This is a genomic window from Bradyrhizobium sp. NBAIM03 (assembly GCF_020194055.1).
GTDB lineage: Bacteria > Pseudomonadota > Alphaproteobacteria > Rhizobiales > Xanthobacteraceae > Bradyrhizobium > Bradyrhizobium yuanmingense.
The window spans coordinates 1-88,842 of sequence record NZ_JADYVS010000032.1; the positions used below are offsets into that span (position 1 = coordinate 1).

Annotated in this window: 73 protein-coding genes and 1 pseudogene; 27 read left to right on the forward strand and 47 right to left on the reverse strand. The window is 65.7% G+C overall.

Annotation, left to right across the window (positions count from 1 at the left end; genetic code table 11):
• A pseudogene (locus I6F21_RS32460) lies at positions 1 to 213 on the reverse strand (flagellar protein); the annotation flags it as partial.
• 320 nt (positions 214 to 533) lie between these two features.
• Here I6F21_RS32460 and flbT point away from each other — a divergent pair.
• Positions 534 to 974 (forward strand): flagellar biosynthesis repressor FlbT, encoded by a 441-nt coding sequence (gene flbT, locus I6F21_RS32465; RefSeq protein ID WP_036046266.1) that lies wholly within the window; start codon positions 534 to 536, stop codon positions 972 to 974.
• A 72-nt stretch (positions 975 to 1,046) separates the two neighbouring features.
• On the opposite strand, the gene I6F21_RS32470 is transcribed toward flbT, so the two are convergent.
• From I6F21_RS32470 to I6F21_RS32510, 9 genes are all read right to left on the reverse strand, one after another.
• Positions 1,047 to 2,543, reverse strand: coding sequence for an aspartate aminotransferase family protein (locus I6F21_RS32470; protein ID WP_225184026.1), 1,497 nt, complete (start codon positions 2,541 to 2,543; stop codon positions 1,047 to 1,049).
• Positions 2,540 to 3,793 (reverse strand): hypothetical protein, encoded by a 1,254-nt coding sequence (locus I6F21_RS32475; protein ID WP_225150676.1) that lies wholly within the window; start codon positions 3,791 to 3,793, stop codon positions 2,540 to 2,542. Before I6F21_RS32475 ends, I6F21_RS32470 begins: the two co-directional genes overlap by 4 nt.
• 1 nt (position 3,794) lies before the next feature.
• Positions 3,795 to 5,420, reverse strand: coding sequence for a hypothetical protein (locus tag I6F21_RS32480; protein ID WP_225184027.1), 1,626 nt, complete (start codon positions 5,418 to 5,420; stop codon positions 3,795 to 3,797).
• Between the two features lie 10 nt (positions 5,421 to 5,430).
• On the reverse strand, positions 5,431 to 6,213 hold the full coding sequence (locus tag I6F21_RS32485) for a hypothetical protein (protein WP_057028786.1): 783 nt from the start codon (positions 6,211 to 6,213) through the stop codon (positions 5,431 to 5,433).
• 73 nt (positions 6,214 to 6,286) lie between these two features.
• The gene (locus I6F21_RS32490; protein ID WP_225184028.1) at positions 6,287 to 8,170 is read right to left on the reverse strand and encodes a flagellar protein; all 1,884 of its coding nucleotides are present in this window, start codon (positions 8,168 to 8,170) and stop codon (positions 6,287 to 6,289) included.
• Positions 8,171 to 8,191: 21 nt separating this feature from the next.
• Positions 8,192 to 10,075 (reverse strand): flagellar hook-associated protein FlgK, encoded by a 1,884-nt coding sequence (gene flgK / locus I6F21_RS32495; RefSeq protein WP_225184029.1) that lies wholly within the window; start codon positions 10,073 to 10,075, stop codon positions 8,192 to 8,194.
• Between the two features lie 34 nt (positions 10,076 to 10,109).
• The gene (locus tag I6F21_RS32500; RefSeq protein ID WP_225129429.1) at positions 10,110 to 12,362 is read right to left on the reverse strand and encodes a flagellar hook-basal body complex protein; all 2,253 of its coding nucleotides are present in this window, start codon (positions 12,360 to 12,362) and stop codon (positions 10,110 to 10,112) included.
• Positions 12,363 to 12,584: 222 nt separating this feature from the next.
• Complete coding sequence (gene msrB / locus I6F21_RS32505) at positions 12,585 to 13,097, reverse strand: peptide-methionine (R)-S-oxide reductase MsrB (protein WP_036015643.1); 513 nt, start codon at positions 13,095 to 13,097, stop codon at positions 12,585 to 12,587.
• An 87-nt stretch (positions 13,098 to 13,184) separates the two neighbouring features.
• A complete protein-coding gene (locus I6F21_RS32510) occupies positions 13,185 to 14,642 on the reverse strand; it encodes an FAD-binding oxidoreductase (protein WP_225184030.1) in 1,458 nt (485 codons plus the stop codon).
• Between the two features lie 93 nt (positions 14,643 to 14,735).
• On the opposite strand from I6F21_RS32510, the gene I6F21_RS32515 reads away from it, so the two are divergent.
• Both I6F21_RS32515 and I6F21_RS32520 read left to right on the forward strand, forming a co-directional pair.
• Positions 14,736 to 15,272 (forward strand): histidine phosphatase family protein, encoded by a 537-nt coding sequence (locus I6F21_RS32515; RefSeq protein ID WP_036015636.1) that lies wholly within the window; start codon positions 14,736 to 14,738, stop codon positions 15,270 to 15,272.
• Positions 15,273 to 15,327: 55 nt separating this feature from the next.
• Positions 15,328 to 15,753 (forward strand): universal stress protein, encoded by a 426-nt coding sequence (locus I6F21_RS32520; RefSeq protein WP_036030185.1) that lies wholly within the window; start codon positions 15,328 to 15,330, stop codon positions 15,751 to 15,753.
• 259 nt (positions 15,754 to 16,012) lie between these two features.
• On the opposite strand, the gene I6F21_RS32525 is transcribed toward I6F21_RS32520, so the two are convergent.
• Positions 16,013 to 16,249, reverse strand: coding sequence for a DUF1127 domain-containing protein (locus I6F21_RS32525; protein ID WP_036015631.1), 237 nt, complete (start codon positions 16,247 to 16,249; stop codon positions 16,013 to 16,015).
• A gap of 186 nt (positions 16,250 to 16,435) precedes the next feature.
• Between I6F21_RS32525 and I6F21_RS32530 the strand changes: the two genes are divergently transcribed.
• Positions 16,436 to 17,779, forward strand: a complete 1,344-nt coding sequence (locus tag I6F21_RS32530) for a PLP-dependent aminotransferase family protein (RefSeq protein ID WP_128264451.1) — start codon at positions 16,436 to 16,438, stop codon at positions 17,777 to 17,779.
• A 59-nt stretch (positions 17,780 to 17,838) separates the two neighbouring features.
• Here I6F21_RS32530 and I6F21_RS32535 read toward each other — a convergent pair whose 3' ends face one another.
• Positions 17,839 to 18,420 carry a hypothetical protein gene (locus I6F21_RS32535; RefSeq protein ID WP_225144337.1) on the reverse strand — a complete coding sequence of 194 codons (582 nt, stop codon included), beginning with the start codon at positions 18,418 to 18,420 and terminating at the stop codon, positions 17,839 to 17,841.
• Between the two features lie 76 nt (positions 18,421 to 18,496).
• Here I6F21_RS32535 and I6F21_RS32540 point away from each other — a divergent pair, with 76 nt between their 5' ends.
• Positions 18,497 to 18,931 (forward strand): hypothetical protein, encoded by a 435-nt coding sequence (locus I6F21_RS32540; protein WP_036015623.1) that lies wholly within the window; start codon positions 18,497 to 18,499, stop codon positions 18,929 to 18,931.
• A 4-nt stretch (positions 18,932 to 18,935) separates the two neighbouring features.
• On the opposite strand, the gene I6F21_RS32545 is transcribed toward I6F21_RS32540, so the two are convergent.
• Together I6F21_RS32545 and I6F21_RS32550 are read right to left on the reverse strand one after the other, a co-directional pair.
• Positions 18,936 to 21,335 (reverse strand): EAL domain-containing protein, encoded by a 2,400-nt coding sequence (locus I6F21_RS32545; protein WP_109143169.1) that lies wholly within the window; start codon positions 21,333 to 21,335, stop codon positions 18,936 to 18,938.
• A gap of 213 nt (positions 21,336 to 21,548) precedes the next feature.
• Positions 21,549 to 22,055: a ferritin-like domain-containing protein gene (locus I6F21_RS32550; RefSeq protein WP_036015620.1), complete on the reverse strand. Its 507-nt coding sequence runs from the start codon at positions 22,053 to 22,055 to the stop codon at positions 21,549 to 21,551.
• A 430-nt stretch (positions 22,056 to 22,485) separates the two neighbouring features.
• On the opposite strand from I6F21_RS32550, the gene I6F21_RS32555 reads away from it, so the two are divergent.
• From I6F21_RS32555 to garD, 7 genes are all read left to right on the forward strand, one after another.
• Entirely contained in the window at positions 22,486 to 23,568 is a 1,083-nt protein-coding gene (locus I6F21_RS32555; protein ID WP_225184031.1) for a YbhN family protein, read from the forward strand.
• A 99-nt stretch (positions 23,569 to 23,667) separates the two neighbouring features.
• Positions 23,668 to 25,614, forward strand: a complete 1,947-nt coding sequence (locus I6F21_RS32560) for a hypothetical protein (RefSeq protein ID WP_225142583.1) — start codon at positions 23,668 to 23,670, stop codon at positions 25,612 to 25,614.
• Between the two features lie 472 nt (positions 25,615 to 26,086).
• Positions 26,087 to 26,992 carry a LysR substrate-binding domain-containing protein gene (locus I6F21_RS32565; RefSeq protein ID WP_036015611.1) on the forward strand — a complete coding sequence of 302 codons (906 nt, stop codon included), beginning with the start codon at positions 26,087 to 26,089 and terminating at the stop codon, positions 26,990 to 26,992.
• A gap of 123 nt (positions 26,993 to 27,115) precedes the next feature.
• Entirely contained in the window at positions 27,116 to 28,060 is a 945-nt protein-coding gene (kdgD, locus tag I6F21_RS32570; protein ID WP_036030198.1) for a 5-dehydro-4-deoxyglucarate dehydratase, read from the forward strand.
• A 24-nt stretch (positions 28,061 to 28,084) separates the two neighbouring features.
• On the forward strand, positions 28,085 to 29,428 hold the full coding sequence (gudD, locus tag I6F21_RS32575) for a glucarate dehydratase (RefSeq protein ID WP_225184032.1): 1,344 nt from the start codon (positions 28,085 to 28,087) through the stop codon (positions 29,426 to 29,428).
• Between the two features lie 23 nt (positions 29,429 to 29,451).
• Positions 29,452 to 30,900: an aldehyde dehydrogenase family protein gene (locus tag I6F21_RS32580; protein WP_128264448.1), complete on the forward strand. Its 1,449-nt coding sequence runs from the start codon at positions 29,452 to 29,454 to the stop codon at positions 30,898 to 30,900.
• A gap of 144 nt (positions 30,901 to 31,044) precedes the next feature.
• Positions 31,045 to 32,586: a galactarate dehydratase gene (gene garD / locus I6F21_RS32585; RefSeq protein ID WP_225148302.1), complete on the forward strand. Its 1,542-nt coding sequence runs from the start codon at positions 31,045 to 31,047 to the stop codon at positions 32,584 to 32,586.
• A 60-nt stretch (positions 32,587 to 32,646) separates the two neighbouring features.
• On the opposite strand, the gene I6F21_RS32590 is transcribed toward garD, so the two are convergent.
• Both I6F21_RS32590 and I6F21_RS32595 read right to left on the reverse strand, forming a co-directional pair.
• The gene (locus I6F21_RS32590; RefSeq protein WP_225114191.1) at positions 32,647 to 33,387 is read right to left on the reverse strand and encodes a hypothetical protein; all 741 of its coding nucleotides are present in this window, start codon (positions 33,385 to 33,387) and stop codon (positions 32,647 to 32,649) included.
• A gap of 3 nt (positions 33,388 to 33,390) precedes the next feature.
• Positions 33,391 to 34,278 carry a MipA/OmpV family protein gene (locus I6F21_RS32595; protein ID WP_225114190.1) on the reverse strand — a complete coding sequence of 296 codons (888 nt, stop codon included), beginning with the start codon at positions 34,276 to 34,278 and terminating at the stop codon, positions 33,391 to 33,393.
• 356 nt (positions 34,279 to 34,634) lie between these two features.
• Here I6F21_RS32595 and I6F21_RS32600 point away from each other — a divergent pair, with 356 nt between their 5' ends.
• From I6F21_RS32600 to I6F21_RS32610, 3 genes are all read left to right on the forward strand, one after another.
• Positions 34,635 to 35,315, forward strand: coding sequence for a response regulator transcription factor (locus I6F21_RS32600; protein WP_036015597.1), 681 nt, complete (start codon positions 34,635 to 34,637; stop codon positions 35,313 to 35,315).
• A complete protein-coding gene (locus I6F21_RS32605; protein ID WP_036030218.1) occupies positions 35,312 to 36,676 on the forward strand; it encodes a HAMP domain-containing sensor histidine kinase in 1,365 nt (454 codons plus the stop codon). Before I6F21_RS32600 ends, I6F21_RS32605 begins: the two co-directional genes overlap by 4 nt.
• Positions 36,677 to 36,868: 192 nt before the next feature.
• Positions 36,869 to 37,138: a hypothetical protein gene (locus I6F21_RS32610; protein ID WP_036030219.1), complete on the forward strand. Its 270-nt coding sequence runs from the start codon at positions 36,869 to 36,871 to the stop codon at positions 37,136 to 37,138.
• A gap of 57 nt (positions 37,139 to 37,195) precedes the next feature.
• On the opposite strand, the gene I6F21_RS32615 is transcribed toward I6F21_RS32610, so the two are convergent.
• From I6F21_RS32615 to I6F21_RS32625, 3 genes are all read right to left on the reverse strand, one after another.
• Positions 37,196 to 37,549, reverse strand: coding sequence for a hypothetical protein (locus I6F21_RS32615; protein WP_036015590.1), 354 nt, complete (start codon positions 37,547 to 37,549; stop codon positions 37,196 to 37,198).
• Positions 37,550 to 37,806: 257 nt separating this feature from the next.
• Positions 37,807 to 38,400 carry a DUF2147 domain-containing protein gene (locus I6F21_RS32620; RefSeq protein WP_036015584.1) on the reverse strand — a complete coding sequence of 198 codons (594 nt, stop codon included), beginning with the start codon at positions 38,398 to 38,400 and terminating at the stop codon, positions 37,807 to 37,809.
• A 173-nt stretch (positions 38,401 to 38,573) separates the two neighbouring features.
• A complete protein-coding gene (locus I6F21_RS32625; protein ID WP_036015581.1) occupies positions 38,574 to 39,602 on the reverse strand; it encodes an NAD(P)/FAD-dependent oxidoreductase in 1,029 nt (342 codons plus the stop codon).
• A gap of 182 nt (positions 39,603 to 39,784) precedes the next feature.
• On the opposite strand from I6F21_RS32625, the gene I6F21_RS32630 reads away from it, so the two are divergent.
• On the forward strand, positions 39,785 to 40,252 hold the full coding sequence (locus tag I6F21_RS32630; protein WP_036015579.1) for a thioesterase family protein: 468 nt from the start codon (positions 39,785 to 39,787) through the stop codon (positions 40,250 to 40,252).
• A gap of 129 nt (positions 40,253 to 40,381) precedes the next feature.
• Here the strand turns inward: I6F21_RS32630 and I6F21_RS32635 are convergent, their stop codons facing one another.
• On the reverse strand, positions 40,382 to 40,702 hold the full coding sequence (locus tag I6F21_RS32635; protein ID WP_008143731.1) for a 2Fe-2S iron-sulfur cluster-binding protein: 321 nt from the start codon (positions 40,700 to 40,702) through the stop codon (positions 40,382 to 40,384).
• Positions 40,703 to 40,867: 165 nt separating this feature from the next.
• Positions 40,868 to 41,242 (reverse strand): Hpt domain-containing protein, encoded by a 375-nt coding sequence (locus I6F21_RS32640; protein ID WP_085969292.1) that lies wholly within the window; start codon positions 41,240 to 41,242, stop codon positions 40,868 to 40,870.
• 396 nt (positions 41,243 to 41,638) lie between these two features.
• Here I6F21_RS32640 and I6F21_RS32645 point away from each other — a divergent pair, with 396 nt between their 5' ends.
• On the forward strand, positions 41,639 to 47,407 hold the full coding sequence (locus I6F21_RS32645) for a negative regulator of septation ring formation (RefSeq protein ID WP_225184033.1): 5,769 nt from the start codon (positions 41,639 to 41,641) through the stop codon (positions 47,405 to 47,407).
• Between the two features lie 143 nt (positions 47,408 to 47,550).
• On the opposite strand, the gene I6F21_RS32650 is transcribed toward I6F21_RS32645, so the two are convergent.
• The 3 genes from I6F21_RS32650 to I6F21_RS32660 are packed head-to-tail and all read right to left on the reverse strand — an operon-like array spanning position 47,551 to position 50,364.
• Positions 47,551 to 48,417: an MlaD family protein gene (locus I6F21_RS32650; RefSeq protein ID WP_036015558.1), complete on the reverse strand. Its 867-nt coding sequence runs from the start codon at positions 48,415 to 48,417 to the stop codon at positions 47,551 to 47,553.
• A gap of 28 nt (positions 48,418 to 48,445) precedes the next feature.
• The gene (locus I6F21_RS32655) at positions 48,446 to 49,228 is read right to left on the reverse strand and encodes an ABC transporter ATP-binding protein (protein ID WP_225184034.1); all 783 of its coding nucleotides are present in this window, start codon (positions 49,226 to 49,228) and stop codon (positions 48,446 to 48,448) included.
• Between the two features lie 2 nt (positions 49,229 to 49,230).
• The gene (locus I6F21_RS32660) at positions 49,231 to 50,364 is read right to left on the reverse strand and encodes an ABC transporter permease (protein ID WP_036015553.1); all 1,134 of its coding nucleotides are present in this window, start codon (positions 50,362 to 50,364) and stop codon (positions 49,231 to 49,233) included.
• Between the two features lie 130 nt (positions 50,365 to 50,494).
• Between I6F21_RS32660 and dgcA the strand changes: the two genes are divergently transcribed.
• Positions 50,495 to 51,490 (forward strand): N-acetyl-D-Glu racemase DgcA, encoded by a 996-nt coding sequence (dgcA, locus tag I6F21_RS32665; protein WP_225184035.1) that lies wholly within the window; start codon positions 50,495 to 50,497, stop codon positions 51,488 to 51,490.
• Here the strand turns inward: dgcA and I6F21_RS32670 are convergent.
• Positions 51,460 to 52,656 (reverse strand): MFS transporter, encoded by a 1,197-nt coding sequence (locus tag I6F21_RS32670; protein WP_225184036.1) that lies wholly within the window; start codon positions 52,654 to 52,656, stop codon positions 51,460 to 51,462. The two genes, dgcA and I6F21_RS32670, sit on opposite strands and share 31 nt — an antisense overlap.
• Before the next feature lie 75 nt (positions 52,657 to 52,731).
• Here I6F21_RS32670 and I6F21_RS32675 point away from each other — a divergent pair, with 75 nt between their 5' ends.
• A complete protein-coding gene (locus tag I6F21_RS32675) occupies positions 52,732 to 54,168 on the forward strand; it encodes a hypothetical protein (RefSeq protein WP_225184037.1) in 1,437 nt (478 codons plus the stop codon).
• A 121-nt stretch (positions 54,169 to 54,289) separates the two neighbouring features.
• Here the strand turns inward: I6F21_RS32675 and I6F21_RS32680 are convergent, their stop codons facing one another.
• Together I6F21_RS32680 and I6F21_RS32685 are read right to left on the reverse strand one after the other, a co-directional pair.
• On the reverse strand, positions 54,290 to 54,685 hold the full coding sequence (locus I6F21_RS32680) for a hypothetical protein (protein ID WP_225184038.1): 396 nt from the start codon (positions 54,683 to 54,685) through the stop codon (positions 54,290 to 54,292).
• 94 nt (positions 54,686 to 54,779) lie between these two features.
• Positions 54,780 to 55,223: an RbsD/FucU domain-containing protein gene (locus tag I6F21_RS32685; RefSeq protein WP_225184054.1), complete on the reverse strand. Its 444-nt coding sequence runs from the start codon at positions 55,221 to 55,223 to the stop codon at positions 54,780 to 54,782.
• A 164-nt stretch (positions 55,224 to 55,387) separates the two neighbouring features.
• Between I6F21_RS32685 and I6F21_RS32690 the strand changes: the two genes are divergently transcribed.
• Complete coding sequence (locus I6F21_RS32690) at positions 55,388 to 57,199, forward strand: caspase family protein (RefSeq protein ID WP_225184039.1); 1,812 nt, start codon at positions 55,388 to 55,390, stop codon at positions 57,197 to 57,199.
• Between the two features lie 187 nt (positions 57,200 to 57,386).
• On the opposite strand, the gene I6F21_RS32695 is transcribed toward I6F21_RS32690, so the two are convergent.
• The 4 genes from I6F21_RS32695 to thiD form a co-directional block, all read right to left on the reverse strand.
• A complete protein-coding gene (locus I6F21_RS32695; protein WP_225114178.1) occupies positions 57,387 to 58,370 on the reverse strand; it encodes a threonine/serine dehydratase in 984 nt (327 codons plus the stop codon).
• A 157-nt stretch (positions 58,371 to 58,527) separates the two neighbouring features.
• Positions 58,528 to 59,571, reverse strand: a complete 1,044-nt coding sequence (locus I6F21_RS32700; protein ID WP_225184040.1) for a glycosyltransferase family 1 protein — start codon at positions 59,569 to 59,571, stop codon at positions 58,528 to 58,530.
• A 13-nt stretch (positions 59,572 to 59,584) separates the two neighbouring features.
• Complete coding sequence (locus tag I6F21_RS32705; RefSeq protein ID WP_109143147.1) at positions 59,585 to 60,397, reverse strand: UDP-2,3-diacylglucosamine diphosphatase; 813 nt, start codon at positions 60,395 to 60,397, stop codon at positions 59,585 to 59,587.
• Between the two features lie 190 nt (positions 60,398 to 60,587).
• Positions 60,588 to 61,388, reverse strand: coding sequence for a bifunctional hydroxymethylpyrimidine kinase/phosphomethylpyrimidine kinase (gene thiD, locus I6F21_RS32710; RefSeq protein ID WP_225184041.1), 801 nt, complete (start codon positions 61,386 to 61,388; stop codon positions 60,588 to 60,590).
• Positions 61,389 to 61,708: 320 nt separating this feature from the next.
• Between thiD and I6F21_RS32715 the strand changes: the two genes are divergently transcribed.
• Entirely contained in the window at positions 61,709 to 63,688 is a 1,980-nt protein-coding gene (locus tag I6F21_RS32715; protein WP_225184042.1) for a PAS domain-containing sensor histidine kinase, read from the forward strand.
• A gap of 102 nt (positions 63,689 to 63,790) precedes the next feature.
• The gene (locus tag I6F21_RS32720) at positions 63,791 to 64,036 is read left to right on the forward strand and encodes an Lrp/AsnC family transcriptional regulator (RefSeq protein WP_018642903.1); all 246 of its coding nucleotides are present in this window, start codon (positions 63,791 to 63,793) and stop codon (positions 64,034 to 64,036) included.
• A gap of 137 nt (positions 64,037 to 64,173) precedes the next feature.
• Here I6F21_RS32720 and I6F21_RS32725 read toward each other — a convergent pair whose 3' ends face one another.
• On the reverse strand, positions 64,174 to 65,097 hold the full coding sequence (locus I6F21_RS32725) for a cytochrome c (protein WP_225184043.1): 924 nt from the start codon (positions 65,095 to 65,097) through the stop codon (positions 64,174 to 64,176).
• Between the two features lie 147 nt (positions 65,098 to 65,244).
• Between I6F21_RS32725 and I6F21_RS32730 the strand changes: the two genes are divergently transcribed.
• A complete protein-coding gene (locus I6F21_RS32730) occupies positions 65,245 to 65,664 on the forward strand; it encodes a CHRD domain-containing protein (RefSeq protein WP_036015536.1) in 420 nt (139 codons plus the stop codon).
• 212 nt (positions 65,665 to 65,876) lie between these two features.
• Here the strand turns inward: I6F21_RS32730 and I6F21_RS32735 are convergent, their stop codons facing one another.
• From I6F21_RS32735 to I6F21_RS32750, 4 genes are all read right to left on the reverse strand, one after another.
• A complete protein-coding gene (locus tag I6F21_RS32735; protein ID WP_225184044.1) occupies positions 65,877 to 67,160 on the reverse strand; it encodes a cystathionine gamma-synthase family protein in 1,284 nt (427 codons plus the stop codon).
• 229 nt (positions 67,161 to 67,389) lie between these two features.
• Positions 67,390 to 67,839, reverse strand: coding sequence for a cytochrome c (locus tag I6F21_RS32740; RefSeq protein ID WP_057028751.1), 450 nt, complete (start codon positions 67,837 to 67,839; stop codon positions 67,390 to 67,392).
• A 130-nt stretch (positions 67,840 to 67,969) separates the two neighbouring features.
• Positions 67,970 to 70,279, reverse strand: coding sequence for a xanthine dehydrogenase family protein molybdopterin-binding subunit (locus tag I6F21_RS32745; protein WP_225184045.1), 2,310 nt, complete (start codon positions 70,277 to 70,279; stop codon positions 67,970 to 67,972).
• A gap of 183 nt (positions 70,280 to 70,462) precedes the next feature.
• Positions 70,463 to 70,744: a hypothetical protein gene (locus tag I6F21_RS32750; protein WP_036015526.1), complete on the reverse strand. Its 282-nt coding sequence runs from the start codon at positions 70,742 to 70,744 to the stop codon at positions 70,463 to 70,465.
• A 268-nt stretch (positions 70,745 to 71,012) separates the two neighbouring features.
• On the opposite strand from I6F21_RS32750, the gene I6F21_RS32755 reads away from it, so the two are divergent.
• On the forward strand, positions 71,013 to 71,477 hold the full coding sequence (locus I6F21_RS32755) for a hypothetical protein (protein ID WP_225184046.1): 465 nt from the start codon (positions 71,013 to 71,015) through the stop codon (positions 71,475 to 71,477).
• Positions 71,478 to 71,491: 14 nt separating this feature from the next.
• On the opposite strand, the gene I6F21_RS32760 is transcribed toward I6F21_RS32755, so the two are convergent.
• The 6 genes from I6F21_RS32760 to I6F21_RS32785 form a co-directional block, all read right to left on the reverse strand.
• Entirely contained in the window at positions 71,492 to 71,887 is a 396-nt protein-coding gene (locus I6F21_RS32760) for a DUF1127 domain-containing protein (protein WP_225184047.1), read from the reverse strand.
• A gap of 256 nt (positions 71,888 to 72,143) precedes the next feature.
• Positions 72,144 to 73,670 carry a murein biosynthesis integral membrane protein MurJ gene (gene murJ / locus I6F21_RS32765; protein WP_225148286.1) on the reverse strand — a complete coding sequence of 509 codons (1,527 nt, stop codon included), beginning with the start codon at positions 73,668 to 73,670 and terminating at the stop codon, positions 72,144 to 72,146.
• A gap of 213 nt (positions 73,671 to 73,883) precedes the next feature.
• Positions 73,884 to 75,035: a DegT/DnrJ/EryC1/StrS family aminotransferase gene (locus I6F21_RS32770; RefSeq protein ID WP_225184055.1), complete on the reverse strand. Its 1,152-nt coding sequence runs from the start codon at positions 75,033 to 75,035 to the stop codon at positions 73,884 to 73,886.
• Between the two features lie 38 nt (positions 75,036 to 75,073).
• Positions 75,074 to 76,078 carry a Gfo/Idh/MocA family oxidoreductase gene (locus I6F21_RS32775; RefSeq protein WP_225184048.1) on the reverse strand — a complete coding sequence of 335 codons (1,005 nt, stop codon included), beginning with the start codon at positions 76,076 to 76,078 and terminating at the stop codon, positions 75,074 to 75,076.
• A 182-nt stretch (positions 76,079 to 76,260) separates the two neighbouring features.
• Entirely contained in the window at positions 76,261 to 77,673 is a 1,413-nt protein-coding gene (locus tag I6F21_RS32780) for a mannose-1-phosphate guanylyltransferase/mannose-6-phosphate isomerase (RefSeq protein ID WP_225184049.1), read from the reverse strand.
• A 7-nt stretch (positions 77,674 to 77,680) separates the two neighbouring features.
• Positions 77,681 to 78,670 (reverse strand): SDR family NAD(P)-dependent oxidoreductase, encoded by a 990-nt coding sequence (locus I6F21_RS32785; RefSeq protein WP_225184050.1) that lies wholly within the window; start codon positions 78,668 to 78,670, stop codon positions 77,681 to 77,683.
• A gap of 267 nt (positions 78,671 to 78,937) precedes the next feature.
• Between I6F21_RS32785 and I6F21_RS32790 the strand changes: the two genes are divergently transcribed.
• Together I6F21_RS32790 and I6F21_RS32795 are read left to right on the forward strand one after the other, a co-directional pair.
• Complete coding sequence (locus I6F21_RS32790; protein WP_057028741.1) at positions 78,938 to 79,897, forward strand: lysylphosphatidylglycerol synthase transmembrane domain-containing protein; 960 nt, start codon at positions 78,938 to 78,940, stop codon at positions 79,895 to 79,897.
• On the forward strand, positions 79,894 to 80,913 hold the full coding sequence (locus I6F21_RS32795) for a glycosyltransferase family 4 protein (protein ID WP_225184051.1): 1,020 nt from the start codon (positions 79,894 to 79,896) through the stop codon (positions 80,911 to 80,913). The genes I6F21_RS32790 and I6F21_RS32795 overlap by 4 nt, the downstream gene beginning before the upstream one ends.
• Here the strand turns inward: I6F21_RS32795 and I6F21_RS32800 are convergent.
• From I6F21_RS32800 to rfaD, 5 genes are all read right to left on the reverse strand, one after another.
• A complete protein-coding gene (locus I6F21_RS32800) occupies positions 80,901 to 81,848 on the reverse strand; it encodes an NAD-dependent epimerase/dehydratase family protein (RefSeq protein ID WP_225184052.1) in 948 nt (315 codons plus the stop codon). The two genes, I6F21_RS32795 and I6F21_RS32800, sit on opposite strands and share 13 nt — an antisense overlap.
• A 35-nt stretch (positions 81,849 to 81,883) precedes the next feature.
• Positions 81,884 to 83,797, reverse strand: coding sequence for an SDR family NAD(P)-dependent oxidoreductase (locus tag I6F21_RS32805; protein WP_225114165.1), 1,914 nt, complete (start codon positions 83,795 to 83,797; stop codon positions 81,884 to 81,886).
• 84 nt (positions 83,798 to 83,881) lie between these two features.
• Positions 83,882 to 85,168: an O-antigen ligase family protein gene (locus I6F21_RS32810; protein ID WP_036015786.1), complete on the reverse strand. Its 1,287-nt coding sequence runs from the start codon at positions 85,166 to 85,168 to the stop codon at positions 83,882 to 83,884.
• Positions 85,165 to 86,649 carry a D-glycero-beta-D-manno-heptose-7-phosphate kinase gene (rfaE1, locus tag I6F21_RS32815; RefSeq protein ID WP_225184056.1) on the reverse strand — a complete coding sequence of 495 codons (1,485 nt, stop codon included), beginning with the start codon at positions 86,647 to 86,649 and terminating at the stop codon, positions 85,165 to 85,167. Before rfaE1 ends, I6F21_RS32810 begins: the two co-directional genes overlap by 4 nt.
• Positions 86,650 to 86,662: 13 nt before the next feature.
• Positions 86,663 to 87,643 (reverse strand): ADP-glyceromanno-heptose 6-epimerase, encoded by a 981-nt coding sequence (gene rfaD / locus I6F21_RS32820; protein WP_225114163.1) that lies wholly within the window; start codon positions 87,641 to 87,643, stop codon positions 86,663 to 86,665.
• A gap of 158 nt (positions 87,644 to 87,801) precedes the next feature.
• Between rfaD and waaF the strand changes: the two genes are divergently transcribed.
• Positions 87,802 to 88,842: lipopolysaccharide heptosyltransferase II (gene waaF / locus I6F21_RS32825; RefSeq protein ID WP_225184053.1), on the forward strand; the 1,041-nt coding region annotated here is incomplete at its 3' end.

Genomic DNA, 88,842 nt, shown 5'->3' on the forward strand with positions numbered 1-88,842 from the left:
CACGCCGTTGGCGATGCCGTCGAGCAGGTTGTTGATGTCGCTGGCGCGGTTGTCGAGCGACTGGGCCGTGAAGAAGTTGGTGGGATTGTCCAGGGCCGAGTTGACGCTCTTGCCGGTCGACAGACGGTTCTGCGTGGTGGCGAGAAGATCAGCGGTGGACTGGAGGGAGAGCAGGTTCTGACGAACCGATGCGGAGAGGACGATGCCTGACATGACTCTGTTACCTTTCTGGTAAACGACGCTACTGTTACACGTCTGCTTGGATCGCGATGGACCCAGCGACGGCGGACCGTGCCGCCGAGACCTCTAACGAAACATGAAATGAAACCCGCGCTTTTGCCCGGTCACACGTGATTCGGCCTCGGAAGCGACGCGCCTAGCAGCACCACCGCGCCAATCCTGTCCTTGAAAGCATTGAGCTTTTTGGCGGGGATGGCTCAAATTTACAGCTCGTTAACTAGTTGCGAGCGAGAATCAGGTCCTGATAGGCCGCAACGAACGCTCGGTTACGAAAGCGTTGATGGAGAACAGGAATGGCCCTCAAGGTCGAGCTCAAACCGCACGAACGCATCATCGTCGGCAATTCCGTGATCACCAACACGGACCAGCGGGCCCGCCTCCTGATCGATGGCGAGAACGTGCCGATCCTGCGCGAGCGCGACATCCTCACGCCGGAGACCGCCGACACACCCGCCAAGCTCGTCTATCTGGCGGTCCAGCTCATGTACATCTCCCCGGATCCGCAGACCCAGCACGGCACCTATTTCAACCTGGTGCGGGACATCGTCACCGCGGTGCCGAGCTCCTGGCCGATCATCGAAGGCATCAACAACAACATCCTGAACGGCGACCTCTATCGGGCGCTGAAGGAAGCCCGCAAGCTGATCGCCTATGAAGAGAAGCTGCGCAACCAGTTCGAGGCCACTCATCCCAAGGCGGCAGCCAACAAGGACGACGTCAGCACCGCCGCCTGATACAGCGTTCGCAGCAACGACAACGGCCCCGGATCGCCTCCGGGGCCGTTGTCGTTTCAGACGTTCGTCAAGTTATTGCGCTACTAGCGGTGGCGCGTCGACTTCGATTACTCCGCCGCTCCGCTGTCCACCGAACTGCAGCACGGCTGCGACCAGCGCATCGATGTCCGCCTCCTCGGTGCGGTGATTGACGATCGCGGCGCGGATCGCGAACTTTCCGTCCAGCGTCGTGCTCGATGGCGCGGCGATACCGGACTCCTGGACGTCGGCGACGATCTCGCGATTGACCGCATCGCCGCTGCGATAGCGGAAGCAGACGATGTTGAGATTGACCGGTGCCAGCAATTCCAGCCGCGGTTCGGCCAGCACACGCGCCTCCAGATATTTGGCGAGCGCGCAGCTTCGTGCGATTGCCCGGCCCAGCCGGTCGGTGCCGAACGTCTTCAGCGTGAACCACGTCTTCAGCGCACGAAAGCCGCGCGACAGATCGGGGCCGAGATCGCAGGGCCAGACCGCGCCCGCCGCAAGTCCCCTCGCCTCGCGGCTCAGATAGGCCGCCGGCTGCGCGAAGGCCTGCCGATGCTGCTCGCCGTCGCGCACCAGCAGGAAGCCAGCGTCATACGGCACCTGCCCCCATTTGTGGAAGTCGAGTGCGATTGAATCCGCAAGCTCGATGCCGCCGAGCAGCGGCGCAAGCTCCGGCGACAGGATTGCGAGCGCACCGAAAGCGCCGTCGACGTGAAACCAGATTCCTTCCTCGCGGCACAACGCAGCGATCGCCCTGAGGTCGTCGATCGCCCCGATATCGACCGTGCCGGCGGATGCGACCACCAGGAAAGGCTTGAAGCCGACCTCGCGATCGACCGCGATCTGCTCGCGCAATGCGGCAACGTCGATACGATGATCGGCATCGACTGCGATCTTGCGCAGCGCATCGGTGCCGAGCCCGGCAATGTCCATCGCCCTCGAGATGCAGCCATGCGCTGCCTGCGACGTATAGGCCGTGAGCAGCGCACCGTCATTGCCGATGCCGTGCTGCCGCGCCAGCGTGCCGAGCGCGGTGGTGCGTGCCACCAGCACGGCCATCAGATTGGCCATCGACGTGCCCGTGACGAAGATGCCGCTTGCGCTCTCGGGAAAGAGGAACAGGCGGCGCATCCAGTCGACGATCTGGCGCTCCACCTCGATCGGCATGTGGTCGCGTCCGCCGAGATTGGCGTTGAGGCCGGCGGCGAGCATCTCTGCGAGCATGCCGACGGCGGTGCCGCCGCCATGCACCCAGCCCATGAAGCCGGGATGGACGTTGCCGGTCGCATAGGGCGCAACATGCTCGGAGAATTCGCGATAGACCTCCGCGAGGTCGCTCGCCTCGCGCGGCACGTCCGCCCTGAAGGCCGCGCGCGCGTCATCGGGAATCGGCCGCCAGACGGGGCGCGCCCGAACGTTGGCAATGCCGTCGATCGTCTCGTCCAGCATGCGGTGGGCCAGCGCGCGAAACTCACTCCAGTCCTGCGGATCTAGCGGGGTATTCGCGACGGAGCTTTGCGTATTGCGGATGATCTCGTTCATGCTGCGCTCTCCGCGCCCGTCTTCGCATGCCGCAACAGCATCGCCGTGAACGCGGAAAAGATCTTGCGCATCTGCGGCGGCTTGTACGGAAACACGACCGGCGAATCCATGTTGTGCACGACGGCGGTGTTGTCGGCCTCGAACACAAGAAGCTCGCCGTTCGCGTTCTCGGCGCAATCGACGATGAAATAATCGAGGCCGACGCGCCGGCTCATCTCCTCGATCGCGTTTCTGTGGCGCTCGCCGAAAGCATGATCGAAGTCGCGCATGAAGACGGCTTCCTCGGCCCGCTTCTCTTCGCTGAAGGCCATGTAGGCGTTGAGATACCAGATGTCCCAACGGTCGGCGATCGCCATGTGGCACGCGTACGGTTTGCCGTCGACCATGGCGAGGCGATACTTGCGGTAGAGCCCATCGGGGCTCACATAATCGACGAAGCGTGCGACGAAGAAGTCCTGCTCTTTCCGTTCGGCGAGATAGGCCGCCAGAGCCGCCGCATCGTCGAGCTTCGCGAGCCCGACGCCGGCATGCGAACCGCGCGGCCGTGCGATCATCGGAAAGTGCAATTCGCCTGCGATGTCCTCGCATGCGATCCGCGCCTGCGCGAGGTCCGACAATTGCGCGCGCGTTGCATGGATGGTCGCGGGAATGTCGAGGCCGGGCACGTCCGTTAGCAGCCGATACAGCTTGTCGCGATCGAGATTGCCGATGCGATCGGGTCGATTGAGCAGCGGCCGCGGCCAGTGCGGCGCGGCCCCTTCGATCAGCGCAAGCGCCTCACGGCATTCCTCGGAATCGGACGCGACCACGATGGCCACGTCGTGCTCCGGCAAAGTCTCGGGCAAACCGACGCCCTTGATCACATAGAGAGTCAACAGCTCGACATCGGAGCCCTCGAGCAGGAAATCGATCGGCGTGTTGCCGCCCATGTCGATGTCGGCTGCAAGCGCGAGCAGGCGCAGGCCCGACTTCGGAGCTGCGCTGGGCGTTCGGAACAATTGATGGAAGGCCAGCACCTCGGACTGGATCGCAAGCCCCCGATCCTTGTCACCCAGCAGCTGGGTGATCAACGACAGGTCCAGCCCCTCGCCCGCCAGCGCGGTCCCCGCCGCGATGCGCGCGACGAGCTGATCGCGCAACGGATGCAGATCGACGCCTTCGAAGGCCCTGCGCGTCAGCTGCGCAAAGCCGATGCGGTCGGCATAGTTCGCCGCGGTCAGGCCGATCGGCGGGGAAACCGGATGCTGCATCTCACACCTCGAACGCGGACTTTACCGGCACGGCCGCTGCGCCACCGGCGAGCAGCAGCTCGATCTTCACCAGGACGTGGGCGATCTGGTCGAGAAGGTGCTGCACGTTGCGCTGCGCCTCCGCCCTGTCCGGCGACCAGGCCTCAGTCACGAGCCGCGCGCCGACGCAGAGGCGCAGCACGGCCTGCGGCGTCTCGTCCTGCCACTCCAGCCGCACCGACTGGCCAATCAGGCAGCGCTGCGCGGCGACCTGACGGTCCTCCGTGCTGCCGTTGATCTCTTGGCTGACATCACGCGCCAACGCGCGATGAACAGAAGCGGTCTCGGCAACAGAACCCGGCTTGCCGTCGCGCAGCAGCGTGAACGGAAAGATGGTCGGCTGCACGAATTCCTCGTCGTCAATGCCGGCCGCGTGGGTCGCGGCCGAAACAGCGCGCAACGACGGCGACAATGCGATCATGCTGTCGATGCCGGCAGCGAGTTCGGCGAGCATCCCGGCGCGGAAGGCCCCGGGCACGCCATAGTAGCTGCCGATCTCGGTCAGCGCCGCCTCCCAGCGCAGCCATTGACCGAAATTCGGACGGCGCTCGAAGCGCGAACGCAGCACCGTCCAGGCCATCGGCCAATCGCAGCGTTCGGCGTAATCAAGGATTCCAGATGCGATCCCCTCGACGCGATCGAGCGACCGCGACAGGCCTTTCGGCACCAGCAGTGCACCGCTGAAGGCAGGTCCGCCGAAGAATTTGGAGCCGGTGATCAGCACCATATAGCCGCGGTCGAGATAGGAGCGCAGCCGCCGGCGACCGAGCCGGGCCTGGCAGGCGTCGACGACGATCTGGACCTTGCGCGGCCAGCGCCGCGCGATCTCGTCGAGGCAGGCCGCGCTCGGCGCACGCCATCCGAGCTTCGAGGAATCCATGATCTGGAGCAGCACGGGCGCGCCTTGTGCGATCGTGGCCTCGACCGCATGCAGCACCGCTTCATCGGCATCCGTGCGCATCGCGATCCCGGCCCCCGGCGCGCGCAACGGCAGCGAGATGCCGGCGCCGGCGAGCCCCGCGACCGCGCCGTCCTTGCGAACCGCAAAGCCGCTCGCCGTTAGGGTGCTGAAATGATGTCCACGCGCGGTATGGGCCGTGCCGCTGCCGGTCTGGTCGGCGCCGACCACGATCGTCACCGGCCGCGCGCCGAGCATCGTGCGCGCCAGGAACAGAGCGTGGAGCTGGGAGTCCGTGCCGGACGGCGAGAACACCACGTCGACGCGCGGCGAGAGCTGGAGATGACCGCGCAGCTCGTGGCGCATGTCCTCGCAGCGTGCATCGAAAGCGAGCTCGACCTCGTCGAGCAGGCATTTGTGCATCAGCTCTTCACGCGCCAGCGCGGCGCGGTCATAGGCCGCCTGCGAGATCGTCGACGCGGTCGAGGAGGCGAAATTCCACACCTCCGGCTCCGGCGAAGCCGGGCAGCCATAGGCGTTGGCGCGGCCGGTGGGATCGAGCGCCAGGCGCGGATCTCCGCCGGAAACGAGCAGCGTGTCGAGCGGCGTGAAGAGGTCGCGCAGGCGATAACGCGAGCCGCCGTCGGCGGCGCGTTGCATCTCGGGCCGAGGGGATGGGCCGCCGCTCATCCCGAAAGGCTCACGCCGCGGCATCGGCCGCCGCAGGCGCAGCTGCGAATTGCGAGGCGATGTCGCCATGGAACACCGACGGCCCGACGTGGTCGAGCGGGCTCTGGATGTCGGCCCAGATCTCGCCGCCGATATCGGTCCAGCGCTTGCAGAAGGCGAAGTCCTCGGACAGATAGGTGCCGGTCGCCGGATCGATCATGCATTCGAACAGCGCGAACCGGTTCCGGCTCGCCGCCAGCGCATCATGGGAATGCTCGCGGAAGAACTGGAGGTTCGCGTAGTCGGGGTGGCGGCACATCGCCTCCAGCACGTGACGCCGGATCATCAGGAAGCCGGTGCCGGCATAGCGCACGCGGGTGAATCCGTTGACCACCACGATGCGGTCGGGATCCTCGATCTCGAGCACGTAGTCGAGCGAGGCGGCCGGCACGTCGGCCCGACCCGACTGGATCGCCCGCGCGGCCTTGTCCCAGTTGACCCGCTTGATCGGATAGCAGCCGGCGACGACGTCCGCGCCGCATTCGATCAGGCGGAACACCTGCTCCGGCTTGAAGCCGATATCGGCATCGATGAACAGGAAATGCGTCGCCTTCGGATCGTCCAGGAACATCGCGGCCAGGTTGGCCCGCGCACGGGTGATCAGCGCGTCGCCGTCGCGCAAGAGCACCTTGAGCTCGAGATTGGACATGCCGTGCACGGCCCGCTGCAGCGCGAAGATCGAGCTCGCATAGATGCTCGACACCTGCCCGCCGAAGCAAGGCGTCGCCACCACCAGCTGCAACTTGTCCGACATCGACCGCTCCGCCCCCGCTTGCAATCCTCACCAAGAGGTAAACAGGCATGGTTAACGGCGTGTTAACGCCTCCTTACAGGAACTTGACGAGCGAGAGCTGCGCCAGGTTCGAGGTCACCTGGTAGGACGCCTGCAGGGCGTTCTGCAACGCCAGGATCTCGCTCGCGACCTGGTCGGGCGAAGCCGATTCCGCCTGGTCAATGATGGTCTGGAGCTGCGCCTTGGCCTGGGTCTGGCGCGTGCTCGCGTCCTTCATCGTGTTCTGGGCCATCGCGATGTCGGTCTGGATGTCCTCGATGCGCTGCTGTCCGGGCTGCTGGGTCAGCGCCTGGGTCACCCGCAGGCTGAGCGCCGAGACCTGCCCGCCCGAATATTGCCCGGTCGGCGAGGTCGAGAAGGTGCCGAACACCGCGATCGCCTGCAATTGCCGGCGGATCGCATCCTCATTCGCCTGGGCGCCGTACTGCACCGTCACGGCATCGTCGACCCGCGCCATCGCGGTCGAGCGCGCCGAGCCGGGCCCGTCATTGCCCAAATACCATTTCACCGTATTGGCCGAGCCGTTCACCAGCGTGGTCGCCGAGCTCGCAGGCGAGGAGCCGACGCGCAGCGGCGGCTGCGTGGCGGTCACCGGCGTCGAGCTGAACCCGAGCGCGCTCAGCGCGCCGGTGTTCGACGTCGTGATGTTGAGGCTCGCCGCATCGTCGGTGTTGATCGTGATCGAGCCGCCATGGACCGTCGAAGGCTTCGAGGTCCCGGTGATCGCGTCGACCTTGCTCAGCAGGGTCTGGATGCTGTCGGTGACATTGAGCTGGTTGCCGGTCGCGCCCGAGGCCACGAAGGTCAGCGTGGTCCCGTTGACGGTGATGGTATCGCCTGCGACGAAGCCCGGCGAGATCGAGTCCGAGGGGCTCGCGCCCGATAGCGCCGTCGCGCCGGTGACCGGGGCCGCCGGCGCCGTCTGGTTGTTGACGGGGGTGCCGATCGCAGAGCTCCCGGTGTTGAAGAAGTTGTCGCCCGCAACGATCGCCGATGCCGCCACCAGCGAGGTGTTGGCGAGCTTCTGAATCGCGGTGTTCAGCGCCGTGTTGAGATTCGCAGCAGTATTGTTCGGGTTGACGGGCGTGCTCGCATCGATCGCGAAGCTGCCGAGCGGCGTCGGCGTTGCCGAGGACGCCGTCAGGTCGATCTGCTCGGTCGTGCCGTCCGGCAGGGTGAACTGAATGCTGAGCTTGTCGCCGTTGTTCGGATTGACGCCGTTGAGATCGACCGAGAACGACACCGGCGAGCCGCTCGGGCCGGTGACGGTCGCGCCTGTCAGCGTCGAGGACACCGCCTTGATCTTGAGGCCGAACGGCGATCCGGCGACGTCCTCCGACACCTGCACGGAGCTTGCCGTCGGCTGCGTCTGCACCAGGCGGCCCATGCCGCTGGTCCCTAGGTCCGCGGCCTGGCGCTCGGCCATGACGGTCTTGAAGCCGGCCTGTGTCGTGGTGCCGTTAATGATGTCGCCGGCATCGGCGACCGACTGGGTATTGACTGCCGTTCCGGAGAACAGATAGCGGCTGCCGGTCTGCGTGTTGAGGACACCGACCATCGAGCCGAACTGGGCGGCGGCGGTGTTCTGGGCAATCGTCTGGCCGTTGACGTTGAGGTCCTGCGCGGTAGAGGCCGAGCCGGTCTGCACCGTGCTGCGGATCTTGGTCAGCGATTGCAGCGCGGTGTTGGCGAGGTTGATGCTGACGTTGACGTTGGTGATCGTGTCGGTATAGCCGGCGATATTGGAGAGCTGCGCGCGCCCGGCGATCGCAAAGCCCTCGTTCGTCCCCATGCCGGCATAGTTCTGCGACAGCTTGCCGGTCGAGAGCTGCGTCGAGAGATCGGTGAGCTGCTGATTGATGTTGCGGATCTGCGCGCCGAGGATCGACGAGGAGTAGTTGATGCTGCTGATCGCCATCTTTCGGAGCCCTGTTACTGTTTACAATTGAGCCTGGATCAACGTGTTCATCATGGTCTGCACCACCGACATGACATGGGCGTTGGCGGCATAGGCATTCTGAAGCTGGATCAGGTTCGACATCTCCGAGTCCAGGTTGACCTTGGAGGTCGAGTCGAACTTGGCCTGGAGCGTCGAGACCACGACGCTCTGGCCTTGCTGGAGCTGGGTGGCCTGGGTCGCGGCGTTGGCCTGCACGCTCAGGAACTGCTGGAGAAAGTTCGAGACGCTGCCGGTGAAGGGCTGGCTCGCCGAGCCGAGGCCGCTCTGCGGCGAATAGGAAAACACTGCACTGGTGAGCTGCGAGTAGAGATAGTCCGAACGCGTGGTGTCGCCGGCGGGCGTCACCGGCGAGGTACTGTAGACCGACATCCGGGTCGGATCGGTCACGAGCTGCGTGTTCACGGCGATGCGCCCGGCAAGACCGGTCATCTGCGAGCCCGACGCCGTGATTGCGCCGGTGTAGAGCGCCTGCCCGCCGTCGGTGAACAGCGGCAGCTGCGGATTGCCCGAGGTCAGCGACGAGATCGTCTTGGTGGTCGAGGCCGAACCGACCTTGGCAAGCCCGGTGTTGTCGTCGGTCACCCGCAGCGTCGTGGCGGTCGCCGGCGACGGGGCGGCGGAGAACGACAGATGCGTGCCCGACAGCGCGGTGTTCAGCGCAGAAGCGATCGCGCTCATGCCGCCGGCGAAGTCGACGCCGATCCGCATCGGGTTGGCGTTGGTCGCGTTCTGGAGCGGCAGCGCAGCGGGGTCGGTCACGTTGACGAGCGTGATCTGGCGCTGCGTGTTGGTCGCCGTGTCCGTATAGGTGATGTTGACCGTGTTGCCCGGCAGCGCACCGGCGAGCTCGAGATCGAAGCCGGCCGGCGGGCCGGTGACCGTGCTGCCCGTCGTGGTCTTATCGGACAGCGCGCTCGCCATCGTGGCGGCGAGCTGGTCGATCTGGTTCTGCGCTTGCACCAAAATGTCGTCGCGCAGCTTCAGGTCGGCCGCGATCTGGCCGGACGACACCACGTTGTTGGCGACGACGTCGACTTGCGAGCCGTTCGGGAGCTTGATGTTGAACGCGCCGACGCCGGACTTGGCAGGGTCGATGTTGTAGAGCGACGTTGCCGACAGCGCGCCGGCGGAGGCAAAGGAGAATTCCGAGGCGAGCCCGGCGCCGACCAGCTGGATGCCAGTCGTGGTGTAGATGTTGGCCTGGTTCGAATTGTCGGTGGTGACGCGGACGTCGACATATTTCGACAGCGTGTTGATGGCTTGGTCGCGCTGGTCCATCAGCGTTGCGGCCGAGGGATCGTTGGCCGATAGGCCCTGGAGCCTGGTGTTGATGTCGGCGATCTGCTTCATGGCCGCATTGGCGGCCTGCGCCGAATTGCTGAGATCCTGTTCGACGTTGGAGCGCAGCGACTGGATGCCCTTGGTGGTGACGTTGAGCTGCGTCGCGAGCGCCTGGGCCGCGCCGAGCGCGACGGTCTGCGCCGACGACGCACCCGAGCTGGTCGACAGCGCCTGCAGCGCCGTGGTGAATTTGTTCAGCGCGCTTTCGAGCGTGCCGGAATTGCCGGGCGTGCCGTAGACATTCTGAAGCTGCTTCAGGATGTTGGCCATCTGGTCGGCGTAGCCGCCGCCGCCGGTCTCGGTCCGTAGCTGGTTCTGCACATAGGTGTCGAGCAGGCGGCTGACGCCGGTCGTCATCGCCGTCGCGCCGAACTCGCCGGTGGTGACCTCGATCTGGTTCGGCGTCTGGACGACGTAACCCGGCGTCTGCGCATTGGCGACGTTCGAGGAGACGATCGAGAGCGCGGCCTGGTTGGCACGCAGACCGCTCATCGCGCTGGCGAGGGCTGAACTCAAACCCATATCACTGGCCCGCCTTTGTTACGTCACGCGCCGATCAGCGCAACACGTTGAGGAGATCCTGCACCATCGAGTTTGCCGTCGTGATCACCTTGGTGTTGGCCGAATAGGCCTGCTGGGTCACGATCAGCTTGGTGAATTCGTCGGCGATGTCGGTGTTGGATCCCTCCAGCGACGAGCCGCTGATGGTGCCCGAAGCGCCGTCGATGGCGTCACCCGATTGTTCGGTCGCGGCATAGGCGCCGCCGTCCATCGCCTTCAGATAATTGGTGCCGTTGAAATGCGACAGCTGCACCTGCGCGAGGTTGAGGTTCTGGCCGTTGGAGAAGGTGCCGACCACCACGCCGTTGTTGTTGACGGCGACCGATCGGAGCTGACCGGCGGCGTAGCCGTTCTGGGTGATGGTGTTGATCGTCACCGCGCCGCTGGTGCTGGCATATTGCGTCAGCCCTCCGGAGGAGATGTTGAAGGCGACGGAGCCGAGCGACTGGCCGCTGACGGTGACATTGTTGATGGTGATGCCCGAGCCGCTCGGCGAGGTCAGCGAGCCGTCGGCGGCAAAGGTGAAGGTCTGGCCGGTATTGACCCATCCGACCGTCGTGCCGGTCGCGTTCGGGTCGGTCTGGTAGAACAGGTTCCAGCTGTCGGAATGACCCGCGCCCAGCGAGGCACTGTCGGTCTTGGCCCAGCGCAATTGCAGGTTCACCGGCGTACCGGCGGCGTTGTAGGCGGTCACCGCGCCGCCGCTGATCGATTCCTTGGTGAAGGTGGCGATGTCGTTGCCGATCACGCCGCCGGTGCCGGCCGTGCCGCCACCCTCGCGATTCCTGGTGATGGTCGAGGTGAAGCCGAGCGCGGAGAAGGCCGCACTGTTGGAGCTGGAGACCGTCAGGTTGGAGACGGTGCCGGTGTTCAGCGTGATCACGCCGCCGCTGCTGACCGACGATCCCGAGGCGCCGGAGAGCGCATCGATCTTGCCGAGCAGGGTCGTGACGTTGTCGGTGACGTTGATCTGGTTCGCACCCGAGGCGCCCGAGGCCATGAAGGTCAGTGTCTGACCGTTGACGGTGATGGTGTCGCCGGGGGAAAAGCCCGACGTGAGCACCTGGGCACCGCCGGCGGTGGCCGAGCCGCTCAGCACCGTCGCGCCGGAGATTGCAGGCGAGGACAGCACGTTGCCGCCGCGCGTCACACTGCTGATGCCGAGCGCGGTGGCGGCCGTGCCGCTGCCGATCGCGACGTCGGTGCCGGTGCCGGTCGCGATCTGGATATTGCCGCTGACCGAGAGCGAAGCGGTGACGCCGGCACCGCCGGCCGTCTGGATCGCGTTCAGGATGTCGGCCACCGTCGCCGTCGTGCCCGCACCGAGACCGATCGTGGTGTTGCTGCCGACGGTCGAGACCGTGGTGCCGCCGTTGAAGGTGATGGTGTTGCCGTTGATGGTCAACGTCTGGCCGCTCAACGCGGTCAGAATGCTGGAGGCGAGATGCGTGCCGGCGGTATTGTCGAGGGACGTGGTCGTCGAAGCCACCGCCGAGGAATTGTTCTGGAGCGCAACTGTGCCCGTGGCCGTCGTCGAAGAATAGGCCGAGCGGATGTTGCCGGTTGCGGCCGCGCCCGAGACCGTCGCGTTGGCATAGGGCGCCGGCGGCGTGCCGACCGGCAGCGGGTTGGCGGCGAAATCGGACGGGTTGAGACCGCCGGCCGCGAGCAATGTGCCGGTCGAGGCCGTGGTTTTCGCCACCGTGTTCGGCTGGGTCGGCAGGTTCGCCGCGTACTGGATCGAGGTCGTCGCCTGCGCCGGAATGAAGTTGTTCTGGAATTGCAGGACGTTCGCCACGCTGCCGGTCGGGTTGCCGGTCTTCGGGTCGACGGTGACGCCCATCAAATAATAGCCGGCGCCGTTGACCAGGTTGCCGTTGGCATTGAGCTGGAAGTCGCCGCGCCGCGTATAGTAGGTCACCCCGGTGAAGACAGGCACGTTGTCAACGACGCCGCTCGCCTTCTGGATCGAGAAGAAGCCGTCGCCGGTGATCGCCATGTTGGTGGCGACGCTGGAGGACGAGATCGTGCCCTGCGTCGTGATGGTGGCCTTGGCGTTGGCCTGCACGCCGCCTGCCACCTGCTTGCTCGGGACCGAGGAGTCCGGAATGAGGTCGACGAAGCTGGTGCCGATGCCCTTATAACCGGTGGTGGATGAGTTCGCGATGTTGCCGGAAATGTTCTGCAGCGCGAAGGACTGCGCCTGCAGGCCACCCACCGAGGTGTTCATTGCATCGAAGATACCCATAACTTTGTCTCCAAATCCGATCTCGGCGGCCGGTCGACCATGGCCGCAATCGGAAAGAGACGTCGCAAGGCCTATGCCAATGCGAGTATCTTCAGGAAATCAATGACTTAAGGAAAAAGCCCCGGTCTGACGACCGGGGCACATTTGCCGGGACCGGCAACAATTGCCGGGGCATCTGTCGTTCCGGAGCGGTCCGCAGGACCGGAATGACTCCCGCGAAACCTACGTCGCCGACGCCGCCGCGGGGTGGAAGACCAAGCCGAAACCGTCGATGCAATAGCGCAATCCGGTTGGCTTCGGGCCGTCGTCGAAGACATGGCCGAGATGGCCGCCGCAGCGCCGGCAATGCACCTCGGTGCGGACCATGCCGTAGCTGCGGTCCTCGGTCTTGCCGACATTGCCTTCGATCGGCGCATAGAAGCTCGGCCAGCCCGTGCCGCTCTCGAACTTGGTCTCCGACGTAAACAGCGGCAGGTCGCAGCCGGCGCAGGCGAAGATGCCCTTGCGCTTCTCCTTCAGCAGCGGGCTGGAGCCGGGCCGCTCGGTGCCGTGATTGCGCAGGATCTCATATTGCTGCGGTGTGAGCTGGGCGCGCCATTCGGCTTCCGTCTTCGTGATCTCGAACTTTTGCGCGGCCTTCTCGCCGGCCTCGGCAGGTGTTCCTCTCAGCCAGCGCAAGGCGGAAAGGCCGAACAGGCCGGCGACAGTCGTGAGCAGGATGCGGCGGTCAAGCATGTCATTCTCCGTGCGCGGGAAGTCCACGCCCTGAGATACGGGCTTCTGCCGGCCGAAGTTACACGTCGGAGCGGAATTTCGCTCAACTTATTGCGAGACGCGGTCCTCGTGCACGACCGGTTCCGCAGCGCCGACCGCGGCTTTCGGCGGTGGCGCCGGTCGGGGTCGCACGCCGGGCGGCGCTCGGCGCGGACCGGTGCCGGCGGCGCGGTTGGCTTCGGCGAGGCGGGCCTCGCGTTGCCTGTCCTTGACCCTCGCGCGCTCGCGATAGCGGGCGAGCGCACCTGCGGCGGCGGAGCTCGCCCTGCCCCAGATCCCGACCAGCTGGCCGGCGACGCGCCCCGTGGCGCCGCCCGCCCAGACCAGTTCGAACGGCGAGAACAGCTTCCAGCGCTCATCGCCCCGCAAAATGCTGCGCGCGATCATCTGTCCGGCCATGGCGGAGGTGTTCATGCCCTGGCGACCGAACCCGCTCGCCACCCACAAGCCTTTGCGCAGCTGGCCGATCTGCGGCATGCCGTGCACGGTCTGGCCGGTGGCGCCGCCGAAGATGTCGGTGATCTCGACATTGCCGAGCTCGGGAAAGATCGTCCGGATCCGCCGCTTGATGGCGCCGGCGAAGCGCTGCGGACGCGCGGCCCAGGTGGTCTCCGGGCTCTCCCACATCAGCCGGTCGCCGTCGACAAGCCGGAAATGATCGACACCGTCGGAATCCATCACCGATCCCTTGAAGGCGATGATCTCGTGCAGGCGCTCGCCGAGCGGCGCGGTCACGCCGGCATAGCGCCAGACCGGCAGCAACGTCTCCGACAGGCGCTTGGAGGGGGCGCCGAGATGAATGTTGCCGGCGAGCACGATGTGGCTCGCCCGCAGCCGCGCCGAGGGCGTGACGATGCGCTTGCGGATGCCGGAATGATCGATGCTGACGACCGGCGTGTCCTCGAAGATGCGGGCGCCTGCCCGGCGCGCCAGCGCCGCAAGGCCGTGGACGTATTTCCGGCCGTCGACCTGGAACGCTCTAGGATAATACACCCCGTGGAAGTAACGATCGGTCTTGAGCGCCTCGCGCACGCGATCGACCTGCCAGCCCTCGACCTCGGTGTCGAAGTCCTCGTTCAGCATCTGCAGCCGGCTGATCAGCCGGTCGCCTGCATCGACGTTGGAGACCTCCAGCACGCCGTCGCTGAGGCCCATCCCCGGCGTACTCTCTTCGCTGGCGTTGGCCCGGACGAACTCGGCGCCCTGCTTCGACAGGGTCCACAATTCGCGGGCGTCCTCCAAGCCGATGCGCTCGATCAGGTCCGTGAGCGGCAGCGCAAAGCCCGGCATCACGGTGCCGAGCTGGTTGCCGGAGGCGTTCCAGCCGATATGCCGGCCCTCGAGCACCGCGACGCTGGCCCCGAGCCGGGCCGCCTCCAGCGCCACGGTAAGCCCGGCCAGGCCCGCCCCGATCACACAAATGTCGGCATCGAGATCGAACGACAGCCGCACGCGGTCGCGAAAGCCGGCTTCTTCCTGGGACACGCTTGTGAAAGTCTCGCTCATGCAGTTTTCTTAGAGGACTGTGCGGGCCCTTGTCACCTTGTCCTCAACCGGCGCCTGTAGATTATCCTGGACGTGGAACGATTCGAGAATGCCATGCGCCGTTTGATGCTGCTGCGTCACGCCAAGACCGAGACCGACGCACCGAGCGGCCGTGACCAGGACCGCCGGCTCGACGACCGCGGCCACAAGGATGCCGCGCGGATGGGAGACTGGATCGCGGCCCATCCGCCCTTCCCCGATACCGTATTGGTCTCCCACGCCGTGCGGGCCCGTCAGACCTGGGACATCGCCTGGGAGGCGATGAAGGACCGCGTCCCGGCGCCGCAGGTCGAGGTCCTGCCGGAACTCTATGGCGCCGATCCCGCGCAGATCCTGGACACCATTCGCACCGCAACCGCCCCGGCCGATCCGAAGCGGCTGCTGCTGATCGGCCACAATCCCGGCATGCACGAGGTCGCGCTCATGCTGATCGGCGGCGGCGATCCCGATGGCGCCAAGACCCTCGGCGACAACCTGCCCACAGCGGGGCTTGCGATCTTCGACTTTGACGTCAAGGATTGGGATGACGTGGCCTACCGCCGCGGCAAGCTGGTGCTGTTCGTCAGCCCCAAGCTGCTTCGATCGGGCTAGACGCGCGGGCGCCGTCTCGACCGGTTGGTTCAGCCTGGTTCACAGGGAGGCGCAGATGTTCAAGTCCATCCTCGTGCCCATCGACCTCGCCGACACCGATCTCGCCAAGCCGGCGATCGCGACCGCGGCGACTTTGTCGCAGACCTGGAGCGGCACCGTGCGCCTGCTCAACGTGCTGCCGATGACGCCGGTGATGCTGGCCGAGTACGTCCCGGCCGATTTCGACGAGCAGCAGCGCCAGACCTCGGAAGAGGCGCTTGCCATCGTCGCGCGCGAATCCGGCATCGAGCCGTCCCGCATCTCCAGCGTGGTGCGCCAGGGCGGCATCTATCACGAGATCCTGGAGGAAGCCGCGCACATAAAGGCCGACTTGATCGTGATGACCTCGCATCGCCCGGCGATGCGCACCTATTTCCTCGGCTCCAACGCCGGCCACGTCGTGCGCTACGCCAAGTGCTCGGTGCTGGTGGTGAGGCATTGAAGGGCAGCAGACTCCGTCATTGCGAGCGAAGCGAAGCAATCCAGAGTCTTTCCGCGGCAACAGCCTGGATTGCTTCGCTGCGCTCGCAATGACGTAGAGGCAGCTGCGTGCCACACTCGCGCTTCCGTGCCCCGGACGCTGCGCAGCACGAAGTGATGCGCTGCAGAGCCGGGGCCCATGCGTCAGCGAGTGCGATCCGCTGGGTCCCGGCTCTGCGCAGCAGCGTTTCCCGCTGCAGCGCGTCCGGGACAGGCGAGTATCACAGATACCGCGACAGCTCGGTCTTGAACTGCCCGTACACGGCATCCTCGATCTGGCTGCGTGTGATGCCGATGTCGCGCAGGGCGCGGTCGTCGAGCTCGTTCAGGGTCTTGACGGCGGAGCGGCGCTCCAGGCGGTCGAACAGCGCGGTGAGGCGCAGGGCTAGGGCACTGAAAAATCCGCCCGATGAGGATGGGCGTAAAGTCCGCCCGGCAGTTTGCGAGATCGTGGTCATTCTTCTTCTCCGGCCTAACGTCCCGCGCGGCGAAGCAGGTGCCGTTGGCGCGGACGCTTGCGGGCGCCTGCACCTCATTTGCCGTCGGATTGCTCTCGCTCTCCTCGGCGCAATCGCGGAACTTGATGGAACTTAAATGCTCCAGTACACTCCTCGGAGCAAGCAAAACATTGCTCTCGGTGCAATATGTCCAAGTTCGAGTACGTGAAGCTCGCCGATGCCATTGCGGCCGATATCACTAACGGCACGTTAAGGCCCGGCGACCGGCTGCCGCCGCAGCGCAATTTTGCCTATGACCGCGGCATCGCGGTCTCGACCGCGAGCCGGGTTTATACGGAATTGCTCCGCCGCGGCCTCGTGGTCGGCGAGGTCGGGCGCGGCACGTTCATCTCCGGCGACGTCAGGCGTGAAGTCGAGACCATGCGCGAGCCGGCCGACGCGCGCATCAATCTCGAGGTCAATTACCCGCTATTGCCGCAGCAATGGGCGATGATCGCCAAGAGCCTCGCGGGGCTCGAGCGCATCGACGCGCTGGAATCCGCGCTGCGCGTTTCGACCAGCACCGGCACCAAGAGCGCCCGCGTTGCCGCCGCTGCCTATCTCGCACGCAAGGATTTTTCGCCGCAGCCCGAGCAGATCTTCTTCACCGCCAACGGCAAGCAATCGCTCGCGGCCGCGCTTGCCGCGCTGGTGCCCACCGGCGGCCGCTGCGGCGTCGAGGCGCTGACCTATCCCTACGTCAAGAGCATCGCCGCGCGGCTCGGTGTGACGCTGGTCCCGATCCCCATGGACGAGTTCGGCGCGCGGCCCGACGCCATCCAGAAGGCCCATCGCGAGGCGCATCTGTCGGCGCTGTATCTGCAGCCCATCATCCAGAACCCGCTCGGCGTCACCATGAACGCGACGCGGCGCGCCGACATCATGCGCGTCGCCGAGAAGCTCGATCTCACCATCATCGAGGACGCCGTCTACGGCTTCCTCGCCGACGACACGCCACTGGCGGCGCTCGGGCCCGACCGCTGCATCGTGCTCGACAGCCTGTCCAAGAAGGTCGCGCCGGGGCTCGCGCTCGGCATCCTCGTCGCGCCGCCTCACTTGCGCGAGAGTGTGATGAGCGCGGTGCGGACCGGCGGCTGGATCGCCTCCGGCCATGCGCTCGCGGCCGGGCAGCGGCTGATGGCCGACGGCACCGTCGCCGAGCTGACCCGGCTGAAACGCATCGATGCCGCGCGCCGACAGCAGACCGCCGCACGGCTGCTTTCCGGCTACCAGCTCGCCGCCGATCCGCGCTCGTATCATCTCTGGCTGACGCTGCCACCGCACTGGCGCTCGCAGACCTTCGTCGCCGCAGCAGCAAGGCGCGGCATCGCGCTGACGCCGTCCTCGACCTTTGCGATCGCGCACGGTCATGCGCCGAATGCGGTGCGGCTCGCGCTGGCCCCGCCCTCGCCCGAGCAGCTCGATTCCGGCCTGCGCACCATCGCCTCGCTGCTCGGCACCAAGGAGGACGATTTCGACTCGACGGAGTAGGGCTCTCATTTGACCCGTTTTCTTCACGCGAACCGGACCTCACTTCGCTCGCAAACGCTTTAGGGCAGCAGGGCCTTCGGCACGCGATCGAAACTGTAGCTCTGCGGCCGGTTGCGCCGCACGAAGCCGCCGACCTGCCAGGCGAACAGCGCGGCGAAGCCGAGGATGAACAGCACGCCCGCGAGCTCGCCGGTCAGAAGCGCGCGGATCAACAGCCCCGCCATTGCCACAGCGAGCACGGCCAGGAACACCAGCACCGCCGCATAGGTTTTGCGGCCGAGGCCCGCGGTCAATTCGGCGCGGCTGCCGGCTTTGGCCATCCGCGCATGCAGCTCGATCAGGAAATCGCGAAAACCGTTGTCCTGCGGCGCCATCAGCGCCGCGGTCTGCCAGCTCGTCGACAGGATCGCGATGCGGCCGCCGCCAGTGCGGCTGATATCGGCGCGGAAGCGGTGCTGCTGCATCGACACCGGACGGAACGACAGCCGGATCGCCGAGATCTCGTCATAGCGCCACAGGCCGGAGCGGCCGGCGATGTGCCAGGACAGCCCCTGCTCCGTCAACTCGAAGCGATGCGCCGAGCCGATCAGCGAGGCCTTGTAGGCATAGCTCGTGGTCGAACCCGCTTCCGCTCCCGGCATGTCGTCAACGAACCCATGGGCGATCGCTTGGGCGATCGGCTTGCGCGATCGCCCCCGGTCATCCTACAAGCGAGACATGGCTGAGACGACCTTTTTTCCGCGCCGCCTGATTCTCGGCGCCGCGATGATCTCCGGTGTGTTGCTGGCGCTCGCGGTGCACATGCTGGGCGCGCGCTACGGTCTCGATCTCGGCCGCCTCTGGCGCTCCGACACGCATGAGTTCATTCCGGCGGGCGCCGCCATCGCCTGGTGGCTGATCGCCACCGTCGGCTTCTCCGGCGGCTATTTCACGGCGAGCCTGATGCAGAGCGCCGTCTCCGGACAGATCCCGCAGCGGATGCGGCAATTCCTGATCGCGGTCGGCGTGCTGCTGCTTGCGGGAGCGGGTCAGGCGGCGTCGGCGCCGAGCCCGATCCCGACCGTCTCGGGCGTGCTCGCCGGGCTTGCCGCCCTGTGTCTCGGCGCCGTGATGGCGTTCTGCGGCGCGCATTTCGCGCTGCGCCGAAGCTGACCTCTCAAGCCGACGCGCGCAGCCGCGGCCGTTCCAACATGATCGCGACATCCGAGGCGGGCCGCGGCTTGCTGAACAGATAGCCTTGCGCCTGGGTGCAGCCCTCGCGCCGGAGCAGCTCGAGCTGCGCGTCGTTCTCGACGCCCTCTGCCGTGGTGACGATGCCGAGGCTGCGGCCGAGGCCGGTCACGGCGCGAATGATCGCCATGGAATCCTCGCGCGTCGCCAGCTCCGACACGAAGGAGCGGTCGATCTTGATCTTGTCGAACGGGAAGCTGCGCAGATAACTCAGCGACGAATAGCCGGTGCCGAAATCGTCGAGCGAGATCCGCACGCCCATGGCACGCAGCTCGTGCAAGGTCGTCAGCGTCGCCTCGCTGTTCTGGAGCAGGACGGATTCGGTGATCTCGAGCTCGAGACGGCGCGCACCGAGTCCCGATATGGCCAACGCCTCTGTCACCGCCGCGATCAGGTTCGGGCTCTTGAACTGCACCGGCGACAAATTGACGGCGACGTCGACATCGTCGGGCCAGGTGGCCGCGTCGGCACAGGCGGAGCGCAGCACGAACTCACCAAGCTGAACGATGAGCCCGGTCTCCTCGGCCAGCGGGATGAAGCTGATCGGCGCGATCAGCCCGCGTTGCGGATGGTTCCAGCGCAGCAGCGCCTCGAAGGCGACGACGCGACCGCTGGCGACCTCGCGGATCGGCTGGTAATAGACCTCAAACTCGTCGCGTTGCAGCGCCGCGCGCAGATCCATTTCCAGAAGGCGCCGCGCCTGCGCACGCGCATCCATGCCGGTCTCGAAGAAGCGGTAGGTGCCGCGGCCATCCGCCTTGGCGCGGTAGAGCGCAAGGTCCGCGTTCTTGAGCAGCTCGTCCGGATTGCTGCCGTCCTGCGGCGACAGCGAGATGCCGATCGAGACGCCGATCACGATCTGATGGTCGTCGATCTGGTAAGGCGCCGAGATCACCTCGACGAGGCGTCCGGCAAGCGATCGCGCGGCGATCTCCTCGGAGCGTCCGATCTGGACCACCGCGAACTCGTCGCCGCCGAGCCGCGCCACGGTGTCCTGTTCGCCGACGGTGGCCTCGAGCCGGCGGCCGACTTCCTTGAGCAGCGCATCGCCGATGGGATGGCCGAGCGAGTCGTTGATGTCCTTGAAGTGATCGAGATCGAGGCAAAGCACAGCGAGCTGGTCGCCCGACTTGGTCTGGCGCAGCCCCTGCTCGAGCTGTTCGTGGAACAGCACCCGGTTCGGCAGGCTGGTCAGCGCGTCATGTCGCGCCATGTGCGAGATCTTGGCCTGCGCCTCCAGCCATTCGGTGATGTCCTCGAAGGTCGCGACCCAGCCGCCGCCCTGCATCGGCTGGTTGACGACCCGGATGGAGCGGCCGAACCGGTTGACGACGTCGGTCGTGGTGCGGCCCTCGCGCGCGTCGGCGACGAGGCGGGCGAAGAATTCATCGGCGTCGCCCTGCCATTGGCCCTTGGCCTGCTCTTCCCTGAGCACGTCGACCAGCAAGCGGCCGGCGAGCGGCACGTCGGTTCGACGGAGCATCGCGGCATAGCGCTCGTTGAACAGGATGATCTTGCCTTCCGCGTCGAACATGCACAGCCCCTGCGACATGTTCTCCAGCGCGCTGTCGAGCACGATCTGCTGGCGGCCCAGTTCGCCCTTGGCGCGGCGGTCGAGCAGCGCGGCCACGAGCGCAATCGCGATGATCGCGACGGCGGCGCCGGCAGTCAGGAACGAAAGCGAGGCCGGCGGGACCGAGAGCCCGCTGATCGCGATCGTCGGGTCCGGCGTCAGCAGCACCGCGCCCATCGCGGTGAAATGATGGGCAACGATCGCGAGCGTCAACAGAGCAGTCGCGCTCAGCGCATGCCGAATGCCGTCACCTCGCGCGGCGACGAACAGCGCGAGCGCTGCGAAGACGATTCCGAACAGCACCGAGGCGGCAACCGTGCTCCCGATCCAATCCAGCCGTGCCGGCATCTCCAGCGCCGCCATGCCGGTGTAATGCATCGCCGCGACACCCAGGCCGACGATGGCGCCGCCGACGACGATCCACACCGGGCGCGAGGACGCCACGGCGATGCTCAGGCCCACGAAGGTCAAGGAGATCGCAAGCATCAGCGACAGAATTGTCACCGGGATGTTGTAGGCGCCGGCGCTTCCCGGGCCGTAGGCCAGCATCGCGATGAAATGCGTCGCCCAGATGCCGCATCCGCTCACGGCCGCATCCAGGGCGATCCAGGCCAGGCGCCCGGCTCCGTGCGTCGCGCGTGCGCGCTGAAACAGGCTGATCGCCGCGGCGCTGGCGAGCAGGCACACCGCGCCCCCAAGGGCCACCAGTCGCCAGTCATGCTCGTCGGTGAGACAGTAGAGAACTTGATACATTGCCGGCCCCTATCGACCCGCACTTGAGCCGACAGTGGTGGACGATCGGTAACCGGCTACAAACCTGCTCCGGAAGTGGTGAATGGAAGATGAGCGAGTTCGCTCACATTGCTGATCCTCGCGACGGCGCACCGAAGCAGCACCACGGCAGCGGGAAGCGAACAAGCACAAGCGCCGCGCGGACCGTCGCGCGGCGCTCGTAGTTTCCTCTACTCAGCTCGCCGCGCGCAGATTCACCTTGCTCTCGGCGAGTGTCGTCAGCTTCTGGTCGGTCGCCTTCTCCTCCTCGAGCGTCTTGGCGAGCACCGCCGCACAATCGTTGCGGCCGAGCTGCTTGGCCCAGGCGATCAGGCTGCCGTAGCGGACGATCTCGTAATGCTCCGCGGCCTGCGCCGCATTGATCAGGGCCGCGTCGAGCACCGCCTTGTCGGCGACTTCGCCGGCGGTCTCGTCGGCTTCCTCGATGATGCCATCGATCGCCGGGCAGTCGACCGCCTTCACGGGGACGCCGTGCATCTTGAAGACCTCCTCGAGCCGCGCAACGTGCTGCTTGGTTTCCTCGAGGTGCGTCAAAAAGCCCTGTTTCAGCTGCGGATCAGTGGCCTTGGTCGCCATCTTCGGCAGCGCCTTGGTGAGCTGCTGCTCGGCGTAATAGATGTCCTGGAGCTGATGTACGAACAGGTCGTTCATGGTCTTGATGTCTTTTGTGAACAGTCCCATCGTTCCGATCCTCTCGGGTCTTGGGAACACGGAGGCGCCGGCTTGCACGAAAAAGCCGCGTATTCCGCCATGTTCGATTGCTGATGGAGGCTAACGACCACGCGGCATCGACGTTCCAAAAACGCCGATACGGCTCTGCGTTGGAACAATGCGGACGGCGCCGGGATCTGAGATCGTATCGGCACGGTGAGCGCGCGGATGGAGCCTGGTTTCGCGACTCATATGCTTAACGCGCCGCCGATATGAACCGCGTATGACAAAGTTGCCCGCCGAACGCAGAACCTATTGTTGTCAAGGGCTGCACAAGCCGCTGATTTTGCCTTAAATGAGCTGGATCATGCCTAGCGATCGATGCCTGCCTTTTGGCCGTGATCGCACCCGACCGGCCAATGTCTGGCCCGGTCGGTCTTGCCCCCCGCCGGGAGGATGAATGCACGGACTGCTGCCCGCGTTGAAACGCGGCTTCAATAGATGGATCGGCTGGCGACGGCTCGGCGTCGCCGCGAGCATCTTCATCATCGCGTTTGCGATCACCACGCTGGTGCGGACGCTCAAGGGCATCGATACCGGGGTCATCCTGACCGCGTTGACGGAGATTCCCCGCGGCAACATCGGGCTGGCGGCGATCTGCGTCTTCTTCGCGTTCTGTACGCTGACCTTCTACGACTATTTTGCGCTGCGAACGATCGGCAAGAAGCACGTGCCCTATCGCATCGCGGCGCTGTCCAGCTTCACGTCCTATTCGATCGGGCACAACATCGGCGCCACGGTCTTCACCGGCGGCGCGATCCGTTTCCGGATCTATTCGGACTACGGACTGAACGCGATCGACGTCGCGAAGATCTGCTTCCTGTCCGGCCTGACCTTCTGGCTCGGTAACATCTTCGTGCTCTCGATCGGCATGGCCATCCATCCGGACGCGGCCTCCTCGATGGATCAGCTGCCCTCCTCGCTCAACCGGTTGATCGCTCTCGGCGGTCTCGCATCGATCGGCGCGTATCTGGTCTGGCTCTGCATGGGCGAGAAGCGCCGTGAGCTCGGCCAGAAGGGCTGGAAGGTGGTGCTGCCCTCGGCGCCGCTGACCTTGGTGCAGATCCTGATCGGCGTCGTTGATCTCGGCTTCTGCGCCACGGCAATGTACCTCTTGATGCCGGTCAACCCGCCGATCGACTTCATGTCGCTCGCGGTCGTGTTCATCCTGGCGACCCTGATCGGCTTTGCCAGCCACGCGCCGGGCTCGATCGGCGTGTTCGATGCCGCCATGCTCGTGGCGCTGCCCCAGTTCGGCCGCGAGGAGCTTCTGGCCACGCTGCTGGTGTTCCGTATTCTCTATTTCGTGATCCCGTTCGGCCTTGCCATCTCCATCATGGGCACGCGCGAGCTTTGGACGAATGTGGTCGCGCCGTGGCAGGAGCGGCGGCGGCTGGCGGAAGCCTGCGCGCAGGCCAACCTGCCCAAGGAGGTGACGCCGATGGAGCGCGAACGGCTGCTACGGCGGGCCAGCAAGCGCTGAGCCGCCGACGCCACCTCCGCAATCGTCGGGCAAGGGTTGCAGGCCGCGGCACAATCCTCTCTTATTTCCGCCTCAACTTTGCCGTTGAAGACGCGGGCCATGATTTCCGTATTCCTTCGCACCCTCTCGGCCGGCGCCGTGTTGCTTGCCGGCATCCTTGCTTTGCCCGAGCGCGCCGCCGCGCAGGACGCCGGCACCATGCAGATCAGCTGGGAGGTGCGTAACCGCTTCCGGCTCTTCCGCGAGGAGCGCGACTTCCTGCTCCATGTCGAGAACGAGCGCAACCGCAGCATTCTAGCCGCCGAACAGTCCCTCGAGCTCCAGAGCGAGGGCCGCGGCTGGGCCCGCAACATGGTCAACCGGCTCTGCATCGACCTGCAGGGCCGGGTCAACCAGCCCTGCACCCGCGACAACGTCAAAGAGAACTACATCACGCCGATCGACCATCCCGTGACGGTGCGCCTGACCGGCGCGGTGCCGGTCGGCGCCACCTGCGCCTGGTCGTTCGATGACGGCGACGGGCCGCAGAGCTCGACCTTCGACTGCGCCGAGCCGATCAATTTGCGCGTCCGCTACGGCAAGCCGACGGTTGCGACCGTCGATGTCTCGGCCGGCTCCGATCCGACCCAGCGGGTCCAGACCGAGATTCAGGTCCGCGACATCTTCATCGCAGGTCTCGGCGACAGCATCGCCTCCGGCGAAGGCAATCCGGACCGGCCGCTGGCGCTGTCGGACGAAGGATTCTGCTTCCGCTCCTATCTCGGCACCGCCGGCGCGCAGTACTACCGGCCGAGCCGCCACGGCTTCAAGGGCGGCCGCGCCTGCGAGGCGCCGGATACGCTCGCCAACTGGCAGCGCTACAGCGCGCTCTGGTTCAATGCGCCGTGCCATCGATCGCTCTACAGCTATCAGGCGCGCACCGCGCTGGCGCTCGCGGTGCGCTACACCCACATCGCCGTGACCTTCCTGCCGCTCGCCTGCACCGGCGCGAGCATCGGCGACGGGCTGCTCGGCTCGCAGCGCGCTCGCGAATGCCCGCCCGGCAAGACCGGCGTCTGCAACACCAGCGTGAACGCGCAAGTCGCCGAGCTGCGGGAAGCCGTCACCGCGGCGAAGAAGCGCCAGCCCGATCGCACGCTCGATCTCGTGCTGCTCTCGGTCGGCGCCAACGACGTCTATTTCTCCGGTCTCGTTGCCGACGTCATCGTCGAAACCGCGACCGAGCGCGCGCTGTTCCGCCGCTCCGGCGTATTGGCGAGCGTCGACGATTCCCGCGATGCGCTCCAGCGCGAGCTGCCGCAGAATTTCGTCAAGCTGCGCGAGGCGCTGAAACCGCTGGTCGGCGGCGACCTCTCGCACGTGGTCTATGTCTCCTATGCCAATCCTGCGCTCGCCGACGGCGGCGCGCCCTGCCGCGGCGGCCGGGCCGGCTTCGACATCCACCCGTCCTTCAATGCCGATCCGCAGCGCCTTTCCCGCGTCTCCGCCTTCGTCGACAGCGAATTCCTGCCGCAGCTGAAGGGGCTCGCCACCTGCACCCGCGGTGCGCTGTGCCGCGATCCCGAAGCCGACCGCATGACCTTCGTCGATGCGCACCAGGCCGCGTTCGCCGAGCACGGCTTCTGCGCCCGTTCCGGCAACGATCCCGAATTCGACCGCAGCTGCTTTGCCGCGAACGGCCAGAGCTTCGATCCCGACATCGTCAGCGCGGCGAGCCAGCCGATGCTGTGCGGCCGCGGCGCCTCGGAGTACCGCGCCTACCTGCCCCGCGCGCGCTGGATCCGCGACGCCAATGACAGCTATTTCGCCGCGATGACCTATCCGCAGGGCCTGCCGGCGGCGAGCCAGCCGACCGACATCCACGATGCGGCCTGGGGCGTGCTCTCCGCCGTCTATGGCGGCGCGGTGCATCCGAGCGCCGAGGGCCATGCCGCGATGGCCGACGCGGCGCTGCCGGCGGCGAGCGCCGTGCTCGGACTCGACGCCGTGCCGCCGAACGTGACGCGCGGACTATTGCCGCAGCTGCTGCCCAGCGCGCAGCAATAGCGTGCTGTCTCCACACACTCACTGTCATCGCCCGGCTTGACCGGGCGATCCAGTACTCCGTGACAGCAGTGATTGAATCGAGACGCCGCTGCGTACTGGATTCCCCGCCTTCGCGGGGAATGACAGCGGTGGTTTGATAGGGTCTCCCAACACCGATCATCCCCCACTTCGCCGTTCCATCGATCCAAAAACAGCATCGATCGATACTGCCTTGAACTTGGACACTTCGCCGCGCGCACCTCTAGGACTCGTGTCGGGCAAACGGCCGAGGCCTAAGAGTGACGCGTGATGAGCGCAGTGGCGTCCGCAGCGGACGTGAGGCGGTCTCGCGTCAGCCTGTTCCTCCTGAGGGCTCCCATGGGAGCTTGACCAGGCAACTCAACGGCGGCCCACAAGGCCGCCGTCTTTGTTTTGGGGGTGATCGATGCTAGAAGTGCCGGGGAAACGCCTTATTCATCTAAGGCATGTATCGATGTTCGACCTCAACCAGCTCCGCTGTTTCGTCACGGTGGCGGAGGAATTGCACTTCGGCCGCGCCGCCGTGCGGCTCAACATGACGCAGCCGCCGCTGTCCCGGCAGATCCAGGTGCTCGAGCACATCATCGACGCGCCGCTCTTGGAGCGCACCAGCCGCTCGGTGCGCCTCACCCCGGCCGGGCGCAGCTTCCTGCCGGAGGCGCGACGCATCCTCAAGCTTGCCGAAAGCGCTTCGCAGGTGGCCCGCCGCATCGCGCTCGGCAAGACCGGCTCGCTGAAGGTCGGCTTCACCGCGGCCGCGGCCTATGGATTCCTGCCCGAACTCATCGCCGCCTGCCGCGCCAAGCTGCCGGAGGTCGATTTCTCTCTGAAGGAGATGGTATCGGGCGATCAGTTCGAGGCTCTGACTTCTGGCCAGATCGATGCCGGCCTGCTGCGGCCGCCGATCGCGCGGCCCGAGCTTGCCAGCCGCCGCGTCGTCGCCGAGCCGCTGCTCGCGGCGATCCCGAAGAAGCATCCGCTGGCGAATGCCGACGGCATCACCATCAAGGATTTCGACGACCAGCCCTTCGTGATGTACTCGCCCTATGAGAGCCGCTACTTCCACGATCTCCTGGTGGCGCTGTTCACCCGCGCCGACGTGCTGCCGCGCTACGTCCAGCATCTCAGCCAGATCCACTCGATCCTCGCGATGGTGCGCGCCGGCCTCGGCCTCGCCATCGTACCGGCGGCAGCGGCGAGCCTGAAGATCTCCGACGTCCGCCTGCGTCCGCTGAAGCTGCGCACGCGCGTTCCGGTCGAGCTGTTCATGGTGTGGCGGCGCGAGGACGAGAACCCGCTGCTGTCGGCGCTCGTCAAGATCGCCGGCGAATTGTCCTCCGCGGAGGTGGCGGAGGATTGATGCTCAATCCGCATCGGTCGATATAGGCTTTGGCTTGGACGCGCATCGAACGGTCTCCTAAACCACGGCGCATGGACGTGCGGCCTCTGCTTGCGTCCTCCGCAACACGAGAAGGGAGCGCCCATGAGCAAGATGACCCCGCAGGAAATGGCCCAGAAGATCGGATCGGGCCTCCTGTCCTTCCCCGTCACGCCGTTCAGGGCGGACTACTCCTTCGACGAGGCGACCTATCGCGCCAACATGGACTGGCTGTGCGGTTATGACGTCGCAGGCCTGTTCGCCGCGGGCGGCACCGGCGAGTTCTTCTCGCTGACGCCATCAGAAGTTCCGCAGGTCGTGAAGGTCGCCGTCGACGAGACCAAGGGCCGCGTGCCCGTGCTCGCCGGCACCGGCTACGGCACCGCGATCGCCCGCGAGATCGCGATCGGTGCGGAAAAGGCCGGCGCCGACGGCCTCCTGCTGCTGCCGCCCTATCTCACCCATTCCGAGCAGGAAGGCCTTGCCGCCCACGTCGAGGCGGTCTGCGCCGCCGTGAAGATCGGCGTCATCGTCTATAACCGTGACAACGCGATCCTGCAGCCCGACACGCTCGCGCGCCTTGCCGAGCGCTGCCCCAACCTCGTCGGCTACAAGGACGGCATCGGCGACATCGAGCTGATGACCCGCGTCTACACCAAGCTCGGCGATCGTCTCACCTATGTCGGCGGCCTGCCGACCGCCGAGACCTTCGCGCTGCCCTATCTCGACATGGGCGTGACGACCTATTCCTCGGCCGTGTTCAACTTCGTGCCGGAATTCGCCACCAACTTCTACGCCGCGGTGCGCAAGCGCGACCACGCCACGATCCAGGCCGGCCTGAAGGATTTCATCCTGCCGCTGATCGCGATCCGCAATCGCAAGAAGGGTTACGCGGTCTCGATCATCAAGGCCGGCATGAAGGTGATCGGCCGGGATTCCGGCCCGGTCCGTCCGCCGCTGACTGATCTCACCGAGCAGGAGATGGCGGAGCTGACCGCACTGGTGCAGAAGCTGCCCGCCGCACGATCGTCACAACAGGCTGCAGAATAGTAAGACGACACGGAGGAGCCTGCGATGGCCCAGACTGAGATTTCCGGCGCACCTGTTATCACGGCGATGCAGGTGATCCCGGTCGCGGGCCGCGACAGCATGCTCCTCAACCTCAGCGGCGCGCATGCGCCGTTCTTCACCCGCAACATCGTCATCCTCACCGACAATGCCGGCCACACCGGCGTCGGCGAGGTGCCGGGCGGGCAGAAGATCTGGCAGACGCTCCAGGACGCGCGCGACCTCGTGATCGGAAAGACGGTCGGCGCGATGAACAACATCCTCGCCGATATCCGTACCGCCTTCGCCGACCGCGACGTCGGCGGACGCGGCAAGCAGACCTTTGATCTTCGCGTGATGATCCATGCGGTCACCGCGATCGAATCCGCGCTGCTCGACCTGCTCGGCCAGCATCTCGGACTGCCCGTCGCAGCACTGCTTGGCGAAGGCCAGCAGCGCACCAGCGTCGAGACGCTCGGCTATCTCTTTTTCGTTGGCGACCGCCGTAAGTCGAAGCTCGACTACGTGACTGGCGAGACCGGCAAGCCCGACTGGTTCAACCTCCGCCACCAGGAGGCGATGACGCCAGAGGCCGTGGTGCGGCTTGCGGAGGCGACCCACGACCATTACGGCTTCGCCGACTTCAAGCTCAAGGGCGGCGTGCTCCGCGGCGAGCAGGAGATCGAGGCGGTTACCGCAATCGCAAAACGCTTCCCCAGCGCGCGCGTCACGCTGGACCCCAACGGCGCCTGGTCGCTCGATGAGGCGATCAGCCTCTGCAAGGGCATGCATGGCATCCTCGCTTATGCCGAGGACCCCTGCGGCGCCGAGGCCGGCTTCTCCGGCCGCGAGATCATGGCCGAGTTCCGCCGCGCCACCGGCCTGCCGACCGCCACCAACATGATCGCCACGGACTGGCGGCAGCTCTCCCATGCGCTGCGGCTCGGGGCCGTGGACATCCCTTTGGCCGATCCCCATTTCTGGACCATGCAAGGCTCGGTGCGCGTGGCCCAGACCTGCCGTGACAACGGCCTGACCTGGGGCTCGCACTCCAACAACCATTTCGACATTTCGCTTGCCATGTTCACCCATGTCGGCGCCGCCGCCCCCGGCAAGGTCACCGCGATCGACACCCACTGGATCTGGCAGGACGGTCAGGCGCTGACGAAGGAGCCGCTCCAGATCAAGGGTGGCAAGATCGCCGTCCCGGACCGCCCGGGCCTCGGCATCGAGATCGACCGCCCCGCCATCGAGGCCGCGCACGAGCTCTACAAGAAGCATGGACTTGGGGGGCGGGATGACGCTATGGCCATGCAGGACTTGATCCCCGGCTGGACGTTTGACGACAAGCGTCCCTGCCTCGTGCGTTAGAAACGTTCCCCTGGAGGAAAAAGATGACAGCGATCCTGAAGAACTTCATCGGCGGCGAATGGGTCGACGGCTCCGGCGTCACCAGGAACATCAATCCCTCCAACACCAATGATCTCGTCGGCGAATATGCCAAGGCCGACAAGGCGCAGACCGAGAAGGCGATCGCCGCCGCGAAGGCCGCCTTCCCCGCCTGGGCGCAGTCGACCCCGCAGGCGCGCTACGACGCGCTCAACAAGATCTCGACTGAAATCCTCGCCCGTAAGGAAGAGCTCGGCCGCCTGCTCGCGCGCGAGGAAGGCAAGACCCTCCCCGAAGGCATCGGCGAGGTCGCCCGCGCCGGCCAGATCTTCGCGTTCTTCGCCGGCGAAGCGCTGCGCCTGATCGGCGAGAAGGGCGCCTCGGTGCGTCCCGGCCTCGACGTCGAGCTCACCCGTGAGCCGGTCGGCGTCGTCGGCATGATCACGCCCTGGAATTTCCCGATCGCAATCCCCGCCTGGAAGATCGCGCCGGCGCTCTGCTACGGCAACACCGTGGTGTTCAAGCCGGCCGAGCTGGTGCCTGGGTCTGGACATGCGCTCGCCGAGATCATCACCCGATCCGGGATTCCCGCCGGCGTGTTCAACCTCGTCGTCGGCTCCGGCTCGGTCGTCGGCCAGACCCTGCTCGAGCATCCGGACGTCGCCGCGATCTCCTTCACCGGCTCGGTGCAGACGGGACGCAAGATCGCGCAGGCCTGCGTGCTCTCAAACCCCATGAAGAAGTTCCAGCTCGAGATGGGCGGCAAGAACCCGCTGGTCGTGCTCGACGACGCCGACCTCAAGACTGCCGTCGAGGTCGCCGTCAACGGCGCTTATTTCTCGACCGGCCAGCGCTGCACCGCCTCGTCCCGCCTGATCGTCACCGAGGGTATCCACGACCGCTTCGTCGCCGCCATGGCCGAGCGCCTGAACAGCCTGTCCGTGGACGATGCGCTCAAGGCCGGCGTGCATATCGGCCCGGTGGTCGATCAGAACCAGCTCGATCAGGACCTGCGCTACATCAAGATCGGCCAGGACGAGGGTGCCAAGCTCGCCTTCGGCGGCGAGCTGCTGAAGCGCGAAAACCCCGGCCACTATCTCCAGCCGGCGCTGTTCACCGAAGCCAACAACAACATGCGCATCGCGCGTGAGGAGATTTTTGGCCCGGTCGCCGCCGTCATTCGTGCGAAGAATTACGAAGAGGCGCTCGCCATCTCCAACGATACCGAGTTCGGCCTCGCCTCCGGCATCTGCACCACCAGCCTGAAATACGCCTCGCACTATAAGCGCAACAGCGAGTCCGGCATGGTGATGGTCAATCTGCCGACCGCCGGCGTCGACTATCACGTGCCGTTCGGCGGCCGCAAGGGCTCGAGCTACGGCGCCCGTGAGCAGGGCTCCTACGCGCGCGAGTTCTACACCACGGTGAAGACGGCTTACACCAATCCGGGCTGAGATATCGTTGAGATTGTAGGGTGGGTTAGCGCAGCGTAACCCACCTCTTCTGCTTTCCGCAGATACAGACATTGGCGGGTTACGCCGAGTGATTGCGCTCCGCGCAATCACGGGGCTAACCCACCCTACACTTCGGAGTCCTCGATGGACCAGGACGTCGCAGCGAAAGAGCAGCCCCGCTACATCAAACTCAACGAGCGCGACAATGTCGCGATCGTGGTCAATGATTTCGGGCTCCCCGCCGGCGCGCGCTTTGCCAGCGGCCTGACGTTGCGCGCCTTCGTGCCGCAGGGACACAAGACCGCGCTGGTCGACATCGCGGAAGGCGAACCGATCGTCCGCTATGGCGAGATCATCGGCTACGCGCTGTCGCCGATCCTGGCCGGCGAATGGGTGGACGAGGCGCGCATCCGCATGCCGGAGGCCCCTGCCCTCGACAAGCTCGAAATCTCGACCGCCGTCCCCGCACCGCTGCCGCCGCTCGAAGGCTTCACCTTCGAGGGCTACCGCAATCCGGATGGTTCGGTCGGCACCAAGAACATCCTCGGCATCTCCTCCTCCGTGCAATGCGTCAAGGGCACGATGGAATATGCGGTGAAGCGCATCCGCGCCGAGCTGCTGCCGAAATATCCGAACGTGGATGACGTCGTGCCGCTGACGCACGCCTATGGCTGCGGCGTCGCCATCACCGCGCCCGACGCGGTGGTGCCGATCCGCACCCTGCAGAACCTCGCGCTCAACCCGAATTTCGGCGGCGAGATCCTCGTTGTCGGCCTCGGCTGCGAGAAGCTCGCGCCCGAACGCCTGGTGCCGGAAGGCGTCGGTGACGCCATCGTGCGAATGCAGGACGAGGCTTTCGACGGCTTCGGCGCCATCGTTGAGGCGATCATGATCCAGGCCGAGGCGCGGCTGAAGGTGCTCAACACGCGCAAGCGCGAGACCTGCCCGGCATCTGATCTTGTCATCGGGCTGCAATGCGGCGGCAGCGATGCCTTCTCTGGCGTCACTGCCAATCCCGCCGTCGGCTTCGCCGCGGACCTCCTGGTGCGCGCCGGCGCGACCGTGATGTTCTCGGAAGTGACTGAAGTGCGCGACGCGATCCAGCTGCTCACCCGCCGCGCCATCAACGAGGACGTCGGCCGCGCGCTGGTGCGCGAGATGGCCTGGTACGATTCCTATCTCGCCCGCGGCGGCGCCGACCGCAGCGCCAACACCACGCCCGGCAACAAGAAGGGCGGCCTTGCCAACATCGTGGAGAAATCGCTCGGCTCGATCGTCAAGTCCGGCTCGAGCGCGATCACCGGCGTGCTCTCGCCCGGCGAGAAGGCGACGCAGAAGGGCATGCTGTTCGCCGCGACGCCGGCCTCCGACTTCATCTGCGGCACGCTGCAGCTCGCCTCGGGCATGACGTTGCAAGTTTTCACCACCGGCCGTGGCACGCCCTATGGCCTTGCGGCAGCACCGGTGATCAAGGTCGCGACGCGCAGCGAGCTCGCGCGGCGCTGGAAAGACCTGATCGACTTCGACGCCGGCAAGATCGCAACCGGCGAGAAGACCATCGAGGAGACCGGCTGGGACCTGTTCCGCCTGATCCTCGACGTCGCCAGCGGCCGAACCAAACCCTGGTCGGACCGCTGGGGCATCCACAACGACCTCACGCTGTTCAATCCCGCGCCGGTGACCTAAAGCGTTTCCGAGCGAAGTGGGTCCCGGTTCGCGTCAAGAAAACGCGTCAAAACAGAACCGTCACTGTCCCTCGATCAAGTGCATGTCGCCCAGCGTGAGCGGCAGGCTTCGGACGATGAGGTTCGCGATCGCCGCACGCAGCCGTTCGCTCGAACCCGCGTCCTCGAACGTCGCTTCGATCGGTCCGCTCGGGCCGGCGATCCGTACCGTTCCAGTGTTGTCGAGCGGCGCGGCCGCCCTCTTCTCGATCACGTCGAACGACTTGCCCTCGATGATGCGAACCTCGTACAAGGCGTGGATCAGTCCGTAATCCGCAAGCAGCGTCCGATATTCGGCGAACCCGACGCCCTCGACGTTGCGGCCGTTTCCAAGCTTCGATCTCGCCCGGGTGATGACGATATATGCGTCCAGTCCCTGCGGCGTGACATCGCTGCGAACCAGCTCCTTGAACGGGTCGCTCCGCAGCAGATTGACCGGCGCGACCGCCGAATCCCTGATTGCGGCGAAGGCCGCGCGCCGGTAGCTCACCGGCTGCACATGAAACCGTCCGCTCAGCAGCTTCGTCGCCTGCTGGACGATCAGCTCGTCCAGCCCCCATGCGCCGATCGAGGCGGTCTGCGCGGCGTTGTCGAGCCCGGTCAGGCCGGCTCGCGTCAGGCTGATCTCCTCGCCGATCGCCGAGATGATGCCGACGGTCTTGATCGCCTGGAGCCGGCTGGCACGCGTCTCGAACGCCGCGGCAGCGCCGAGCGCGACGCTAGCGATCGCGCAAGCGAGAGTTAGGATGATCTTACCGCGCATGGTCTATCGGATCCTGAAATCGAATGAATAGGACGCACCGAGACCGACGGTGGTCTGGTTCGAGGATCCCCGCAGCTTCACCAGCGGGCTGTCCGCGACATCGCCGAGCAGCTTCTGGTACTCGACATAGGCGTGGACCTCCCACTGCGGGTTGATGCGGTAGGAGATCTGGCTGCCGAAACCGACCGAGTGCGCACCGCCTCTGGCATCGTATCTTGGAAGCCCCGATGCCAGCGCCTGCACGGCATCGACGCCGAAATACGGCGCAGTGGCATTGGTGCTCTTCCAGGTGAAGCGCGGGCCGGCCGAGATCGTCAGCCTTTGAATCAGCGGCACGATGACGTCGGCAGATACATCCGCGACGGTGCCGGTATGGCCGCCCATGCCCTGGCGCAACTCGCTGCGCAGGCGCAGCCAGTCGACCGGATAATACTCCACGAAGCCGCCGAGCTCATAGGCGGCGTCGACATTGCCAAGGCCGGTCAGCTCGGCATATTTGTCGGCCTTCCTTGAGGCGACGTATTTGAACGCGGGGCCGGCGCGAAAATGGCCGATGTCGAGCAGCGCGATGCTGGTGCTGTCGCGCGGTCCGCGAAACTGGTCGACTGATCCGGCGCGGCGGATGGAGAAGATCGGGACCGGAGCAAACCTTCCGTTGTTCGATCCGACGAACTCGGGCTTGTATTCGCCGCCGATGCCGACCATGACGGTCCAGTTGCCCGACGGCGAGGGCAGCATCGGCAGCTCCAATGGCGGCGCTGGCAGCGTGAAGGCGGTCTGCGCCGAGACTGATGGCGCAGTCGCCATGATCGCACCGAGTGCGGCGAGACAGGCGGTCGTCCGCCGCACAATCGCCGTGAGGCGGAGAGCGGCTTCTTCGAAATCATTCATTGCGGGGCCCCGGACCGGCCTTTGCAGGCCGAGTCGACTGTTGTGGTTAGGAGCCACAGCATCTGGTCCGGCAAAATTGCCCCAAGATTGCAAGGTGCGATCGGATGCTCCCCAGGGCCATGTCCGCCGCTGGCAGGCACGCCCGCCGGATCAACATTGCCCCCACATTGCACCGCCGCGATCACGCCCTCAATAACGTGACGAGCCATACCCGCGAACTCACTCGGTCCTGCCTTTTATTCGCCAAGCTCGCCGCCTTTATGGGAACCCTCGCGCACGAGCCGAAGCGCCAGAATTCGGCCAGGGAGCGTCACGGTCAGGGTTTTGTTGCCCCAGCAGAGTCAAGGACGACCCGCGTGCGCTCCCTCGTGATCGAAGACGAACCACAGATCGGCGCCTATGTCAGCCGGCTGCTCGGGCAATTGCACGGCATCGTCGACCTCGTCGGCTCGATCGCCGATGCCCGCCAGGCACTGAACAATTTCAAGTATGATCTGGCGATCGTCGACCGGATGCTACCCGACGGAGATGCGCTCCAGGTGGTCACGGCGCTGAGCCAATCGGCGGAGCGGCCCGCAATCATCATGCTGACGTCCAAGGACGCCAAGGAGGATGTCGTCGAAGGGCTCAATGGCGGGGCCGACGATTATCTCGGCAAGCCGTTCGAGCCGCAGGAGCTGCTTGCGCGCGTGCGCGCGGTGCTGCGCCGGCCTCGGCTGCTGGCCCCATCGGTGCTGTCGCTCGGCAACGTCGAGTTGCACCTCGGCAGCAACGAGGCGGTAGTCGCCGACACCAGGATCCTGCTGCGCCGGCGCGAGGCGCTGATCCTGGGGGCGCTGCTGATGCGGCGCGACCGCGTCATCACCCGCGCCGCCCTGATCGAGGAGATCTACGGCTTCGACGACGAGATCGAGTCCAACACGCTCGAGGCGCAGGTCTCGCGCTTGCGCAAGAAACTGGCCGAACTCGGCGGCGACGTCGAGATCCGCAGCATGCGGGGCATCGGCTACATCCTGCGGCTGGCAACGCCGCGATGAAGTCAATCGCCCGAACCTTTGCGTTCTCGCTCGGTATCGCCGCCACCACGATCTTCCTGATCATGCTTGGCCTCTTCATATGGCGTTACCCGACGGAGGAGCGCGAGTTCAGGGCGTGCCAGGTCGTAGCGGCCGTTCTCGATCGCGCGACGGTGATCGAAGGGCAAAGACTGATAATACGCTCGACTCCTGCGCTCGAGGAATTGAAGCTGGACAGCCCAAACCTCTGGTACGTGGTGTCCGCGGGCGACCTGCTCAGCGAGTACGGCAGCGAACACCGGCCTCCCCTTCCCTTCGTGCTGCCCTACCACGGGCCCATCGGCTCGTCCGTTTTCAGCACGCTCGACCAGAAGAGCACCTTCTGTCTTTCCGCCGTACAACGGGGCCCGTTGCGGCTCGCGATGATGGTCGGCGAGCCTCAGGTTCGCTTTGGCCGGATTGCAAGGACTTTTCTCCTCCGCAGGGTCTTTTCGATCGCCTTGGTGGCGCTGGCCTTTGCCGCGACCGTCGCCATCGGTTCAGCGCTTGCCGCACGTTTCGTCTCTCGTAGCATCGAGCGGGTGGCGCGTCGCGCGCTCGCGATCGACCCCTCGGCGCCGCAAGGTTTGATATCGCTGTCCGAGGTCCCTCGCGAGTTGAAGCCGCTGGTCGAGGCGCTGAACCGCGCTTTCGGCGAGATCGACGCCTATATCAGGATGCAGCGCCGCTTCCTCGGCAATGCCGCCCATCAGCTTCGCACGCCGCTGACGCTGCTGCGCGCCAAGATCGAGGACGTGCCCGAGCCGGCCCTGAAGGCCGAGCTGGTGCGCGACGTCCGCCGGCTGACCTCGCTGGTCTCCGCGATGCTGGACCTGGCGCGATTGCAAAATCATGCGATCGAGAAGCGGCCGATCGATCTTGCCCAGATCACGCTGGACGTGCTGGCCGATTTCAGCCCGTCGGCGCTGGACGCCGGCATCGAGCTTGCGCTCGAGCACGAGGGAAGAGGTCCCTTCGTGGTGCAGGGCGTAGACGCTGCGATCCGAAGTGCACTTGCCAATCTCGTCGGCAACGCGCTCATCCACGCCCATGGCGCGCGGCGCATCGTCGCCACGATCGGCTGCGATGGCGTGGCTATTCACGATGATGGCGCGGGCCTGCCCGACGGCGCCGAACACAGGCTGACCGAGCCGTTTCAGACCGGCAACGCCGCAGGTGCAGGCGCCGGTCTCGGCCTGTCGATCGTCCGCGAGATCATGGCGGCGCATGGCGGGGAGCTGGTCGTCGCTTCCGCGCCCGGCTACGGTACGACGATGCGCCTGCGCTTTGCCGCGGCCGCCGCGCCGGCGAGATCTGCGCAGTTCGATCTGCAAGAGCATTGAGCGGGCGCATCGGCGCTTTTCGCGAAACCGTCCGGAAACATTGGCGCGGAAAACGTCTTCCGCGTTTCGTCCCTTCGCATCACGCAATCAATATCTGCGCCGAAGACAACGGGAATGTTCGCGCGCGGGCGAACCTGTTCTGCCATCGCGGCGACCAAACCTCCGATTGACATCTTCCACGGAGATTTTCCAATGCGTGTTCTCTCGATGATTGCCGTTGCCGGCGCCATGATTGCGAGCTCGGCCGCCGCGTTCGCCAGCGAGCTTCCCTCCTACGAAGTGACGTCGTTTCCGATCACGACAACGCAAGTGCAGGTGCTCGGCGGCGCCGGCGTCCAGGAGCAGTCTGCGAGCCCCGCGATGATCGTCGCCGGCATGCCGGCCTCGCCCGTGCAGGTCGCCGTGCTGTCGCCGCGGATCAAGCAGCTCGCGAGCGCGGGTTCGAACAACCAGGCGCGCTAAGCTTGGCGTTGTCGTTCCGGCTCGGCGCTCCGCGCCGGCCGGAATGGCCACGCGCCTCTACGTCATGCTGCCCGGCATGAAGCAGCGCACGCGCGGATGGCCGTCGATATAGTGCTTCCACACCATGGTGCGGCCGATCTTGTTCGGGACGGTGATCACGGCGCCGTCAGGCACCACGACCCACTCGTCGTCGATGCGCACGCGGTAGCGACCGCGATCGGACTCCCAATCGACGTCGGCGATGACGTAGCCGTCGGCATCCGAGCAGCATAGCCCGAACTCGCTACGCAGACTCTCGAACCAGGGTTTCAGGGGCGAGTTGGCGAAGCGGCCGTCGTCGCGCGCCAGCGCCGCATGCGTCAGAACCGCCAGCCCCAGCAGCACGGCGGCACACTGTCTTGCACGTTTCATGTGGTCTCCGCGGTCGAAGTGATCACCGCGGGGCAAACGCTGCCGTCCGCCTTCCGCATGGTGCGCGGCAGGCGTGGAGACGGCGACTCGCTCCCCCAGCAGCTTTGCCGACAGCTATGCAAATCCAGCGCCAGCGCGCATTCCGGGGAACTACTGGAGGGCGCCCGAGGCACGTTCGCCCTTCGGCGAAGGTGGCCGCACAGGCTGGAGACCCTGCGCTAGGGCCATTGAGACCGCGCAGCGCGCGGCTTGCGCCCTTACTGCTTTGCCGGCGCCATCATCGCGCCGCCCTTCTTCGCCGCGGGCGCCGGTTGCTTGGCGGCTGCAGCCTGCGCGGGCAAGTATTTTGCGACGATGGCCGGATCGACCTGCGCGATGTTGGCATCGGGCAGGCGCGTCCAGGTCTCGTCCTTGCCGAGCAGCGCGATGCCGAGATAGCCGCGCAACGTCAGGGTCTGACCGTCGGGGCTGACCCGCATGTTGGCCTTCCAGATCTGGCCGTCGCGCGGATTGAGCACGTTGCCGCCCTCGTACTTCAATCCTTCGCGCTTCATGTCGCGGACGAAGGAGATGCCGAGCACCCGAGCGTTCTTGCGATCGTCGGTGCACTTGGAGCAGACCTCATTCGGGTCGTCGGTTGGCCGCGGGAAGGTCTTGGCGATCACACCTTCGAAGACGCCGTTGCGATCTACGAAGAGGAACCATCCGACCGTCCTGCCGTCTTCGACCTTCTGCCAAAGGCCCGCCGCAGTGGGCTCGGCGGTCTGCGCCGCGCACGGCGTCACGATCGCGAGCGACAATGCGAGCGCCAGGAAGGAGGGCAGCCGAAAGCTGGAAACGAGAGTCCGCATTATGATCACCTTGCTGAGCCAATCACCTTTGCTGAGCCAAGACTTCGCAGAGCCAAACTGTGCTAAGCCAAAAACCTGGCCAAGCCTATGACCGGAATGGCCGCAGACTACGGCGATTTCACGAACGGTTCCAGCACCAGAAACATGGGGCATCGCCGCCCCGAACGCTTCCGTCAGTTGACACCGAGCTTCTTTTGCAGGCTGGAGGACGAGGTCGTGTACTGGAACACGAGCCGCTTCTCCGGATAGACATAGCGATGGGCTTTTTGCGACATCAGCGCGCCCTCGTGGAAGCCGCACAGGATCAACTTGATCTTGCCGGGATAGGTGTTGATGTCGCCGATCGCGAAGATGCCCGGCACATTGGTCTCGAACGCGGACGTCTCGACAGGCACCAGATTGTTCTCCAGCGCGATGCCCCAATTCGCGACCGGGCCGAGCTTCATGGTCAGCCCGAAGAACGGCAGCATGGTGTCGCAAGCGATTTCGGTGACGCTGTTGTCGTTGCCCTTGACGGTGGCGCCGGTGAGCTTTCCGTCAGCGCCGGAGAGCGCGGTGACCTGGCCGAGCCGCAGATCCATCTTGCCGCCGGCAACCAGCGCGCGCATCTGCTCGACACTATGGGGCGCGGCGCGAAACTCGTCGCGCCGATGCAGCAGCGTGATGCGCTTCGCAATCGGATGCAGATTGAGCGTCCAGTCGAGCGCGGAATCGCCGCCGCCGACGATCAGCACGCTCTTGTCGCGGAACGTCTCCATCTTGCGCACGGCGTAATGCACCGAGGTGCCTTCATAGGCCTCGATACCGGGCACAGGCGGGCGCTTGGGCTGGAACGAGCCGCCGCCGGCCGCGATCACCACCACCTTGCATTCGAACACCTTGCCGGCATCCGTGGTGCAGCGAAACAAGGGATCGCCGATCTTCTCCACGGTCTCGACCATCTCGCCGAGATGGAAGGTCGGATGAAACGGCTTGATCTGCTCCATCAGCGCGTCGGTCAGCCCCTGCCCCGAAACCTGGGGAATGCCGGGAATGTCGTAAATCGGCTTTTCCGGATAGAGCTCGGCACACTGGCCGCCGACCTTGTCGAGGATGTCGACGAAATGCGCCTTCATGTCGAGAAGGCCGAGCTCGAAGGCGGCGAACAGACCACACGGCCCGGCCCCAATAATCAGCACATCGGTTTTGATCACGTCGCTCATGTCGTCTCTTTATCGATCGTTATCGGTTGGACGGCGCCCGTTGGGCAGAGGTGACCCTGCCTGTCTAGCCAACGGGGATGGAACAGGAAAGGCATAAAAGCGGGATCGCCCCGCAGCCGCGCCCACTTGCCGGGCCAAAATAACTGGGCTGTAACGAGGATGGATATGACGGAGATCAATCGGTGAACGCGCCAGCCCGCCTCGACACGACCCCGCGCCTTGAGGACTTTCCGTTTCGCCTCAGCGACAACGTCCGGTTCGGCGACCTAGACCCGAACCAGCACGTCAACAACGCGGTCTATGCCACATATTTCGAGACCGGCCGTGTCACGCTGATGAAGCTTCCCGAATACGGGCTGACCCCGCCGGGGCTCGCCTGGATCATGGCGCGGCTCGACATGCATTTTCGCGCCGAGCTGCACTGGCCCGGCTCGATCGAGCTCGGCCTCGGCGTGGTCAAGCTCGGGCGAACGTCGGTGACATTCGAGCAGGTCGTGTTCTCGAACGGCACGTGCATTGCGTCGGCGACGTCGGTCGGCGTCCTGCTCGACGAGGCGACGCGCCGACCGGCGCCGCTGACCGCAGAGGTGATCGAGAAGCTCAGACCCTGGCACAAGCGCGGCATCGAGGTCGCGCCGCCGAGCATTTAGAGCATGATCGGAAAAGTGTGTAGCGGTTTTCCGAAAAGATCATGCTCAAACAATAACCTAAAGCGCGATGACGATTCATCCTAATCGCATCGCGCTTTAGTCGACTTGGACAGTCTGCTTGGAGACGGATCAGGCCTGGCGCTCGGGCGTCGCCACGACGAGGCCGTCGAGCTCGTCGGAGACCTTGATCTGGCAAGACAGGCGCGAATTCGGGCGCACGTCGAAGCCGAAGTCGAGCATGTCCTCTTCCATCGGCGTCGGGCTGCCGACCTTCTCGCGCCAGGCTTCGTCGACATAGACATGGCAGGTTGCGCAGGCGCAGGCGCCGCCGCATTCGGCCTCGATGCCGGGAATGCTGTTGCGGATCGCAGCTTCCATCACGGTTGCGCCGTTCTCGATTTCCACCGTGCGGGTTTCGCCCTTGTGGTCGACAAAGTGAATCTTGGCCATGTGTGCTCGTGCTGCCGCGGTGCTTTGAATGAAGGAGGGTCCCGGCTGTCCTATAACGGGTCGGTCAGCCCGGCGCCATAGCGTTTTGAAGCCAAATGATTCCCGCTTTGCGGGAAGAAAACGCGTCAAAACAAGCGACTAGAGCCCGGCTCCGGACTTATCGGCTCAACGCTTCAGCATCGCTGCGATGGCAGCGCGGGCCTCGGCCACCGCCTCTTTCAGCGCGGCGAAGGCGTGGGGCCGGCCATGGCCGGTCCGGATCGCAGTCTCCAGGCTGGCAGCGGCATCAGCGACCGCAAAAGCGCCGATCCCGCGCGCCGAACCCTTGAGCTTGTGCGCAAGCGTGCCGGTCTCGGCCGGCAATGCGGTCATCGCCGCGAGCAGACGGGCCGCCTGCTCCGCGAACATGGCCAGCACTTCCTGCTCCAGCTCAGCGTCGCCGAGCGTCATTCGAGAGAGGTGATCGAGGTCGAGCGGGCTGTCGATGGGCGCAAGCGGGGGCGAAGGCATCCAGTCCATCCCTTGCAGTTCAGGCGTCATGGCGCAGGCCCCGGCTTCGCGCGACGGCCGCCGGTCCGGCGGTCAGATTCCCCTCACCCAAGCATGGAAATGGTTAACGAAATGTTTGGGGGATTTGACGCAGATCCGCCGGTTTATTGACGAAAAGTTGCCGCAATTGGCCGAGTCCGGTTGAGAATTGCGTTGATTGCTAAGGCGTTACGGCGCGATCCTGTTAACGATGATTAAGAATGTCTTAATCGCGGGCATTTCATTCGCGACGCTCTGCCAATAGGATGTTGCAGAAATTGGCGGACAAGCCGTCCGGGTGGGGACGGCTCGGAGATCCGCGCAAGCGGCATGATCCGGTCTGTGGGCTTGCGTCGCGCGCAGGGCTCGCGGGGGGACGCGTACAAGTAACGAGGGCTCGGACTGAACATGGCGAACACTCCGAAAAAGGTCAAAGACCCTACAGAAGTTGCGCTTTCTGCAATCCAGGAAGCTCTGAACATCAGCGACACCGCGGCCGATACCAGCCGCAACGCCGCAATGCGCAACGAAACGGCGCCCCCGGTGCCGCCGGCCGCGCCTCCGGTCTTCGACGAGCCGAGCTTCGAGCCGCGCCCCGCCGCCAACGAGCGCTCGACCGTGTTCGACCCGGTCGAGGAGCCGCGCACTGCGCGCCGCGCCGCCAACGACGATCGCGAGACCATCGGCCAGTTGCTCCAGGCGCTGCAGAAGGGCCGCCCTGCCCGCAGCGTCTACACCTTCGCCACCATCTTCGCCGGCATCTGGCTCGCCGCCTGCGCTGCGCTGACCTTCGGCTTCCTGCCCTCGATCCAGGCCGCCATGGGCCAGAGCGGCGGCGTGCTGGTGATCGCCGGCCTCGTCGCGATGTTCTTCGCGCCGGTCATGCTGTTCTACTTCCTCGCGAGCCTCGTCTGGCGCGGCCAGGAAATGCGCATGATCGCGCAGGCGATGGCGCAGGTCGCGATCCGCTTCTCCGAGCCGGAAGGCTCGGCCTCCGATTCCATGGTCACCGTGGGCCAGGCCATCCGCCGCGAGGTCGCGGCGATGGGCGACGGCATCGAGCGTGCGATCGCGCGCGCCGGTGAGCTCGAGACGCTGGTCGCCAATGAGGTCGCCGCGCTCGAACGCGCCTATTCCGACAACGAGGTGCGCATCCGCGCTTTGCTCCAGGACATCGCGCATCAGCGCGACAACCTGGTCGGCCAGGCCGAGCAGGTTCGCAGCGCCATTTCCGGCGTGCAGATCGACCTGCGCCACGACATCGCGCTGATCTCGGACGCGATCGCCTCCCGCGTCGACGAGGTGGCCAAGTCGATCACCGGCGCTCTGGAAGAGCGCGGCGCCCACATCACCCAGGCGCTGAGCAATGCCGGCGACAACATGATCCTGGCGCTCGGCGAGCGCGGCGGCGACCTGCTCGACCGTCTCGAGGAGGCCAGCAACGAGACCACGCGCGCCGTGCTCGACGCCAGCGAGCGGCTGACCACCAGCCTCAATTTCAAGACCGGCCATGTCCACGACGAGTTCGTCGACCTCGCCGACCGCGTCCACGAGATGCTGAACGAGCGCATCGACCGCATCACCGGCGAGTTCGAGCAGCGTTCCGCCGCGATCGTCGACGGCATCTCCGAGCGTACCGAGCAGGTGCACGATTCCTTGAAGAACTCGTCGGACTCGCTGCTGCTCGAGCTCGAGCTGCGGTCCAACGACATCTCCGCCAAGATCGACGACGCCGGCAACCGCCTCGCCGGCCAGATCATGACGAGCGGTGACAAGGCCAGCGAGGCGCTCGACGCCACCGTCAACGCCCTGGTCGCCAAGGTCGTCAGCCAGACCGAGACCGCGCACGATTCGCTGTCGCTGCAGATGAGCGCGTTCGACGAGCTGGTGAGGAACCAGGGCACCGAGCTGGTCGAGAAGTTCGCCCGCGACTCCGGCACGCTGGGCGCGCTGATCACCCGCCACATCTCCGAATTCGACCGCACCGTTAAGACCTTCGGCGGCGAGATCGTCGAGCGCATGGGCCAGCGCACGCAGGACATCGCCGAGACACTGAAGACCTATGTCGACGATTTCGACACCCGCTTCACGTCGAACGGCGGCCAGATCACGGCGGTGCTCGACCAGCGCCTCGTGCAGTTCGAGACCACGATCGGCGAACGCGTCGGCAATATCGACGCCTCGCTGAACGGCAAGATCGCCAGCCTCGACGGCACCATCCAAGGCCACATCAGGACCTTCGACGAGCAGCTCGTCGGCCGCGTCGCCGCGCTCGAGCTGTCGTTCGACAGCCGCGCGAAGTCGATGACCGAGACCATCGACGGACGCATCAACACGCTGGCGACGTCGCTGAGCGACGGTGCCGCGCAGGCGATCCAGTCTATCGACTCCCGCCTCACCTACCTCACGACGTCGCTGACCGGCGGGGCGTCGCAGGCCATCGAAACAATCGATGCACGGCTCAATCACCTCACGAGCTCGCTCACCGACGGTGCCTCGCAGGCCATTGAAACCATCGATGCGCGCCTCAACCACCTCACGAGCTCGCTGACCGACGGCGCATCGCAGACCATCCAGTCGATCGACACCCGCCTGACCCACCTCACGACCACGCTCACGGGTGGCGCGACGCAGGCGCTCGAATCCATCGACTCCCGCCTCACCTACCTGACCACCGCCGTGACCAACGGCGCATCGCAGGCCGTGCAGTCGATCGACACGCGCCTGACGCTGCTGACCTCGACGCTCACCGACGGCACCGCGCAGGCGATCGAGGCGGTCGACCGCCGCATCACCGGAGTCACCGAGATCATCGACGGCCGCAGCACGCATCTGACCGACACGGTCACGGCACGCTTCCAGGAGATCCAGCAGGCCATCGAGACCAAGGTCGGCTCGGTCGCCAGCGACATCGACGTGCGCGTGGCTCAGTTCGAGGATCTGCTCGGCTCGCGCGTCGAGGCCGTGGCCGGCCGCATCGAAAGCAGCGGACGCCAGGCCAGCGAGGACATGATGTCCCGCGCCGAGATGATCTCGACCGCGATCCGCTCGCATGTCGAGGACGCCGAGCGCTCGCTCACCAACCTCGTCGTCAACACCAGCGAGACCATCCAGACCGGCGCGCGCACCGCCCAGCAGTCGCTGCTGACGGTCTCCTCCGATGTCAACGCCCAGCTCAAGATGACCTCCGCCGAGGTCGAGCAGGCGCTGACCGCAGTCGGCACCGGTGCGGCGAACTCGATCCTGACCAGCGCGCGCGAAGCGCAGTCGACGCTGGTTGCGGCCTCGGGCGAAGCCTCCACCCAGATCAAGGGGCTCGCGGCCGATGTCGAGCGCACGCTGTCGGCGGCGGGCTCCGCCACCGCGGCCTCGATCCTGGCCGGCGCCCGCGAGGTGCAGACCACCCTTGTCACCGCGTCCTCGGATGCGGCGAGCCAGGTCAAGACCCTCACCGCCGACGTGCAGCGCTCGCTGTCGATGGCCGGCACCGCCACGGCGGAGTCGATCACCGCCGGCGCCCGCGATGCGCAGAGCACGCTGATCGCGGCCTCGACCGAGACCGCAAACCAGATCAAGGCGCTGTCCTCGGACGTGCAGCGCTCGCTGACGATGGCGGGCACCTCGACGGCCGAGACCATCATGAGCGGCGCCCGCGAGGCCCAGAGCACGCTGGTGACGGCGTCCTCGGACGCGGCGAGCCAGGTCAAGTCGCTCGCGGCCGAAGTGCATCGCTCGCTCTCTCAGGTCGGCCAGACCACCGCCGAGACGATCACCACCAGCGCCCGCGACGCCCAGAGCACCCTTCTTGCTGTCTCCGCAGAACAAACCAGCCAGGTCCGTTCGCTCGCGGCCGAGATGCAGCGCGCGCTGGCGACAGCCGGCGGCGCCACCATCGAGGCGCTCACCAGCGGCGTGCGCGAGGCCCAGGGCACGCTGATCTCCGCCTCGACCGATGCGGCGGGCCAGATCAAGTCGCTGACGACGGACATCGAGCGCACGCTGACCGCGGTCGGCGCCGACACCGCCTCGACCATCCTCAACAGCGCGCGTGAAGCCCAGATCTCGCTGACCTCTACCTCGGCCGACGCCGCGAGCCAGATCCGCACGATCTCGACCGAGATCGAGCGTACGCTGAGCGCGGCCGCCGCCAACGCGACCAACGATATCCAGACCAGCGCGCTCAACGCCCAGAACGCGCTGATCTCCGCCTCCAACGAGGCGAGCTCGCGCGTCAAGTCGAGCTCGGCCGACGTCGAGCGCTCGGTGCTCGCCGCCAGCTCCAGCTTCGGTCAGGCCATGACCGGCAAGACCGACGAGATCGTCACCTACGTGCAGCAGCAGGCCGACCGCCTGTCGAACATGATCGACGCCAAGCGCGGCGCACTGGTCGACGCGATCGGCTCGAAGACCAGCCAGCTCACGCTCGACATCGACCGCGTCACCTCCGACGCGCTGAAGTCGATCGAGACGCGCGGCCAGGCCTTCTCGCAGACCATGATGGGCAACGGCTCGGAAGTCGCCCGCACCATCAACGCGGCGAGCGAGGTCGCCACCAGCGCCGTCGGCAAGTCGCTCAAGGACCTCGAGCAGGCCTCGCGTTCCGCGATCGACCAGTCGCGCCAGGTCTCGATCGCGGCCGTGACGGAGATGCAGGAGACCAGCAAGATCCTGCGCACCGACACGGTCGCCCTGTTCGAGCGCCTGCGCGAAGGCAACATCCTGCTCCAGGAGGTGCTGACCGGTGCGCACGACAACCTCAACTCGCTCGAGCGGGCGCTGGTGACCCGCGTCGCCGACTTCGTCTCGGCGATGAACGACGTCACCTCGCGCAACGGCGCGGCGACGCAGAACCTGGAAGAGCAGCTCAACGTCTTCAACAGCAAGACCACGAAGGCGCTGCAGGATCTCGGCGAGCTGTCGACCCAGTTTGACAAGCATGGCCAGGCGCTGGTCGAGGCCGCGCAGGTCGTCGAGCAGAGCAACAAGAACACCACTGCCTCGCTCGCCGAACGCAAGCAGGCACTGGAATCGCTCGTCACCACGATCGACCTGCGCACGGCCGATCTCGACCAGCGGCTGTCGCGCTTCACCGGCCTGCTCGATGAATCGCTTGCCGCGGCCGAAGAGCGCGCCCGCGACATCGCCCGCGTCGTCGCCGAGACCGCCGGCGCCGGCTCGGCCGCGATCACCCGCCAGTTCGAGGCGGTGCGCGCGGCGTCTGAAGAGGAGCACCGGCAGACCATCGAGGCCATGCACGACATCTACCGCCAGACCACGGACGAGGCGGATACGATGTTCAAGCAGTCGACCGAGAAGTTCACCAACCTCGTCGCCAGCATGAAGCAGATGGCTTTGGAGATGCACAACGAGCTCGAAGCCACCCGCAACGAGCTGCGCCGCGGCGTACTCGAGATGCCGCAGGAGGCCGCCGAGAGCACGGCGCAGATGCGCAAGGTGATCGTCGACCAGATCGAGGCGCTCGCCGAGCTCAACCGCATCGTGGCCCAGCACGGCCGCGGGCTCGACGTCACCACGGCGGGCCGCGCCAGCGTGCAACGCCAGGAAGAGCCGGTGCTGGCCGCCGTCGGCGGCCGGGCTCCCGAGACCCGCATGCGCGACATCGGCAGCGCCTCGACGCTGCCGCCGCCGGACCTCGGCATGCCGGCCGGGCGCCGCACCGAAGCGCCGCCGGTCGCGCCCGGTGGCAACGACCAGGGCCGTGACGGCTGGCTGTCGGACCTGCTCAACCGCACCGACGCCAATCAGGGCGCACCGACCGGTCAGGCTCCGCGTGGCCGCGCGGCACCCGCGCCGCAGCCGCAGGCGCCGCAGGCAAGCAGCAATCCGCTGGAATCGCTGTCGCTCGACATCGGCCGGCTGATGGACCGCAACCTCGCCGCCGAGATGTGGGACCGCTACCAGCGCGGCGAGAACAAGGCCTTCACCAAGCGCCTGTACACGCCCGCCGGCCAGAAGGCCTTCGACGAGGTCGCCCGCAAGTACCGCGCCGACCGCAACTTCAAGGGCACGGTTGACCGCTACGTCGCCGAGTTCGAGCGCCTGCTCGACGAAGTCGCCCGCGACGGCCGCGGCCCGCAGGAGCTGCGCAGCCACCTGATCTCGGAGACGGGCCTGGTCTACACCCTGCTCGCGCACGCGGCGGGCCGGCTGGGGTGAGCGGAAGCTCGCCAATGGCGAATAGCGAATAGCGAATGAAAACGGAGCCCTCGCGGGCTCCGTTTTTGTTTGGGATCGATCCGTGAGGAAGGCTGTATACGCTACTCGCTATTCGCCACTCCCCATTCGCGCTTTCCTACCGCCTACCGCCTCGGCGCTGCCGCAGGCTTCGGCGGCTCGGGCGGCGGGGCGGGCTGCGACGAATTGCTGGCGCCGAACAGGACGCGGGTCGGGTTGCGGTCGAAATTGTTCACGGCGCGGCTGATGTCGCCGAGCGTGCGGCGGCCGTCGGCCATCAGAGCGCCGGAGCGCTTGTCGAAATCTTCGGCTAGCTCGCGGATCGACTTCACCGCCTGGAACAGCTCGCCGCCGTCCTTGCCGCCGGCCAGCGTGTTGAGGCCGAGCATGAGATTGTCGGCCTTGAGCATGACGCCATCGACCTTGGCCATCACGGCGTCGATCTTTTCGGAATTGCGCGCCAGCGAGTTGGTAAAGGTCTCGAGGTTCTTCAGCGAGTTCTTCACCGATTCCTGATTGTCGGCGACGATCTTGTTGACGTTCTGCAGCGTGGCGCGGATCGCCTCGGTGACATCCTGGAGCTTGTTGGGGTCGGCCGTGAGCGTCGGGATGCCGTCCTGGTCGAGCGGCGGAGCTGGCGCGGCCTCCTCGCCGCCCTTCAGCGAGATCGCCGCAACGCCGGTGAGACCCTGGAATTCGAGGCCGACCAGGGTGTCCTTGCGGATCGGGGCGTTGTTCTCGATCATGGCGAGTGCGACAACCCGCCGCGGGTTGTCCAGCTTCACCGAGACCACCTCGCCCACCCTGATACCGTTGAAATTGACGCTGCCGCCGTTGCGCAGGCCCGCCGCCGGGCCCTCGAACACGACGCGCAAGGGGCTGCGCTGCTTGGTCGTGTGCAGCGACTGAAACCACAGCACGAAGCCGATCGCGGCGGCGATCACCGCCAGCGTGAACGAGCCGATCAAAATGTAGTTCGCCCGCGTTTCCATCAGGTGCTCCGGCTACTCAACCCAGCTCTCAACCCATGACCGCGCGGGCGCGCTTGCCATGAAAATACTGCCTCAGCCAGGGATGCTGCGAGGCCTGCATGTCGGCGATCGACCCTGCCGCAATGATCTTACCGTTCCCTAAAACGGCGATGCGGTCACATGCTGTGTATAGGCTGTCGAGGTCGTGGGTTACCATGAAAACCGTCAGCCCCAAAGTGCGCTGCAGGGTCCGAACCAACTCGTCGAAGTCGCCCGCGCCGATCGGATCGAGGCCGGAGGTCGGCTCGTCCAGGAAGACGAGGTCGGGATCGAGCGACAACGCACGCGCCAGCGCCACGCGCTTGATCATGCCGCCGGAGAGTTCGGACGGGAAACGCTCGGCGACCTCGGGCTTGAGGCCGACCATCGTGAGCTTGGCCATGGTGATCTCGTCCATCAGCCGCTGCGAGACGCGCAGATATTCGCGCATCGGAAACTGGATGTTCTGCCGCACGGTCAGCGAGGAGAACAGCGCGCCCTGCTGGAACAGGACGCCCCAGCGCCGCTCGACATTGCGCCGCTGCGTCGTGCTCGAGGAATCGAGATCAACGCCGAACACTTCGATGGAGCCCGCGACCTTCGGCACGAGGCCGATGATGGTGCGCGTCAGCACCGACTTGCCCGCGCCCGAGGGGCCGACAAATCCCAAAATCTCGCCGCGCTTGACGTCGAGGTTGAGCCCGTCCAGCACGCGCGTTGAGCCAAACTGCACGGTGATGCCGCGGACGCGGATGATCGGGTCCTGGATCTCGCTTTGAGTTTCTCTTGCCATCGTCACATCCCGATCGAGGCGAAGAAGATGGCGAAGATGCCGTCCATGACGATGACGAAGAAGATGCCCTTCACCACCGACGCGGTGGTGTGCTGACCCAGCGATTCCGCGCTGCCCTGCACGGCGAGCCCTTCGACGCAGGCGACGATGCCGATCACGGCGGCCATCACCGGCGCCTTGACGATGCCGACGATGAAATGGTCGATCGAGATGGCGTCGCGCAGGCGCAGCAGGAAGGCCTCGGGCTGGACGCCGCCATAGAGCCAGGCCACCAGACCGCCGCCATAGAGCGCGGCCATGGCGCCGAGGAATGCGAGGATCGGCAGCGCCAGCACCAGCGCCATCATGCGCGGCAGCACCAGGACCTCGATCGGATCGAACCCCATGGTGCGCAGCGCGTCGATCTCCTCGCGCATCTTCATCGAGCCGAGCTCGGCGGTGTAGGCGCTGCCCGAACGGCCCGCGACCATGATCGCGACCAGGAGCACGCCGATCTCGCGCAGCACCAGCACCCCGAGCATGTCGACCACGAAGATGTCGGCGCCGAAGCGGCGGAAATGGAAGATGCCTTGCTGCGCGATGATGCAGCCGATCAGGAAGGTGATCAGCACGATGATCGGCACCGCGCGCCAGCAGACCTGCTCCATGTGGTGCACGGTCGAGGTCAGGCGGAACGAGCGCGGATGGATCAGGACGCGAAACCACGCCGCGAGCACGGCGCCCAGCATGTCGACGAGGCCCGCCACCGTGCCGGCGACGCCGGCCACGGCCCGTCCGATCTGCTCAAGCATGCCGGAGATGGTGATCGGGTCGCTGTCGACCATGGCCGTCGCCCTGACCCGCCGCACCTCGTCCACGAGGCTGGAATAATTGGCGGAGAGGCCCGCGATCTGGGCCTCGACGGGTCCCTTGGTCAGGCTGCGGCGCAGCCGCTCGATCAGCCAGGCGCCGAACGTGTCGAGCTTGGCGACCTCGGAGACGTCGATGAAGATGCTTTGCGGGGTGTCTGCAAGCTTCTCGGCGTCGGCGACCATCCGCTCCAGGACCGGCGCAAAGCTCGCGGTCCAGGTGCCGGTGGCGCACAGTGCCAGGGCGTTGCCCTTGGCAATCCGTTCCAGCTTCGGATCGCCACTCATGTCCGCTCCCGTGCCGGGGCGGAGAAAATCAGATGATTGCGCACGCGCCCTTACCCAGAGAAGGTATCCCCAAGGGTTAATGTTAGTTGCTAGAGGTAACTAGCAGGTTCAGATTTCGCCAGAGTTCAAAATGACTTCCATGAAATTTGCAGCTTTGGCGGCGCGAATCGAGCGCTTCCCGATCGCCGGCAGTTTTACCATCAGTCGGGGCGCCAAAACCGAGGCCGTCACGGTCGTGGCGGAGGTCAGCCGGGGCGGCCTGACCGGCCGCGGCGAATGCGTGCCCTATCCCCGTTACGGCGAGACGCCGGAGGCGACGCTGGCCGCGATCCAGGCCATGCAGGAGGCCGTCGCGGGCGGGCTGACGCGAGAGACCCTCCAGGCCGCAATGCCATCAGGTGCGGCCCGCAACGCCTTGGATTGCGCCCTGATCGACCTCGAGGCCAAGGCGGCGCGCTTGCGCGCCTGGAACCTGCTGGGCCGCCCGGCCCCGGAAGAGCGCACCACGGCTTACACGATCTCGTTAGCGACCCCCGAGGCCATGGCCGCCGCGACCGCCAAAGCGGCGCACCGTCCGCTGCTCAAGATCAAGCTCGGCGGCGACGGCGATCCGGAGCGCATCGCGGCCGTGCGCAAGGCCGCCCCTGAGGCCGAGCTGATCGTCGATGCCAACGAGGCATGGACCGAGGCCGATCTGGAGGCCAATCTCGCCGCCTGCGCCGCTTCGGGCGTCACCCTGGTGGAGCAGCCGCTGCCGGCAGGCCGCGACGAAGCGCTGGCGCGCATCAAGCGCCCGCTCGCCGTCTGCGCCGACGAGAGCGTGCATGACCGCAAGTCGCTTGCGCCCTTGCGCGAACGCTACGACGCCGTAAACATCAAGCTCGACAAGACCGGCGGCCTCACCGAGGCGCTGGCCATGGCCGATGCTGCCCGGGCGCTCGGCTTCGAGATCATGATCGGCTGCATGGTTGCGACCTCGCTGTCGATGGCGCCTGCAATGCTGGTGACGCCGCAGGCGCGCTTCGTCGATCTCGACGGCCCCTTGCTGCTGGCGCGCGACCGCGACCACGGCCTGCGTTATGACGGCAGCCTGGTCTACCCGCCGGACGCTTCGCTCTGGGGCTGAGCCGTGAAGCGATGCCGCGCCGACCAGATCAGAATGGCACCGGCAGCGGCCATCGCCGCCATGACGTAATAGACATTGTCGCCGATGCGGGCGTAGATCGCGCCTGATGCGATCGACGTCGCCGCCCCCAGGAGCCCGTTGCAGGCGGCGTAATAGCCCTGCCCGCGCGCGATCTGATGCGAAGACACGCGCTGCGCCAAAAGGTTCATGGTGCCGACGATGGTCAGGCCGAAGCTGAAGCCGTGGCCGAGCTGGGCGATCGCGAGCAGCACGAGCGGCGGCTCGCTCGCGGTGACGATCCAGCGCAGCACGGCGACCACGCCGCCGATGGCTATCAGCGTGGACGGCTGCAGCGAGAAGCGCGGCGACAGCGCGAACACGACGATCTCTGCCATGATGCCCAGCGTCCACAGCACCGCGATGGTCAGCCCGCTGATGCCTTGCAGCTGCCAGTTGATGGCCGAGAAGGTGTAGAAGGCGATGTGACTGCTCTGGATCAGCGCCGCCGACGCGATCACGGCCCAGAAGGCTGCATCGCGCAGCAGCGGCTTGCCGGCATGCCGCTCCGGCGTCCTCCGCCTGAGATCGTCGAGCGGCTGCAGCAGCAGGCTGGCGAGAACCGCGACGACGGCCCAGGCGACGATGACCCAGATCAGGTCGCGCGGAGCGATGACGTCGACGAGATAGCCGCAGGCGAGCGAGCCGGCGGCAAACGCCGCCGACCCCCACAGCCGCAGGGGTCCGTAATCGAGCCCGTAGCGGGCGACACCGCGCAACGCATAGGCATCGGTCAGCGGCATCGTCGGCGTCCACACCATGCAGGTCAGCGCGTAGACCAGGAACAGCGCCAGCGGCTGCTGCTGCAGGCCGACCATCGTAAATCCGATCGCAGTGGCCAGCGCCGACACCATGATGGCGGCGCGAATGGCCTGTCGCTTTTCGGCAAAGGCGGTCACTTGCGGCAGCGTGGTGAAGCGCGTGATCGCCGGCAGCGCGGCGATGATGCCGATCCAGACAGCGTCGATGCCGATCGCCTTCAGCCAGACCGGGAAGAACGGCACATGCGTGCCCAGGACCGCAAAGAAGGCCGAATAGAACACGGCGAGGCTCACGGCGAATCGCCGCTTCGTCGCTGCCGCGATGGGGATTTGTGATTCGGACTGCATCAAACCAATTGCGATTCGGTCGATATCGTGGTGATCGTTACAGTAACGCGCACTGATTTGCGCGACGAGATTGTCATGGCCAACGAAGCATTCGCCCTCTCGCCCATGTCTGCCCGCGCGGCCGCGCCGAACGAGCAGGATTACGACGCGATCCGCGAAGCCTTCATGGAGACCGCGCGCGGCCGCTGGTTCCTCGGCGAATATGCCAAGCGCAACCGCAATGCCGACACAAGCATGGTGCTGGATGCGGTTGCCAAAATCGAGGAAACCCTTGCGGCACAGCGGCAACCAGTCGTCGAAGACCGCCTGCCCGAGGCGCTGGTCGATATCCGCCGCGCCATCCGCGAGGCCGAGACGATCGCGCTCGCCGCGTTCGATCCCGGCGCGATCGAGGCGAGTCTCGCGCCGATCCCGCGCGGGGTACGCATCATCAAGGAGATCTCCTGGCGCTGGCGCGAGATCGGCGCCGACGGGCGAATCTGCGACCTCATTGATTCGCAGCTGGCCTCGATCGAGGCCGCCTGCGGGCAGATCTCGACCCTCGATCCCCGGATCGAGCTCAAGGCTGCGTTCGATCTGCTGAAGGATCGAGTCGAGCAGCTCGACGGCGACGCAACGCCGCAGGCCGCGCCTGCTCCGGCGCAGGAGGCGCCGTCATCAGTCGCAGAAGCCTCGCCCGTCGAGTCGGCGGCGATGGCGGGCGATGCATCCGTGGCTTTTACGGAGACACGCGAAGAGATCGCGGCAGCTCCGGAACTCGATGCGGCCGTCGAAGCAGCGGCCGTCGCTGAAACCTCCGCCATGGCCGAGCAGGCCATGGACGCGGCTGCCGCACAGGGGATCGCGGCCGAAAGCCAAATCCCTTCCGAAAGCGCGGCGCTCGAAAACCTCGCGCCTAATGATGCCGAGCTCGAAGCCGTCGCGTTTGAAGAGCCGGCCGCTCAGCCGGAGGTCTTGACGGAAGCAAGCGAGGAGTTCTCGCTCGACGCCGCAGCCGAGGCCGAGGACGAAGCCATCCTCGAGGCCATCGCGATGGAGATGGCCGCGCCCGATCCCGAGTTTGACGAGATCATCGAGCCGGTGGAGATGGCAGCCGCGACGCCGGAGCCGGCGCTCTCGGATGTCGTGGCGCCTATTGCCACCGAACAGCCGGAGCCGGTCGCAGCCGAGCCTGTCCTCGCAGCCATCGCCGAAGAGCCCGCCGCGGACGCGCCGATCGCGCTGGACTCGCTCGCGCGCCTCACCGACGCCATCGCGGAAGCCGCCGCCGAAGTGATGGAGCAGCAGGCACCGGCCATGGCGGCCGCAGCTCCAATGGCGGCAGCCCCGGCCGCGACGCTGCCGATGCCCTCGCCCCTGCCCGCGTCCATGTCCGCGTCCATGTCCGACGCCTCGCTCGGCGCCACCATCCTCGCCAGCGGCATCTTGCAAAAACCCCGCGCACCGGCCAACGACCCGCTCGCCCCGATCCGCCGCATGACCCAGGCCGAGAAGATCGCGTTCTTTTCGTAAGGGGCGCGCACTCCCCCCACACCGTCATTGCGAGCGCAGCGAAGCGATCCAGGCTGTCTCCGCGGAAGGATTCTGAATTGCTTCGCTGCGCTCGCAATGACGCGTAGGCGACGTCAGCGCCTCACCCGCAATTCCAGATCGGACCGATCGGTGTGCGCGTCCAGCACGGGCCAAAGCTGCCGCCGTTGTAGCGGCCGCCGTTGAATCCGGGGCGGCCAAAATAGTGCCACTCGCCGTCCCAGCGATAATATTGCGGAACCGGGTCGATGTACCAATGGCGCCGGTCGGCGCGCGACAGGCGGCGCATGGCGTCTTTCTGCTTGTAGAGCGGGATGCTGTTGCTGAGCGGCTGCCGATAGCCCGGCAGAAAGCCGTAGCCCTTCCAGACCGGCTTGGGGCGCTTTTGCACGGGCTCGGCGGGCGCGACAGTGGGCAGCAGCGACAGGACGACAGCAACGAAGAGACACAGAAGGCGAGACATGAATTGACGATAGACGCTCGCCTGCTCGAACGCCATTCAAATTCGAGTGCTGGCAGATGGTCGCGCGGGAGCATCGCAGACGATGAAACGGCCGACTTGATCTCACGTTGCGTCTATCGACGCAGCCCTACTAGCCGATCACGCCTTTCCTGATCAGGAAGCAACCATAGCCCCTGCTGTCGCCGACCTGCACGACGCCAAAGCCTGCCGCTGCCGCGCGATAGAAATCGGGACGCGCGAGCTTGCCGGGCGTGACCGGCCGGTCAGCCGCACGTGCGATCTCCGCGAGCACGGCGCGCTGCACCTCGGGCACGCGGTCGGGATCGTCGACCGGCATCATCACACGCACGGGATCGGGATCGAATTCGTCGAGCGGATAGACCGACATGATGGCCCGGATGGCAGTTTCCATCGTCATGCCCGGCAATTGGATCAGGCGCTGCGACGAGGTGCTCTGCGCGATCCGGGTGGCGGGGTGATTGGCGTCGACGAACACGAGGTCGTCGCCATGGCCCATCGCGGCGAGCAGCCAGAGCAAATCGGGGGTGAGGATCGGATCGATCGATTTCAGCATGTGGCGGACGTCCTCCCAATCGACGCTGACCATAGCAGGTTCCGAGCGTGATTCAGATCACGGAGGCGACCATGGTGACGGGGATCACGGACCGCAAGGCTCGAACGCGGCCAAGCTTGCGCGCAACCAATCTCGCATCGAGATGAGTGCCAAAGGAGCACGCCATGTTCCGCCTAAAGCCCTTTTTCATGACGGCGAGCCTGCTGGGAAGCCTGTTCGGCTTCGCCTGCGGGCCCGTTTCCGCGCAAGTCGCCCCGGTGCAGCCTGCCCCCACCGCGCTGCAAGGCCCGGAGCAGCGGGTGGCGCTGGTGATCGGCAATGCCAACTACCAGAACGCTCCGCAGCTTGCGAACCCCGACGATGACGCCCAGTCGATGGCGCAGTTCCTGAACTCCGCCGGGTTCGAAGTGGTCGCCGCGACCGACTTGACCCAGAACGACATGCTCCGCGTCGTCCAGGACTTCTCCGCCAAGGTCGCCTCGCGCGGTCCGAACACGGTGGCGATGGTCTATTACGCCGGTCACGGCGTGCAGCTCGCCGGCGAGAACTATCTCGTTCCGGTCGACGCCAAGGTCTCCAGCCCGACCGAGCTGGTCAACAATTCGCTGCGCCTCGTCGACGTGATGTCGACGCTGGAGACGATCCCGAGCCGCATGCGCATCGTCATCCTCGATGCCTGCCGCAACAACCCTTTCCCTGAAATCAACGACGCCGGCCGAGGCTTGGCAATCGTCGATGCGCCGAACGGCTCGATCGTCGGCTACTCGACCGCGCCAGGTGCCGAGGCGCTCGACGGCACCAATGGCCACAGCCCGTACACACAGGCGTTCCTGAACGTCGCGCGCGAGCCCAACGTGCCGATCGAGCAGCTGTTCAAGCGCGTGCGCCTGCAGGTCAACCAGACCACCAGCGGCGCGCAGATTCCGTGGGAGAGCTCGTCATTGACGAGCGACTTCACCTTCTTCGGTGACACCGCCGTTGCTGCCAACCGCGCGCCGGTGAAAGCGCCGGTCGTGCAGATGGCCTCCAATTTGCCGAGCCGCTCCACCCGCCAGGCCTATGACTACGTCGTGTCCGAGGGCCGTCCGGAGTACTATCAGGAGTTCATCCGGATGTACCCGCACGACCCGCTGTGCGACCACATCCGCTGGCTGCTCAACAACATCCTGATCTCGCAGGCCTGGCACAAGGCGGTGCTCGCCAACTCGCCGCTCGCCTACAAGAGCTTCTATGACAGCTACGGCAACAGTCCCTATGCGCAGGTCGCGCTGAAGCTGCAGGTGCAGCCGAAGCAGATCCCCCTGATGCAGGCGACCAAGTTCCTGGCGCCGCAGACCATTGCTCCGACGATCAAGATCGGCAATCTCGGCCAGCCCAAATACATGCCGCTGATGCAGCAGGGCAATGGCGAGCAGGTGAACGGCAATCTGCCGGTCGTGCAGAAGCCGCTCGACGGCAATGTCGTCGGCAAGCTCGGCAATGGCGGACAGATCGTCACCCTGCCTGCGGGCAACAACCAGCCGAACCCGCAGAACGGCACGCCGCCGCAGACCCCGAGCAAGATCGTCACGCTGCCTGCGCCGACCAATACGGTCAACGGCAAGGTCGGCATCGGCAAGATCGTGACCCTGCCTGCGACCAGCACCATGCCGAATGGCGGCACCATCAAGCCGGGCAAGATCGTGACCATGCCGGTGAATGTCGGCAAGGGTGGCCCGAACATCGAGTCGAAGCCGGTCAACGTGCAGACTCCGAACCGCCCGATCCGGCTCAACAACGGCAACACCGGCATCGTCAAGCTCAACAATAACCCGGTGAATAAGGTGCAGGTGCAGACCAACGTGCAGAACACCCGTCCGCAGCTCAACACGATGCCGAGCCGCATGGTCAGCAGCAACAACAACTTCCGGCAGTCGATGAACCAGGCGCCGAGCATGAACAATGGCGGCAACCGTCGCGGCGGCTTCATGCGCTGATTTCGGCGAGCGAGACGATAAAGGGGCAGAGCGGAAACGCTCTGCCCCTTCTTCATGTCTGTTCTTGGTCATTCCGGGATGCGCCGTAAGGCGCAGGCCCGGAATCCATACTCCCGATCGTGGTTATGGATTCTCAGATGCGCAATTGCGCATCATAGCTCTCGCTGCGCGAGCCCCGGAATGACGATCAGGCCACCAGCTCCGCGAACAGTTCCGCATCGACATTGCCGCCTGACAGCACGATGACGACGTTCTTGCCGGCCACATCAAGGCGGCCCGCGAGTAGCGCAGCAAGCCCCACCGCGCCGCCGGGCTCCACCACCAGCTTCAGCTCGCGATAGGCAAAGGCGACAGCCGCGCCGACTTCCTTGTCCGACGCCGTGACGCCGCGCGCCAAGAGCTTGCTGTTGATCGCAAACGTCATCTCGCCCGGCATCAGGGCCATCAGCGCATCGCAGATGGTGCGGCCGGCCGGCGGATGCGGCTCGCGATGGCCTGCGCTGAGTGAAATGCCGTGATCGTCGAAGGCCTCGGGCTCGGCGACCACGATCTCGGCTTGCGGATAGCGCGCCTTCACGGCGGTCGCGACACCCGCGATCAAGCCGCCGCCGGAGGCCGGCGCCACCACGATGTCGGGGCCGAGGCCGAGCGTTGCCATGTCCTCGGCGATCTCGCGGCCGGCGGTGCCCTGCCCTGCGATCACGAACGGATCGTCGTAGGGTTTGACCAGCGTCGCGCCGCGCTTCTCGGCAATGCCGCGCGAGATCGCCTCGCGGTCGTCCTTGTCGCGGTCGTACAGCACGACCTCGGCGCCGTAGGATTTGGTGCGCTCGCGCTTCGACAGCGGCGCATCCGCTGGCATCACGATGGTGGCCTGCATGTCCAGGATCTTTGCCGCCGCCGCCACGCCCTGGGCGTGGTTGCCGGAGGAGAACGCAACGACGCCGCCGGCGCGCTTGTCCTGCGGGATCGAGAACACCTTGTTGAAGGCGCCGCGGAACTTGAACGAGCCGGTGCGCTGAAGCATCTCCGGCTTCAGGAACACTTTCGCACCGACGCGCTCGTTGAGCACGGGGAAGGACAACAGCGGGGTGCGGATGGCGTAAGGCGCGATCACGCGCGCTGCGGCATCGATGTCGGCAGGGCCGACCGGAAGGGCCTGTTCGGTCATGGCGGAATGTTATCGCGGCCGATCAGGCCCGGGCAAGACACCTCCGCGAGAGGATTTCCCCATAGCGTTTTCGCGCGAAGTGGATCCCGGTTCGCGTGAAGAAAACGCGTCAAAACAAGAATCTAGAGCTATTTCGATCGATCGGATCGAGATAGCTCTAGGCGACTTGGCGCGGCTGTTCCGCGGCGTTCCGACCGGGCAGCACCGCCCCGACCGCCAAAATGCTGTCGATAAAGACCGTTGCAGAGGCCTCCCAGGTGTAATTGGCGGCGAACGCGACGCAGTCCTGCCGGGAGATATCGAGCGCGGCGAAGCAGGCATTGCGCAGATCGTGATCGAGCGCGCCGACCGGCGCATCGCCAATCACGTCGCGGGGACCCTTCACGGGGAAGGCCGCGACCGGCAGGCCGCTCGCGAGCGCCTCCAGCAGGACCAGGCCGAAAGTGTCGGTCTTGCTCGGGAACACGAACACGTCGGCGGCCGCGTAAATATCCGCCAGTTCCTCGCCGTGCTTCTCGCCGAGGAAGATCGCATCGGGGTAGACCTCTTCCAGCGAGGCGCGCGCCGGGCCGTCGCCGACGACCACCTTGGTGCCGGGTAGGTCGAGGTCGAGGAACGCCTCGAGATTCTTCTCGACTGCGACGCGGCCGACCGACAGGAACACGGGTGCCGGCAGGCAGAGATCGATGACGCGCGGGTGGAACAACGTGGTGTCCACGCCGCGCGGCCACAGCACGACATTTTCGAAGCCGCGCTCGGTCAGTTCGCGCGCGAGCGCCGGCGTCGCCGCCATCACGGCGCGACTGGCGCTGTGGAAGCGCCGCAGCGCCCGCCAGATCAGCGAGCCCGGCACTGGCACGCGGGCGCGGACATATTCGGGAAAGCGGGTATGGAAGCTGGTCGTGAACGGCAGCTTGCGCTGGCGGCAATAGCGGCGGACCATCAGGCCGATCGGCCCTTCGGTCGCGATGTGGATGCTGTCGGGACGTGCCTCCTCGATCAGCCTTGCGATCCGGGCCGGGCGCGGCATGGCGAGGCGCAAGTCGCGATAGCTCGGCATCGCGAAGGTGCGGAACGATTGCGGCGTCAGGAACGTGAACTCGACGCCGAGCGCTTTTGCAGCGTCAGAGAGCTTGGTCAGCGTCCGAACCACACCGTTGACTTGCGGGTGCCAGGCGTCGGTCGCGACCAGGATGCGCATCAAGTGGTCCTTGTTATGCAGCTCTGGCTGCGACCTGTGGCACCTGCTCCGGCTTCCGCAACTGATCCGCCCAGGTGATGATCTCGAAGTGACCGTCGTCATGCTCGACCAGGGCGGTGCAGCTCTCCACCCAGTCGCCGCAATTCATGTAGCGGATGCCGGCCTCGTCGCGGATCACGGCGTAGTGGATGTGGCCGCAGATCACGCCGTCGGCCTGGTGACGCCGCGCCTCGGCGGCGAGCGCCTGCTCGAAGGCGCCGATATAGTTGACGGCGTTCTTGACCTTCTGCTTGGCCCATTGCGACAGCGACCAATAGGGCACGCCGAACAGGCGGCGGAAGAAGTTGACCAGGCGGTTCATCTGGATCGCGAAGTCGTAGGCCTTGTCGCCGAGATGGGCGAGCCAGCGCGCGTTCTGCACCACGAGATCGAAGATGTCGCCGTGAATGACCAGATAGCGCTTGCCGTCGGCGCCGGTGTGAACCGTGTTCTCGACCACGTCGATGCCGCCGAAATGCGTACCGTAATAGTTGCGCAGGAACTCGTCGTGATTGCCGGGAATGTAGATGACCTTGGCGCCCTTGCGCGCCTTGCGCAAAAGCTTCTGGACGAGGTCGTTATGCGATTGCGGCCAGTGCCAGCTCGATTTCAGCGCCCAGCCGTCGACGATGTCGCCGACGAGATAGATCGTATCGGCATCGTGGTAGCGCAGGAAGTCGAGCAGAAGATCGGCTTGTGAACCGCGGGCCCCGAGATGGACGTCGGAGATGAACAACGTGCGAAAGCGCCGCTCCGGGCTCTCGTCACTCACATCGTAACTTCCCATGCGCCAGCCTGTAACAATGTCCCGTGACAGGGGGATGACCGATTGAACCCTTGAGGCACCTTCAAATACGAATCACGCCTTGCCTCGCCCTCCCCGCGAATATCAGTCGCATGCGACAATCAGGCGACATGGCGCCGCAGGGTGGGGGCGCTCCCTCCCCCGCTTGCGGGGGAGGCGAAGCAAGCCCGCCTCAGTAGAACTTGTGGAAATGATGGATCGGCCCATGGCCGTGGCCGACGCTAAAGCGGTCGGCGGCGGCGATCGCGGCGCTGATCCAGGCCTTGGCGTTGCGCACGGCGGCCTCGAGGTCCTCGCCCCTGGCCAGCCCTGCCGCGATGGCGGAGGACAGCGAGCAGCCGGTGCCATGGGTGTTGCGGGTGGCCACACGCGGCGCGGCGAGCGCGATCGCGGTCTCGGCAGTGACGAGATAGTCGGTGCTCTCGGCGCCCTCGCCGTGCCCGCCCTTGATCAGGACGGCGCGGCAGCCCAGCGCCAGCAGGCGGCGTCCCTGGCTTTCGATCTCGGCCTCGCTCGCCGCCACCGGCGCATCGAGCAGGGCCGCAGCCTCCGGCAGGTTCGGCGTGATCACGGCAGCCAGCGGCATCAGCCTGGCGCGCAGGGCGTCGACGGCTTCAGCGGCGAGCAGGCGGTCGCCGGAGGTCGCCACCATGACGGGATCGAGCACGATATGCCGCGGCGCCCAGCGCGACAGCGCGGCCGCGATGGCATCGATGCTGGCGGCCTGGGCCACCATGCCGATCTTCACCGCACCGATGTCGAGGTCGGAGAACACCGCGTCGATCTGCTCGGTGACGAACCCGGCCGGCACCGCGTGAATGCCGGTCACGCCGCGCGTGTTCTGCGCCGTCAACGCCGTGATCACGGAGGCGCCATAGACGCCGAGCGCGGCAAAGGTCTTCAGGTCCGCCTGGATGCCGGCGCCGCCGCTCGAATCGGAACCGGCGATGGTGAGTGCGACCGGGGTCGTCATCGCGGGAGACATGTGCTTGAGGAGGCCGCCATGGCCTCTCGTAGCGCGACCGTGGAACGTCAGCAAGCGCGCCGGGCCGCCGCCAGGCGTGATTCGCGAACCGATTGCGCGCCTTGCGAATCAGTCGGACACCGCGCGGACCAAGGCCCGAAATGATGCGGGCTTGAAAATGCAACGGCGCCGGACCCTTGCTATAGTCGCGTACCTTAGCGTGCTTCGCCGGTTACGCGAGACGTCAGGTGGTGGAACCGTCCAGCGCCCCCATGTTGCGGGCCGCCGGCCCCGCAAGCCACCTGAACAAGACTCCTTGGGGTGGAACGATGTGGGCCTTCTTCGAACGTCTCCTCGACTCGTCCATGCTGTCGCCGCACGGCATCTGCCTGTTGTGGGAGCCTCAGCTGATCTGGCTTCACGTCGTTTCCGACGCCAGCATTGCCGCTGCCTATTTCTCGATCCCGTTCGCCCTCGCTATTCTCGTCACCAAGCGGCGCGACCTCAAGTTCGGCTGGGTCTACTGGGCGTTCGCGATCTTCATCATGGCGTGCGGCCTGACCCACGTGCTGTCGATCTATACGCTCTGGGTTCCGATCTACGGCATCGAGGGCATGCTCAAGGCCGCCACGGCGGTCGCGTCGGTCTTCACCGCCGCCGCGCTCTGGCCGCTGCTGCCGAAGATCCTCACGATCCCCTCGCCGTTCGAGCTGCGACAGGTCCAGGCCGCGCTCGAGGAGGAGGAAATCAAGAGCCGCGACGCCACGCTGCTGCTGCAGCAGGTCCGCGACGCCCAGCGCGCGATGCGCGAGAGCGTGGCGCGCCTCACCGCGATCGTCGAGACCGCGGTCGACGGCGTCATCCTGCTCGATGCGCAGGACCGCATCCTGCTGTTCAATCCGGCCTGCGAGCGCTTGTTCGGCTACCGTGCCGACGAGGTGATGAACCGCAACGTCGGCATGCTGATGCCCGAGGCGGATGCAGCATCCGACCGCCAGGCGCGGCATTTCGCGACCGGCGGCGAGGCCGTCGGCCTGCGCAAGGACGGCACGACGTTTCCGATGGAGCTGTCGGTCGGCCAGGCGCGGCAGGACGGCGAATTGATCTTCGTCGGCATCGTCCACGACCTCACCGCGCGCAAGCTGACCGAGCAGCAGCTTCAGCAGGCGCAGAAGATGGAGACGGTCGGTCAGCTCTCCGGCGGCATCGCGCACGACTTCAACAATCTGCTGACCGTCATCATCGGCAATGCCGAGCACCTGAGCGAGCAGCTCAAGGCGAGGCCCGACCTCGGGCGCTTTGCCGACGACATCTGCCAATCGGGCGAACGGGGTGCCGAGCTGACGCAGCGCCTGCTCGCCTTCAGCCGCCGCCAATTGCTGCGGCCTCAGACGATCGATTGCCGGAGCCTGCTCGATTCCATGTTCAAGCTGCTCAAGCGCACCTTGCGCGAAGACATCGAGATCAGGACGACCTCCGGGCCCGGCACGATCCTGGCCTTTGCCGACCGCGCCCAGCTCGAATCCGCCGTGCTCAATCTCGCGCTCAACGCGCAGGATGCCATGCCATCGGGAGGCCACCTCACGCTGGCCACGGAGCTGGTCACGATCGAGGATGATGACGGTGCCGTTCACCGGGAGGTCGCACCCGGCAGCTACGTCCTGATCGCGGTTACCGATGACGGCGAAGGCATGACGCCCGAGGTCGCCGCTCGCGCGTTCGAGCCGTTCTTCACCACCAAGGAGGTCGGCAAGGGCTCGGGCCTCGGCCTCAGCATGGTCTATGGCTTTGCCAAGCAATCAGGCGGCCATGTCTCGATCTACAGCGAGGCTGGCCTTGGGACCACGGCCAGGATCTACCTGCCGCGCGCGAGCACCGGTAGGTCGCAAGCCGATCTTCCCGACGGCGAGGACACGGCGCCGCGAGGCTACGAGACGGTCCTGATCGTCGAGGACGATCCGTTCGTCCGCTCCTCCGTCATTCGCAGGGTGGAAGCGCTCGGATATCGCGTCGTCGCCGCGGTCAACGGCAAGGATGCCTTGCAGCAGCTGCAGAGCGATCCCGGCATCGACTTGCTGTTCACCGATATCGTGATGCCCGGCGGCATGAGCGGCTGGGAGCTCGCCGATCAGGCGCGGCGGGTGCGTCCCGGCCTGCCGGTCCTGTTCACCTCGGGCTACGCGCTGGAGACCCTGGTCGAGCAGTGCCGCGCGCAGGCGCGAGCGGTCGTGCTGACCAAGCCCTACCGCAAGGTCGAGCTCGCCCAGCGGCTGAGGGATGCATTGGCCGCCGCAGTGGTCCCATCCTAGCATCGCGCCCGAATGCACCTCGGATGATCCAGCAAGTTCGCTTGCTAAATCCAGCCGGTTTTGGCCTATTAGCCGGAAGAATACGCTTTCGGAGTGCCCGCGATGGTTCCTTTTTTCGTTCAGATCAAGTGCAAGCTCGGCCAGTCCTATACGGTGGCCAATGCGCTTGCCGAAGCCGAGATCGCCTCCGAGATCTACTCCACGGCCGGCCAATACGACCTCCTGGTGAAGTTCTACGTCGACAAGGATACCGACATCGGCCACTTCGTGAATGAGAAGGTGCAGGTGCTGCCGGGCATCCAGGACACTCTCACCATCATCACCTTCAAGGCGTTCGGCACCGGCTAAAGCATGATCCGGAAAAGTGCGAAGCGGTTTTCCGGAAAGATCATGCGTAAACAACAACCTAAAGCGCGATGATGATTCATCCCAATCTCATCGCGCTTTAGATCACGCGCAAAACAACGGCCGAAGCGCCGGCAGCGCTAGCCGCCCTCCTTGCGCTTGGGCGGTGTCGGTCCCTGCACCGGCGGCAGCGACTTCAGATAGGCGGCCATCGCGGCGCGGTCTTCCGCGGTAAGTTGCGCCAGATTCTTGATCACCGCCCGCATCGCGCCCGAAGCGCTGTCGCCCTCGGGCAGGTCGCCGGTCTCGAGAAAATCCGCGATATCCTTCTCGCTCCAGTTGCCGATGCCCTGCTGCGTGATGTTGGGCACCCAGCCCTCCCCTTCGGGATTGGGCCCACCGGCAAAGCGCTGGCTGGCGATGATGCCGCCGAGCGCATTGCGCGGGCTGTGGCATTCGGCGCAATGGCCGAAAGCGTTCACGAGATAGGCTCCGCGATTCCATTGCGGCGAGCGCGCGGCGTCCGCGACGAACGGCGCGGTGTCCATGAACAGCAGCTTCCAGATGCCGACATTGCGGCGGATGTTGAACGGAAACGGCAGCGCGTGGTCGCCCACTGTGCCGGACACCGACGGAAGCGTCTTCAGATAGGCAAAGAGATCGCGGACGTCGTCGACACTGGCCAGATGATAGGACGTGTAGGGAAAGGCGGGGAAATAGTGCGTGCCCGTGGGCGAGATGCCGCGCATCACGGCGTTGACGAAATCGGCCTCGCTCCAGCGGCCGATCCCGTAGGCGGGATCGGGGGAAATATTGGGGACGTAGAACGTCCCGAACGGCGAGCCCAGCCCCAGCCCGCCGCCGAGCCGCAGGCGATCGGGCTGATTGGGGGTGGCATGACAGGACGAGCAGCCGCCGGCGTTGAACAGCTCCTGCCCGTTGGCGAGATCGGGGTTGCGTGTCGGCGCCGGCAAGGCCAGCACGGCCGGGGCGGTCAACCACCAATAGAGTGCGAACGCCGCGGCGGCGGCGATCAGGGCGGCAAGGAGCGTTCGTCGCAACATTCGATCATTCCATCGTGAACGCGCGAACTTAAGGGTCATGCCGCGCTCGATCCAACCACGAATATTTTAGACGGCCCGGATGTAATGCCGGAATAAATCGCATGACGCACTGTTTGAAAAGCAATCAGGCGTCAACAGGAGAAAGCCATGACCAAAGCCGTTTTTGCCACACTGGTACTCGGAGCCGCCGTTGCGTTCGCCGCCCCGGCCAGCGCGGAGAAACTGAAGGCGACGCTGGACGGCAAATCCGAAGTCCCCGCCAACACCAGCAGCGCGACCGGAACGGCCGATCTGGACTACGACGCTGCCAGCAAGAAGCTGTCCTGGACCGTCACCTATTCCGGCCTCTCGGGCCCCGCCACCGCCGCGCATTTCCACGGGCCTGCCGAAGCCGGCAAGAACGCCGGCGTCGCGGTCCCGATCCCGAATGCAGCCTCGAGCCCGGTCAAGGGCGAAGCCACGCTCACCGACGCGCAGGCCGCCGATCTGCTCGGCGGCAAGTACTACATCAACATCCATACCGCGGCGAACCCGGCCGGCGAGATCCGCGGTCAGGTGACGAAGTAAAGCGAAAACGCGGGCTTCGTCGCGGAAAGGCCGGACGCAAGGAGGGAGCGTCCGGCCTTTTCGATTCCAAGCAACTTCGTAGCCCGGATGGAGCCAACGGTCGGCGCGAAGCGCCGCCCGTTGGTGCAATCCGGGAGCCCTGCGCGTTGCGGACAGGTCCCCGGATTTCGCTGCGCCCCATCCGGGCTACGACGCTACGACTCTGACCGTGCTCAAGCCGCGTTCAGCGCCTGCGCGAGGTCGGCGATCAGGTCCGACGGGTTCTCGATGCCGATCGACAGCCGGATCGTGGAATCGAGCACGCCGATCTTTTGGCGGATGTCGGCGGGAACGCCGGAATGGGTCATCGTCGCCGGCAGGCTTGCGAGCGATTCCGTGCCGCCAAGGCTCACCGCCAGCTTGAGGATCTGCAGCGCGTTGAGGAATTTCACCGCCGCCTCCTTGCCGCCGACGATGTCGAACGAGAACGTCGAGCCCGCGCCCAGGCATTGCCGCGCGAACACACGGCCGGACAGCGAGCCCTGCTCGTGGTGACCGAGATAGTGCACCCTGGCGACCTTCGGATGGTCGCGCAGGAAGTCCGCCACGAGCCGCGCATTCGCATCGGCCTTCTCCATCCGCAGTCTGAGCGTCTCGAGCGAACGGTTGATCATCCAGCAGGAATGCGGATCGAGCTGGGTGCCGATGGCGCCGCGCAGCGCCTTGATGCCTTTCATGATCGCCTTCGATCCGAGCGCGGCGCCCGCGATCAGGTCGGAATGGCCGCCGACATATTTCGTCAGCGAATACAGCGACAGATCCGCGCCGTGCTCGATCGGCCGCTGAAACACCGGCCCGAGCAGCGTGTTGTCGCAGGCGATGACCGGCGTGTGTCCCTGCGCCTTGCCGATGGAATCGGCGATGCGGCGGATCATTGCGATGTCGACGAGGCCGTTGGTCGGATTGGCGGGCGTCTCGATCAGGATCATCGAAACCCGCCCCTTGCCCATGGCCTCCTCCGAGGCCCGCTTGACCGCCGTCTCGTCGATGCCGTCGGCAAAGCCGACGGCGCCGATCGACAGGCGCGCGAGCGTGTTCGTCAGCAGCGTCTCCGTCCCGCCATAGAGCGGCTGCGAGTGCAGGATGACATCGCCGGGGCGAACAAAGGCCAGAATCGTGGTTGCGATCGCTGCCATGCCGGACGAGAACAGCGCGCAACTCTCCGTGCGCTCGTAGATCGCGAGCCGATCCTCGACGATCTCGCTGTTGGGATGATTGAAGCGCGAATAGACCAGGCCCGCGCCCATGCCTTCCGGCGGCTCGCGCCGTCCGGCGACGTAGTCAAAGAAGTCCTGGCCATCCTCGGCGGTCTTGAACACGAAGGTGGAGGTCAGGAACACCGGCGGCTTGATGGCGCCCTCCGACAATTGCGGATCATAGCCATAGGTCAGCATCAGGGTTTCCGGATGCAGCATATGATTGCCGATATGGGTCTTGGAGGGGAACGGTTTTGCCATGGCCTGTCTCGCGGTTGATCGAGGTGCTCGCCGCGCGCTGGGAATCCCGACGTGAGGATGCCGGGAGGAGACTCGTGTGAGCGCACGGCCGTTGGCGCAAGGATAGCCGCTCTCGCGGCAATCCGTCAGGCCTTGCGGACGGAAGTTCCTGCAGGCCGCGGTCAAGAAAAAGGCGGTTGCTTTCGCAACCGCCCTTCTGAAGTCCTTGGTAGCCCGTTAACTGCGCCCGCTATTTCAATTTCACGCGATAGGTTTCGTGACAATCATTGCAGCGGTCGTTGATCGCCGTGTAGGCCGCCTTCAGGCCCGCGACATTGGTGATCTTGCCTTTGGCGTCGGCGATCGCCTTCTGCACCGGCGGGATCTTGGCATCGAAATCGGCCTTGTTCTGCCAGACCTTCGGCGAGGAACCATAGGTCGCGTTGACGACATCCTGCTTGGGATTGATCTCGAAGGTCTTGGCGATCTTGGCAACATCGGCCTCGATGCTGGCGATGGCCTCATCGGCAGCCTTCTTGTCGAAGGGAATATCGCCCTTGCTCATCTTCTGAAGCACGCCATACTGATTCTTGGCGATCGCTCGCATCAGATTGTCCTGCTGGACGGCAATCTCCTGTTGCGCCATGACGGCGCCCGCGCCCAGCACGAGGGCGCCCGCGACAATCATCGTCCGTTTCATTGGTTCGTTTCTCCGGCTCTCGAGACGTTCGGGGAATGAGACTGTCACCGGCTTCTGGTGAAGCCGGGACCCATCATAGGTAGAACCCCGCGCGGCGCGTTTATTCCCGTGCGCGCGGGGGAGCGCGGCTTCACAAGCTGTGACGGCGGTGATGCTCGCTGATCGCAACCCACACCCGCTCGGGCGTTGCCGGCATGTCGATGTGGTCGATCTTGTACTCGCGCCAGAGCGCATCGACGATGGCGTTGACCACGGCCGGACAGGAGCCGATCGCGCCGGCCTCGCCGGCCCCCTTCACGCCCATCGGATTGGTCTTGCAGGGCACGTTGTGGGTCTCGAACACGAAGGCCGGCCCGTCCGCCGCGCGCGGCAGCGCATAGTCCATGAAGGTCGCGGTTATGAGCTGGCCGTCGGTCGGTCCATACACCACCTGCTCCATCAAGGCCTGGCCGATGCCCTGCATGGCGCCGCCATGCACCTGGCCGGCCAAGAGCAGCGGATTGAGCGTCTTGCCGAAATCGTCGACGATCACGTAGTTGACGATTTTGATGATGCCGGTCGCCGGATCGATCTCGACCTCCGCAACATGGGTGCCGTTGGGATAGGTGCCGTCGGCGCTGGCAAAGGTCGCGCTACCGTTCAGCTTCGATGGATCGACGCCGGGCCGCTTGGCCAGGTCGGCAAACGAGATCGAGCGGTCGGTGCCGGCGATCCGCACCACGCCTTCGGAGATTTCGAGGTCGCCCGCGCTGGCTTCCAGCGCCTGCGCCGCGATCTCCTTCAGCCTCGAACCGAGCTCGCGCGTGGCACGTTCGACACTGACGCCGCCGGAGGGGATCGAGGCCGAGCCGCCGGTGCCGAGGCCGGTTGCGATCTCGTCGGTGTCGCCCTGCCGGACATGCACGCGCTCGGGCGCCACGCCGAACTGTTCGGCGACGATCTGCGCATAGGCGGTCTGATGGCCCTGCCCGCTCGATTGCGTGCCGATCAGCACGGTGACGTCGCCATTGGCATCGAGGCGGACGTTGGCCGTCTCTTCACCCATCACGCCGCAAATCTCGACATAGCTCGCAAGCCCGATGCCGCGGATCAGGCCGCCCTTCTTGGCCGCCTTGGCGCGCTTGGGGAATTCCTTCCATTCCGCTATCTCCATCGCGCGCTTCAGGTGCGCGGCGAAGTCGCCGGAATCGTAGACCTTGCCGGTCGCGGTCTTGTAGGGCAGCGCTTTCGGCGGGATGAAATTCTTGCGGCGGATCGCATCCGGCGTCATGTCGAGCTTCCGCGCGCAGGCATCGACGAGGCGCTCGATGACATAGGCAGCTTCGGGCCGGCCCGCGCCGCGATAGGCGTCGACCGGCACGCTGTGGGTGAAGATCGTGCGGACCCGGCAATGGAAGGCCTGGATGTCGTAGAGGCCCGGCAGCATGCCGGCGCCGCCATGCGGGATGTAGGGCCCGAAGGTTGACAGATACGCGCCCATGTCGCCCATGAGGTCGCAATCCATCGCGAGGAACTTGCCGTCCTCGGCCAGAGCCATCTTGGCGGTGGTGACGTTGTCGCGGCCCTGCGCATCGCCCATGAAATGCTCGGAGCGATCGGCCGCCCACTTCACCGCCTTCTTCAGCTTTCGCGCGGCGACCGCCATCAGGGCATATTCCCGATACGGAAACAGCTTTGTGCCGAACCCGCCGCCGACGTCGGGGCAGATCACCCGCATCTTGTCGGTGGGGATGTTGAGCACGTTCTGGCAGAGGATGTCGCGCAGGCGGTGGCTGCCCTGGCTGCCGACCGTTAGCGTCAGATGGTCGCGCTTGGAATCGTATTCGCAGACGGCAGCGCGGGTCTCCAAGAAGCTTGCAACCACGCGCGGATTGACGATGGAGATCTCGGCGACCGCATGCGCTTTCGCGAAGGCAGCTTCCGTCGCCGCTTTGTCGCCGATCGAGACGTCGAACAGCACGTTGCCCGGCTTGTCCGGCCAGACCAAGGCTGCGCCTTTCTTCACGGCGTTGACGACGCCGGTCACCGCGGGCAGCGGCGACCATTTGACCTCGATCGCCTCGATCGCGTCGCGAGCCTGGTCGATGGTCTCGGCGACCACGAAGGCGATGGCGTCGCCGACATGGCGCACCTCGTCCTTGGCCAGGATCGGGTAAGGCGGGCCGGTGAACGGATCGGTCTCGAGGTTGAACAGGCAGGGCAGATTGCCGAGATCCCCGACGTCGTCGGCCGTCAGGATCAGCGCAACGCCCGGCAGGCCGAGCGCGCGGCTCGCATCGATGCTGTATTTGGCATGCGCATGCGGCGAGCGCAGCACCAGGCAGCGGAGCGCGGCCTGCGGCGCGTAATCGTCGGTATAGCGGCCCTTGCCGCGGATGAGCGCGTCATCCTCCTTGCGCAGCACGCTTTGGCCAACGCCGAACTTGATGGGAGCCGCCATTTTATCTTCCCGTTCTCATGGTTGTTTTGTGGGCATATTGCCGTGGAAAAACTGGCAAGGCAAACGGGTTTAGGCGGGCGCAGGGGTCGCAGGTTCAATCGCGCCACGCGTGCCTCACGGGAATGCTCGGCAAGGTCCCAGCGTGATCGTGTGACGTTGACGGCGAGAGCCAAGCGCTCCCACTTAGCTGTTCTCGTGCTCACCCCGAGCTTCAAATAGCTGATGAGCATCGGAGGCCGTGAGCGTCAGCCCGTACAAATCTTTCAGTGTCGAAATGCGTTGCAGCGTCGCAGGCTCGAACGGAGTCTTGCCTTCGAACGAATGCAGGAGAACGCCCTCCAGCAAATCACCGAGGCTCATATCCAGGTATTCGGCGAGGCCCTTCGCGACCTTGAGAATGCGCTTCTCGATCCGAACTCCCGTCTGTACGCGTTGGACTGAATGTTTGTGAGCTTCTGAGTTCATAATGTGTGACCTCGATCGGAAGACGGGGGTTTAGTCGCATCATGCCATTGCCGGACTTGCTCGGGCATCGGTCTCCAGCCCTGCAACTCACGTCCTCAGAGACCAGGTGAATCTTGGATTCGTTCGGACGCCTGCGGGGGTCGACGCTCTGACCGAGGAACGGTTGTTGTCACAGAGGCAGAGCCTGGGCGGCCGAGTTGACCGATCCCAATTTGCCTTTTCCGTTCTAGAATGTTACCTTGGTACCACGGTAACATAGGACGCCGCCATGAGCAACAGACGTAGCTGCACGGATGCTGCAGAGGTCGCCGAACTGAGCGAGGGCTTCCTCGCGCGTACACTTCCGGGGGCACGTTTCAGCCATCGTGAACATCTGATCGTGACGAGCTACTTGCTCGCCACTGATCCGGCTCGGGACTGGCGGGTCGAACTCCCCGAGATGATCCGCGCCTACAATGTTGCCGCTGGCGGCGTGAACGACGATGTGCGTGGCTATCACCACACGATGACGATGGCTTTCTTGATGATCATCGAAGGAATTCTTGCGGAGGTCGGCCGCCGCGACATTGTCGCCGCCTGCAACGCGGTGCTGGCGTCCCCGGCAACCGAAAAGGATGTACTCTTACGTTTCTGGAGCCGCGAAGCGCTGTTCTCGCGGGAGGCCCGGCACGGCTGGATTGAGCCAGACCTTGCCGAGTTCAACCCGCGCGCGGCAGGTCATATGCCGGCGTGAGGATCGTCGATTACTCACATCCCGCGGCTCAACAGATACCTCGTACTATCTCTGAGCGCATCGATCTCCCGCCCAGGTGCGAGATAGTTGATCTCGGCGCGCGTCAGGCCGATGTCCATCAGCTCCCTGTCGCTCAGATCCAGCAAACTGCCCCGCGGGTGCAGGCGCCACTTCCCAAGAGCAGACCAATATCGCTTGAGCAGGCCCAGGAGGCTTTGCGCCGGCGCGGCTGCGGCAGCTTCTCTCCCCGACAAGGCTTGGCCCGGCGTTGCAACGGACACGTTGAGACGAGCCGCTGCCGCCAGAACCTCGTCCATGGCCTGCTTCGCGAGCGCAATGGATCGATCGAGGCGAAGCACTGCGGCATCGTGCTCGGCCTCGGATGAAATGCTGGTCAGTTGTGGTGGCATCGGACGCTCCTGCTGTTGAGCCGGCAGGGAGCGTGGCCAAACAAAAGGCCCCGTCCGATGCCGGCGGGGCCTGGTGGAAAAGATGTCGTCGAAATCCTAGCGCACGACTCCTCCCACCGCCCAGCCGAAGCGGGTGATGTGATTGCTGGAGACTTTGCGCGAGCATTTGATCATGAGCGACTCCTACCACCGCAATCGCGCAAAATCAAGAGATGTGCCGATGTTGGCTGCAGCCTGGAGGCGAATGCCGTGCTCTCTAGCCACGCAGCAGCGAGACCAGCCACTTGCGGCCGAACAGCACGAGGATCGCGAGCGCGTAGACGATCGTGCCGCCGACGGCGAGCAGGACCAGCATCAACTCATCCCGGAAGTGCATCGCGCCCAACCAGGGGCCGCTGAAACGTGCAATCAGCCAGAACGCGGCGGCGAGGATGAGGCCGCTTAGCAAGAACTTGGCGAGCGACAGCAGCCAGGCGCGGTCGAGCACGAGAAAGCCGCGCCGCACGGCGAAGAACAGCACCAGCAAAAGGTTCGTCCAGACGCCGACGGCGGTGGCCAGCGCGAGGCCGATCTGGGCCAGCGATCCCATCAAGGCAACCTTCAGCGCGACGTTGACGGCGATGCCGGTCAGCGACGCGCGGACCGGCGTTGCGGTATCCTTGCGGGCATAGAAGGTCGCGACCGCACTGCGGATCAGCACGAACGGGATGAGGCCGATGGCATAGGCCGCGAGCGTCGCACCGGCGGCGGCGGCATCGGCCTTGGAGAACGCACCGCGGGCGAACAGTGCGCGCATGATCGCATCGGGCACGGTGAGGAAGGCCGCGACGAACGGGATCGAGAATAGCAGCGTGAAATCGAAGGCACGGCGCTGCGCGCTCAGCGCACCGTCGTGGTCGTTTGCGGTGATCCGCCGCGACATCTCCGGCAGCAGCACCGTGCCGATGGCGATGCCGATGACGCCGATCGGCAGCTGGTTGAGCCGGTCGGCATAATAGAGCGCCGACAGCGCACCGGCGGGCAGGAACGTCGCAATGATGGTGTCGGCGAACAGCGCGAGCTGCGTGCCCATCGAGCCCAGCGTCGCAGGTCCGAGCGCTTTGAAGAAGCCGCGAACGTCCTCATCAAGCTTCAAGGGCGCAAAGCGCGGCAGGCCGCCATGGCGGGCGAGATCGCCCGCGAGCAGGAAATATTGCAGGAAGCCGGAGATCAGCACGCCCCAGGCCGCGGCATGGCCTGCGGTCGGAAACCAGACGGCAACCGCCAGCGTCATCATCATCGCGACGTTGAGGAAGATCGAAGCGGCCGCGGCGCTGGCAAAGCGCTGCATCACGTTGAGCATGCCGCCATAGAGCGTCACCAGCGTGATCAAGAGCAGATAGGGAAAGGTGATGCGGGTCAACTCGATCGCGAGCTTTCGCTGCTCGGCATCCTCACCAAAGCCTGGCGCCAGGATGCTCATGGCCTGCGGCATGAACAGCCAGGCAGCGATCAGCAGCACCACCTGCGAGGCCAGGAGCAGCGTGAAGATGCGGTCGGCGAATAGCTTTGCCGCCGCCTCCCCCTTCTCGCCATGGACATGGGCATAGGCCGGCACCCAGGCGGCGTTGAAGGCGCCCTCGGCGAAGATCGCGCGGAAATGGTTGGGAAGCCGCAGCGCCACGAAAAAGGCGTCGGCCACCGGCCCGGCACCGAGGATCGCCGCGAGCATGATGTCGCGGGCAAACCCCGTCAGCCGCGACAGCAGCGTGTAACCACCGACCGTGAAGATGCGTCCGAGCATGCGGATTGTTGTAGAGACTTATCGGACGGAGGTCGATGCATCTTGCGATGCGCATTACTGCGCCCTCTCCCCTTGCGGGAGAGGGCAGCACCGCAGGCAGATACAGACTCAATCGGGTGAGGGGTATCTCTCAGCGCATGCCGTACGGAGAGAGACCCCTCACCCGGCTTCGCTTCGCGAAGCCAACCTCTCCCGCAAGGGGAGAGGAAGAACTCAGCCCGCCAGCGCGCCGCGGACGGCGGCGATGATTCGCTCCTGATCGGCCTCGGTCAAATAGGCATGCATCGGCAGGCTGACGACGTCCTGCGACAGGCTCTCGCAACCCGGCAATCCGCCCTCGGCGACCGGGTACTGTTTGTAGGCGGTCTGCTGGTGCATCGACTTGCCGTAATAGATCGCGGTCGGCACGCCCTGGGCTTTTAGCGCGGCAGCGAAGCCGTCGCGGTCGATACCCTTGGGAAGACGAATGGTGTACTGCGCCCAGACCGAGGTGTTGCCGGGCGCAAGCCGCGGCACGGTGACGACATTGGACAGGCCGCGCGCATAGCGCTCCGCGACCTTGTTGCGGGCGGCGATCTCGTCGTCAAAGATCTTCAGCTTCTCGATCAGAACCGCGGCCTGCATCGTGTCGAGCCGGCCGGTGAGACCGAGGCGGACGTTGTCGTACTTGTCGACGCCCTGCCCGTGCACGCGGATGCTGCGCAAGGTGGCGGCGAGCTCGTCGTCATCGGTGAAGATCGCGCCGCCGTCGCCGAAGCAGCCGAGCGGCTTTGCCGGGAAGAAGCTGGTCGCAGTGGCGTGGCCGAGGGTGCCGAGCTTGCGCCCCTTGTAGCTCGCGCCAAAGCCTTGCGCGGCGTCGTCGAGCACGAACAGGCCTTCGGCCCTGGCGATCTCGGCGATGGCGTCGTGATCGGCGGGCTGGCCGAACAAATCGACCGGAATCACCGCGACGGGCTTGAGACCGGCCTTGCGGGCGGTGGCGATGCCGCGCTTGAGCGATTCCGGGCTCATGTTGAAGGTGGTCTCGTCGACGTCGACATAGACCGGCGTCGCGCCGGTCCGCGCCACCGGCGAGGCGGTCGCGATGAAGGTAAAGGACGGACACAGCACGGCATCGCCGGGCCCGACATTCCTGGCCATCATCACCATCAGGATGGCGTCGGTGCCGCTGGCGCAGCCGATCACGTGCTTGGCGCCTGAGTAGGCCGCAAGCTGCTTCTCGAGCTCGAAGACCTCCGGCCCGTTGACGAACTGGCAATGGTCCATCACGCGCTTCACGGCGGCATCGAGCGAGGCGCCGAGCCGGCGGCGCTGCGAGGCGACGTCGATGAAGGGAATGGGTTCGGAACGTAAGTGCTGGTTCATGACGCCTTGTGACGTTTGAGCGGTCGACATGGAAGGGATCAGCCGGCGACGCGGCGCGGCCCCTTGCGCGCGGGTGACGTCGCCGCAGGAAGCGAGGGCCTCTCCAGGCATTGCGTGGCGATCTCGAGGCTGGCGACGCCCTCGTCGCCCGTCACCGCCGGCGTCTCGCCGTTGCGCACTGCCTTCAAGAACGCGATCAGCTCGGCGCGAAGCGGCTCGTCATGGCCGACCGGCAGATGCCGCATCGAGTAGCTGCCGTCCGGCTTGAAGCCGAAGCATTCGGTGACCTGGCGCGTCAAGAGATCGCCCATCACGTATTTGCCGCGCGTTGCGACCGTGACGCTGCGCGCCTTGAACGGCGTCAGCCAGTTGGTGTTGATGTGGGCGAGCACGCCGCTCTCGGTGCGGAACTGCAAGAGCGCGATGTCCTCGCGCTCGGCGACCGCGCTCGACAATTGCGGCTGCACCTCGACGATGTCGGATTCGGTGAACCAGCGGATCAAATCGATATCGTGCACGGCAAGGTCGATGACGACGCCGACATTGGACATGCGCGGCGGGAACGGGCCGACGCGGGTGATCGCGATGGAGAGAATGTCCTCGCCCGCGATCGCCTGCTTGACCGCGGCCACCGCCGGATTGAAGCGCTCGACATGGCCGATCATCAGCGTGACGCCGGCCTTATGCGCGGCGGCGACGATCTCGCGGCCCTCTGCCACCGTGGAGGCGATCGGCTTTTCGACCAGCACATGGATGTTCTTGGCGATGCAGGCGAGCGCGACCTCGTGATGCAGATGGGTCGGTGCCGCGATGGTGACGGCATCGACGCCTTCGGCGAACAGCTGGTCGAGCGTCTCGAAGCTTTCGCAATTGGCGAGCTCCGTGGCCCGCGCACGATGTGCCGGCGAGGGATCGACGACGCCGACGAGGCTGACGCCGGGCAGGCCGCTGAGCACGCGCGCATGGTTGCTGCCCATCACGCCGGCGCCAATGACACCGACGCGCAAGCCGGCCTTTGCCGGTGCAGATCCCCTGGAAGTCATCCGAGCAAACCCCGATTCAACGCAAATCCCCGGGCCGCTTCTAGCACGGACGCCACATTTGTGGCGAATGCCGCCCTGGCGGGCCGGACACGATTTGATTCAAAAAGTTACACGTTCCCCGGGCCTTAGGCCGAAAAAGATACCGCTTCTCGGCCCGGGTCGCGTGATTCGGAGTTTGCTGGTTACGACCTTTGATAGTCGTCTTCAATCCGGATGATGTCGTCTTCCCCCAGATAGCTTCCAGTCTGGACCTCGATCAGCTCCAGCTGGATCTTGCCGGGATTCTCCATCCGGTGGACGGCGCCCATGGGGATGTAGATCGACTCGTTCTCGTGCACCGTCTTCACGGTCTCGTTGACGGTCACCTGCGCCGTGCCGCGGACCACGATCCAGTGCTCGGCACGATGATGGTGCTTTTGCAGCGACAGCCGCCCGCCCGGCTTCACCACGATGCGCTTGACCTGGTGGCGCTCGCCATTGTCGACGGATTGATAGCTGCCCCAGGGCCGGTGCACCTTGAGATGCTCTTCGGTGACTTTCGGCGCGACCGACTTCAATTTCGTCACCAGGCGCTTCAGCCCGTTGGCATCCTTCTGCCGCGAGACCAGCACCGCGTCCGCGGTCGCGACGACGACGAGATCGTCGACGCCTTCGAGCGCGACCAGCGCGGAATCCGTGGTGACGTTGCAATTGCGGGAATCCTCGAACACGGCGGTGCCGTGCGCGGCATTGCCTTGCGCGTCCTTCTCCGACAGCTCCCACACCGCATGCCATGAGCCGACGTCGGACCAGCCGCACGACACCGGCACGACGGCGGCGCGCGAGGTCTTCTCCATCACCGCATAGTCGATCGAGATCGCCTTGGCCGCGCCGAACGCCTCGGGCTCCAGCGTGACGAAGCCGAGATCGCGGCCGGCATTGTTGACGGCATTGGTGACGGCCTCGACGCTTGCCGCATCGACCCTGCGATATTCGTCGAGCAGCACGCTCGCCGGGAACATGAAGTTGCCGCTGTTCCAGAGATAGCCCGAATTGACGTAGTCGGAGGCCTTCACCGCATCCGGCTTCTCGACGAAGCGCGCAACCGCCTGCACCTCGCCCGCGATCACCTCGCCCGGATTGATGTAGCCATATTCCGTTGCCGGCCGCTCCGGCTTGACGCCGAAGGTGACGATGCGCCCGGCATTCGCGGCGGTGAGGCCCTCGCGACAGGCGGCGACGAAGGCAGCATTATTCTGCACGACGTGATCGGCGGCGAGCGCGAGCACGATCGCCTCGCTGGCGCGGTTCTGCGCGAACACCGCGCCGGCCGCGATCGCAGGGCCGGAATCGCGCCGCATCGGCTCGAGGATTACGTCGGCCTCGATGCCGATCTCGGCGAGCTGCTCCAGCACCATGAAGCGATAGGAGGCGTTGGTGATGACGATCGGCCGATCGAACAAAGAGGGCTCGGACACGCGCAGCAGCGTGTCCTGGAACGTCGAGCGCGTGCCGAACAGCGGCAGGAACTGCTTGGGCCGAACCTCGCGCGAAGCGGGCCACAGCCGCGTGCCGGCACCGCCGCACATGATCAGGGGGATTATGCGTTTGTCCATCGTGATCTCAAACCTTGAAATGGTCCCGGTACCAGGTGACGAAGTTATGAATCCCATGCTCGATCGGCGTTGACGGTGCAAAGCCGGTGTCGCGCGAGAGATCCTCGACATCCGCGAACGTTTCCAGCACATCTCCCGGCTGCATCGGCAGCAATTCTTTGATCGCCGTCCGGCCCAGCTCCCGCTCCAGAAGACCGACGACGTGCATCAGTTCCTCCGGATGATGATTGCCGACATTGTAGAGCTTTGACGGCGCATTTGCGGCAGCCGGATCGTCCGCAGGCACGAGATCGATCAGCTTGGACACGACGCGCGTCACATCGTCGATATAGGTGAAATCGCGGCGCATTTTGCCATGGTTGAAGAGCCGGATCGGCTTGCCGGCCATGATGGCGCTCGCGAACAGAAACATGGCCATGTCGGGGCGGCCCCATGGCCCGTAGATGGTGAAGAACCGCAGCCCCGTGACCGGCAGGCGATAAAGATGGCTGTAGGACTGCGCCATCACCTCGTTCGCCTTTTTGGTCGCGGCGTAGAAGCTGACCGGATGGTCGGTGCGGTCCGCAACCGCAAATGGCAGTTTTGTGTTGGCGCCGTAAACGGAGGATGACGAGGCGTAGACCAGATGACCGCAGCCATTGTTGCGGCAGCCCTCCAGCACGTTGAGAAAGCCGACGAGATTGGAATCGGCGTAGGTCTGCGGCTGCTCGATCGAGTAGCGCACGCCGGCCTGCGCGGCCAGATGCACGACTTTGGCAAAACGATGCTGCGCGAACAGCGCCGCCATGGTCTCGCGGTCGGCGAGATCGGCCTCGACGAACGAGAAACGCGGCTGGTCCCGGAGCAGAGCAAGGCGCGCTTTCTTCAGCGCCGGATCGTAATAGCTGTTGAGATTGTCGAGCCCGACGACGGCGCGACCTTCGCCCAGGAGCTGCCGGGCGACGTGGAAGCCGATGAAGCCGGCCGCACCCGTGACCAAAATCGCCTGATCCGTCATCCTGTTCCCTGGGTGATCCCTCGCCCGATCCTGTCTAGCCGCCACCTCGACGGGGTCGCAATAGGCTCCCCGCTCCTTCACGCGATCTCCTCATGGCGTCCTTAACGACGGCTCCTCAACGACGCCTCCTTAACGACGCGTCCTTAACGACGGCTCCTTAACGACGGCTATTGCAAGATCGGCGCCAAAACCATACCAAAGCGGCCGAATTCGGCGCCTCGCGTCGGGTTGCCTCAAATCTTAGCAAACCCTGTTCATGCGGACGAGATGCGCCGAATCCTGTTGTCGACGGCCAAGATCCTGATTTCCGCGGCGCTGCTCTATCTGGCGCTGCGCAAGGTCGACCTATCCGAGCTGTTTTCCCGATTCACCCTGACCAGCCTGTTCTGGCTCGGTGTCGCGATCGCGGTCACGTTCCTGCAGATCTTCGTCGGCGTGCTGCGCTGGCGCGAGATCAGCGCCGCCTGCGGCGCGCCGCTCGAGCTCGGCCGCGCCATGCGATACAACGTGATCGGCTCGTTCTTCAACCAGACGCTGCCGTCGGCGATCGGCGGCGATGCGGTGCGCCTGTGGCTCGTCGCCCGCGCCGGCGCCGGCTGGCGCACGGCGACCTACTCGATCTTTGTCGACCGCGCCATTGGCCTGGTCGCGCTCGCGATCTTGATCGTCGCCAGCCTGCCCTGGAGCTACACCCTCATCACCGATCCGCACGGTCGCTCGGCACTGCTGCTCGTCGACCTCCTGGCGCTCGCCGGCGGCCTCGGCTTCCTGATCTTCGGCGCGCTGAAATGGCGCTGGCTGAAGACCTGGTGGGCAACGCATCACATCCACGCCTGCGCCGTCATCGCCAATCGCGTGATCTTCAGCGGCACAAGCGGCCCCGTCGTCGCGATCCTGTCGGTCCTCGTTCACGTGCTCGCCGTCGTCATCGCCTGGTGCGTCGTGCAGTCGATTGGGGCCCCGGTTCGCTTCAGCGACGTCTTTCTGCTCGTGCCGCCGGTGATGCTGATCACGATGATGCCGATCTCGATCGCCGGCTGGGGCGTGCGTGAGGCCACGATGAGCCTTGCGTTCGGCTTCGCGGGACTTTCCGCCAACGAGGGCGTCAACGTTTCGCTGCTGTTCGGCGCCGTGTTCTTCCTGGTCGGGGCAGTCGGCGGCCTGGTCTGGATCCTCAGCGCCGAGAAAGCCGCGCAAGGGTCGGCCGCGATCGGAGTGCCGGAGTGAATTCGGCTGCCGATGCGCTCGCCGGCGCGGCCCTGCTGCTTGCCGTTGCGGCGGCCGTGCTGATCTCGGCGCTCGTGACCTGGACCAGCCGCCCCCTGCTGCAGCGCTACGCGCTGGCGCGGCCGAATGCGCGGTCCTCCCATCGCGTGCCGACCCCGCAGGGCGCCGGCATCGCGGTGATCGCCGCGACGCTGATCGTTGCCTCGCTGTGGGGGGTCTCCGCCAATGTCGCGATCCCGCCGGCGCTGGTCGCTGCGACAATCGTGATCGCGCTGGTCGGCTTCGTCGACGACATCGTATCGCTGCCCGTGCTGGTGCGCCTGGTGCTGCAGGCCGCCTGCGTCGGCGCCGTGGTGTTCACCGCCCCCGACACCGCGCGCATCGTGCAGGCGCTGCCGCTCGCGCTGGAGCGCGGCCTCATCGTCCTTGCCGGCGTCTGGTTCGTGAACCTCGTCAACTTCATGGACGGGCTCGACCTGATGACGGTGGCGGAAGTCGTTCCGGTCACCGCTGCGCTGCTGCTGCTGGGAATGCTCGGGGATCTCCCATGGCCGGCCGTGCTGATCGCCACCGCGCTGTGCGGCGCCATGCTCGGCTTTGCGCCTTTCAACCGTCCTGTCGCAAAAGTCTTCCTGGGCGATGTCGGCAGCCTGCCGATCGGCCTCCTGCTCGGCTGGTGCCTGCTCGAGCTCGCCTTGCACGGACAAGCGGCTGCGGCGCTGCTGCTGCCGGCCTACTACCTCGCCGATGCCACCATCACGCTGTTTCGGCGCATCGCGCGCCGCGAGCCGTTCTGGTCGGCGCACCGTTCGCATTTCTATCAGCGCGCGACCGACAACGGTTTCTCGGTGTCCCGGGTGAGCGGCGAAGTCTTCCTGCTTAACCTCGTGCTCGCAGGGCTGGCGATCCTCGCCGTTCGCGCCGCGACGGTGGTCGTCACGCTGCCCGCGCTGATTGCCGGCGCGATCGCGGTCGCCCTCCTGCTGCGCCGCTTCTCCCGCCCTCAGGCGTCCTGAGCCGACACGGCGAGCCGCAGCCCCTCATCGAGCGAAACCTCCGGCCGCCAGCCGGTCGCGAGCGCATTCGAGACGTCGAGCTCGAGCGAGCCGATCAGGCTGTCATGCATGTCCTGCCGGCCGATCATTCGGAAAAGCGCGCTGAGCAGGCCCGGCGGCACGCCGAACAGTCGCGGGCGCTTGCCGGAGGCCTTAGCCAGACGCGCGATGAATTCGGGCGTCGAGAACTGCTCGCTGTCGGCGAGCAGGAATATCTCGAAATGGCCGGCCGCATCTGGATGAGCGAGCCGGTGCAGGATGAAGGACGACAGGTTCTGCACGGCAAGGAAGGCGCGGCGATTGCGGATCGCGGCGAACGGCAACGGCACCCCAAGGTTCATCGCGCGCGTCAACAGAGCGAAACTTCCCTTGGCGCTCGCGCCATAGACCATGGGCGGCCTGATCACAGAGATCTTCATGTCGCTCTCGCCCGCGAGCGTCCTCAGGCCTGCCTCGGCCGCCGCCTTGGACGTCCCGTAGAGGCCGCGCGGCGTCGGGACGTCGTTCTCGCTGAACGGGGCCCTGCCCTCGTTGCTGCGGCCATGCACCAGCACGGTGCTGATGAAGATGAAATGGCGCACGCCCGCCTTCGCCGCAGCGCGCGCCAGGTGCACCGTGCCGGCGGTGTTGACGTCCTGGTAGAGCTGGGCTGCATGCTCCTCGCGCCTGTGATGCACGCGCGCGGCAAGGTGGACGACCGCCTCCACCCCCTCGAGCGCGGCCCGCCAATCGGTGTCGGGGCCGATCGATTCGATCACGACCTCGCCGTCGATGCCCTGACGCTTGCGGACGACGGGGCGGACCGACCATCCCTTGCGCACCAGCGCCTGCCCGAGGTGACGGCCGATGAAGCCGCTCGCTCCTGTCACCAGCACGACCGGTTTGCGTTCGCTCATCGTCGCTCCCCGAGCGCTGGATTGCGCAACAATGGTCAGGCCGCCGTGGATCCAAATTCCGGCACGGCATCCTTCAGGATGGTCCTGATGGTGGCGCGATCGTCGCGCGCGATCGCCTGCTCAAGCGCCGCATTCCATTTGCGCAGCGTCTGCATCGGCGGCTCGTTCGGCTGCGCGGCCATGATGCCGGGCACGCCGATCTCGCGGGTCGGCTCCTCCGAGGCAAACAGGATCTCGTGCAGGCGCTCGCCCGGCCGCATGCCGGTGAACACGATCTCGATGTCGTAGCCCGGCTGCAGCCCGGACAGGCGGATCATGCGCTCGGCGAGATCGACGATCTTCACCGGCTGGCCCATGTTGAGCACGTAGACCGAGACGTCGGGACGCTGCGTCCCAAGCGCATGCGTCGCCGCGGTGATGACGAGATCGCAGGCCTCGCGGATGGTCATGAAGTAACGGACCATGTCGGGATGAGTTACCGTCACCGGCCCGCCGGCCTCGATCTGGGCCTTGAACTTCGGCACCACCGACCCGTTCGAGGCCAGCACGTTGCCAAACCGGACCGAGATCAGCCGCATCGGCGGCTTGCTGCCGCTCGCTCCGGCTGCGAGGTCGCGATCGAGCGCCTGGCAGTACATTTCGGCAAAGCGCTTGGTGAGGCCGAGCATCGACACCGGCTCGATTGCCTTGTCGGTAGAGATCATCACCATCGCCTCGGCGCCGGCGGCAACGGCGGCGTCCGCGACGTTGATGGAACCGAAGATGTTGGTTTTGACGCCCTCACTCCAATCGCGCTCGAGGATCGGCACGTGCTTGAGCGCCGCGGCATGGAAGACGATGTCGGGCTTGAACTCGGCCATCAGGCGCATGACGCGCTCGCGGTCGCGAATGTCGGCAATCCGGCCTTCGATCTGTGCGGTGGCACCACGCGCGGCCAGCGCCTCGGTGACCGCGTAGAGAGCCGGCTCGGAATTTTCCACGATCAAGAGACGTGCCGCGCCGAAGGCGACCACACGCTCGCAGATCTCGGATCCGATCGAGCCGCCGCCGCCGGTGACGATCACGGCCTTGCTCCTGATCAAGGCCTCCAGGCGAGCATAGTCGATCTTCTCGCTCGGACGCAGCAGGAGGTCCTCGACCGCAACCGCCGTGAGCCTTGGCGTATCGCCGCTCTCCAGCGAGGGCATCCGGCTCACGATCACACCCAGTTTGCGCGCCCGCATCAGGATCGATTCCGGATGCGACTCCGGCTCGAAAGCCGATGGTGTCATGATGAGGCGCGCGATGGGCTTGTCGCGCTTGGCGAAATCCGAGATCACATCCTCGACGTCGTCGATGCCGCCCAGCACCGGCACGTTGCGAATGAGCTGGCCCCGATCGGCAGGCGATGGTGACAAGACGCCGATCGGCCAGATGCGCTTGATCGCTCCGCTCTCAATGCCGCGCAGCAGCACTTCGGCATCCGCGGCGCGGCCGATCAGCAGCGTCGGCGCGGCCTCCCCGCCCCTCGCGTGACGCCGCACCCGCGTATAGCGGAAGTAGCGGTACGCCATGCGCAGCGCGCTGAGGAAGAAGATCTCGAGAAACCAGTAGAGGACGATCGTCACCTTGCCGAGAAAGAAGGCGCCGCGAACGTTGGGGGCAACGAGGATGTAGTCGAGCACGAGCAGCGCAACCGTGAGCACGGTCGCCGCGCGAATGATGTTCAGCGCGTCAGGCAGCGAGATGAAACGCCATTTCGTCGTGGTCAGATTGCAGAAGAAGAACACGACCACGCTGAAGGCGAGGAAGTAGGGCAGGATCTGGAACAGCAGCGGCAATCGAGCGTAGAAATCGTCGCCACCCTCGAATCGCAGATAGAAGGCGGCAAAAAGCGCCGCCGTGGTCGCCAGCAGGTCGTGGAGCGCGATCAGGAAATTGCGCGAGGTGAGATGCGAAAGTCGCGTCATCCGCCGACCGATGAAAACCCAGTTAAATGCAACCTGACCGCGCTGATAGCCCATCTCGACAAGACTTGCCAGCCGCGTGGCCCCTCAGGAACCGGCTTCCCTCATCTTCGCCCCGAGCTGTTGTTCCCGGATCACCATTCCGCCGGCGACGCCGACGCCAATGACGTACATCCAGCCCTCGTGGAAGTCGAACAGATGCGAGTTGAACAGCGAGGTAAAGACGTTCTGCACCACGACTAGGAGTCCGATCCAATTGGCAAGCCCGTCGCCGCGAAACAACCGCAGATGCAATATCCAAATCGCGTAGAGAATGGCGACGCCGATCGCGCCCCATTGCACCGCAACGTTCAGCGTCTGGTTGTGCGGGTTGCCGATCACCTCGGCTGACGCCCGCCCCTGACCGGCGGGCGTCGCGACGCGTTCGAACAACCCGCGGGTCGAACCGGTGCCGTGCCCCAGGATCGGCGCCTCCGCGAAGAAGCCGAGCGACTTCCGCCAGAACTCGAGCCGCATGCCCATGGAGGTTGCCTCGCCCCGTTCCACATAGCCGGTGTAATCGGTGGTAAACCTCTCGGCGGTGTGGCGCAATTGGGGCGAGGCCTGCCAGGCGAGAACGGCGCCGACGAGCAGCGCGCCGGAGATGATCGCGATGCTGCGCCATTTGAGGTGAAGCAGTGCAAACACGCCGAACATGATCGGAATGGTGACGAGCGCGGTGCGCGACACCACCACGAAGGTCATATTGATGAAGAAGCTAAGCGCCAGCGCCGTCAGCAACGCGGCGAACCAGTATCGCTTCTCGCGCAACAGCATCACGATCGGATAGGCGAGCGCCACCGCGCAAAGCGCGAATTCCTGGCTCTGGTCAATGTAGTTCTTGACGAAGATGCCGCGCTCGGGCGGATCGGTCTTGAGCGCGAGGTTCGGGTAGAAGGCGACCAGCCAGGACATCACCGACAGCAAGGCGCAGGACACCAGGAAGGCGATGAATATCCAGTGGCCACGCGGCGAGCGCTCGAAATGATAGAGCAGGACCGGCAGCACGAGCAGCTTGACGGTCGGATTAACCGCATAGAAGCGCGCGCCCCACGGGGCATCCGACCACAGCGTCCCCAGCAGCGCGAGAACGACCAGCGCGATCGGCGCAATGCAGATCGGACGCTTCAAGGACTGCAGGAAATCGCGTAGATCGAGGAACGGCACCATGCAGATCAGCATCAGCGCGTTGAATATCCCCGCAAGCGATGTCGACCAGGGCAGAGAGGCCGCGGTCAGGATCGCAAACAGATCGACGGTCTCGCGCCAGGCAGCGGGGCTGCGCAGACGGCGATGCAACATCTCGCTGGTCGTTTCGCGGGCGAGCGCCGTCACTTGCTCCCTCCCCTGGCGCGATGCACCAGCGCCGTCGTGCTGAAGCCCTGGAGAATGTCGACCAGCACGACCGCCCCGCCCGCGGCCTCGACCACCTCATGGCCGACGACCTGTTCGCGTGTGTAATCGCCGCCCTTCACCAGCACGCCGGGCTTGATCCTGGTGATCAGGTCGATCGGCGTGTCCTCAGTGAAGATGACGACGAGATCGACGGCCTCCAGTGCGGCGAGCACCTCGGCACGCGCGCGCTCGTCCTGGACCGGACGATCGGCACCTTTCAGCCGCCGCACCGAGGCGTCGCTGTTGAGCCCCACGATCAGGCGGTCGCAGGCGGCGCGCGCCGCGGTCAGCACCTTGACGTGGCCGGGATGAAGGATGTCGAAACAGCCGTTGGTGAAGCCGACGCGCAGGCCCTGCCTTTTCCATTCGGCGAGCTGCGCGTCGAGTGCTGCCGGGTCGAGCACGATCTTCTCTTCGGCCGCGAGCGTGGCATGCGGCAGGATCTTGCGTCGCAGCTCGGCCGCGCTGACGCTGGCGGTGCCCCGCTTGCCGACCGCGACGGCGGCGGCGGCGTTGGCCATGCGCAGTGCCGTGTCCCAGTCCGCGCCGGCCGCGAGCGACACCGCAACCGCGGCGGCGACGGTGTCACCGGCGCCCGAGACGTCGCGCACCTTCACCGGGACGGCCGGCACGTGGACGGCCCCGCCATTCCGCGGCACCAAGGTCATGCCGTGCTCGCCCTGGGTGACCAGGATCGCCTCGCAATCGGCGAGCCGCATCACGTCCTCGCTGGCCTCGACGATGCTCTGCACCGTGTCGGCGCGGCTGCGGGTCGCTTCCGAGAATTCCTTGCGGTTGGGCGTGAGCAGCGTGGCGCCGCGATAGATCGCCCAGTTCAGGCTCTTGGGATCGACGATGACGGGCTTGCCGAGCTTGCGCGCGGCATCGATGGTGTGGCGGATCACGCGCGCCGTCAGCACGCCCTTGGCATAGTCGGACAGCAGCACGATGTCGGCGCGCGCGATCTGCGGCAGGATCGCGTCGATCAACTTCGTTTCGACCTCGTCGGACGCAGCCAGCGCCTGCTCCCAATCCGCGCGCAGCATGTGCGTGGAAAAATGTTCGGAGACGAAGCGGACCTTTCGCGTGGTCGGCCGCGAGGCGTCGCGCACCAGCACGCTCTCGATGCCGGCTTGATCATTGAGCGCGGCCTCGAGCCGCGTGCCGGCGTCGTCCTCGCCGATCAGGCCGACGAAGATGCAGCGCGCGCCGAGCGAAGCGATGTTGCGCGCGACGTTGCCGGCGCCGCCGACGTGGATCTCGCTGCGCTGGGCGGCGATGACGGGCGCCGGCGCTTCCGGCGAGATCCGCGACACCTCGCCGTAGACGAACTCGTCCAGCATGATGTCGCCGATGCACAGCACCGTACGGCCTGAGATGGCTTGCGCGAGGGCATCGAAATCGAGAATGGGCGTCGGCATGGTCGAAAGGGCCTCAGCGAAAGCGGTCGGGCCGGTCGAGATAATCCCCGACATAGGCCTTCACCGCGTCCTCGAGCGTCGTGAAGCCGCCGTTATAGCCGGCGCGGAGCAGACGATCGACCTCGCTCTGGGTGAAATACTGGTAGCTGTCCCGGATCTGCTCGGGCATGTCGATGTATTCGATGTTGGGACTGGTGCCGAGCGCCGCATAGGCAGCCAGCATGAGGTCCTTGAAGCTGCGCGCCTTGCCGGTGCCGACGTTGAACAGGCCGGACACCGACGGCGTCGCGAGCAGCCAAAGAACCACGCGCGCGACATCGTCGACATAGATGAAATCGCGACGCTGATCGCCGTCCTCGATGCCCTCGCGATGCGACTTGAACAGCTGCACGACGCGGCCTGCCCTGACGTCGTCGAAGCGCCGCGCCAGCACGCTCATCATCGAGCCTTTGTGATATTCGTTCGGCCCGAACACGTTGAAGAATTTCAGGCCGGCCCATTGCGGCGGGAGCCGATCGCCGCGCGCCACACGTTCGGCGACAGCGAGATCGAACAGGTGCTTGCTCCAGCCGTAGAGATTCATCGGCCGCAACTTCTTCAGCGCCGAAAGCGAAGAATCGTCGTCGAAGCCTTCCGTGCCGTCGCCATAGGTCGCCGCCGAGGACGCGTAGATGAACGGCACGGCATTCATCGTGCACCAGTCCAGCAGGCGCATCGACAGGCGGAAATTGGTCTCGACGACGAGATCACCGTCGGTCGCCGTGGTCGCGGAAATCGCCCCGAGATGGATCATAGCCTCCAGCTTGCGGCCCTTCAGCCAGTCCATCAGCTCGGTCGGGGGAACGATATCCACAAGCTGCCGCTTGGCGAGATTGCGCCATTTGCCTTCGGTTCCGAGGAGATCGCAGATCACGACGTCGCTGCGACCGACCTCGTTCAGCGCGGCCACGACATTCGATCCGATAAAACCGGCCCCGCCGGTCACCAGCAACATTCCACCTACCTGCCCGATTTTAGGTGCCCGATCCTGCCCTAGCGCATGATCCGCCAAAGTGTAAGCTGTTTTGGGATTGCTCTTCTGCCGCCTTTACCTGCCGGCCCGGAGCGGCTAACCGAGCCGCCATATCGGCACGTGTTCGGCCCTCATAACGAATGAATATTGATTCGCAACTTGGTAGTGATGCAGATCGGAGCGACACACGCCCGATCCTGATCGTCCCCTACATGTGGATCGGCGATTTCGTGCGGAATCACACCGTCGTGCGGGTCCTGAAGGAGCGCTGGCCGAACCGGCCGGTCGATCTCCTCACCACCTCCCTGTGCGCCCCGCTGGTGGACTACATGCCCGGGGTGCGCGCCGGCATCGTCTGGGATATGCCGCGCAGCCGGCTGGCCGTCGCACGCCAGTTCGGCTTGGCAGGGCTGCTGCGGAAACAGAATTACGGCACTGCCCTGGTGCTGCCCCGGACCTGGAAAGCGGCTATCGCGCCGGCACTCGCCGGTATTCCTGAACGGATCGGCTTCGTCGGCGAGTTCCGGTTCGGCCTGCTCAACCGCTGGCGCTGGGGAGAGAAGAAGCTGCCCCGCTTCATCGACAAGAACGCCGCCCTAGCCCAGCCAGACGGCGCGCCCCTGCCCGCGGAATGGCCGGTACCGCAACTGCGCGTCCCGGCCGAGGAGATCGCCCGGTGGCGCGAGGCCAATGGTCTCGGTGCCGGCGCCGCGGTGGCACTCGCCCCGGGCTCGGTCGGCGTCTCCAAGCGCTGGACCTCTTATCCCGAAGCCGCCCGCCTGCTGGTCGAGCGCGGCCTCGAGGTCTGGGTGGTCGGCGGTCCCGCCGAAAAGGAGTTCGCCCAGGAGATCGTCGCCGCCGGCGGCCCAGGCGTCCGCGATCTCACCGGCTCGGACTTGCGCAACGGCGTCCTCGCCATGGCCGCGGCCGGCATTGCCATCTCCAACGATTCCGGCCTGATGCACATCGCAGCCGCCCTGGGCACGCCGACCATGGGCATCTTCGGTCCCACCAGCCCCTATCTCTGGGCCCCGCTGAACGGCCTCGCCGCGACACTGGTGCAGGACAAGGAAAAGCTGTCCTGCCAGCCCTGCCAGAGCACGGTCTGCAAGGTGAACGACCACCGCTGCATGCGGAATATTGCGGCGAGCGAGGTGGTGGGGATCGCGGAGCGGGTGCTG

Excerpts from the sequence above, each read along its gene's own strand:
- flbT (WP_036046266.1), top strand. The coding sequence starts at position 534 with ATGGCCCTCAAGGTCGAGCTCAAACCGCACGAACGCATCATCGTCGGC.
- I6F21_RS32470 (WP_225184026.1), bottom strand. The coding sequence starts at position 2,543 with ATGAACGAGATCATCCGCAATACGCAAAGCTCCGTCGCGAATACCCCG.
- I6F21_RS32475 (WP_225150676.1), bottom strand. The coding sequence starts at position 3,793 with ATGCAGCATCCGGTTTCCCCGCCGATCGGCCTGACCGCGGCGAACTAT.
- I6F21_RS32480 (WP_225184027.1), bottom strand. The coding sequence starts at position 5,420 with ATGAGCGGCGGCCCATCCCCTCGGCCCGAGATGCAACGCGCCGCCGAC.
- I6F21_RS32485 (WP_057028786.1), bottom strand. The coding sequence starts at position 6,213 with ATGTCGGACAAGTTGCAGCTGGTGGTGGCGACGCCTTGCTTCGGCGGG.
- I6F21_RS32490 (WP_225184028.1), bottom strand. The coding sequence starts at position 8,170 with ATGGCGATCAGCAGCATCAACTACTCCTCGTCGATCCTCGGCGCGCAG.
- flgK (WP_225184029.1), bottom strand. The coding sequence starts at position 10,075 with ATGGGTTTGAGTTCAGCCCTCGCCAGCGCGATGAGCGGTCTGCGTGCC.
- I6F21_RS32500 (WP_225129429.1), bottom strand. The coding sequence starts at position 12,362 with ATGGGTATCTTCGATGCAATGAACACCTCGGTGGGTGGCCTGCAGGCG.
- msrB (WP_036015643.1), bottom strand. The coding sequence starts at position 13,097 with ATGCTTGACCGCCGCATCCTGCTCACGACTGTCGCCGGCCTGTTCGGC.
- I6F21_RS32510 (WP_225184030.1), bottom strand. The coding sequence starts at position 14,642 with ATGAGCGAGACTTTCACAAGCGTGTCCCAGGAAGAAGCCGGCTTTCGC.
- I6F21_RS32515 (WP_036015636.1), top strand. The coding sequence starts at position 14,736 with ATGCGCCGTTTGATGCTGCTGCGTCACGCCAAGACCGAGACCGACGCA.
- I6F21_RS32520 (WP_036030185.1), top strand. The coding sequence starts at position 15,328 with ATGTTCAAGTCCATCCTCGTGCCCATCGACCTCGCCGACACCGATCTC.
- I6F21_RS32525 (WP_036015631.1), bottom strand. The coding sequence starts at position 16,249 with ATGACCACGATCTCGCAAACTGCCGGGCGGACTTTACGCCCATCCTCA.
- I6F21_RS32530 (WP_128264451.1), top strand. The coding sequence starts at position 16,436 with ATGTCCAAGTTCGAGTACGTGAAGCTCGCCGATGCCATTGCGGCCGAT.
- I6F21_RS32535 (WP_225144337.1), bottom strand. The coding sequence starts at position 18,420 with ATGCCGGGAGCGGAAGCGGGTTCGACCACGAGCTATGCCTACAAGGCC.
- I6F21_RS32540 (WP_036015623.1), top strand. The coding sequence starts at position 18,497 with ATGGCTGAGACGACCTTTTTTCCGCGCCGCCTGATTCTCGGCGCCGCG.
- I6F21_RS32545 (WP_109143169.1), bottom strand. The coding sequence starts at position 21,335 with ATGTATCAAGTTCTCTACTGTCTCACCGACGAGCATGACTGGCGACTG.
- I6F21_RS32550 (WP_036015620.1), bottom strand. The coding sequence starts at position 22,055 with ATGGGACTGTTCACAAAAGACATCAAGACCATGAACGACCTGTTCGTA.
- I6F21_RS32555 (WP_225184031.1), top strand. The coding sequence starts at position 22,486 with ATGCACGGACTGCTGCCCGCGTTGAAACGCGGCTTCAATAGATGGATC.
- I6F21_RS32560 (WP_225142583.1), top strand. The coding sequence starts at position 23,668 with ATGATTTCCGTATTCCTTCGCACCCTCTCGGCCGGCGCCGTGTTGCTT.
- I6F21_RS32565 (WP_036015611.1), top strand. The coding sequence starts at position 26,087 with ATGTTCGACCTCAACCAGCTCCGCTGTTTCGTCACGGTGGCGGAGGAA.
- kdgD (WP_036030198.1), top strand. The coding sequence starts at position 27,116 with ATGAGCAAGATGACCCCGCAGGAAATGGCCCAGAAGATCGGATCGGGC.
- gudD (WP_225184032.1), top strand. The coding sequence starts at position 28,085 with ATGGCCCAGACTGAGATTTCCGGCGCACCTGTTATCACGGCGATGCAG.
- I6F21_RS32580 (WP_128264448.1), top strand. The coding sequence starts at position 29,452 with ATGACAGCGATCCTGAAGAACTTCATCGGCGGCGAATGGGTCGACGGC.
- garD (WP_225148302.1), top strand. The coding sequence starts at position 31,045 with ATGGACCAGGACGTCGCAGCGAAAGAGCAGCCCCGCTACATCAAACTC.
- I6F21_RS32590 (WP_225114191.1), bottom strand. The coding sequence starts at position 33,387 with ATGCGCGGTAAGATCATCCTAACTCTCGCTTGCGCGATCGCTAGCGTC.
- I6F21_RS32595 (WP_225114190.1), bottom strand. The coding sequence starts at position 34,278 with ATGAATGATTTCGAAGAAGCCGCTCTCCGCCTCACGGCGATTGTGCGG.
- I6F21_RS32605 (WP_036030218.1), top strand. The coding sequence starts at position 35,312 with ATGAAGTCAATCGCCCGAACCTTTGCGTTCTCGCTCGGTATCGCCGCC.
- I6F21_RS32610 (WP_036030219.1), top strand. The coding sequence starts at position 36,869 with ATGCGTGTTCTCTCGATGATTGCCGTTGCCGGCGCCATGATTGCGAGC.
- I6F21_RS32615 (WP_036015590.1), bottom strand. The coding sequence starts at position 37,549 with ATGAAACGTGCAAGACAGTGTGCCGCCGTGCTGCTGGGGCTGGCGGTT.
- I6F21_RS32620 (WP_036015584.1), bottom strand. The coding sequence starts at position 38,400 with ATGCGGACTCTCGTTTCCAGCTTTCGGCTGCCCTCCTTCCTGGCGCTC.
- I6F21_RS32625 (WP_036015581.1), bottom strand. The coding sequence starts at position 39,602 with ATGAGCGACGTGATCAAAACCGATGTGCTGATTATTGGGGCCGGGCCG.
- I6F21_RS32635 (WP_008143731.1), bottom strand. The coding sequence starts at position 40,702 with ATGGCCAAGATTCACTTTGTCGACCACAAGGGCGAAACCCGCACGGTG.
- I6F21_RS32640 (WP_085969292.1), bottom strand. The coding sequence starts at position 41,242 with ATGACGCCTGAACTGCAAGGGATGGACTGGATGCCTTCGCCCCCGCTT.
- I6F21_RS32645 (WP_225184033.1), top strand. The coding sequence starts at position 41,639 with ATGGCGAACACTCCGAAAAAGGTCAAAGACCCTACAGAAGTTGCGCTT.
- I6F21_RS32650 (WP_036015558.1), bottom strand. The coding sequence starts at position 48,417 with ATGGAAACGCGGGCGAACTACATTTTGATCGGCTCGTTCACGCTGGCG.
- I6F21_RS32655 (WP_225184034.1), bottom strand. The coding sequence starts at position 49,228 with ATGGCAAGAGAAACTCAAAGCGAGATCCAGGACCCGATCATCCGCGTC.
- I6F21_RS32660 (WP_036015553.1), bottom strand. The coding sequence starts at position 50,364 with ATGAGTGGCGATCCGAAGCTGGAACGGATTGCCAAGGGCAACGCCCTG.
- dgcA (WP_225184035.1), top strand. The coding sequence starts at position 50,495 with ATGACTTCCATGAAATTTGCAGCTTTGGCGGCGCGAATCGAGCGCTTC.
- I6F21_RS32670 (WP_225184036.1), bottom strand. The coding sequence starts at position 52,656 with ATGCAGTCCGAATCACAAATCCCCATCGCGGCAGCGACGAAGCGGCGA.
- I6F21_RS32675 (WP_225184037.1), top strand. The coding sequence starts at position 52,732 with ATGGCCAACGAAGCATTCGCCCTCTCGCCCATGTCTGCCCGCGCGGCC.
- I6F21_RS32680 (WP_225184038.1), bottom strand. The coding sequence starts at position 54,685 with ATGGCGTTCGAGCAGGCGAGCGTCTATCGTCAATTCATGTCTCGCCTT.
- I6F21_RS32685 (WP_225184054.1), bottom strand. The coding sequence starts at position 55,223 with ATGCTGAAATCGATCGATCCGATCCTCACCCCCGATTTGCTCTGGCTG.
- I6F21_RS32690 (WP_225184039.1), top strand. The coding sequence starts at position 55,388 with ATGTTCCGCCTAAAGCCCTTTTTCATGACGGCGAGCCTGCTGGGAAGC.
- I6F21_RS32695 (WP_225114178.1), bottom strand. The coding sequence starts at position 58,370 with ATGACCGAACAGGCCCTTCCGGTCGGCCCTGCCGACATCGATGCCGCA.
- I6F21_RS32700 (WP_225184040.1), bottom strand. The coding sequence starts at position 59,571 with ATGCGCATCCTGGTCGCGACCGACGCCTGGCACCCGCAAGTCAACGGT.
- I6F21_RS32705 (WP_109143147.1), bottom strand. The coding sequence starts at position 60,397 with ATGGGAAGTTACGATGTGAGTGACGAGAGCCCGGAGCGGCGCTTTCGC.
- thiD (WP_225184041.1), bottom strand. The coding sequence starts at position 61,388 with ATGACGACCCCGGTCGCACTCACCATCGCCGGTTCCGATTCGAGCGGC.
- I6F21_RS32715 (WP_225184042.1), top strand. The coding sequence starts at position 61,709 with ATGTGGGCCTTCTTCGAACGTCTCCTCGACTCGTCCATGCTGTCGCCG.
- I6F21_RS32720 (WP_018642903.1), top strand. The coding sequence starts at position 63,791 with ATGGTTCCTTTTTTCGTTCAGATCAAGTGCAAGCTCGGCCAGTCCTAT.
- I6F21_RS32725 (WP_225184043.1), bottom strand. The coding sequence starts at position 65,097 with ATGTTGCGACGAACGCTCCTTGCCGCCCTGATCGCCGCCGCCGCGGCG.
- I6F21_RS32730 (WP_036015536.1), top strand. The coding sequence starts at position 65,245 with ATGACCAAAGCCGTTTTTGCCACACTGGTACTCGGAGCCGCCGTTGCG.
- I6F21_RS32735 (WP_225184044.1), bottom strand. The coding sequence starts at position 67,160 with ATGGCAAAACCGTTCCCCTCCAAGACCCATATCGGCAATCATATGCTG.
- I6F21_RS32740 (WP_057028751.1), bottom strand. The coding sequence starts at position 67,839 with ATGAAACGGACGATGATTGTCGCGGGCGCCCTCGTGCTGGGCGCGGGC.
- I6F21_RS32745 (WP_225184045.1), bottom strand. The coding sequence starts at position 70,279 with ATGGCGGCTCCCATCAAGTTCGGCGTTGGCCAAAGCGTGCTGCGCAAG.
- I6F21_RS32750 (WP_036015526.1), bottom strand. The coding sequence starts at position 70,744 with ATGAACTCAGAAGCTCACAAACATTCAGTCCAACGCGTACAGACGGGA.
- I6F21_RS32755 (WP_225184046.1), top strand. The coding sequence starts at position 71,013 with ATGAGCAACAGACGTAGCTGCACGGATGCTGCAGAGGTCGCCGAACTG.
- I6F21_RS32760 (WP_225184047.1), bottom strand. The coding sequence starts at position 71,887 with ATGCCACCACAACTGACCAGCATTTCATCCGAGGCCGAGCACGATGCC.
- murJ (WP_225148286.1), bottom strand. The coding sequence starts at position 73,670 with ATGCTCGGACGCATCTTCACGGTCGGTGGTTACACGCTGCTGTCGCGG.
- I6F21_RS32770 (WP_225184055.1), bottom strand. The coding sequence starts at position 75,035 with ATGAACCAGCACTTACGTTCCGAACCCATTCCCTTCATCGACGTCGCC.
- I6F21_RS32775 (WP_225184048.1), bottom strand. The coding sequence starts at position 76,078 with ATGACTTCCAGGGGATCTGCACCGGCAAAGGCCGGCTTGCGCGTCGGT.
- I6F21_RS32780 (WP_225184049.1), bottom strand. The coding sequence starts at position 77,673 with ATGGACAAACGCATAATCCCCCTGATCATGTGCGGCGGTGCCGGCACG.
- I6F21_RS32785 (WP_225184050.1), bottom strand. The coding sequence starts at position 78,670 with ATGACGGATCAGGCGATTTTGGTCACGGGTGCGGCCGGCTTCATCGGC.
- I6F21_RS32790 (WP_057028741.1), top strand. The coding sequence starts at position 78,938 with ATGCGCCGAATCCTGTTGTCGACGGCCAAGATCCTGATTTCCGCGGCG.
- I6F21_RS32800 (WP_225184052.1), bottom strand. The coding sequence starts at position 81,848 with ATGAGCGAACGCAAACCGGTCGTGCTGGTGACAGGAGCGAGCGGCTTC.
- I6F21_RS32805 (WP_225114165.1), bottom strand. The coding sequence starts at position 83,797 with ATGACGCGACTTTCGCATCTCACCTCGCGCAATTTCCTGATCGCGCTC.
- rfaE1 (WP_225184056.1), bottom strand. The coding sequence starts at position 86,649 with ATGCCGACGCCCATTCTCGATTTCGATGCCCTCGCGCAAGCCATCTCA.
- rfaD (WP_225114163.1), bottom strand. The coding sequence starts at position 87,643 with ATGTTGCTGGTGACCGGCGGGGCCGGTTTTATCGGATCGAATGTCGTG.